101 protein-coding genes, 1 tRNA gene, 1 rRNA gene and 1 riboswitch (1 of these 104 cut by a window edge) are annotated in these 113,500 nt (G+C 69.5%); of the genes, 53 read left to right on the top strand and 50 right to left on the bottom strand.

Translation table 11 applies throughout. The features are described from left to right. Positions 1-14: 14 nt before the first annotated feature. Both U8331_RS12955 and U8331_RS12950 read left to right on the top strand, forming a co-directional pair. Entirely contained in the window at positions 15-1,193 is a 1,179-nt protein-coding gene (locus U8331_RS12955) for an efflux RND transporter periplasmic adaptor subunit (RefSeq protein WP_481131425.1), read from the top strand. Positions 1,194-1,333: 140 nt separating this feature from the next. Beyond that, positions 1,334-4,399 (top strand): efflux RND transporter permease subunit, encoded by a 3,066-nt coding sequence (locus U8331_RS12950; protein ID WP_481131424.1) that lies wholly within the window; start codon positions 1,334-1,336, stop codon positions 4,397-4,399. Between the two features lie 117 nt (positions 4,400-4,516). Here U8331_RS12950 and U8331_RS12945 read toward each other — a convergent pair whose 3' ends face one another. The 4 genes from U8331_RS12945 to U8331_RS12930 all read right to left on the bottom strand — a co-directional run bounded on the left by U8331_RS12945 (position 4,517) and on the right by U8331_RS12930 (position 6,302). Further along, the gene (locus tag U8331_RS12945; RefSeq protein ID WP_481131423.1) at positions 4,517-4,978 is read right to left on the bottom strand and encodes a phasin family protein; all 462 of its coding nucleotides are present in this window, start codon (positions 4,976-4,978) and stop codon (positions 4,517-4,519) included. Positions 4,979-5,327: 349 nt separating this feature from the next. Continuing rightward, positions 5,328-5,681: a 6-carboxytetrahydropterin synthase QueD gene (queD, locus tag U8331_RS12940; protein WP_481132990.1), complete on the bottom strand. Its 354-nt coding sequence runs from the start codon at positions 5,679-5,681 to the stop codon at positions 5,328-5,330. Positions 5,682-5,748: 67 nt separating this feature from the next. After that, positions 5,749-5,955, bottom strand: a complete 207-nt coding sequence (locus U8331_RS12935) for a DUF2909 domain-containing protein (protein ID WP_481131422.1) — start codon at positions 5,953-5,955, stop codon at positions 5,749-5,751. Continuing rightward, the gene (locus U8331_RS12930) at positions 5,952-6,302 is read right to left on the bottom strand and encodes a hypothetical protein (protein ID WP_481131421.1); all 351 of its coding nucleotides are present in this window, start codon (positions 6,300-6,302) and stop codon (positions 5,952-5,954) included. The genes U8331_RS12935 and U8331_RS12930 overlap by 4 nt, the downstream gene beginning before the upstream one ends. Before the next feature lie 125 nt (positions 6,303-6,427). Here U8331_RS12930 and U8331_RS12925 point away from each other — a divergent pair, with 125 nt between their 5' ends. The 4 genes from U8331_RS12925 to fnr all read left to right on the top strand — a co-directional run bounded on the left by U8331_RS12925 (position 6,428) and on the right by fnr (position 10,677). Further along, positions 6,428-7,843: an aminotransferase-like domain-containing protein gene (locus U8331_RS12925; protein ID WP_481131420.1), complete on the top strand. Its 1,416-nt coding sequence runs from the start codon at positions 6,428-6,430 to the stop codon at positions 7,841-7,843. A gap of 118 nt (positions 7,844-7,961) precedes the next feature. Next, a complete protein-coding gene (fabA, locus tag U8331_RS12920; protein ID WP_481131419.1) occupies positions 7,962-8,477 on the top strand; it encodes a 3-hydroxyacyl-[acyl-carrier-protein] dehydratase FabA in 516 nt (171 codons plus the stop codon). A 2-nt stretch (positions 8,478-8,479) separates the two neighbouring features. After that, positions 8,480-9,736, top strand: coding sequence for a beta-ketoacyl-ACP synthase I (gene fabB / locus U8331_RS12915; RefSeq protein WP_481131418.1), 1,257 nt, complete (start codon positions 8,480-8,482; stop codon positions 9,734-9,736). Positions 9,737-9,912: 176 nt separating this feature from the next. Continuing rightward, on the top strand, positions 9,913-10,677 hold the full coding sequence (gene fnr / locus U8331_RS12910) for a fumarate/nitrate reduction transcriptional regulator Fnr (protein WP_481131417.1): 765 nt from the start codon (positions 9,913-9,915) through the stop codon (positions 10,675-10,677). Between the two features lie 242 nt (positions 10,678-10,919). Here the strand turns inward: fnr and U8331_RS12905 are convergent, their stop codons facing one another. From U8331_RS12905 to U8331_RS12855, 11 genes are all read right to left on the bottom strand, one after another. Further along, complete coding sequence (locus U8331_RS12905) at positions 10,920-11,645, bottom strand: sulfite exporter TauE/SafE family protein (RefSeq protein WP_481131416.1); 726 nt, start codon at positions 11,643-11,645, stop codon at positions 10,920-10,922. Further along, on the bottom strand, positions 11,635-11,943 hold the full coding sequence (gene ccoS / locus U8331_RS12900) for a cbb3-type cytochrome oxidase assembly protein CcoS (protein ID WP_481131415.1): 309 nt from the start codon (positions 11,941-11,943) through the stop codon (positions 11,635-11,637). Before ccoS ends, U8331_RS12905 begins: the two co-directional genes overlap by 11 nt. Next, complete coding sequence (locus U8331_RS12895; protein WP_481131414.1) at positions 11,940-14,363, bottom strand: heavy metal translocating P-type ATPase; 2,424 nt, start codon at positions 14,361-14,363, stop codon at positions 11,940-11,942. Before U8331_RS12895 ends, ccoS begins: the two co-directional genes overlap by 4 nt. Before the next feature lie 8 nt (positions 14,364-14,371). Continuing rightward, a complete protein-coding gene (locus U8331_RS12890; protein ID WP_481131413.1) occupies positions 14,372-14,929 on the bottom strand; it encodes a FixH family protein in 558 nt (185 codons plus the stop codon). Further along, positions 14,929-16,485 carry a 4Fe-4S dicluster domain-containing protein gene (locus U8331_RS12885; RefSeq protein ID WP_481131412.1) on the bottom strand — a complete coding sequence of 519 codons (1,557 nt, stop codon included), beginning with the start codon at positions 16,483-16,485 and terminating at the stop codon, positions 14,929-14,931. The genes U8331_RS12890 and U8331_RS12885 overlap by 1 nt, the downstream gene beginning before the upstream one ends. Before the next feature lie 16 nt (positions 16,486-16,501). Beyond that, positions 16,502-16,798, bottom strand: a complete 297-nt coding sequence (locus U8331_RS12880) for a hypothetical protein (RefSeq protein WP_481131411.1) — start codon at positions 16,796-16,798, stop codon at positions 16,502-16,504. Beyond that, a complete protein-coding gene (gene ccoP / locus U8331_RS12875; protein ID WP_481131410.1) occupies positions 16,795-17,766 on the bottom strand; it encodes a cytochrome-c oxidase, cbb3-type subunit III in 972 nt (323 codons plus the stop codon). The genes U8331_RS12880 and ccoP overlap by 4 nt, the downstream gene beginning before the upstream one ends. Next, positions 17,763-17,927 (bottom strand): cbb3-type cytochrome oxidase subunit 3, encoded by a 165-nt coding sequence (locus U8331_RS12870; RefSeq protein WP_481131409.1) that lies wholly within the window; start codon positions 17,925-17,927, stop codon positions 17,763-17,765. The genes ccoP and U8331_RS12870 overlap by 4 nt, the downstream gene beginning before the upstream one ends. Positions 17,928-17,931: 4 nt before the next feature. Then, positions 17,932-18,546 (bottom strand): cytochrome-c oxidase, cbb3-type subunit II, encoded by a 615-nt coding sequence (gene ccoO, locus U8331_RS12865; protein ID WP_481131408.1) that lies wholly within the window; start codon positions 18,544-18,546, stop codon positions 17,932-17,934. Between the two features lie 10 nt (positions 18,547-18,556). Further along, positions 18,557-19,936, bottom strand: a complete 1,380-nt coding sequence (gene ccoN / locus U8331_RS12860) for a cytochrome-c oxidase, cbb3-type subunit I (protein ID WP_481132989.1) — start codon at positions 19,934-19,936, stop codon at positions 18,557-18,559. A gap of 426 nt (positions 19,937-20,362) precedes the next feature. Next, positions 20,363-21,037 (bottom strand): alternative oxidase, encoded by a 675-nt coding sequence (locus U8331_RS12855; RefSeq protein WP_481131407.1) that lies wholly within the window; start codon positions 21,035-21,037, stop codon positions 20,363-20,365. Positions 21,038-21,272: 235 nt separating this feature from the next. On the opposite strand from U8331_RS12855, the gene U8331_RS12850 reads away from it, so the two are divergent. Continuing rightward, positions 21,273-21,476 (top strand): hypothetical protein, encoded by a 204-nt coding sequence (locus U8331_RS12850; protein ID WP_481131406.1) that lies wholly within the window; start codon positions 21,273-21,275, stop codon positions 21,474-21,476. A gap of 483 nt (positions 21,477-21,959) precedes the next feature. Here U8331_RS12850 and U8331_RS12845 read toward each other — a convergent pair whose 3' ends face one another. The 7 genes from U8331_RS12845 to azu form a co-directional block, all read right to left on the bottom strand. Beyond that, the gene (locus U8331_RS12845) at positions 21,960-22,361 is read right to left on the bottom strand and encodes a SirB2 family protein (protein WP_481131405.1); all 402 of its coding nucleotides are present in this window, start codon (positions 22,359-22,361) and stop codon (positions 21,960-21,962) included. Between the two features lie 24 nt (positions 22,362-22,385). Continuing rightward, entirely contained in the window at positions 22,386-23,627 is a 1,242-nt protein-coding gene (locus tag U8331_RS12840; protein WP_481131404.1) for an NnrS family protein, read from the bottom strand. A 121-nt stretch (positions 23,628-23,748) separates the two neighbouring features. After that, positions 23,749-26,097, bottom strand: a complete 2,349-nt coding sequence (locus U8331_RS12835; protein ID WP_481131403.1) for a nitric-oxide reductase large subunit — start codon at positions 26,095-26,097, stop codon at positions 23,749-23,751. A 256-nt stretch (positions 26,098-26,353) separates the two neighbouring features. Next, the gene (locus tag U8331_RS12830) at positions 26,354-27,118 is read right to left on the bottom strand and encodes a helix-turn-helix domain-containing protein (protein WP_481131402.1); all 765 of its coding nucleotides are present in this window, start codon (positions 27,116-27,118) and stop codon (positions 26,354-26,356) included. Positions 27,119-27,125: 7 nt separating this feature from the next. Further along, positions 27,126-28,538, bottom strand: a complete 1,413-nt coding sequence (hemN, locus tag U8331_RS12825; RefSeq protein ID WP_481131401.1) for an oxygen-independent coproporphyrinogen III oxidase — start codon at positions 28,536-28,538, stop codon at positions 27,126-27,128. A 44-nt stretch (positions 28,539-28,582) separates the two neighbouring features. Next, on the bottom strand, positions 28,583-28,999 hold the full coding sequence (locus tag U8331_RS12820; protein WP_481131400.1) for a group III truncated hemoglobin: 417 nt from the start codon (positions 28,997-28,999) through the stop codon (positions 28,583-28,585). A gap of 88 nt (positions 29,000-29,087) precedes the next feature. Beyond that, complete coding sequence (gene azu / locus U8331_RS12815; protein WP_481131399.1) at positions 29,088-29,558, bottom strand: azurin; 471 nt, start codon at positions 29,556-29,558, stop codon at positions 29,088-29,090. Positions 29,559-29,711: 153 nt separating this feature from the next. Here azu and fdxA point away from each other — a divergent pair, with 153 nt between their 5' ends. Both fdxA and U8331_RS12805 read left to right on the top strand, forming a co-directional pair. Continuing rightward, complete coding sequence (gene fdxA, locus U8331_RS12810; protein ID WP_481131398.1) at positions 29,712-30,062, top strand: ferredoxin FdxA; 351 nt, start codon at positions 29,712-29,714, stop codon at positions 30,060-30,062. A gap of 10 nt (positions 30,063-30,072) precedes the next feature. After that, a complete protein-coding gene (locus tag U8331_RS12805; protein ID WP_481131397.1) occupies positions 30,073-30,309 on the top strand; it encodes a hypothetical protein in 237 nt (78 codons plus the stop codon). 86 nt (positions 30,310-30,395) lie between these two features. On the opposite strand, the gene U8331_RS12800 is transcribed toward U8331_RS12805, so the two are convergent. Continuing rightward, positions 30,396-30,472 (bottom strand) — tRNA-Met (locus tag U8331_RS12800). A gap of 141 nt (positions 30,473-30,613) precedes the next feature. Here U8331_RS12800 and U8331_RS12795 point away from each other — a divergent pair. The 3 genes from U8331_RS12795 (at position 30,614) to bfr (ending at position 32,067) form a co-directional block, all read left to right on the top strand. Next, the gene (locus U8331_RS12795; RefSeq protein WP_481131396.1) at positions 30,614-31,210 is read left to right on the top strand and encodes an RNA pyrophosphohydrolase; all 597 of its coding nucleotides are present in this window, start codon (positions 30,614-30,616) and stop codon (positions 31,208-31,210) included. 63 nt (positions 31,211-31,273) lie between these two features. Continuing rightward, on the top strand, positions 31,274-31,477 hold the full coding sequence (locus U8331_RS12790) for a (2Fe-2S)-binding protein (protein ID WP_481131395.1): 204 nt from the start codon (positions 31,274-31,276) through the stop codon (positions 31,475-31,477). 119 nt (positions 31,478-31,596) lie between these two features. After that, a complete protein-coding gene (gene bfr / locus U8331_RS12785; protein WP_481131394.1) occupies positions 31,597-32,067 on the top strand; it encodes a bacterioferritin in 471 nt (156 codons plus the stop codon). A gap of 80 nt (positions 32,068-32,147) precedes the next feature. Here bfr and U8331_RS12780 read toward each other — a convergent pair whose 3' ends face one another. Continuing rightward, positions 32,148-32,735: a DUF4126 domain-containing protein gene (locus U8331_RS12780; protein ID WP_481131393.1), complete on the bottom strand. Its 588-nt coding sequence runs from the start codon at positions 32,733-32,735 to the stop codon at positions 32,148-32,150. A 66-nt stretch (positions 32,736-32,801) separates the two neighbouring features. Here U8331_RS12780 and U8331_RS12775 point away from each other — a divergent pair, with 66 nt between their 5' ends. The 6 genes from U8331_RS12775 (at position 32,802) to U8331_RS12750 (ending at position 37,263) form a co-directional block, all read left to right on the top strand. After that, on the top strand, positions 32,802-33,536 hold the full coding sequence (locus tag U8331_RS12775) for a DUF6776 family protein (protein ID WP_481131392.1): 735 nt from the start codon (positions 32,802-32,804) through the stop codon (positions 33,534-33,536). A gap of 2 nt (positions 33,537-33,538) precedes the next feature. Then, the gene (locus U8331_RS12770) at positions 33,539-33,967 is read left to right on the top strand and encodes a bactofilin family protein (RefSeq protein WP_481131391.1); all 429 of its coding nucleotides are present in this window, start codon (positions 33,539-33,541) and stop codon (positions 33,965-33,967) included. Between the two features lie 96 nt (positions 33,968-34,063). Then, positions 34,064-34,747: a DUF6776 family protein gene (locus U8331_RS12765; protein ID WP_481131390.1), complete on the top strand. Its 684-nt coding sequence runs from the start codon at positions 34,064-34,066 to the stop codon at positions 34,745-34,747. 73 nt (positions 34,748-34,820) lie between these two features. Then, positions 34,821-35,246, top strand: a complete 426-nt coding sequence (gene erpA, locus U8331_RS12760; protein WP_481131389.1) for an iron-sulfur cluster insertion protein ErpA — start codon at positions 34,821-34,823, stop codon at positions 35,244-35,246. A gap of 50 nt (positions 35,247-35,296) precedes the next feature. After that, on the top strand, positions 35,297-36,265 hold the full coding sequence (gene nudC, locus U8331_RS12755) for an NAD(+) diphosphatase (protein ID WP_481132988.1): 969 nt from the start codon (positions 35,297-35,299) through the stop codon (positions 36,263-36,265). Between the two features lie 86 nt (positions 36,266-36,351). Then, the gene (locus U8331_RS12750; RefSeq protein ID WP_481131388.1) at positions 36,352-37,263 is read left to right on the top strand and encodes a hypothetical protein; all 912 of its coding nucleotides are present in this window, start codon (positions 36,352-36,354) and stop codon (positions 37,261-37,263) included. Between the two features lie 220 nt (positions 37,264-37,483). Here the strand turns inward: U8331_RS12750 and U8331_RS12745 are convergent, their stop codons facing one another. Together U8331_RS12745 and purD are read right to left on the bottom strand one after the other, a co-directional pair. Next, positions 37,484-39,382 carry an MFS transporter gene (locus U8331_RS12745; protein WP_481131387.1) on the bottom strand — a complete coding sequence of 633 codons (1,899 nt, stop codon included), beginning with the start codon at positions 39,380-39,382 and terminating at the stop codon, positions 37,484-37,486. A 143-nt stretch (positions 39,383-39,525) separates the two neighbouring features. After that, positions 39,526-40,818, bottom strand: coding sequence for a phosphoribosylamine--glycine ligase (gene purD, locus U8331_RS12740; protein ID WP_481131386.1), 1,293 nt, complete (start codon positions 40,816-40,818; stop codon positions 39,526-39,528). 186 nt (positions 40,819-41,004) lie between these two features. On the opposite strand from purD, the gene U8331_RS12735 reads away from it, so the two are divergent. Then, entirely contained in the window at positions 41,005-42,492 is a 1,488-nt protein-coding gene (locus tag U8331_RS12735) for an alanine/glycine:cation symporter family protein (protein ID WP_481131385.1), read from the top strand. Between the two features lie 651 nt (positions 42,493-43,143). On the opposite strand, the gene purH is transcribed toward U8331_RS12735, so the two are convergent. The 4 genes from purH to prmA form a co-directional block, all read right to left on the bottom strand. Continuing rightward, positions 43,144-44,724: a bifunctional phosphoribosylaminoimidazolecarboxamide formyltransferase/IMP cyclohydrolase gene (gene purH / locus U8331_RS12730; RefSeq protein WP_481131384.1), complete on the bottom strand. Its 1,581-nt coding sequence runs from the start codon at positions 44,722-44,724 to the stop codon at positions 43,144-43,146. 78 nt (positions 44,725-44,802) lie between these two features. Then, on the bottom strand, positions 44,803-45,075 hold the full coding sequence (gene fis / locus U8331_RS12725) for a DNA-binding transcriptional regulator Fis (RefSeq protein ID WP_481131383.1): 273 nt from the start codon (positions 45,073-45,075) through the stop codon (positions 44,803-44,805). A 119-nt stretch (positions 45,076-45,194) separates the two neighbouring features. After that, positions 45,195-46,025: a DUF3426 domain-containing protein gene (locus U8331_RS12720; RefSeq protein ID WP_481131382.1), complete on the bottom strand. Its 831-nt coding sequence runs from the start codon at positions 46,023-46,025 to the stop codon at positions 45,195-45,197. Positions 46,026-46,112: 87 nt separating this feature from the next. Beyond that, on the bottom strand, positions 46,113-47,033 hold the full coding sequence (gene prmA / locus U8331_RS12715) for a 50S ribosomal protein L11 methyltransferase (RefSeq protein WP_481131381.1): 921 nt from the start codon (positions 47,031-47,033) through the stop codon (positions 46,113-46,115). A gap of 139 nt (positions 47,034-47,172) precedes the next feature. Here prmA and U8331_RS12710 point away from each other — a divergent pair, with 139 nt between their 5' ends. Then, complete coding sequence (locus U8331_RS12710) at positions 47,173-48,129, top strand: hypothetical protein (RefSeq protein WP_481131380.1); 957 nt, start codon at positions 47,173-47,175, stop codon at positions 48,127-48,129. Continuing rightward, on the top strand, positions 48,126-48,503 hold the full coding sequence (locus U8331_RS12705; protein ID WP_481131379.1) for a hypothetical protein: 378 nt from the start codon (positions 48,126-48,128) through the stop codon (positions 48,501-48,503). Before U8331_RS12710 ends, U8331_RS12705 begins: the two co-directional genes overlap by 4 nt. Positions 48,504-48,536: 33 nt before the next feature. On the opposite strand, the gene accC is transcribed toward U8331_RS12705, so the two are convergent. The 7 genes from accC to U8331_RS12670 all read right to left on the bottom strand — a co-directional run bounded on the left by accC (position 48,537) and on the right by U8331_RS12670 (position 54,820). Beyond that, positions 48,537-49,904: an acetyl-CoA carboxylase biotin carboxylase subunit gene (gene accC, locus U8331_RS12700; protein ID WP_481131378.1), complete on the bottom strand. Its 1,368-nt coding sequence runs from the start codon at positions 49,902-49,904 to the stop codon at positions 48,537-48,539. Positions 49,905-49,907: 3 nt separating this feature from the next. Further along, positions 49,908-50,390 carry an acetyl-CoA carboxylase biotin carboxyl carrier protein gene (gene accB / locus U8331_RS12695; protein ID WP_481131377.1) on the bottom strand — a complete coding sequence of 161 codons (483 nt, stop codon included), beginning with the start codon at positions 50,388-50,390 and terminating at the stop codon, positions 49,908-49,910. A 61-nt stretch (positions 50,391-50,451) separates the two neighbouring features. Beyond that, a complete protein-coding gene (locus U8331_RS12690; RefSeq protein WP_481131376.1) occupies positions 50,452-50,901 on the bottom strand; it encodes a type II 3-dehydroquinate dehydratase in 450 nt (149 codons plus the stop codon). A gap of 119 nt (positions 50,902-51,020) precedes the next feature. Further along, positions 51,021-51,617: a TlpA family protein disulfide reductase gene (locus tag U8331_RS12685; RefSeq protein WP_481131375.1), complete on the bottom strand. Its 597-nt coding sequence runs from the start codon at positions 51,615-51,617 to the stop codon at positions 51,021-51,023. Beyond that, complete coding sequence (locus U8331_RS12680; RefSeq protein WP_481131374.1) at positions 51,614-54,043, bottom strand: protein-disulfide reductase DsbD; 2,430 nt, start codon at positions 54,041-54,043, stop codon at positions 51,614-51,616. The genes U8331_RS12685 and U8331_RS12680 overlap by 4 nt, the downstream gene beginning before the upstream one ends. Further along, positions 54,036-54,359: a divalent-cation tolerance protein CutA gene (gene cutA, locus U8331_RS12675; protein ID WP_481131373.1), complete on the bottom strand. Its 324-nt coding sequence runs from the start codon at positions 54,357-54,359 to the stop codon at positions 54,036-54,038. The genes U8331_RS12680 and cutA overlap by 8 nt, the downstream gene beginning before the upstream one ends. A 65-nt stretch (positions 54,360-54,424) precedes the next feature. Next, positions 54,425-54,820: a helix-turn-helix transcriptional regulator gene (locus tag U8331_RS12670; RefSeq protein WP_481131372.1), complete on the bottom strand. Its 396-nt coding sequence runs from the start codon at positions 54,818-54,820 to the stop codon at positions 54,425-54,427. Between the two features lie 582 nt (positions 54,821-55,402). Here U8331_RS12670 and groES point away from each other — a divergent pair. The 4 genes from groES (at position 55,403) to glnE (ending at position 62,033) form a co-directional block, all read left to right on the top strand. After that, positions 55,403-55,690 (top strand): co-chaperone GroES, encoded by a 288-nt coding sequence (gene groES / locus U8331_RS12665; RefSeq protein ID WP_481131371.1) that lies wholly within the window; start codon positions 55,403-55,405, stop codon positions 55,688-55,690. A 71-nt stretch (positions 55,691-55,761) separates the two neighbouring features. Beyond that, positions 55,762-57,402 (top strand): chaperonin GroEL, encoded by a 1,641-nt coding sequence (groL, locus tag U8331_RS12660; RefSeq protein WP_481131370.1) that lies wholly within the window; start codon positions 55,762-55,764, stop codon positions 57,400-57,402. 341 nt (positions 57,403-57,743) lie between these two features. Then, entirely contained in the window at positions 57,744-59,090 is a 1,347-nt protein-coding gene (locus tag U8331_RS12655) for a S8 family peptidase (RefSeq protein ID WP_481131369.1), read from the top strand. 87 nt (positions 59,091-59,177) lie between these two features. After that, positions 59,178-62,033, top strand: coding sequence for a bifunctional [glutamate--ammonia ligase]-adenylyl-L-tyrosine phosphorylase/[glutamate--ammonia-ligase] adenylyltransferase (gene glnE / locus U8331_RS12650; RefSeq protein ID WP_481131368.1), 2,856 nt, complete (start codon positions 59,178-59,180; stop codon positions 62,031-62,033). 39 nt (positions 62,034-62,072) lie between these two features. On the opposite strand, the gene U8331_RS12645 is transcribed toward glnE, so the two are convergent. Continuing rightward, positions 62,073-63,047, bottom strand: coding sequence for a mitochondrial fission ELM1 family protein (locus U8331_RS12645; protein WP_481131367.1), 975 nt, complete (start codon positions 63,045-63,047; stop codon positions 62,073-62,075). A 107-nt stretch (positions 63,048-63,154) separates the two neighbouring features. On the opposite strand from U8331_RS12645, the gene U8331_RS12640 reads away from it, so the two are divergent. The 6 genes from U8331_RS12640 (at position 63,155) to U8331_RS12615 (ending at position 67,916) form a co-directional block, all read left to right on the top strand. Further along, positions 63,155-63,739 (top strand): malonic semialdehyde reductase, encoded by a 585-nt coding sequence (locus U8331_RS12640; RefSeq protein ID WP_481131366.1) that lies wholly within the window; start codon positions 63,155-63,157, stop codon positions 63,737-63,739. 34 nt (positions 63,740-63,773) lie between these two features. Continuing rightward, positions 63,774-64,355: a YceI family protein gene (locus tag U8331_RS12635; RefSeq protein ID WP_481131365.1), complete on the top strand. Its 582-nt coding sequence runs from the start codon at positions 63,774-63,776 to the stop codon at positions 64,353-64,355. Between the two features lie 4 nt (positions 64,356-64,359). Beyond that, complete coding sequence (locus U8331_RS12630; protein ID WP_481131364.1) at positions 64,360-65,058, top strand: pirin family protein; 699 nt, start codon at positions 64,360-64,362, stop codon at positions 65,056-65,058. 171 nt (positions 65,059-65,229) lie between these two features. Then, positions 65,230-65,430 (top strand): zinc-finger domain-containing protein, encoded by a 201-nt coding sequence (locus tag U8331_RS12625; protein WP_481131363.1) that lies wholly within the window; start codon positions 65,230-65,232, stop codon positions 65,428-65,430. Between the two features lie 19 nt (positions 65,431-65,449). Continuing rightward, positions 65,450-66,586 (top strand): glycosyltransferase family 4 protein, encoded by a 1,137-nt coding sequence (locus U8331_RS12620; RefSeq protein WP_481131362.1) that lies wholly within the window; start codon positions 65,450-65,452, stop codon positions 66,584-66,586. Next, positions 66,567-67,916: an O-antigen ligase family protein gene (locus U8331_RS12615; protein ID WP_481131361.1), complete on the top strand. Its 1,350-nt coding sequence runs from the start codon at positions 66,567-66,569 to the stop codon at positions 67,914-67,916. Before U8331_RS12620 ends, U8331_RS12615 begins: the two co-directional genes overlap by 20 nt. A 20-nt stretch (positions 67,917-67,936) precedes the next feature. On the opposite strand, the gene lpxL is transcribed toward U8331_RS12615, so the two are convergent. Continuing rightward, a complete protein-coding gene (lpxL, locus tag U8331_RS12610) occupies positions 67,937-68,860 on the bottom strand; it encodes an LpxL/LpxP family Kdo(2)-lipid IV(A) lauroyl/palmitoleoyl acyltransferase (RefSeq protein ID WP_481131360.1) in 924 nt (307 codons plus the stop codon). A gap of 78 nt (positions 68,861-68,938) precedes the next feature. Between lpxL and waaA the strand changes: the two genes are divergently transcribed. Beyond that, positions 68,939-70,249 (top strand): lipid IV(A) 3-deoxy-D-manno-octulosonic acid transferase, encoded by a 1,311-nt coding sequence (waaA, locus tag U8331_RS12605; protein WP_481131359.1) that lies wholly within the window; start codon positions 68,939-68,941, stop codon positions 70,247-70,249. Between the two features lie 179 nt (positions 70,250-70,428). Here waaA and U8331_RS12600 read toward each other — a convergent pair whose 3' ends face one another. From U8331_RS12600 to U8331_RS12590, 3 genes are all read right to left on the bottom strand, one after another. Continuing rightward, positions 70,429-71,853 (bottom strand): TolC family outer membrane protein, encoded by a 1,425-nt coding sequence (locus tag U8331_RS12600; protein WP_481131358.1) that lies wholly within the window; start codon positions 71,851-71,853, stop codon positions 70,429-70,431. A 16-nt stretch (positions 71,854-71,869) separates the two neighbouring features. Further along, on the bottom strand, positions 71,870-72,526 hold the full coding sequence (locus U8331_RS12595) for a protein-L-isoaspartate O-methyltransferase family protein (RefSeq protein WP_481131357.1): 657 nt from the start codon (positions 72,524-72,526) through the stop codon (positions 71,870-71,872). 152 nt (positions 72,527-72,678) lie between these two features. Beyond that, a complete protein-coding gene (locus U8331_RS12590) occupies positions 72,679-73,380 on the bottom strand; it encodes a TetR/AcrR family transcriptional regulator (protein WP_481131356.1) in 702 nt (233 codons plus the stop codon). Between the two features lie 123 nt (positions 73,381-73,503). Between U8331_RS12590 and U8331_RS12585 the strand changes: the two genes are divergently transcribed. From U8331_RS12585 to U8331_RS12535, 11 genes are all read left to right on the top strand, one after another. Continuing rightward, positions 73,504-74,610, top strand: coding sequence for an efflux RND transporter periplasmic adaptor subunit (locus tag U8331_RS12585; RefSeq protein WP_481132987.1), 1,107 nt, complete (start codon positions 73,504-73,506; stop codon positions 74,608-74,610). A 12-nt stretch (positions 74,611-74,622) separates the two neighbouring features. Beyond that, positions 74,623-77,793, top strand: a complete 3,171-nt coding sequence (locus U8331_RS12580; RefSeq protein ID WP_481131355.1) for an efflux RND transporter permease subunit — start codon at positions 74,623-74,625, stop codon at positions 77,791-77,793. Between the two features lie 75 nt (positions 77,794-77,868). Continuing rightward, positions 77,869-77,966: riboswitch (TPP riboswitch) on the top strand. A gap of 58 nt (positions 77,967-78,024) precedes the next feature. Beyond that, positions 78,025-79,902, top strand: coding sequence for a phosphomethylpyrimidine synthase ThiC (thiC, locus tag U8331_RS12575; protein WP_481131354.1), 1,878 nt, complete (start codon positions 78,025-78,027; stop codon positions 79,900-79,902). 192 nt (positions 79,903-80,094) lie between these two features. After that, on the top strand, positions 80,095-82,434 hold the full coding sequence (locus U8331_RS12570) for a winged helix-turn-helix domain-containing protein (RefSeq protein WP_481131353.1): 2,340 nt from the start codon (positions 80,095-80,097) through the stop codon (positions 82,432-82,434). A gap of 143 nt (positions 82,435-82,577) precedes the next feature. Beyond that, positions 82,578-83,504 carry a helix-turn-helix domain-containing protein gene (locus U8331_RS12565; protein WP_481131352.1) on the top strand — a complete coding sequence of 309 codons (927 nt, stop codon included), beginning with the start codon at positions 82,578-82,580 and terminating at the stop codon, positions 83,502-83,504. A 65-nt stretch (positions 83,505-83,569) separates the two neighbouring features. Then, a complete protein-coding gene (locus U8331_RS12560; RefSeq protein WP_481131351.1) occupies positions 83,570-86,413 on the top strand; it encodes a TonB-dependent receptor plug domain-containing protein in 2,844 nt (947 codons plus the stop codon). A gap of 110 nt (positions 86,414-86,523) precedes the next feature. Next, on the top strand, positions 86,524-88,134 hold the full coding sequence (locus U8331_RS12555; protein ID WP_481131350.1) for a tetratricopeptide repeat-containing sulfotransferase family protein: 1,611 nt from the start codon (positions 86,524-86,526) through the stop codon (positions 88,132-88,134). Between the two features lie 231 nt (positions 88,135-88,365). After that, a complete protein-coding gene (locus U8331_RS12550; RefSeq protein ID WP_481131349.1) occupies positions 88,366-91,470 on the top strand; it encodes a TonB-dependent receptor in 3,105 nt (1,034 codons plus the stop codon). 95 nt (positions 91,471-91,565) lie between these two features. Continuing rightward, complete coding sequence (locus U8331_RS12545; protein WP_481131348.1) at positions 91,566-93,140, top strand: tetratricopeptide repeat-containing sulfotransferase family protein; 1,575 nt, start codon at positions 91,566-91,568, stop codon at positions 93,138-93,140. 35 nt (positions 93,141-93,175) lie between these two features. Further along, positions 93,176-94,738: a tetratricopeptide repeat-containing sulfotransferase family protein gene (locus tag U8331_RS12540; protein WP_481131347.1), complete on the top strand. Its 1,563-nt coding sequence runs from the start codon at positions 93,176-93,178 to the stop codon at positions 94,736-94,738. Between the two features lie 128 nt (positions 94,739-94,866). Then, complete coding sequence (locus U8331_RS12535; RefSeq protein ID WP_481131346.1) at positions 94,867-95,973, top strand: OmpA family protein; 1,107 nt, start codon at positions 94,867-94,869, stop codon at positions 95,971-95,973. Between the two features lie 75 nt (positions 95,974-96,048). On the opposite strand, the gene ppa is transcribed toward U8331_RS12535, so the two are convergent. Both ppa and U8331_RS12525 read right to left on the bottom strand, forming a co-directional pair. Beyond that, on the bottom strand, positions 96,049-96,597 hold the full coding sequence (gene ppa, locus U8331_RS12530) for an inorganic diphosphatase (RefSeq protein WP_481131345.1): 549 nt from the start codon (positions 96,595-96,597) through the stop codon (positions 96,049-96,051). A 229-nt stretch (positions 96,598-96,826) separates the two neighbouring features. Beyond that, positions 96,827-98,854, bottom strand: coding sequence for a sodium-translocating pyrophosphatase (locus U8331_RS12525; RefSeq protein ID WP_481131344.1), 2,028 nt, complete (start codon positions 98,852-98,854; stop codon positions 96,827-96,829). Between the two features lie 345 nt (positions 98,855-99,199). Between U8331_RS12525 and U8331_RS12520 the strand changes: the two genes are divergently transcribed. Next, the gene (locus U8331_RS12520; protein WP_481131343.1) at positions 99,200-99,712 is read left to right on the top strand and encodes a hypothetical protein; all 513 of its coding nucleotides are present in this window, start codon (positions 99,200-99,202) and stop codon (positions 99,710-99,712) included. Between the two features lie 138 nt (positions 99,713-99,850). Here the strand turns inward: U8331_RS12520 and U8331_RS12515 are convergent, their stop codons facing one another. Continuing rightward, complete coding sequence (locus U8331_RS12515; protein ID WP_481131342.1) at positions 99,851-101,107, bottom strand: 6-phosphofructokinase; 1,257 nt, start codon at positions 101,105-101,107, stop codon at positions 99,851-99,853. A 136-nt stretch (positions 101,108-101,243) separates the two neighbouring features. Between U8331_RS12515 and U8331_RS12510 the strand changes: the two genes are divergently transcribed. The 3 genes from U8331_RS12510 to U8331_RS12500 all read left to right on the top strand — a co-directional run bounded on the left by U8331_RS12510 (position 101,244) and on the right by U8331_RS12500 (position 103,928). Continuing rightward, positions 101,244-101,822, top strand: coding sequence for an adenylate kinase (locus U8331_RS12510; protein ID WP_481131341.1), 579 nt, complete (start codon positions 101,244-101,246; stop codon positions 101,820-101,822). Positions 101,823-101,834: 12 nt separating this feature from the next. Then, on the top strand, positions 101,835-103,271 hold the full coding sequence (mpl, locus tag U8331_RS12505; protein ID WP_481131340.1) for a UDP-N-acetylmuramate:L-alanyl-gamma-D-glutamyl-meso-diaminopimelate ligase: 1,437 nt from the start codon (positions 101,835-101,837) through the stop codon (positions 103,269-103,271). Positions 103,272-103,346: 75 nt separating this feature from the next. Next, positions 103,347-103,928, top strand: coding sequence for an LON peptidase substrate-binding domain-containing protein (locus tag U8331_RS12500; RefSeq protein WP_481131339.1), 582 nt, complete (start codon positions 103,347-103,349; stop codon positions 103,926-103,928). Here U8331_RS12500 and U8331_RS12495 read toward each other — a convergent pair. Next, positions 103,925-105,919, bottom strand: coding sequence for a bifunctional DedA family/phosphatase PAP2 family protein (locus U8331_RS12495; protein ID WP_481131338.1), 1,995 nt, complete (start codon positions 105,917-105,919; stop codon positions 103,925-103,927). The genes U8331_RS12500 and U8331_RS12495 overlap by 4 nt on opposite strands. Positions 105,920-105,995: 76 nt before the next feature. Here U8331_RS12495 and U8331_RS12490 point away from each other — a divergent pair, with 76 nt between their 5' ends. The 3 genes from U8331_RS12490 to U8331_RS12480 all read left to right on the top strand — a co-directional run bounded on the left by U8331_RS12490 (position 105,996) and on the right by U8331_RS12480 (position 108,087). Next, positions 105,996-106,667 carry a protein kinase family protein gene (locus U8331_RS12490; protein ID WP_481131337.1) on the top strand — a complete coding sequence of 224 codons (672 nt, stop codon included), beginning with the start codon at positions 105,996-105,998 and terminating at the stop codon, positions 106,665-106,667. A gap of 172 nt (positions 106,668-106,839) precedes the next feature. Then, positions 106,840-107,655, top strand: coding sequence for an SDR family oxidoreductase (locus U8331_RS12485; RefSeq protein ID WP_481131336.1), 816 nt, complete (start codon positions 106,840-106,842; stop codon positions 107,653-107,655). Between the two features lie 12 nt (positions 107,656-107,667). Further along, entirely contained in the window at positions 107,668-108,087 is a 420-nt protein-coding gene (locus U8331_RS12480; RefSeq protein ID WP_481131335.1) for a VOC family protein, read from the top strand. A 9-nt stretch (positions 108,088-108,096) separates the two neighbouring features. Here the strand turns inward: U8331_RS12480 and U8331_RS12475 are convergent, their stop codons facing one another. After that, positions 108,097-108,969: an ion transporter gene (locus tag U8331_RS12475; RefSeq protein WP_481131334.1), complete on the bottom strand. Its 873-nt coding sequence runs from the start codon at positions 108,967-108,969 to the stop codon at positions 108,097-108,099. 111 nt (positions 108,970-109,080) lie between these two features. Here U8331_RS12475 and U8331_RS12470 point away from each other — a divergent pair, with 111 nt between their 5' ends. Beyond that, positions 109,081-110,307 carry an aspartate aminotransferase family protein gene (locus tag U8331_RS12470; RefSeq protein WP_481132986.1) on the top strand — a complete coding sequence of 409 codons (1,227 nt, stop codon included), beginning with the start codon at positions 109,081-109,083 and terminating at the stop codon, positions 110,305-110,307. A 12-nt stretch (positions 110,308-110,319) separates the two neighbouring features. Here the strand turns inward: U8331_RS12470 and hemL are convergent, their stop codons facing one another. Together hemL and thiE are read right to left on the bottom strand one after the other, a co-directional pair. After that, positions 110,320-111,606 carry a glutamate-1-semialdehyde 2,1-aminomutase gene (gene hemL / locus U8331_RS12465; protein WP_481131333.1) on the bottom strand — a complete coding sequence of 429 codons (1,287 nt, stop codon included), beginning with the start codon at positions 111,604-111,606 and terminating at the stop codon, positions 110,320-110,322. Then, a complete protein-coding gene (gene thiE, locus U8331_RS12460; RefSeq protein WP_481131332.1) occupies positions 111,603-112,253 on the bottom strand; it encodes a thiamine phosphate synthase in 651 nt (216 codons plus the stop codon). The genes hemL and thiE overlap by 4 nt, the downstream gene beginning before the upstream one ends. A 23-nt stretch (positions 112,254-112,276) precedes the next feature. Between thiE and U8331_RS12455 the strand changes: the two genes are divergently transcribed. Then, positions 112,277-112,510 (top strand): rubredoxin, encoded by a 234-nt coding sequence (locus U8331_RS12455; RefSeq protein WP_481131331.1) that lies wholly within the window; start codon positions 112,277-112,279, stop codon positions 112,508-112,510. Positions 112,511-112,556: 46 nt separating this feature from the next. Here the strand turns inward: U8331_RS12455 and U8331_RS12450 are convergent, their stop codons facing one another. Next, a complete protein-coding gene (locus U8331_RS12450) occupies positions 112,557-112,994 on the bottom strand; it encodes a DUF192 domain-containing protein (protein WP_481132985.1) in 438 nt (145 codons plus the stop codon). Between the two features lie 492 nt (positions 112,995-113,486). On the opposite strand from U8331_RS12450, the gene U8331_RS12445 reads away from it, so the two are divergent. Beyond that, positions 113,487-113,500: ribosomal RNA gene (locus U8331_RS12445) — 16S ribosomal RNA — on the top strand (it continues 1,531 nt past the right edge of the window).

The following is a 113,500-nucleotide window of genomic DNA, read 5'->3' as shown; positions in this document are numbered from 1 at the left end:
ACGAGGCCTCCCCCATGCGCCGCAACCTGTTGTTCACCGGATTGTTCCTCGCCAGCGTGCTCGCACTGGCCGCCTGCGGCGACGACCCGGCCGCCGAAGGCGCGGCGGGAGCGGGCGGCGGCGCGATGCAACTGCCCGTCGAAACCGTGACCGTGCAGCCGCAACCGCTGGAAAGCGGCCTGCAGACCGTCGGCAGCCTGCGCGCCGACGAGTCGGTGGTGGTGCGGCCGGAAGTCGGCGGCCGCATCGAGCGTATCCATTTCGAGGAGGGTGGCCACGTCGAAGCCGGACAACCGCTGTTCAGCCTCGACGCCAGCCTGGCCCGCGCCAGCCTCAACGAGGCCGAGGCCAATCTCGAGAACAGCCGGCGCGCCAACGAGCGCGCGTCGGAGCTGGCCGGGGAGCAGCTGATCGCGCGCGCCGACTACGACCAGACCCGCGCCGCCTTCGCGGTCGACCAGGCCCGGGTGGCCTCCGCCCGCACGTCGCTGTCGAAAATGACCCTGCGCGCGCCGTTCTCCGGGCAGATCGGCCTGCGCGAGGTCAGCGTCGGCGATTTCGTCAGCATCGGCGAGGACCTGGTCACGCTGGTGCGGATGGACCCGATCGAAGTCGACTTCAGCGTGCCGGAAGGCGCCTTGCCGCAGGTGCGCTCCGGCCAGAAGATCAGCATCACCGTGGATGCCTTCCCCGGCGAAACGTTCGGCGGCAAGGTGGTCGCGATCGCCCCGGTGGTCGACATCAACAGCCGCAGCGTGCAGTTGCGCGCGCAGATCGCCAACCCCGACTTCAAGCTGCGCCCCGGCCAGTTCGCCAAGCTCACCCTCGACACCCGCGAAGGCGGCGAGGCGATCCTGGTGCCGGAGCAGGCGCTGATGCAGGAGGGCGAGACCCGCTTCGTGTTCACCGTAGTCGATGGCAAGGCGAAGAAGACCGTGGTCACCACCGGCCGCCGCGTGCCGGGCAAGGTGCAGGTGATCGAGGGCCTGCAGGCCGGCGACGTGGTGATCACCGCCGGCCAGGGCAAGCCGATGATGCAGGACGGCATGCCGGTGATGGTGCTGCCCGGCGCGCCCGAAGGTGCTCCGGCCGGCCCGAGCGGCACCGCGGATGGAGCGGCGGGCGCCGCGCCGACCGCACCGCCGGCGCCTGCGACGGAGTCCAACGAAACGTCCGCCGAGGACGCGCAGTAAGTCCCACCCGCGGCGCGCCTGTCGTGTGACGGTCGCGCCCGACACCGTGCCGCGCCCGAACCGCGCGCGTCGCCCGAATCCTCCGGCGCTCCGCGCCACCTTCCCGCCGACGGGAGGGACACAGCACCAGAGAGACGTCCATGGTCCTGTCCGACATCTCCATCCGCCGCCCCGTCTTCGCCACCGTGATCAACCTGGTGGTGCTGCTGCTGGGCATCATCGCCTACGACCGCCTGGCGGTGCGCCAGATCCCGAACGTCGACACCCCGGTGGTGACGGTCAACACCAGCTATCCCGGCGCCAGCGCGCAGGTGATCGAGTCGCAGGTGACCCAGCCGATCGAGGACGCGCTGTCGGGTGTCGAAGGCATCGAGTACATGCAGTCGGTCAGCCGCGAGCAGTCCAGCCAGGTGACCATCCGGTTCCGCCTCGACCGCGACCCGGACGGCGCCGCCAGCGACGTGCGCGACCGCGTAGCGCAGGCGCGCCAGCAACTGCCCGAGGAGGTCGACGAGCCGATCATCCAGAAGCAGGAGGCCGACGCCGAGCCGATCATCTTCCTGGCGTTCTCGTCCGACCAGCACTCGCAGGTGGAGATCGCCGACTACGCCGAGCGGCTGGTGAAGGACCGCATCCAGCAGATCCCCGGCGTCGCCCAGGCCCAGGTGTTCTCCAGTACCTATGCGATGCGCGTGTGGCTGCAGCCGCAGCGGCTGGCGGGTTTCGGCCTGACCCCGGCCGATGTCGAGCAGGCGCTGCGCAGCCAGAACGTGGAGATCCCGGCCGGTCGTGTCGAAGGCTCCGACCGCGAGTTCACCGTGCTGCCCGAGACCGACCTGCAGACGCCGGAGGAGTTCGGCGAAGTGATCCTCGGCGAGTCCAACGGCTACCTGGTCCGGCTCAGGGACGTCGCCACGATCGAACTCGGCGCGCAGCAGGAGCGTTTCCGCGCGCGCTACAACGGCATCAACGCGGTGCCGCTGGGCATCACCAAGCAGGCGGTGGCCAATCCGCTGGAGATCTCCGCCGCGCTCGAGGAGCTGATCCCGCAGATCCAGCGCACGCTGCCGGAAGGGCTCGAGCTGAACATCGCCTTCGACTCGACGATCTTCATCGAGAAGTCGATCGAGGAGGTCTACAAGACCGTGATCGAGGCGGTGCTGCTGGTGGTGGTGGTGATCTTCCTGTTCCTGCGCAGCTGGCGCGCGACGCTGATCCCGCTGGTGACGATCCCGGTGTCGCTGATCGGCGCGTTCGCGCTGATGCTGGCGTTCGGCTTCACCATCAACACCCTGACCCTGCTGGCGATGGTGCTGGCGATCGGCCTGGTGGTCGACGACGCGATCGTGATGCTGGAGAACATCTATCGGCACATCGAGGAAGGCATGCCGCCGTTCCAGGCGGCGCTGCAGGGCAGCAAGGAGATTGGCTTCGCCATCGTCGCGATGACGCTGACGCTGGCGGCGGTGTACGTGCCGCTGGCGTTCTCGACCGGCCGCACCGGCAAGCTGTTCGTCGAGTTCGCCCTGACCCTGGCCGGCGCGGTGCTGGTGTCGGGGTTCACCGCGCTGACGCTGTCGCCGATGATGTCGTCCAAGCTGCTGCGCCACGAAAAGAAGCACGGCCGCTTCTACGAGATGGGCGAGCGCGTGCTGCGCAAACTCGACGACGGCTACCGCGCGGTGCTGACGCGCGCCCTGAAGCTGCGCTGGGCGGTGGTGGGCGTCGGCGTCGGCGTGTTCGCGCTGGCGATCGTGCTGTTCATGACCCTGCCGCGCGAGCTGGCGCCGCAGGAGGACCAGGGCGTCATCATCGGCTTCGGCCAAGCGCCGGAAGGCTCCACCGTCGACTACACCGACCGCTACGCGCGGATGATGGAGCAGGGCTTCGCCAACGCGCCGTCGGTGGTCAGCTATTTCCAGCTGGTCGGCTTCCCGTCGGTCACCAACACGATCGGCTTCGTGATGCTGGAGGACTGGGACGAGCGCGACGTGTCGGTGCAGGAAGTGCAGGGTGCGCTGTTCCCGCAGTTCATGGGCATTCCCGGGATCATGGCGTTCCCGACCCTGCCGCCGCCGCTGGGGCAGGAAGGCTTCGGCCAGCCGGTCAACTTCGTCGTGCAGAGCACCGGTACCTGGGAGGAGCTCGGCGTCGTCGTGCAGAAGATGATGGCGAAGATGGCCGAGAACCCGAACCTGACCAATCCCGACAGCGACCTCAAGCTCAACAAGCCGCAGCTGAGCATCAGCGTCAACCGCGAGAAGGTCGCCGCGGTCGGCAGCGATGTCGCGACGGTTGGCCACACGCTCGAATCGCTGCTCGGCGGCCGCAACGTCACCCGCTTCAAGCGCGGCAGCGAGCAATACGACGTGATCGTGCAGGTAGAGGACGCCGACCGCCGCACCCCGGGCGACCTGTCCAACATCTACGTGCGCGGCGGCGACGGCCAGATGGTGCAGCTGTCCAACCTGGTCGACGTGACCGAAACGGTGGCGGCGAAGGAACTCAACCACTTCAACAAGCTGCGCTCGGCGACCATCAGCGCCGGCCTCGCGCCGGGCTACCCGATGGGCGAGGCGCTGGACTGGATGGAGGCGGCGCTGGCCGAGGTCGCGCCGGAGGCCACCTACGACCTGTCGGGCCAGAGCCGCGAGTTCCGCGAGTCGTCCAGCGACTTCGCGATGATCTTCGGGCTGGCGGTGGTGTTCATCTTCCTGGTGCTGGCCGCGCAGTTCGAGAGCTGGGTCGATCCGCTGGTGATCCTGCTGGCGGTGCCGCTGGCCGCGTTCGGCGCGTTCCTGGCGCTCAAGCTCAGCGGCGGCAGCTGGAACATCTATTCGCAGATCGGCCTGGTCACCCTGGTCGGCCTGATCGCCAAGCACGGCATCCTGATCGTCGAGTTCTCCAACCAGCTGCAGGAGCAGGGGCGCTCCAAGTTCGAGGCGGTGGTCGACGCCGCCGCCCTGCGCCTGCGGCCGATCCTGATGACCACCGGTGCCATGGTGCTCGGCTCGCTGCCGCTGGCGATCGCGTCCGGCGCCGGCGCCGAGGCGCGCAACCAGATCGGCTGGGTGATCGTCGGCGGCATGGGCATCGGCACCTTCTTCACCTTGTTCGTGGTGCCGGTGATGTACCTGCTGATCGGCCGCAACCACCAGAAGGCCGCGGCCGAGCAGGCGCGGATGGAAGCCGAACAGGCGGGTTGAGCGGTAAGGGAGGGCGTGCGGGGACGCCGGTCCCTGCAGGAGCGAACCAACAAAAAACCCGGCAGCTCGCGCTGCCGGGTTTCGTGTTCCTGCCGAGGCTGGAGAGAGAGACGGTCTTTACTTCGCCTGCTGGCCGGCGTTGCCAGCGGCCTTGGCGCCCTTGGTCGCGCTGGCGACATAGGCTTCGGTCTTGGCGGCGGCGGCGCGGGTGGCCTGCTCGACATTGGTCTGGGTGGTCCGCGCCGCGGCTTCGAACTGCGCCTTGGCGATCTGTGCGATCCGCTCGTTGGCCTGCACGGTGCGGGCGAGCACTTCCTGGCCGGTGGCGACGCCGCGCTCGAGGTTCTCGCGCGCGACCTGGGCGGCCTTCGGCAGCAGGTCCTTCAGGCCGTCGGCGTCACGGACCTCGGTGGCTTCGCTCCAGAACGTCAGCGTCGCGTTGGCGCGGTCCTCGACAGCGGCCAGCTGCAGGCCGAACACGGCCCCGGCATTGTCGAGGGCAAGGCGGTTGACCTGTGCCGCGGTCTCGGCGAACTGGCGCGTCGCGGCGGCGAACTGTTCGTTGAACTGCTGGTACATGGTGGGCTCCTGCAAGCGCCGACAGGGAATGCCGGTTTGTGCGGTGCAGCATAACCAAGGAATTGTTGCGATGCAACATCGGGCGCGCGGCGGGCATTCAGCAACGGCTTGCTCCAGCGGCTCAGGGATCGGGGCAAGCGCCCCGCGTTGTCCGGCGCGCTTTGAAGAAGAGCCCACTCGCCCTTGTAGGAGCGGCTTCAGCCGCGATCGGATCTCCGGCGTCGCCCGACTCCACGATCGCGGCTGAAGCCGCTCCTACAAAAAGCGCGGCCCGTATGGGACCAATCCGGTTCCGAGGACCAAGCCGACTGCCACGTCGACGACGGCTCACGCCCGTGAAGCGTGTCCCTCAACCGCGGTAGCGACACCCCGACGTGCAGGTCTCGTGCACGACCACCTCGCTGAGGAGAGGCAGCACCGGCCTCAACCGCTCCCAGATCCACACCGCGAGCCGCTCGCTGGTCGGATTCTCCAACCCTTCGATGTCGTTGAGGTAGTGGTGGTCGAGACGGTCGTAGAGCGGCTGGAACGCGCGCTTGACGTCGCCGAAGTCCATCACCCATCCGGTATCGGGACCGATCTCGCCGCGCAGGTGGATGTCCACCCGGAACGAGTGGCCGTGGAGTCGTGCGCACTTGTGCCCTTCCGGCACGTTCGGCAGGCGGTGCGCGGCTTCCAGGGTGAAGCTCTTGAAGATGTCGATCATCGCGTCATTGTACGGCGCGGCACTGCAGGGCCGGCCGGTGCCGCCAACGGAACAGGGAGACGCCTCAGGCGCCCACGCCGTGCGCATCGATCACGCCGGTGAAGATGCCGGCGGCGACCAGCCCGATCAGCGCGATCGACAGCACGATGCGGCGGGTCAGCGTGTTGACGGTGCGCTTGCTCCGCCCGGTGTCGACCAGCATGTAGTACAGCCCCGCGCCCAGGTTGTAGATGATCAGGCCGAGGAAGCCGATGATGAACAGCGTCTTCATCGGCCCGGGCTCCCGGTCGAGGCGGTGGCGAGGGTGGCCTGCCGCCCGCGTAGCCAGCGCCAGCGCAGCACGATCGCCGCGGTCATCACGGCCAGGAACAGGCCGTAGGAGATCGACGTCGCCAGGACCTGCTGCCACATGTGGCCGTACTGCGGATCGGCGTGGTCGATGCTCCAGTACATGCCCCACGCGGCCGCGGCGGTCGCCAGCACCAGGCTGGCGGTATCGAACGCCTTGCGCGCGAAAGTCCGCGGCTGGCGCGGGAACAGCCAGAACAGCACGGCCAGGATCGCGAACCAGGGCACGAACAGGATCAGGGCGAGATTGAGTTCAACCAGGGGGTTCATGGTGGGCATTCCACTACGGCAGGGTGGCAGGATAGGGCGACCGGATCAGCTGGCGTAGACTCAGAAATCCGCCGAAAAACCGTATCAGTGGCCATCGTTCAGACTGAGCGGACACCCGGAGGCCGATGAAGCGCTACGAAGCCCTCGCCGCGGAAGTGGCCGACTCGATCCGCCGCCGCGTGCTCAAGCCCGGCGACCGGCTGCCGTCGGTCCGCGAGGCCAGCGCGGCGCGCCAGGTCAGCCCGTCGACGGTGTTCCAGGCCTACTACCGGCTTGAGGCACAGGGTCTGGTCGAATCGCGCCCGCGCTCGGGCTACTACGTCACCCGCACCGCCGCCGTCCAGCCGCCCGAACCCGAGCACGCCTCCCGCCCCGATGGCGAGTCGCGCCGCGTCGATGTCAGCGACCTGGTGTTCGAGGTCATGCAGGCGTCGATGGTGCACGACGTCGTGCCGTTCGGCTCGGCGTTCCCGAGCCCGCTGCTGTTCCCACTCGACCGGCTCGGGCGCGCGCTGGCCACCACCGCGCCGCGGCTGGACCCGTGGGCCACGGTCGACGACCTCACTCCCGGCAACGCCGAGCTGCGGCGGCAGATTGCGCTGCGTTACCTGCTGGGAGGGATGCAGGTCGACGCCGACGGCATCGTCGTCACCAATGGCGCGCTGGAGGCATTGAACCTCTGCATCGGCGTGGTGACCTCGCCGGGCGACGCGGTGCTGGTCGAGTCGCCCTGCTTCTACGCCACCCTGCAGATCCTCGAGCGGCGCAACCTGCGTGCGATCGAGGTGCCGACCCACCCGCGCGAAGGCATCGACCTGGACGCGGTGGAAGCGGCGATCACACGCCACGCGCCGAAGGCGTGCTGGATCATGAGCAACTTCCAGAATCCGCTTGGCGCGAGCATGCCGACCGGGCGCAAGCGCGCGCTGGTCGAACTGCTGGCGCGGCACGGCATCCCGCTGATCGAGGACGACGTCTACGCCGAGCTGTACTTCGGCAGCGAGCGCCCGGTGCCGGCGAAAGCGTTCGACCGCGAAGGGCTGGTGATGCACTGCTCGTCGTTCTCCAAGAGCCTGGCGCCGGGGTACCGGATCGGCTGGGTCGCCGGCGGGCGCTTCGCCGGACGGATCGCGCGGCACAAGCTCACCACCACCCTCAACACCAACGTGCCTTCGCAACTGGCGCTGGCCCACTACCTGCAGCGCGGCGGGTTCGACCGCCACCTGCGACGGCTGCGCAAGACCCTGGCGGCGCAGCAGGCGGAATGCCTCGGGCTGGTGGCGCGACACTTCCCGCGCGGCACCCGGGTGACCCGGCCGGCCGGCGGCTACTTCCTCTGGCTGGAACTGCCCGCCGGGGCCGACGCGTTGGCGATCCAGCGGCAGGCGATCGCGCAGTCGATCAGCATCGCGCCGGGGCCGGTGTTCTCCGCCAGCCGCGGTTTCGGCCACTGTCTGCGGCTCAATTGCGGGCACCCGCTCACCGGGCGGGCGCCGGCCGCGCTGGCGAAACTGGGGCAGCTCGCGCGCGGTGCGGGGTAGTCCGGCGTGGCATGCGTCGGCGTATGGAAACGCGCGTTGACCGGCGTCAACACACGTTTCGCGGCAAACCGGCAGAATCACGGTTTGTGATGACTGCGGGTTGCCTGTGCCTGACCAGATGAATCGTCCTTCCTCCTTCGACTACGACCAGTTGCTGGCCTGCGCCCGCGGCGAAATGTTCGGCCCCGGCAACGCCAAGCTGCCGGCGCCGCCGATGCTGATGTTCGATCGCATCACCGAGATCTCCACCGAAGGTGGCAAGTACGGCAAGGGCGTGATCCGCGCCGAACTCGATATCCGCCCGGACCTGTGGTTCTTCCAGTGCCACTTTGAAGGCGATCCGGTGATGCCGGGCTGCCTCGGCGTCGACGCGATGTGGCAGCTGTGCGGGTTCTACCTGCCGTGGCTGGGCGAGCCGGGGCGCGGGCGCGCGCTCGGCGTCGGACAGGTCAAGTTCACCGGCCAGGTGTTGCCCGACGCCAAGGTAGTGTCGTACGAGATCGACATCCGCCGGGTGATGCGCGGCAAGCTGGCACTGGTGATCGGCGATGGTCGCACCCTGGTCGACGGTCGCGAGATCTACACGGCCTCCGACCTTAGAGTGGGCCTGTTCACTTCGACGGAAGGGTTCTGAGCATGGGCGCAGCAGTCAATTCCGCCGCCACCGGCCCGCGCCGCGTCGTCGTGACCGGCATGGGCGTGGTGTCGTGCATCGGCAACGCCGCGGCCAGCGTCACCGAGTCGCTGCGCAAGCTGCGCTCGGGTATCCGCTTCGTCCCCGAGTACGCCGAGATGGGCCTGCGCAGCCACGTCGCCGGCGTGCCGCAGATCGACCTGGTCGAGCAGATCGACCGCAAGCTCAAGCGCTTCATGGGCGACGCCGCGGCCTACGCCTACGTGGCGATGCGCGACGCGATCGCCGGCGCCGGCCTCGGCGACGAGCAGGTGCGTGGCGAACGCAGCGGCCTGATCGCCGGTTCCGGCGGCGGTTCGCCGGAATGGCAGATCGCCACCGGCGACCTGATGCGCGACAAGGGCGTGCGCAAGGTCGGGCCGTACATGGTGCCGCGTACGATGGGCTCGACCGTCTCGGCGGCATTGTCGACGGCGTTCGGCATCCGCGGCCTGAGCTATTCGATCTCCGCCGCCTGCGCGACCTCGGCGCACTGCATCGGCGCGGCGGCCGACCTGATCCGCCACGGCGTCAAGGACGTGATGTTCGCCGGGGGCGGCGAGGAACTGCACTGGGGCATGACCTCGCAGTTCGACGCGATGGGCGCGTTGTCGACCAGGCACAACGACACGCCGGAGTCGGCTTCGCGGCCGTACGACGTGGATCGCGACGGTTTCGTCATCGCCGGCGGCGGCGGCATGCTGGTCCTCGAGGAGTACGAACACGCGAAGGCGCGCGGCGCGGAGATCATCGCCGAGCTGGTCGGCTACGGCGTCACCTCCGACGGCGTCGACATGGTCGCGCCGTCGGGCGAGGGCGCGGTGCGCTGCATGAAGCAGGCGCTGGCGGGGCTGGATGGCCGCGAAGTCGGCCCGATCGACTACCTCAACACCCACGGCACCTCGACGCCGGTCGGCGACGTGGTCGAACTGGGCGCGGTGCGCGAGGTGTTCGGCGGGGACGTACCGCCGCTGTCGTCGACGAAGGCGCTGACCGGCCATTCGCTTGGCGCGGCCAGCGTGCACGAGGCGATCTACTGCCTGCTGATGATGCGCGGCGGCTTCATGGCCGGCTCGGCCAACATCGAGAACCTCGACCCCAAGGCCGAGGGCTTCCCGGTCCTGCGCGAGAGCCGCGAGGCGACGCTGAAGACGGTGATGTCCAACAGCTTCGGCTTCGGCGGCACCAACGCGACCCTGGTGTTTTCCCGCGCCGATTGAACGTAATGGCGGTGGCGCGTCGGCATCGACCGCCACCCGCCGACCCATTGCCGGGTGCCCGGTCCGCGTGGAACGCGGACGCGGCACGTTATCGCCATCGATTTCGACCGGACCGGCAACGTGCCATCCAGTGCGCGTGAGCAATTCGGCGGGTGCCGCGTGGCACGATAGCGGCCATGGCCGAATCGAACGTTCTGGACCTCGTCCGCCTGCGTCGCGGGTGTGCGCAATGCTCGCTGCAGCAGCTGTGCCTGCCGGCCGGCATCAGCGGGCAGGAGCTCGTGCAGCTCGACGACATCGTGCGTCGCAAACGCCCGCTCGAACGCGGCGAACGCCTGTTCCGCCCCGGCGACCGGCTTGCGTCCGTGTACGTCGCGCGCGACGGTGCGTTCAAGACGGTCAGGGTCGACGAGAACGGCGAGGAACAGGTGGTCGGCTTCCATCTCCCCGGCGAACTGATCGGTCTGGACGCGCTCGGCGGCGGCGAACACCGCTGCGAGGCGATCGCCCTGACCACCGCCAACGTATGCGAGGTGCCGTTCGACCAGCTCGCCACCGTCGCCGCGCAACTGCCGAGCCTGCAGCACCAGCTGCTGCGCGTGATCGGCCAGAGCCTCAACCGCGACCAGGAACACATGGGCATGCTGGTGCGCCGCCAGGCGAACGAGCGCATCGCGCTGTTCCTGCACGGACTGGGCGAGCGGCTGCGCAACATCGGCCAGTCGAGCACCACCATGAAGCTGCCGATGAGCCGCGAGGACATCGCCCGCTTCCTCGGGCTCGCCCTGGAAACGGTCAGTCGCGGGTTCACCCGGTTGCAGGAGGACGGGGTGATCGCAGTGGTCGGGCGGCGGGTGGAGGTGCTCAACGCCGCCGAGCTGGAACGGCTGGCGCACGGTGCCGAGCAGGGCAGTGCCGCACCGCGCCGGGCGCGGTCGTAAGGCCGACGGGCGGGATCGCCTGCGATACCGCTGGGCAGACACCGGGCGGGAGATGGCCGGTTCCCGACCCGCGCCGCTCCAGTTCCCTGTAGGAGCGACGTCAGTCGCGACCCACTGACACCGCAACCCGCTTCGATTCACGCGGAGCAGCCTCCGCGCGCACGGGTCCGCGTCGAGCACGGCGGGACGACAAGTAGGTGAATCGCGACCGACATCGCTCCTGCATTCCCGGTACCCGTGCGTCACACCGCGCGCGGCAAACAACCCAGCGCGGCCAGCCAGCCGTGCACCGCCGGCACCTGCATCAGCCACGGCGAAGCGATGGTCAACACGCCGGCGGCCAGCACCAGCGTGGCGGCCGCATGGCGCCAGCCGCGCCGCTGCAGGCGCTGGCCCAGGCGCGCGCCGGACCAGGTAAGTGGCAGCATCAGCGGCAGGGTGCCCAGGCCGAACGCCGCCATCGTCAGCGCGCCGTTGCGGGCATCGGCCTGCAACCAGGCGGCGGCCAGCAGGGTGGTGCTCAGACCGCACGGCATCCAGCCCCACAACATGCCCAGCCCGATCCGTTTGACCGGTGTGTCGGCCGGCAGCAGGCGGCGCTGGACCGGGCGCAGCCAGCGCCACACACCGGCCCCGGGACGAGGCAGGAAGCGCAGCCGGCCGCGCTGGTCGAACAACCGCAGCGCGACCACCACCAGCACCAGCCCGACCGCGGCGCGCGCGCCCCATGCCAGCCAGTCCAGCGATGCCAGGTCGACGATGCCGTGGCCGAGGCCGCCTGCGATCGCGCCGGCCAGCGTGTATCCGAGCACGCGCCCGGCGTTGGGCTCGAGCGCGGCGATCCAGCCGCCGCGCCCGCCGGCGGCGGAGAAGCCGGTGGCGATGCCGCCGCACATCGCGGCGCAATGCGCGCCGCCGAGCACGCCGCTGATCAGCGCGGCGCCGAGCGTCAGCCAGTCAATCGGCATCGTGCCGGCCCTCCGGCTTCCTGGCCGGGGCGTCGCCAGCCGTCGCCGGGTCAGCGGCCGGCATGGCGGCCCGCGACGCGCCCGCCTCCGGCACAGGCACCAGTTCAACGCCACCGTCGGTGCCGGCCGACAGGCGCGCACGCCGTGCCGCACGCTCGTGCGGGTCGTCGCGCAGGATGTCGATCGCGGGGGTGTCGAGGTCTTCGAACTGGCCGCGCCGCACCGCCCAGGTGAACGCCCACGCGGCGGCGGCGAGCAGCAGCAGGCTCAGCGGGATCATCAGCAGCAGGATGTTCATGGCGTCGGCTCCGGTGCCGGAATGCGCGCCAGCCGCAGCGCGTTGGCGGTGACCACCAGCGACGACAGCGCCATGCCCAGCGCGGCGATCCACGGCGTCACCAGCCCGGCCGCCGCCAGCGGCAGCGCGAGCAGGTTGTAGGCGCTCGCCCACGCGAGGTTCTGCCGGATCACCCGGCGGGTCCGGCGCGCGACCGTGATCGCCCGTGGCACGCGCGACAGCGAATGGCCGGTCAGCACCAGGTCGGCCGCCCGCTGCGCCAGCGCCGCGCCGTCGGCCACCGCGAGCGAGACGTCGGCGCCGGCGAGCACCGGCGCGTCGTTGAGGCCGTCGCCGACCATCGCGACCACCCGCCCCTCGGCCTGCAGCGCGCGCGCGAAGGCCAGCTTGTCTTCGGGGCTCTGCCGTGCGTGGGCGCGGTCGATGCCGACGTCCGTGGCGAAGCGCTGCACCGGCGCCGCGGCGTCGCCGCTGGACAGGTGCACGGCGAGGCCGGCGCCCGCCAGCGCAGCCACGGTATCGCGTGCGTCGGGCCGTTCGGACTCCCGCAGGGTGAATCGCGCGATCGCCCGCTCACCGTCGCCGAGCCACAACCGGCCGTCGTCGCCGGTGCCGGCGGCGAAGTCGGAGCGGCCGAGCCGCCAGTGTCGTCCATCGACCGTGCCGGCCACGCCGTGTCCCGCGACCGCGTGCAGGTCGGTGGCCGCCGGCGCATCGTCGACACCGGCGAACGCCTGCGCGATCGGGTGGCCGCTGTCGCGCTCCAGCGCCGCGGCGATGCCGAGCACCTGCGCCGCCTCGAATCCGTCGAACGCCTCCACCTGCGCCAGCGCCGGGCGCCCGTCGCTGAGGGTGCCGGTCTTGTCGAACACCACGTCGGTGGCCTGCGCGAGCCGGTCCAGCGCGTTGTCGCGCACCGCCAGCACACCGATGCGTGCCAGCGCACCGTGCGCGGCGGCCAAGGCGGCCGGTACCGCCAGCGACAGCGCGCACGGACAACTGATGATCAGCAGCGACAGGGTCACCTCGAACGCGCGCGCCGGGTCGTGGATGCGCCAGCCGATGAACACCGCGACGGTCGCCAGCAGCAGGCCGGCGACAAAACGGTGGGCCACCCGGTCGGCGGCGACCGCGAGCGCCGGCCGTTGCGCCTGCGCACGCTCGACCAGCCGGGTGAGCTGCGACAGCCGGGTGCGGCTGCCGGTGCCGGTGACCCGCAGCCGCGCCGGCTGCTCGCGGCAGACCGTGCCGGCGTAGACCGCCGCGCCGGCGGCCCTGGCGACCGGGTGCGGTTCGCCGGTCAGCAGCGCCTCCTCGAAGCGCGCCGGGGCCAGCAGCTCGCCGTCGGCGGGCACCACCTCGCCGACCGCGACGCAGGCGACGTCGCCGACCGCCAGTGCCGCCAGCGGCACCGACTCGCGGCGGCCGTCGGACGTCTCGCGGGTGGCGAACGCCGGCCGCGCCCGCGCCAGCGCGTCGACCTGGGCGCTGGCGATGCCACGCGCGCGCTGCTCCAGCATGCGCGCCGCCAGCAGCAGGAACACGAACATCACCGCGGCGTCGTACCAGACGTGCGCGCCGCCGCGGACGGTCTCTAACACGCTCGCGCCCCAGGCCAGCAGGGTCGAGCCGGCGATCAGCAGCTCCATGCCGAGGCGGCGCTGGCGCAACTCGCGCCACGCGCCTTCGATGAACGGCCAACCGGCGTAGAACACCACCGGGGTCGACACGAGGAAGGTGACCCAACGGAAGAAATCGCGGGTCGGCAGCGACATGGTGTTGCCGAAATCGAGGTACAGCGCCTCGGCCAGCATCATCGCCTGCATCGAACCGAGCCCGGCGATGCCGATGCGGATCAGGTCGCGGTTGCGCTCGCGACGGCGCTCGGCCTCGCGCGCCTGCCCGCCGGCGAGGTACGGCCGGTAGCCGAGCGTGACCAGCTGATGCAGCACGCCCGACAACGTGGAGACCGTCGGGTCCCAGGCCAGCCGTATGCGGCCGGTGACCGCGTTGGCGCTGGCCTCCAGCACGCCCGGCTGGCGCGCCAGCGCACGGTCGATCAGCCACGCGCAGGCGGCGCAGCGCATGCCGTCGGTCAGCAGGGTGATCTCGCGGCCGCCGTCGATGTCGTGGGCGTGCTCGGCCAGCAGCTCGTCGCGGTCCCAGACGCCGAGATCGACCGGCTCGGTGGCGACGCGCGCGGCGCGTTCGCTGCGCAGGCGGTAGTAGTCGCCGAGGTCGGCGTCGCCGATCCACCGCGCGGCGGCGGCGCAGCCCTCGCAGCAGAACGCGTGCAGCTCGCCCTCGAACGCCACCCGCGCCGGGTTCGCCGGCAGCACCTCGCCGCAATGGTGGCAGTCGCCACCGGCGACGGCGCCGGAAACGTCGAGCACCGTCGCGCGGGTCAGGGTTGCCGCCACGATGCGTCCTACGGCGCCTGCAGCGCCGGCCGCAGGCTTGCGGCGTGCTGGCCCTTCGGCAACCGGCCCTGCACGCGCCAGCGTCCGTCGGCAGGGCCGAGGCGGATGTTCCAGTCGTGCCCCCCGTTGACCTCGGCCGCGACCCGCCAGCCCAGCTCGGTCGGCTGCAGCTGCAGGGCGATGTCGTGCCCCGCCGAGGTCGGGTGCAGCAGGTCCAGCCGCAGCGGCGCGCCCCGGTCGAAGTCGCCGCTGACCGGCAGCACCTCGACCGCGCCCTGTTCGGCGTCTATGCGGACGATCGCGCTCAGCTTCGCGGCCCGCGCGAACTCGTCCGGACCGAGATCGGCGGTCTGCACCTGCGCGGTACGGCGCACCGGGTCGGGCATGGTGTCGGTGCCGCCGTCGCCGCCGGCGATCACCACCATCGTGATGCCGCCGGCCACCGCCGCGGCGACCAGCGCGACCACCAGCCACACCACCGGCTGGCGCCAGGGCGAGGAGGGCGTTTCGTCGCCGTGCGGTGAGCGGGGGTCGTCGCCTTGCGGCGCTGGCGGATTGGCATTCATCACATCGGTCCGAAGAAGGTGCTGTCGGCGGTCTCGCGCACGTCGCCGTCGGCCGACTCGACGATGAAGCGGACCTCGTGGCGGCCGCCGACATTGGCCGGCGCGGACAGCTCCACCGGGATCGACAGCACTTGCCCGGCATCGGCCTCGACCCTGCGCTCGCCGCCGCGCAGCGTGATCCCCGCGTCGGCCTCGATCGCGACGGTGTAGACCTGCGCGTCCCGGGTCTTGTTGACCAGCTTCAGCGTGTAGCCGTTGTCGACGCCGTCGTTCACCACGCGGTAGAGCGCGTTGCGGTCGCGCAGCACGTCGACGATCAGCGGGCTGCGCGCGGCGATGCCCCAGGCCCAGCCGGCCACCAGCACCAGCAGCAGCGCGCCGTAGACCAGCAGCCGCGGGCGCAGGATCCGGCTCGGCTTGCCGTCGATCGCGTTCTGGGTCGAGTAGCGGATCAGCCCGCGTGGGTACCCCATCTTGCCCATCACGTCGTCGCAGGCATCGATGCAGGCGCCGCAGGCGATGCACTCGTACTGCAGGCCGTTGCGGATGTCGATGCCGACCGGGCAGACCTGCACGCACATCGTGCAGTCGATGCAGTCGCCGAGCTCCTCGGGTGCGAACTTCGGCAGCGGCGCGGCTTCCGCGCCCATGTCACCGAGCGTGATCGTGCCGGCCGCCTGCAGCCGGTTCTGCGCCGCGCTCGGGTGCCGACTGGCGCGGAACACGTAGTCGTAGGCGGTGCGCACGTCGAGCAGCCCGCGCGCGCGCTCGAGCACGCTGCCCAGGCCGCGCTTGCGCGGGCCACGCGGTTCGCCGCGCATCGGGTCGTAGGCGATGATCAGGGTATTGCGGTCGAACATCGCGCTCTGGAAGCGCGCGTACGGGCACATGTACTTGCACACCTGCTCGCGCAGGAAGCCGGCGTTGCCCCAGGTCGCCAGCGCGTAGAACAGCACCCAGAACACTTCCCAGCCGTTCCACTGGTACGGCCACAGCCGCGCACCGAGCCCGGTGATCGGGGTGAAGAAGCCGACGAAGGTGAAGCCGGTCCACAGCGCAAACGCCAGCCACAGCGCGTGCTTGGCGCCCTTGCGCAGGACCTTCTCGCGCGTCCACGGGCCGGCATCGAGCTTCATGCGCCTGGCGCGGTCGCCCTCGGTCCAGCGCTCCATCCACAGGAACACTTCCGTCCACACCGTCTGCGGGCAGGCGTAGCCGCACCACAGCCGCCCGGCCAGCGCGGTGACGAAGAACAGCGTCAGCGCCAGGATGATCAGCAGCATCGCCAGCAGGCTGAAGTCCTGCGGCCAGAAGGTCAGCCCGAACACGTGGAACTGTCGCGCCGGCAGGTCGAACAGCACCGCCTGGCGCCCGTCCCACTGCAGCCACGGGAACAGGTAGTACATGCCCAGCAGCCAGAACACCGCGGCCTTGCGCAGCCAGTCGAAACGGCCGCGCACGTCGCGCGGATACACCTTGCGCTCGCTGACGTACAGCGAGTCGCCACCCGCGTCGCGGGCGGGTTCGAGCAGGTCGATGTCGATTTTCTTGTTCACGTTTCCTGCGTGTTGCCTAGTCGCGGGGCAACGCCTTGTTGAAGCGGCTGGCGGGTCTTAGCAGCCACCAGGTGAACAGGCTCGACGACGCCGTCGCCAGCCAGAACATGAAGAAGCCGATCGTGTAGCCCAGCCCGCGGGTCAGCGGCACCCGCGCGAAGGTCATGTCGCGCAGCTCGAGCGGGTCGACGAAGGCGAAGAACACCATCGTGGCCACACCGGCGGCGAAGAAGCTCGGCCACAGGATCGCGCCGAGCCGCTGCGCCAGTGGGCGCGGCGGGTGGTCGAACGGTGCCGGCGCGTGCACGCTCAAGGCGCCGGTTCCGCCGCGGCGGTGGAGGTGGCGCCGGCGGACGCATCGGCGGGCGCACCGGCCGGGTTGGACAGCGACCAGACGTAGGCCGCGACCAGCCGCGCCCGGGTCTCGCCGAGCAGCTCGCCGTGCGCCGGCATCACCCCGTGGCGGCCCTGGGTGATCGTCTCGCGCAGGCTCGCCTTGCTGCTGCCGTACATCCAGTACTCGTCGGTCAGATCGGGCGCGCCCATTGCGACGTTGCCCTTGCCCTCGATGCCGTGGCAGGCCACGCACACGCCTTCGTACAGGGTCTTGCCGCGCGCGGCCATGTAGTCGTTGCGCAGCGACTGGTCGGCGCTGGCGAGGGTGCGCACGTAGGCGATCACGTAGTCGACCGCGTGCTCGCCGCCCATGCCGGTCAGCACCGTGCCCCACTCGGGCATGATCCCGTCGCGGCCGTCCATCACCGTCTGCAGTACCTGTTCGGGCTCGCCGCCCCAGTGCCAGATGTCGTCGGACAGGTTCGGGTAGCCGATCGCGCCCTGCGCCGAGGAACCGTGGCAGGTCGCGCAGGTGTTGGAGAAGATCGAGCGGCCCAGCGCCAGCGCGGTCCCGTCGGCCGCCAGTACCGGCAGCGGCGCGTTGCGGTACGGCGCGAACGTCTCGTCCAGGCGTGCGTCGGCGGCGGCCTTGTCGAGCGCGTGCTCACGCGCCGAGCTCCACTCGCCGACGCCCGGGATCGTGCCCAGGCCGCCGTACCAGACGGTGTAGCCGATGCCGAACGCGATCGCGATGTAGAAGCCGTTGATCCACCAGCGCGGCATCGGCTTGTTGTACTCGGTGATGTCCTCGTCCCAGTAGTGGCTGGTCTCCTCGGGCTTCGGATCGCCCGGGCGGCGCTTGGCCGTCCACCACAGCAGCCAGGCCACGCCGAGGATGTTGAGCACCGCCAGCGCGGCGACGAACCAGTTCCAGCCCGCGCTCATGCCCGCGGCTCCCGGTCACGCTCCGCCCGCGGCGCCGCGTCCTCGTCCAGCGCCAGCCGCGCGGTGGCTTCGAAAGCCTGCTTGTGGCGTGGCTGCCAAGCCCAGACCCAGACGGCCACGAACAGCAGCGTCAGCGCGATCGTGATGATTCCCGACAACATGTCCTCAGCCTCCGCGCGGTGCGTGCTTGCCGAGCGCCTGCAGATAGGCGACGACGGCATCGAGTTCGGTCTTGCCGGCGACGTCGCCGGCGGCGCTGGCGATCTCCTCGTCGGAGTACGGATCGCCCAGGTGCTGCAGCGCCTGCATGCTCATGGTGACCTGCGCGGCGTCGACCGGGGTCGTTTCCAGCCACGGGAACGCGGGCATATTCGATTCCGGCACCACCGCGCGCGGGTCGACCAGGTGCACGCGGTGCCAGTCGTCGGAGTAGCGCCCGCCGACGCGCGCCAAGTCCGGGCCGGTGCGCTTGGAGCCCCACTGGAACGGCCGGTCGTAGACCGACTCACCGGCCAGCGAGTAGTGGCCGTAGCGCTCGGTCTCGAAGCGCAGGGTGCGGACCATCTGCGAGTGGCAGTTGTAGCAGCCCTCGCGTACGTACACGTCGCGCCCGGCCAGTTCCAGCGCCGGGTAGGGCTTGACCCCCGGCAGCGGCTTGATCGCCTCGGCCTGGTACATCAGCGGCACGATCTCGGCCAGCCCGCCCAGCGACACCGCCACCGCCACCAGCACCGCCAGCAGGCCGATGTTCTTCTCGATCTTCTCGTGTCCAAGACTCATCTGTCTGTCCTCAGGCCCGGGCCGACCCGGGGTGCGGCGCCAGCACCGGGTGGCGCGCCGGCTCCGACGCCGACTGCCAGGTGCGGTAGAGGTTCCACGCCATCAGGCACATGCCGCCGACGATCATCAGCCCGCCCAGCAGGCGGCCCAGGTAATACGGATAGGTCGCCACCAGCGACTCGACGAAGCTGTAGGTCAGCGTTCCATCGCCGTTGGTCGCACGCCACATCAGGCCCTGGGTGATCCCGGCGATCCACATCGAGACGATGTAGAACACCACGCCGAGCGTGTGCATCCAGAAGTGCGCGTCGATCCATCGGGTCGAATGCATCTTCTCGACCCCGACCAGGCGCGGGTACAGCGAGTACACCGAGCCGACCGAGATCATCGCCACCCAGCCCAGGGTGCCGGCGTGCACGTGGCCGACGGTCCAGTCGGTGTAGTGGCTCAGCGAGTTGACCGTCTTGATCGACAGCAGCGGGCCTTCGAAGGTGGCGATCATGTAGAAGCTGATCGCCACGATCAGGAACTTCAGGATCGGGTCGGTGCGCAGCTTGTGCCACACGCCCGACAACGTGAGGATGCCGTTCATCGCGCCGCCCCAGCTCGGCGCCAGCAGGATCACCGAGAACACCATGCCGACCGACTGCGCCCAGTCCGGCAGCGCGGTGTAGTGCAGGTGGTGCGGGCCGGCCCACATGTAGATGGAGATCAGCGCCCAGAAATGCACGATCGACAGCCGGTACGAGTAGATCGGCCGCTGCGCCTGCTTGGGCACGAAGTAGTACATCATCGCCAGGTAGCCGACGGTCAGCAGGAACGCCACGGCGTTGTGGCCGTACCACCACTGCGCCATCGCATCGACCGCGCCGCTGTAGACCGGGTAGGACTTCCACATGCCGGCCGGGATCGCCAGGTTGTTGACGATGTGCAGCAGGCCGACCGCGATCACGTACGCGCCGTAGAACCAGTTGGCGACGTAGATGTGCTTGACCGTGCGACGGGCAATAGTGCCGAAGAACAGCCAGCCGTAGGCCACCCAGACGACCGCGATCAGGATGTCGAGCGGCCATTCCAGCTCGGCATATTCCTTGCCCTGGGTGAAGCCCATCGGCAGCGTGACCAGCGCGCCGACCATCGCCGCCTGCCAGCCCCAGAACACGAAGCTGGCCAGCCGGTCGCTGATCAGCCGTACGTGGCAGGTGCGCTGGACCACGTACAGCGAAGTCGCGAACAGCACCGAGCCGCCGAAGGCGAAGATCACCCCGTTGGTGTGCAGCGGCCGCAGCCGCCCGTAGCTGAGCCAGGCGGTGTCGAAGTTCAGCGCCGGCCAGTACAACTGGGCCGCGATGAACACGCCGACCGCCATGCCGACGATGCCCCAGAACATGGTCGCCACCACGAACTGGTGGACCACCTTGTCGTTGTAGAAGTCGCGTGCGGCGTCACGCACGAGTTTGCCCGCGGCGGCCGGTGCGGGAGCACCAGCCGCCGGGATGCGGTCTAACGCAGTCATGGCAGGGCCCTGGTTTTGCTGTCGCGGGTATTTTCGCGGCCGCGCTCCGCGCGCCGCTTGATCCAGATCAATTCCCCCGGGGGACCGCACGCGGCGGTATGGAGGAGAGTTCAGCTTAGGCCGACCGGATCAGTCGCCACAGACTCAAAAGTTCGGAAAAATGCCGGATCAGATGGTTCGTTCAGGTCGCCGCGAACGTACGAGTCCGCATCCGCGCGGAAGCGCGGCGGGGACGGTCAGCGCAGGTGACAAAAAGCCCGGCCGCGGGTGCGGACCGGGCCTTCCCCTGAACGGTGGCGATCACGCCAGGCGGGCTCCGTCCGCGGCGCTTGGACGCAACTGGTCGGCGAAGCCGTGGTTCACGTCGCGGTGGCCGGCCTCGTCGGCGCGCACCGCCAGCACCACCTCGCGCAGGCGGGCGTCGGCCGGCAGCTGCCAGTAGTCCCTGGCGATCTGCGGCGCCGGCACGTTCTCGACCCGGCCGCTGTCGATCTCCTGCAGGTACTGGCTGTAGCTGATCACCGCCTGCTCCTCGAAATAGCCGACCAGCCGGTGCGCGGTGCGCGCCGACACGATGTACAGCAGCAGGAAGAAGGTGAAGAACGCCGCCTGCGCGACCAGCACCAGCGCACGCTCGAGCCAGTTCGGGCGCGCGATCTCGATGAAGGTCATCAGGTGCATGCGTTCGTTCTCGGCCTCCTCCATCAGCGTGCGGATCCAGCCGCGGTCGCCGCGCATCCAGCGCAGGCAGCGCAGGTGCACCAGCGCCGCGCCGACCAGGCCCGGCACCGCGGCCACGGTCTCCAGCACGATCGCGCGGTTGCCGTAGCGCTTGGCGAAGAAAGTGTCGGCGAGGAAGCGCAGCCCGCGGGTGATGCCGTAGGCGACGCGGTCGGACCAGTCGCGGGTGCGGTGGTGGACGTCGAGGTCGACGGCGGCGGGGGTGTGGACGACGGGGGTGATCAGGACGTTCATGGGGACTCCAGGTTCAAGTGCGCCGTTGATTGGAGGGCGCCGCACCGGCGGATGCACCGGATGCGTGCATGGTCCGCCTGCCGCTCCGGTGCGCCCTTGATCGAAGTCAATTCCGGTCGGCGGCATTCAGCCGGCGGCAGGCCGGGGCTTGATCCATGTCAGGGCCGCCGCCGCGGCGCGGGTGTCTGCTGTGCGTGCCGGATGCACCGGCATGTACCGGAACGGGAGCACGACAATGAGCGACTTCGGGATCGGCGACCTGGGCGACTTCGAGCTGGCGCGGGCCGCCGGCGTGGTCGAGGCGATGCACGCGGCCGGGATGTCGCTGCGGGTGGCACGCGCGGGCCACGCCACGCAGGCGGCGATCGACGCGACCCTGGAGGACAGCTTCCCCGCCAGCGATCCGCCGGGCTGGACACTCGGGTGCCACGACCGGTGAGCGTCGCCGCGCGGATCATGCGTTTCGAAGGGCGGCGCGCGATCGAAGCGGTCGACGCCGGTTCGCTGCCTTCCGGGGCGCCGTGGTCGCCACCGCGATGTCGGCGGTAGGAGCGACGTAAGTCGCGACCGCGGAGGCGTGGCCGGGAATGCAGGGCTGGGCGCGGGACGCTGTGGCCCGAAGGCGGCTCCGGATGCCGTCGCGGGGGCCGGTGGTGCTGAACCGTTCGATCTCCCTGCGCGGTCGCGACTCACGTCGCTCCTACCATTCGGGCCCGGGCCGGTCGCGGGCTTTTGTAGGAGCGGCTTCAGCCGCGATCGGGAGCCGGCGCGGGTGGACCATCATCCGATCGCGGCTGAAGCCGCTCCTACAGGAGCCCGGGCGATGCGCGGGACACACGCGCGCCTTCGCATCGGCCCGGATCGAAGGCTCATCGCACCTGGTGCCACCCCCACTCGCCGGCGTCTCCCTCGGCGCGGCGCGTCAGTTGAGTACGCCATACAGGAAGCCGAGGGGATGGTGGGCACGGGCAATCGTGTAGACCATGCCGAAGGTCGCCAGCGCGGCGACGTAGCAGGCGGCCTTCACCGCCTGCGTGCGGCCGCGCTTGATCGCGAACACGCCCAGCACGATGTAGACCACCAGCAACACGACCTTCGCCGTCAGCCAGCCGTTGGCGAACAGCGCGCCGGGCAGGATCGTCAGCAGCATCAGCGCCGCCGTCAGCAGGCAGGTGTCGACCGTGTAGCTGGTCCAGCGCACCGCGATCCAGTGCGGCCAGCGCATGCCGGCCAGCACCCCGGCGCCGCGCAGGGCGAAGATCGCGCCGCTGCACAGGGCCAGGAAGATGTGCGCCATCTTGATCTGCGGGTAGAACTCGATCATCGCTTGCTCCTCCTGCGGGCGGGCTCAGCCCGGCTTGCCGTCGGCGCGCGGCGCCAGGTAGATCCGTCCGATCCGCGCCACCCACGGCGCGAACGCGACAAGCCACCCGATCGCCGCCACCGCGTGCCACGCCATCGCGTCCGGCAGCACCTCGGCGCCGACGCGGATCGCCGCGACCCCCTGGATCGCCACGAACGCGAACCACGCCGCCGCCGGCATCACCAGTGGCCGCCCGGAGTGGCCCTGGGTCACGCGGGTGACCATCGCCACCAGCACGCTGCCGAAGAAGCCGACGAACAGCGCGTGCGCCGGCCCGCGGCCGAGCCAGTACACCCCGGTCAGCTCATAGGCGATGCTCTGGCCGAGGTACAGCGCAAAGGCCAGCGGCAGCCACGCCATGCCGATGAACAGCACCGACAGGATTCCGGGCTTGTCGCCGCGCGGCCACCAGCGCCACAGCATCAACGCGGTGAGCGCCAGCAGCGGCGCGTCGACCAGCCACAGCCAGCCGTACGCGTGCAGCAGCTCCAGCACCAGGTGGCCCAGCGCGAGCGGCCAGAACGCCGCCAGCAGCCACAGCGGCTTCCACTGCCGGTAGCCCGGCACCACCCGGCTGGCGAAGAACGGGAACATCCGGTGGGCGACGGTCAGGTACACCGGCAGCAGCAGCCCGAAGCTGCCGATCTTGATGCTCGCGAACGCCCACAGCGGCGAGGCGCCGAGCACGAACGCGGTCCAGCACAGCAGGCCGGCCAGCCCCAGCACCATCGCCGCCAGGCACGAACGCGCGTGCCAGGTGGCGCTGCGATCGCGCCACACCAGCGCACCGAGAACCAGCAGCCCGGCCAGCCAGCCGCCCAGGGTCAGCAGCAGGCCGACCACGATGCCGGCGTCCCAGCCGACCAAGCCGAGCACGGTCGCCAGTTGCCCGCCGAACAGGCCTGCGCCGACCGGCACATAGCGCCAGCGGTCCACGTCCGGCAGGCCCATCCATTTGGGAAAGGTGGTCAGCAGGAAGCCGAAGAAGAAGCTCGGCAGCATCTGGTACTGCATCACGAACGCATGCAGCCAGCCGGCGTAGGGATCGGGCTGCGGCATCGCCAGCCCGGGCCAGCGTGCGGACGCCAGCCACGCCGCCCACCACGCCATCGCCAGCAGCAGGTTGGTCGCGCCGATGAAGAACATCAGCCGGTGCGGTGCCTCGGCGAGCTGGCGTGGTGACAGTGCGGAGGGCGGAGTCAGCGGGGGCGTCGGTCGTGTGTCCATGGTGTCCAGAGTGGCCTCGGTCGGCGATGGCCGCATTGATCCAGATCAGTAGTGCTGGCCTGCCTTTCCGGAACCGCAAAACAGGACGGGGCGCACCAGACGCCCCGTCACTGCGGATCCGTCAGCGGTCGTGGGTGTCGGCCACGCCCTCGCCGATCTCCTCGCGCCGCGGCGCGACCCACAGCCGCAGCACGAACCAGGCCAGTGCCACGGCGCCGACGCTGAAGATCGTGTCGCCCGGCACCCGCATCCACACCAGCAGGTCGACGATGGGCTTCTGCATGAACTCGGCCGAGCGCGCATACGCATAGCCGTGCTCGATCGCCGCCAGCAGCTGCATCGTGCCGAGCGGCAGCAGGGTCAGCGCCGCCATCAGCGCCAGGCCGATGTTGAGCGCCCAGAACGACAGCCTCAGCGCGCCGGTGTTCCACACCATCTGCCCGCGCAGGCCGCGCATGCAGAACAGCACCAGCGCGATGCCGAGCATGCCGTACACGCCGAACAGCGCGGTGTGGCCGTGCAGCGGGGTCAGGTTGAGGCCCTGCATGAAGTACAGCGACAGCGGCGGATTGATCAGGAAGCCGAACAGGCCGGCGCCCACCAGGTTCCAGAACGACACCGCCAGGAAGAACAGGATCGGCCACTTGTAGCGGACCATCCACGGGGTCGCCTGGCCCAGCTTGTAGGTGTGGTACGCCTCGAAGCCGATGTAGGCCAGCGGCACCACTTCCAGCGCACTGAAGCTCGCGCCCAGCGCCACCACCGAGGTCGGCGTTCCGATGAAGTACAGGTGGTGCAGGGTGCCCAGTACGCCGCCGGCCATGAACACGATGGTCGCGAACAGCACGGCGACGGTCGCCGTCGAGGTCTTGATCAGGCCCAGGCGGGTGAAGATCAGCGCCATCACCGCGGTCGCGAAGACCTCGAAGAAGCCCTCGACCCACAGGTGCACCAGCCACCAGCGCCAGTACTCCACTTCGGAGATGTGGGTGTGCTCGCCCCACATCAGCGCCGAGGCGAAGAACAGACCGATGCAGACGGTGGACAGGAACAGCAGCCCGACGATGTGGCGCGACTCGCTGGCTTTGCCGTCGGCGCCGCGGTCACCGCGCAGGATCGGCCACAGCGAGCGTCCGACCAGGGTCAGCCACAGCAGCAGGCCGATGAACAGGTACCACTGCCAGAACCGGCCCATGTCGGCGTATTCCCAGCCCTGGTGTCCGAACCAGAAGTTGTTCTCCAGTCCGAGCTTCTGCATGACCGCCAGCCACTGGCCGGCGAACGAACCGACCACGATCACGATCAGGCTGATAAACAGGAAGTTGACCCCGAAACGCTGGAACTTCGGCTCGTGCCCGGACAGCGCCGGGGCGATGTACAGGCCGGTGCCCAGCCACGCCACCGCGATCCACAGCACCGCCAGCTGGGTGTGCCAGGTCCGGGTGATCGAATACGGCAGCACGTCGGCCAGGGCGAAGCCGTATGCCTCCTGGCCCTCGACCTGGTAGTGCGCGGTGATCGCGCCGAGCAGGATCTGGGTCAGGAACAAGGCCAGCACCAGCCAGAAGTACTTGGCGGTGGCGCGCATTGACGGGGTGATCCGCAGCGCCGCGAACGGGTCGCGCGCCGGGACGGTGTGCGGCTCCTCGCCGCGCCCGTGGGTGACCGCGTGGTGCCAGCCGAGCAGGGCGATGCCGAGGATCAGGAACAGCACGCTGAAGGCCGACCAGACCCACATCGACGGTGGCGGACGGTTGCCGATCAGCGGCTCGCTCGGCCAGTTGTTGGTGTAGGTGACGCGATGCGGCTGCACACCAGCCTGTTCGGGCGAGAGGGTCTCGCCCTCGGCCCGCGGCCGCTCGGTCGCCGCCGCCCACGCCGTCCACCAGAAGAACGCGGTCATCGCACGCCGGTGTCCGGAGTCCGGGATCGTGTCGTTCTTCATCGCGTAGGCTTCGCGCAGCTCCGCGGTCGCCGGATCGTTGCCGAACAGGCTTTCGTAGTGCGCGGCCACGTTGGAGATCGCCAATGCGCGGTCGGCGGTGAGCGTGACCGTGCCCGTCTGCGGGTCGTAGGTGTTCTCGCGCATCATCGCCTGCAGGCGGCCCTGCAGCCGTGCGCGCTCCTCGGCCGGCAGTTGTGCGTAGGTGGCCGCGCCTCCTTCCTCGCGCGCCCACAGGTCGAGCACGCCGACCGCCTCGCGGTGCAGCCAGTCCGCGCTCCAGTCCGGTGCGACATAGCCGCCGTGGCCCCAGATCGAACCCAGTTGCATGCCGCCGATCGACTGCCAGACCTGTCGGCCGCGCTGGATGTCGTCCCTGGTGTAGATCACGTCACCCTGTTCGGTGACGACGCGTTCGGGCACCGGTGGCGCGGCGCGGAAGATCTCCGCCCCCGACCACAGCAGTACGGCGAACGACGAGACCAGCAGGACTGCGAGTGCAATCCATAACTTGCGGGTGCTGCTCATGACGATCTCCCGATGATGTCGACGAGATGGTTGCCCGCGTCGGCCGCTTGCTCCTTGATTCAGGTCAAACCCGCGCCGTATGCACCGGCTCCGGTCGGCCGCCCGAACCCGGCCGATGCTGGCCAGAGCGGTGTTGGCGGGAGATGAACGGCGGATGGCTGGGGTGTGTCCGCGTCAGTGGTCGCGCGTCCACGCTCGCCGTGCGGGCTTTTGCAGGAGCGGCTTCAGCCGCGATCGTGGAGCCGGCGCGGGGCGACTAGCCGCGCAGCACCGGTTCGGCGAGTTCTTCCAGCCGGTCCCGGTCGACCAGTTCCAGCTCGCGGCGGTCGACCTGCAATGCGCCGTCCTGCTGGAAGCGGCGCAGCACCCGGCTGACCGTTTCGGGGGCCAGCCGGAGGTAGTTGGCGATGTCGGTGCGCGCCATGGTCAGCTGGAAGCGGTTGGGCGAGAACCCGCGCGCGGCCAGCCGGCGCGACAATCCGACCAGGAACGCGGCCATGCGCTGGTCGGCGCTCCAGTCGCCGGCCAGCAGCGCGGCGCGGCCGATGTCGCGGCTGAGCAGGCGGAACAGGTGCCGCTGCAGGCCCGGCAACTGGCCGGCCAGCACCGAGATCTTCGGGAACGAAAACCGGCACAGCATCACCGTGTCCAGCGCGACCGCGTTGCACGGGTAGTGCTCGCCGTCGATCGCGTTGAGGCCGATGACCTCGCCGGGCAGGTGGAAGCCAAGCACGTGCTCGCGGCCGTCGCGGTCGACGACGTAGGTCTTGACCGTGCCGGCGCGTACCGCGGCGATGGCCTCGAAGTCGTCGCCCTCGCGGAAGATGTGGTCGCCGGCGTGAAACGGGCCGACGTGCTCGACCAGCATGTGCAGGTCCATCAGGCCGCTCTTGTCCATCCCCTCGGCCAGGCAGGCCTGCGAGAACGCGCAGGTCGAGCAGAAGTGCAGTTCGTCGCCGTCGTCGGACAGCGTGCGCGCGTCCTGCCGCGGGAACGCGGTCGGAGTCACCCGGCTTTCCATGCGCCCCTCAGATCGCGCGGGAAAAGCGCGGGGTGGCCACGTCGGCGCGCCGCTCGGGCGAGGGGCTGTCCAGGTAATGGTCGAAGCACATCGCCATGTTACGCAGCAGCAGGCGGCCGCGCGAGGTGGCGGCGATGCGGCCGGGCTCGATCCGCACCAGCCCGTCGTCCGCCAGCGGCCGCAGGCGCTCCAGCGCGATGGCGAAATAGTCGTCGAAATCGATGAGGTAACGCCGTTCCAGTGCGCCGATCGGGATCTCGCCCTGGCACATCAGGCGCTGGATCAGGTCGGCGCGCAGCTGGTCGTCCTCGCTCAGGCGCATGCCGCGGAACACCGGCAGCCGTCCCTCGTCGAGCGCGATCTGCCAGCTCGGCAGGTCGCGCGGGTTCTGGCTGAAGCTGTCGCCGATGTGGCTGATCGCGCTGACCCCGAGGCCGACCAGGTCGGTGTCGGCGTGGGTGGTGTAGCCCATGAAGTTGCGGTGCAGGCCGCCGCGCTGCTGGGCGGTGGCGAGGTCGTCGTCGGGCAGGGCGAAATGGTCCATGCCGATGTAGACGTAACCGGCCGCGGTGAGCTTCTCGATGGCGAGCTGCAGCAGGCCGAGCTTGTCGGTCGCCGAAGGCAGGTCGGCGGCGTCGATCTGGCGTTGCGCCTTGAACATCTCCGGCAGGTGCGCATAGCTGTACACCGCCAGCCGGTCCGGGCGCGCGGCGACCACGGTGTCGAGCGTGCGCGAGAAACCGGCGTGGTTCTGCTTCGGCAGCCCGTAGATCAGGTCGACGTTGACCGAGCGCATGCCGTGGTTGCGGCAGGCATCGATGATCGCCACGGTCTCCTCGACCGACTGGATCCGGTTGACCGCCGCCTGCACCGCCGGGTCGAAGTCCTGCACGCCGAGGCTGGCGCGGTTGAAGCCGATCTTCGCCAGTTCGGCGACGTCGTCGGGCTTTACGAAGCGCGGATCGAGCTCGATCGACAGGTCACGCTCGCGCGAATCGGAGAAGCGGAAGTGGCTGCGCAGTGTCTCCACCACCTCGGCCAGCTGCACCGGCGACAGGAAGTTCGGCGTGCCGCCGCCGAAGTGCAGCTGGATCACCTCGCGGTCGCGGTCGAACAACTGGGCCATCATCGCGATCTCGCGGTACAGGCGGACCAGGTAGGTCTCGCCGCGCGCCAGGTCGCGGGTGATGATGCGGTTGCAGCCGCAGTAGAAGCATGGGCTCATGCAGAACGGCACGTGCACGTACAGCGACAGCCGCCGCGGAATCGGGTCGCCGTTGCTCGCGGCCGCCGCCTCTCGCAGCTCGGCCTCGCCGAATGCGCCGGTGAACTGCGGGGCGGTCGGGTACGAGGTGTAGCGCGGACCGGGTCGGTCGTAACGGCGCAGCAGCTCGGCGTCGAAGGCGGGGGTGGTGTCCATGGCGCCAGACTAGGCACGCGACGCCCGCGGGGCCTTGATCCCGATCAATTCCGCCGGGACGGTTCACCCGCCAGCGGCAACCCGAGCGGACGGCGCTGGCTGTCGAGCCCGAGCCCGTATTTCAGGCTGCGGCCGATCCGCTCGGCGTAGTCCAGCAGCACGGCGGCGTTGTCCGCGTCGAGCACCTCCAGGGTGGTCTCGCGCCACAGCGCCAGCCAATGGTCGAAGTGCGCCGCGTCGATCGGGTGGGGCCGGTGCATCGCCATCGGGTTGCCGCGATAGCGGCCGGTCTTGAGCGCCACCGACGACCAGAAGTCGACCAGTGTCGCCTTGTGCTCGTCCCAATCGTGCACGGCCGGGTTGAACACCGGGCCGAGTTCGGGGTCGCGCCGGACCTTCTCGTAGAAGCGGTCGACCAGCCGTGCGAGGTCGGCTTCGGTCAGGGGGTGGGAATCACTCATGGCGGGCTCCGGAAACGAACGCGGCGGCCGGCCGATGGGTCGCATCGGCGGCCGCCGCTGCCGGCAGGTGGCCGGATGGCGGGGAATGTCAGCTTCCCAGCGTCAGCGTGCCCTTCATGATGGACGAGTGGCCCGGGAAGGTGCAGATGAAGCTGTACTGCTCTCCGGCCCTGAGGCGGGCGACCGGGATCTTGACCGTGGTCGACTCGCCACCGCCGATCACCTTGCTGGCGGCGATGACGCGGGCGTCGCCGGCCTTGAGGTAGTTGGCGTCGGCGCCGGCCTTCATGCCGTCGGCATTGATGCCCGCGATGTCGGCGGCCTTGCCGACCACGAAGTTGTGGCCCATGACGGTCCTGGGCAGCTGTCCGGTGTGCTTCAGGGTGACGGTGAAGTCCTTGCACGAGGCGGGCACCGTCAGGCTGCTGGTGGTGAACTTCATCGCGTCGGTGCTCTCGACCGTCGCGCTGCAGGTGGCGGCGCTGGCCGGGCCGGCCAGGGACATCGCCGGCAGGGCCACGGCACCCAGCACGGCAGCGAGGGAAAGCTTGCGGATCATTGTCTTGCTCCAGTGGGGTTGTTCGCTTCGATGGGTGCAGTGTCGCGCGGGACCGGCCGGCAGGACTTGATCCAGATCAGGGCGGCGGCACATCGCCGGCTGGAGCATGCATGCACGCCGAAGGCCTTCTCCCCACGCCCAAGAGGACGGCTCGTGCCGCACGTCGTCACCGAGAACTGCATCAACTGCAAGCACACCGACTGCGTCGAGGTGTGCCCGGTCGACTGCTTCCACGAAGGCCCCAACTTCCTGGTGATCGACCCGGTCGAATGCATCGACTGCACGCTGTGCGTGGACGAGTGCCCGGTGGGCGCAATCTACCCGGAGGCCGACATCCCGGCGGGCCAGGAGGTGTTCATCGCGATCAACGCCGAACTGGCGCCGCTGTGGCCGGTGATCGACAAGCGGATCCCGGCCATGCCGGACGCAGCGCGGTGGGACGGCGTGCCGAACAAGCTGGACCTGCTGATCCGCCAGGCCACCGTGCCGGATCCGGAACCCTGAGGACCGAACCATGGAATGCCGCATCGCCCCGTCCGCACCGCTGCCCGGCCCCGCAAGGATCGAGGACGCGCTGCTCGACGCCGACCCCGCCGCGGTGTTCGACATCGACCCGGCCGGTGGCCTGCGGATCGCCAGTTCGCTCGACGTCGACCACCTGCGCGCGTTGCTGCGCAGGCTCGGATGCGAAGTCTCACGCGGGCAGGTGGAGGTGATGCCCGCGATCTGTTGCGGTGGCTGCAGCGGGTAGTGCCGGGCCAGGGCCGTACCAGTGCTCCCACTGGACCGTGGGCACAAAAAAACCCGCGAAATCGCGGGCTTGCGTGTGTTCCCTGATGGTGGCTACGGGTGGACTCGAACCACCGACCCCAGCATTATGAGTGCTGTGCTCTAACCGGCTGAGCTACGTAGCCACGGGGAACCGCGAATTTTTCCTCCCGGCGGCCGGCTTGTCAATCCTCGCCGGCCAGTCGCGTCCCGCGCTTGTCGTCCCCCGGGGGGCGTGGCAGAGTCGGGCACAGTGACGCAAGTCAGTCGATTCAGGAGTCCGCATCGTGATCGATCCGGACGGTTTCAGACCCAACGTCGGCATCGTCCTGATGCATCCCGACGGCCGCCTGTTCTGGGCCCGCCGCGTCCGCCGTGATGGCTGGCAGTTCCCGCAGGGCGGGATGAACAGCGACGAAACGCCGCTGGAGGCGATGTACCGCGAACTGCGCGAGGAGACCGGCCTGCTGCCCGAGCACGTGGAGGTGCTGGGCGCGACGCCCGGGTGGCTGCGTTACCGGCTCCCCCAGCGCGCGATCCGCCGCAACGACCACCTGGTGTGCATCGGCCAGAAGCAGGTCTGGTTCCTGTTGAGGCTGACCGGCCGCGAGACCGACCTGCGGCTGGACCTGACCGACAAGCCCGAGTTCGACCACTGGCGCTGGGTCGACTTCTGGTATCCGCTGGAGCACGTCGTGGTGTTCAAACGCGGCGTGTACGCCCGCGCGTTGCGGCACCTGGCGCCGTTCGCGCAGCGCGTGGCGGGGTCGCAGGCGGTGCCGCTGCCCGGTCCGGAGTCGCGCTCCCACGGCGGCTGGAGCCGGCACCGCGCACGTCCCCGGCCGGCGCGGCGCGGAGACGGCGGTTCGGCCCCTGTTAATTGACAATCATTCTCATTCGTAGTGGAATCCGGGCTGCAGCGATCCGCTGCACGCCGGGACGACCACGTGTACGTCTGCATCTGCAACGGGGTGACCGACCACGACATCCGCCGCGCGGCGGAGGCCGGCTGCAGGACGATGGCCGAGTTGACCATGCGGACGGGCGCCGGCGCGACCTGCGGCAGCTGCGTGGAGATGGCCACCGCCCTGCTGGAAGAAACCCGCGCCGCGTGCGCGCTGCCGTTGCCGGTGCTGCAGGACGCGGCCTGACCGCGAGAACCGCGGTTGTGCGCGCCGACCGCCCGGCCCGCGGATGCACCTGATTCGCGTTCCATCATCGCCTTCGACCGCGCGCTAGAGTCACGCCATCCCCGCACCGGAGCATGGCGATGAAAGGCGACGCCAAGGTCATCGAATTCCTCAACAAGGCGCTCTACAACGAGCTGACCGCGATCAACCAGTACTTCCTGCACGCCAAGATGCTGAAGAACTGGGGCCTGAAGGAACTGGCCGAGCACGAGTACCACGAGTCGATCGACGAGATGAAGCACGCCGACAAGCTGTCGGAGCGCATCCTGTTCCTCGACGGCCTGCCGAATTTCCAGGCGCTGGGCAAGCTGCGCATCGGCGAAAACCCGCGCGAACTGCTGGCCTGCGACCTCGCCCTCGAGCTGGAAGCGCTGCCGCTGCTGCGGGACGCGATTGCCTATTGCGAGCAGATCAACGACTTCGTCAGCCGCAAGCTGTTCGCCGACATCCTCGAGTCCGAGGAAGAACACGTCGACTGGCTCGAGACCCAGCTGGCGCTGATCGACCGGATCGGCGAGCAGAACTACCTGGCGCGCCAGATCGAGGGCTGAGCCGGTAACAGCGGCTGCCCGGCCGCGGCCGTAATGTCGCTTCGCCAGCCGCGACCTCCGCGTCGCGGCTGAAGCCGCTCCTACCGGCGCGGGGAGGCGGTCCGGGGGCGCCGGCGGAACAGCAGCCGCCACAGCCACCACACGGCCAGTGCGATTGCCAGACTGGTGACCGTCACCAGCCCGAGCGCCACCCAGGGATAGCTGAACACCAGCGCGAGACCGCCCACCGCGGCGACGTCCTCGCCGACCGATGCGGTCCAGTTGCTGACCGGTTCGGGCGACGTATTGAGCAGGGCGCGCGAGCCCGCCTTCAGCGCATGGCTGGCCAGGGCCACGCCGGCCCCGGTCGCCAGCGCGCCGGCGCCCAGGTCGCCGTCCGGCGAGAGCGTGGCGGCGGCCAGGAAGGCGCCGGCCGGCACCCGCAGCAGCGTATGCAGCAGGTCCCAGCCCGAGTCCACCCCGGGAATCTTGTCGGCGAAGAATTCCGCCACGGCGAGTACGCCCGAGACCCCGAGCACCCAGGGCGAGGCGGTGACCTCCAGCGCCTGCGGCAGGTCGAGCCAGCCGAAGAAGCCGGCGACGCCGACACCGAACACGGTCAGGTAGACGCGGATGCCGGCCAGCCAGGCGAGAACTACGCCAATTGCGAACAGGTGCGCATCCGACATCGCGGCATCCCCGTAGACTCCGGGCCGAGTATAGGTGACTGACGGCGGCCGTCGCCGCAGCAGCGCATGAGTCGGAAAACCCAGCCACTTCGCTACGTGATCGTGCCCCGCCGGCCCGACCGCCGTCCGTTGATCGCGGCGGCGCTGGGGCTGTGCTGGCTGCTGACCCTCGGTGTCGCCTGGGCGGTGGCGGGCTGGCACGCCGCGCCGCAGTTGCCCGGCCTCAGCGCATCGCTGGAGACGGCCCGGGCGGAGCTGCGCCGCTCCGGGCTCGAGCTGGAGGCGCTGCGCCAGCGCCAGGCCACCCTGGAGCGCTCCGACCAGATCAGCCGTACGGCCAACCGCCAGGTCCAGCAGGAACTGGCCGAGCGCGACGAGCAGATCGCCGACCTGCGCGCCAACCTCGCCTTCTACGAGCGCCTGGCCGGCGCCACCCGAAAGCCCAAGGGCCTGAGCGTGCATTCGGCACAGTTCGAGCCCGAGGCGGCCGGCAGCTGGCAGTACCGCATCACCCTGACCCAGAACCTCAACCGCGGCGCGGTGACCGCCGGCAAGCTGCGCTTCGCGATCGAGGGCGTGCGCGACGGCAAGCTCGCCACCATCGACTGGGCCGACCTGCACCAGCGCGACAGCGCGCCGCCGCAGCCGTACTCGTTCCGCTATTTCCAGCAGCTCAAGGGCAGCGTGATGCTGCCCGACGGCTTCGTCCCGCAGCGCGTGCGCGTCTCACTGCGCGGCGAAAACGCCTCGCTCGAACAGGCCGTCGCCTGGGTGCGACCTTCAGAAACCGGGGAAACCTGACCATGTTCAAGAACAAGCCGAACCTGCCCGAGGGCCAGGTCGACACCCTCATCGGGCCGCAGGTGGTGATCCACGGCGACCTGCAGTTCAGCGGCGGGCTCTATATCGAGGGCCGCGTGGTCGGCAAGCTGCATGCCGAGGACGGTGCCAAGGCGGTGCTGACGCTTGCCGACGGCGGCAGCGTCGAGGGCGAGATCCGCGCCCCGGTGGTGGTGATCAACGGCCGGGTCGATGGCGACGTGCATTCCAGCGAGCGCCTGGAACTGGCCGCCAAGGCGCGGGTCGACGGCAATGTCCACTACAAGGTGGTGGAGATGGCGGCCGGCTCGCGCCTGAGCGGCCGTCTGCTGCACGTCGAGTCGGCCCCGCAGGCCGCCGCCGAGCTGCCCGGCGACGACGCCCGGGTCGACCTCGCCGCCGTCGTTGGCTGATCGTCCACTGCCGACGTTGTAGGCTCCTCCGCTGGCCTCCCTGCGGTGACGACGATGGTTCCTGCTGCGACACCGCCCCCGGGCCGACTTCCCATCGTGATCGGCGCCATCGTCGCCTTCTCGCTCGCCTTCGGTGCGTGGGGGCTGTGGCGGGTACTGGCGCCGGCGCCCGCGGATACCCGCGCCCGGCTGGAAGCCAGCGAGGAGGCGCGGCGCGACCTGCAGGCCGATTACGAAGAGCTGCAGCAGCGCGTCGCCACCCTCGGCCGCTCCGACCAGATCAGCCGCGAGGCCAACCGCGACCTGCAGGGCACCCTGGCCGAGCGCGACGAGGAGATCGCCGGCCTGCGTGCCGACGTCGCCTTCTACGAGCGCCTGGTCGGCGCGACCGCGCAGCGCCGCGGCCTCAGCGTGCATGCGATCACGATGCAGCCCCAGAACGACGCTGCCTGGCATTTCCAGTCGACCCTCACCCAGAACCTGAACCGCGGCGCGGTCAGCAGCGGCCGCCTGACCCTGTCCATCGAGGGCTCGCGCGGCGGACGGCTGCAGACCCTCGACTGGGACGCCCTGCGCCAGCAGGAGGAGGCGCCGGGGGTCGAGTACTCGTTCAAGTACTTCCAGGAAGTCGATGGCGACGTGTTCCTGCCCGAGGGCTTCAGCCCGGTGCGGGTGACCGTGCGCCTGCAACCCCGTTCCGGCCCTGCGGTCGAGGAGTCGTTCACCTGGTCGCAGGCGACCGGGACCACCCCGCCGGCCAACGCCGCCGGCATGCGCTGACCCGCGGGGTGGCGCGGAGCCGGCACGGCCTGCGCGGCTTGAATGGCGGCCGCGCGGCCCCCATCCTGCGCTGATGAACACCCCGATCATCCCCCTCCCCGAACTCGGCACCGGAAGCGACGCCGAACCCGACGCCGAACCCGGCGCCGATCCCGGTTACCAGGCGCTCGACCGCCCGCTGCAATTCACCTCCGCCGCCGCGGCCAAGGTGCGCGAGCTGGTCGCCGAGGAAGGCAACGATGCGCTCAAGTTGCGGGTCTACATCCAGGGCGGCGGCTGTTCGGGATTCCAGTACGGATTCGAGTTCGACGAGGAGCAGGGCGAGGACGACCTCGCGGTGCGCACCGACGGCGTCACCCTGCTGGTCGACCCCCTGAGCCTGCAGTACCTGATGGGCGCGGAAGTCGACTACACCGAGAGCCTGCATGGCGCCCAGTTCGTGATCCGCAACCCGAACGCGAAAACCACCTGCGGCTGCGGTTCCTCGTTCTCGGCGTGAGTGCCGCGGGCACACCGTTCGCCTTCGTCGGGACCGGCGCCTACGCGGGGATGACGCCCGCGCTTGAACTGGCCGACGAGCCGGCATGCCACGGCGTGCTCGACCGTGCCGACGCCCTGCGCGACGACGCCGCGGCGCTCGCTGCCATGTGGCCGCAGGCGCGGTTGGTGCTGCTCGATGGCGACGGCAATGCCCTGGTCGACGCCGAGGGCCGGCTCTTCACTCCGACCGGCCAGCAGGTCGGCGAAGGGCCCGGCGGGCCGGGCGCGGCGACCTTCCTCGGCGTCGATCCGCGCGGCACCGGCTGGTTCGCGCTGGACGAGGAGCTGACGGCCATCGCTGCAGCCGGCCGGCGGGACCTGCGCAGCGCGGCGGGGCTCTGGCCGGCATTCGACGCCGGCGTGTTCGCGCAGGCGCGTGCGTTGCAGCACTGGCGCCGCCGACACCGGCACTGCGGTGTCTGTGGCGGCGAGCTGTCGTTTTCGCGCGGCGGCTGGCAGGGCCGCTGCGAAGGCTGCGGCCTCGAGCATTACCCCCGCACCGATCCCGCGGTGATCGTCGCCGTCACCGACGGCGAGCGCCTGCTGCTCGGGCGCCAGAGCGGCTGGCCGGCGCGCCGTCATTCGGTCATCGCCGGCTTCGTCGAGCCGGGCGAAACGCTGGAACAGACCGTCGCCCGCGAAGTGCTCGAGGAGACCGGCGTGCGCGTGCGTGGCTGCCGCTACCTGGCGTCGCAGCCCTGGCCGTTTCCCGGCCAGCTCATGCTCGGATTCATCGCGTTGGCCGAGCCCGACGAGCCCCGGACGGGTGACGAGCTGGAATCGGCCGGCTGGTTCGATGCGGACCGGATCCGCGCCGCGCTGGCGCGCGACGGGGCCGCTGCGGAAGGCGTGCCCGACGACGACGGGCCGCTGCTGTCGCCGTCGATCTCCATCTCGCGCTGGTTGATGGAACAGTGGCTGGCGGCGTACGACCGTGGCCACGCCGGCCGCCCGGGTTCCGTCATCGGCTCGCGCTAGAATCGGCCGAGCGTCGCGGCCGGTCCGCGCACGTATCCACTGCCGCGGCGCGTGCGTCGCGCCGCGAGCTTGCCGGAGGAAGCCCCATGTCCGTGACCCTGATCGCCGCCGTCGTCGCGCTCGTGCTCGGCCACCTCGTGCCGTCGCTCGCGGTGTCGGTGCGGCGCTACGGCTGGTACCGCGACTGGATCCGCTGGCTCGACCGCCAGTTTCCCGAAGGCGGCTTCTGGCGCGGTCGCTGGGGCATCGTGCTGGCCCTGTTGCCGCCGCTGCTGGTGGTCGGGCTGTTCCAGCTCGCCCTCGACGACGGGCTGCTGGGACTGGCCGAGCTGCTGTTCGGCGTGGCGGTGCTGTTCTACACGTGGGGGCCGCGCGACCTCGACGTCGATGTCGAGGCGGTGGTCCAGGCGACCGACCCGGTCCGTCGCCGCGAGGCGGCCGCGCGACTGTCGGTGGACGGGGAGACCGCGCTGGACGGTGGCAGCCTGGTCGAGGCGGTGTTCCGCAACGCGATGCGGCGCTGGTTCGGCGTGCTGTTCTGGTTCCTGCTGCTCGGTCCGTTCGGCGCCGTGCTGTACCGCCTGCTCGTGCTGACCGTCACCGGTGAATGCGTGCGATCGGTGCCCGCCGGGACCGCCAAAGGGGCACGTGCGTTCCTCGCCGTGATCGAGTGGCCGGTGGCGCAGTTGATGACGCTGGCGCTCGCGCTGGTCGGCAACTTCGACAGCGTGCTGGGGGCGTGGCGTTCGGCCGGCGGTGCCTCGTTCCGGCTGGACCACCGCTTCCTGGTCGCGGCGGGCCGGGCCAGCGTGCGCAGCGAACTGGCCGAGGAAGCCGCGGAGTCCGGCACCGCCGCCACGCCGGTAGCGGCCAGTGGTGCCTATGCCGGCGCTGTCGACCTGCCGGAGCTGCGCGACGCGATGAGCCTGGTCTGGCGTTGCCTGCTGGTGTGGCTGGCGGCGCTGGCGCTGTTCGTGATCGCCGGTTTCGTGAGCTGAGCGCGGCGCGCCGAGCGCCGGGTACCACCGGCCCGGCCCATCGCTGATGCAGATGCCGGCGCTCTTGTAGAGCGTCAGCCGCGATCGGATGTCTGCTCGCCCGCGCCGGTTCCACGATCGCGGCTGAAGCCGCTCCTGCAAGCGCTCGGACACGCGGTGCCAGGCCGGCTGGAAAGCGGACGCTGTCGAACGCGTCCCCACGGCCGCTTTCCCGTCGGCGTTACGCAGCGTCCCCGCGCAGGCGACGTACCTCCGCCTCCAACTGCGCCGCGTCCACGGCCGAGCCGTGCAGCGGTGCATCCGCCACCACGTCCACGGACGCGCGGAACCGGCGCGGCAGTCGCATGCGGCCGATCGTGCCGTCGCGCCGGCTCCACATGCTTGCCCACATGCCGCGCAGCGCCATCGGGATCACCGGCACCGAGCGGCGCTCGAGGATCTTCTCCACGCCGGACTTGAACGCCGCGATGTCACCGTCCCGGGTCAGCGCACCCTCGGGGAAGATACCCACCACCTGGCCGTCGGCCAGCGCGGCGTCGATCTCGTCGAACGCGCGCTGCATCAGCGCCGGGTCCTCCCTCGCGCCGGCGATCGGGATCGCCCTGGCGGTGCGGAAGATCCAGCGCATTACCCCGATTTTGAAAGGCGCGAAGTTGAAGATCCGGTAGTACATGACGAAGCGCACCGGCCGCGGAATGCTCGCGGCGAGGATCAGCGCGTCCATGTAACTGACGTGGTTGCACACCACCAGCGCCGGACCCTCGTCCGGAATGTGGTCGATCCCGCGCGCGCGCAGCCGGTACAGCGCGCGTACCAGCACCCAGCTCAGGAACCGCATCAGGAACTCGGGCACGATCGTGAAGATCCACAGCGCGACCAGCGCGTTGGCGATCGCCAGCGCCAGGAACACCTGCGGGATCGTCCATCCAAGCAACCGTTGCGCGGCGAGCCCCAGCAGCGCGGCGGCGACGATGAAGCCGGAATTCTGGATGTTCAGGCCGGCGAACACGCGCGCCATTTCCGGCTTCGGCGTGCGGCTCTGGATCAGCGCGAACAGCGGCACTACGAAGAACCCGGTGAACAGGCCGATGCCGAGCAGGTCCGCCACGATGCGCCAGCTGCCCCCGGCGCGAAGGAACTCGCCGACGCCCAGGCCACTCACCAGGGCCGCCCCGGGCCGGGCGAAATACAGGTCGAGCATGAAGGCGCTCATGCCGAACGCGCCGAGCGGCACCAGGCCGATCTCGACCGTACGTGCCGACAGTTTCTCGCACAGCATCGAGCCCGCGCCGGTGCCCACCGAAAACAGCGCCAGCGCGAAGATGTACAGCGTCGCCGAGCCGCCCAGGTTGACCTCCGCGTAGGCCGGCAGCTGGCTGGTCATGACGGTGCCGACGAACCAGAACCACGACACTCCCAGGACCGCGTTGCGGACGGCGAGCTGCCTGCGCGCGAGTCGCAGCACCGCGATCGATTCGGGCACCGGGTTCCAGCGGATCTTCAACGCCGGCAGGCCGGCGCCCGCAGGCGGAATCGCACGGCTGACCAAGTGGCCCGTGACGGCCAGCACGACAATGACGGCTGCCGCGGCCCATGGTCCACTGCTGCCGGCGACCGCGAAGATCGAGCCGCCCAGGATCATTCCCAGCAGGATCGAGATCGACGTGCCCATCTCGACCAGGCCGTTGCCGCCGGTGAGCTCGCGCGGTTGCAGCACCGCCGGCAGCATCGAGTACTTCACCGGTCCGAACAGGGTCGACTGCACGCCGGTCAGGAACAGGGCCACCAGCAGCACGGCCAGGCTGGTGGTCACGAAGCCGATCGCCGCCAGCGACATGATCGCGATCTCCATGGCGGTGGTGATCCGGATCAGCGTGGCCTTCTCGACCTTCTCGGCAATCTGCCCGGCCAGGGCGGAGAACAGGAAATAGGGGAGGATGAACAGCGCCGGCGCGAGATTGGCGTACAGCGCCTTCTGTTCGCTGCTGACCCCCAGCCAGAACAGCAGCGCGATGATCGCCTGCCGGTAGACGTTGTCGTTGAACGCACCCAGCGACTGGGTCAGGAAGAACGGCAGGAAACGACGCTGACGCAGCAGCGCGTACTGGTTGTCCGACATGCAGGCCCCCCGGATTGGCCCGGCGAGCCTAGCAGACCGCTCCCGCGCCATGCGCCGCTGTAGGAGCGGCTTCAGCCGCGATCGTGGAGTAGTTCGCTCGAGGCGTTCCCGATCGCGGCTGAAGCCGCTCCTGCAGAAAAGAGTTACCCGGCGCCGCGCTCGCGCTCGATCGCGCGCCAGCCGATGTCGTGGCGGTGGAACTCCCCGTGCCAGGAAATCCCGGCGACGGCTTCGTACGCGCGCGCCTGCGCCCCGGCCACGTTGTCGCCGAGCGCGCACACGCACAGCACGCGGCCGCCGGCGGTGACCACCTGGCCGTCGACCAGCTTCGTGCCGGCGTGGAAGACCTTGCTGTCATCGACCGCGGGTACATCCCAGCTGCCGATCGCGTCGCCGGTGCGCGGGGTGCCGGGGTAGTTCTCGGCCGCCATCACCACCCCGACCGAGGCGCGCGGATCCCACTGCGCCTGCGCCGTGTGCAGTCGGCCGGCGATCGCGGCCTCGACCAGATCGAGCAGGTCCGACTGCAGCCGCAGCATCACCGGCTGGGTTTCGGGGTCGCCGAAGCGGACGTTGAACTCGATGACCTTCGGCCTGCCTGCGGCGTCGATCATCAGCCCGGCGTACAGGAAGCCGGTGAACGGCACGCCGTCGGCGGCCATGCCGGCCACGGTCGGCTCCACCACCTCGCGCATGATCCGCGCGTGCACCTCGGGGGTGACCACCGGCGCCGGCGAGTACGCCCCCATCCCGCCGGTGTTGGGGCCGGTGTCGCCGTCGCCGACCCGCTTGTGGTCCTGGCTGGTCGCCATCGGCAGCGCGACCTTGCCGTCGACGATCGAGATGAAGCTGGCTTCCTCGCCATCGAGGAACTCCTCGACCACCACCCGTGCACCGGCCGCGCCGAACGCGTTGCCGGCGAGCATGTCGGTCACCGCGGCTTCGGCCTCGGCCAGCGTGGTGGCGACGATGACGCCCTTGCCGGCGGCCAGGCCGTCGGCCTTGATCACGATGGGCGCACCCTTGTCGCGCACGTAGGCGAGCGCCGCGTCGAGGTCGGTGTGCACCGCGTAATGCGCGGTCGGGATGCCGTGGCGGGCGAGGAAATCCTTGGCGAACGCCTTGCTGCCTTCCAGTTGCGCGGCCGCCGCGGTCGGGCCGAACACCCGATGGCCGGCGGCGCGGAAGCGGTCGACCACGCCGGCCACCAGCGGCGCTTCCGGGCCGACGACGGTCACCGCGACGCCTTCGCGCTGGACCAGGGCGAGCAGGCCGTCGATGTCGGTGGCCTCCACGGCGACGTTGCGGCAACCGTCTTCGGTCGCGGTGCCGGCGTTGCCGGGGGCGACCAGCACCTCGCTGATGCGCGGCGACTGCGCCAGCTTCCACGCGAGGGCGTGTTCGCGGCCGCCGGAACCGATGACGAGGACTTTCATGGCTGTGCTTCCTGAAGGGGTTTGCGCGGGAGGACGGTATGCCGCCAGGGTGATTGCGGCGCCGCCATGGCGGCCTGCGAGCGGACGGGAACGGCCGCGTCGCCGATGCCGGGGAATTCTACGGACGCGCGGCGGCGGCCGCGAACCGGCTGCTAGGATCGGCGCGTTTCCACCCGAACGAACCCGATGAACCCCATCCTGCAACTGATCGAATCGGTGCTCGCGCCGGTCATTGGCCTGGTCAACGGCGTGCTGTGGAACTACGTGCTGGTCTACGGCCTGCTCGCGGTCGGCGTGTTCTTCACCGTCCGCCTGCGGTTCCTGCAGGTGCGGCGTCTGCCACACATGCTGCACGTGATCGGCCGCGGTACCGACGGGGACAGCAGCGGCATCTCGCCGTTCCAGGCGCTGTGCACCTCGCTGGCCTCGCGCGTTGGCACCGGCAACCTGGCCGGCGTGGCGATCGCGCTCGGAGTGGGCGGACCGGGGGCGCTGTTCTGGATGTGGTGCACGGCGGTGCTCGGCATGGCGACCGCCTATGCCGAGAGCGCACTGGCGCAGCTGTACAAGGTCCGCGACGAGAAGGGCCAGTACCGCGGCGGCCCGGCGTACTACATGACGCTGGGCCTGAAGAAGCGCTGGATGGGCATCGCCTTCGCGGTGTCGCTGCTGCTGACCTACGGGTTGATCTTCAGCAGCGTGCACGCCAACGCGATGGCGCAGGCGCTGGGCGAGGCATTCGGCTTCAGCCGCGCGCAGATCGCCACCGGGCTGGTGCTGCTGACGGCGGTGATCATCTTCGGCGGCCTGCGCTCGGTCGCGCGTTTTGCCGAGTGGGTGGTGCCGTTCATGGCGGTGGCCTACCTCGGGCTCGCGCTGTGGGTGGTCGCGACGAACCTGTCGGAGATCCCGGCGGTGCTGTCGCTGGTGCTGCGCAGCGCGTTCGGGCTGGAACCGGCGGCCGGCGGCGTGCTCGGCGGCATTGCCGCGGCGATGCTCAACGGCGTCAAGCGCGGGCTGTACTCCAATGAAGCCGGCATGGGCAGCGCGCCCAACGTCGCCGCGGCGGCGACGCCGGTGCCGCACCACCCGGCCAGCCAGGGGCTGGTGCAGTCGCTGGGTGTGTTCATCGACACCCTGCTGATCTGCAGCGCAACCGGCTTCGTGATCCTGCTGTCGGGCGTGATCGGCGATGGCAACGACGGAGTGCGGGTCACGCAGGAGGCGATGACGGTGTTCTTCGGCGGCGCCGGCACGTACTTCGTCGCGATCGCGATGTTCTTCTTCGCCTTCACCACGATCCTCGGCAACTACTCGTACGCGGAGAACAACCTGCTGTATCTGGGCGGCGGCCGGGTCGGGCTGTTGGTGCTGCGGCTGGCGGCGCTGGCGGTGATCGTCTGGGGCGTGTATTCGAAGGTGCAGCTGGTATGGGACGCGGCCGACGCGGCGATGGCGATCATGGCGTCGATCAACCTGGTGGCGATCGTGATGCTGTCGGGCGTGGTGGTGAAGCTGACCCGCGACTACGACCGTCAGCTCGAAGCGGGACGGTCGCCGACGTTCCACATCGCGGAGTATCCGGAGCTGGGGGACGGCGTGGATCGGGAGATCTGGGCGGAGCGGGGGGCGGTGGGTCGGCCTAAGGGAGAGTCTGTCGGAGGCCGTGGGTAAGAGCGGGCTTCGGCGGGGTGCGCGCTGCGGGTGGCGGGCGACCGGGGTGGTGCTCCACCCCTCGGTCGGGACGTCCCTGTCCCGACTCGGGGCCGCGGGCCATCCATGGCCCGCTTTCCGCAACACCCCCGCCACCCACCTCCGCGGATCGTCTCGCGGACTGTTGGGGAAAGGGCAAAGGCAAACGCAAAGCGAAGGCCGAGGCGCTGTGGGTTGCGCGTCCTCGCGAGCAGCGACCCTCACTTCTGTAGGAGCGACATAAGTCGCGACCCACTGACCCCGAGAGGTCTCTTGTTCAACGTGTTTCAGTAGCTCGATCGTGGTCCGCGTCAATCGCTGCGCAGCCAATGGTCAGTGGTTCGCGACTTACGTCGCTCTACAGACATCACGGGCATGCGAGATATAAACCCCGACGCGGCGTCCCCGAGGGGATTTGCCCAGAGCGGACATGGATGTCCGCGCCGGCGAGTCGGCCAGGATGGCCGACCGAGCCGGTGGGCAAGATCCCCTCGGGGGCGCCGCTCCGTCCGAAGCCGGCGCCTCCACCAGCCTTTGCTTTGCCTGTGCCGTTGCTCTGGCCCTTTGCGTTGCTGTCGCGTCAAAACGCCAGGGACAACCGCGACCGGCACCGCGCTTCGGCCAGACAGCCGGTCAGTGGCGGAAGTGCCGCACGCCCGTGAACACCATCGCGATGCCGTGTTCGTCGGCCGCCGCGACCACCTCGCTGTCGCGCATCGAGCCGCCCGGCTGGATCACCGCCTTGATACCGGCCGCCGCCGCCGCGTCGATGCCGTCGCGGAACGGGAAGAACGCATCGCTCGCCATCACCGAACCCGGCACCACCAGCCCGGCTTCCTCCGCCTTCAGCGCCGCGATCTTCGCCGACACCACCCGGCTCATCTGGCCCGCGCCGACACCGACCGTGCGCTGGTCCTTCGCATAGACGATCGCATTGGACTTCACGAACTTCGCCACCCGCCACGCGAACAGCAGGTCCGACAGCTGCGCCTCGGTCGGCGCGACCTTGGTCACCACCTTCAGCTCGTCGCGGCCAACCTCGCGGATGTCGCTGGTCTGCATCAGCAGGCCCGAGCCGACGCGCTTGACGTCGAAATTGTTGCGGCCGTCGCCGTGCGGGATCTTCAGCACGCGGATGTTGGCCTTCTTCTTCGCGTACTCCAGCGCCGCCGGTTCATAGTCCGGCGCGATCAGCACCTCGACGAACTGGCGGTCGAGGATGGTCTTCGCCGTCGCCGCGTCGAGCGGCTGGTTGAACGCGATGATGCCGCCGAACGCCGAGGTCGCGTCGGTGGCGTAGGCGGCCTCGTAGGCCTCGCCGTTGCCGGCGCCGACCGCCACGCCGCAGGGATTGGCGTGCTTGACGATCACGCAGGCCGGTGCGTCGAACTGGCGCACGCACTCCCACGCCGCGTCGGCGTCGGCGAGGTTGTTGAAGCTCAGCTCCTTGCCCTGCAGCTGGGTGAAGGTCGCCAGCGTGCCCGGCACCGGCCACAGGTCGCGGTAGAACGCGCCGGCCTGGTGCGGGTTCTCGCCGTAGCGCAGGTCCATCACCTTCACGAAGTTGCTGTTGTTCTGCGCCGGGAACAGCGCCTGGCTGCCGTCGTCCTGCAGCGAGGACAGGTGATTGCTGATGCAGGCGTCGTAGAAGGCGACGTTGTCGAATGCCGCCACCGCCATCGCGAAGCGGGTCGTGCCCTGCACCGTGCCGTCGTTGGCGTCGAGTTCCGCCAGCAGCGCGTCGTACTGGGCCGGATCGGTGGCCACGGTCACCCGTGCGAAGTTCTTCGCCGCCGAGCGCAGCATCGCCGGGCCGCCGATGTCGATGTTCTCGATGATCTGTTCGAAGCTGCTGTCGGGGTTGGCCGAGACCTGCGCGAACGGGTACAGGTTCAGCACCAGCAGGTCGATCGCGCCGATGCCGTGCTCGGCCATCACCGCCTCGTCGACGCCGGCGCGGCCGAGCAGGCCGCCATGCACGACGGGGTGCAGGGTCTTGACCCGGCCGTCCATCATTTCCGGGAAACCGGTGACGTCGCTGACGTCACGCACCTCCAGCCCGGCCTCGCGCAGCGTGCGCGCGGTGCCGCCGGTTGACAGCAGCTCGACCCCATGCCCGGCGATACGGCGGGCCAGCTCGACCAGGCCGGTCTTGTCGGAAACGGACAGCAGGGCGCGGCGGATCTTCACCGGCGGCAGGTGGGCAGCGGTCATGGGGGTGGACTCGACGGGAAAGCGCGAAATTATAGCGGGCGCGCATGGCGGCCCCCGGCGGGGCGCTGCCCGGGCCGGTTACGCCAGGCCGTATTCGCGCAGCTTCTTGCGCAAGGTCGCGCGGTGGATGCCGAGCATGCCGGCGGCGCGGCTCTGGTTGCCGTCGCAGTGGCGCAGCACTTCGGCGAACAGCGGGATCTCCAGTTCGCGCAGCGCGATCTCGTACAGGTCGCCGTCCTCGCAGCCGTTGAGGTCGCCGAGGTAGCGGCGGATCGACGTGGCGACGTGGTCCCTCAACGGGACACGCGGCCCGGAGCGGCTGGATTCGGTGCGGTCGGCTGCGGCGTTCAAAGGCGTCCCCCCAAGACACAAGACGTCCGTCGTGCGGCATTGCACCGCGCGCGTCCTGCGGGCGACGGGGGGCAGAGTCTAGCGCGTGGGGGGCGCCGGCGACACCGCGACGGCCGCGATCAGCGGAAATCGAAGGTGAACGCGACGATGTCGGGCGCCGGTTCGACCACCTGGAAGTGCACGCTCGCACTCTGGCCGGGAGCGAGCTCGTTGTGCGTATCGATCACATCGCCGCCGTAGTCGGACGGCGGGAACACGCGCGCGGCGACCGGCAGCCCGTCCACGTCCGAAAGGCTCAGCCGCAGGGCCGGCCAGGGCTGCGGCCAGCGCGCGTCGTTGCGGAAGCTCGCGCTGACGTCGAGCACGCCCGGCGTGCCGGCGGGCTGCACGTTGCGCGCGAGCATCGTGTAGGCAGCGGGCTCGCGCCACGCCGGCACGTCGCAGCGCACTGCGGTGCAGACGCCGGTGATCAGCGGCCGCCAGCGCGCACTCGCGGCGAGCTCCTGGCGTTGCGCGAGCAGCAGTTGCGCGACCAGCAGCAATGCCAGGCCGGCCAGCGCGAGCCGCGCCGGCCACCGTCGCCGGGGCGATCGGCTTCGGACCGCGATGCGCGCGAAGCTCGGGGCGCGACGGGACCCCGCATGCCCGGGTTTGGACGTCCCGAGGGCCGGTGTACGGGTGGCCACCGGGTCGTCGGCGGCAGGCACCGTCGTATCGGGTGCGTTGTCCGGTGCGGGCGCCTGTTCTTGCGATGCGTTTTCCGGGGTCGGCGGTGGCGCGGCGTCGTGGGCTCCGTTGGCATCCGGTACCACGCCGGTTTCCCCGGCAGGCGGATCATCCAGTCCCTCGACCTGCAGCAGCCCCTCGCAGCGCGGGCAGCGCTGCGGCACACCGTCGCGCGATGCGATCAGGGCGACCAGGAATCCGCAGTGCGGGCACGGGACGAACATGGCTGGAGTTTAGCCGAGCGTCGCGCCGCGACCGCGTGCGCCTCCGCCGCGCCGCTGTGATGGCGCGCAAGGATCGCGTGCCGGGTCTCAGCCGCGGCGGACCCCGCTGATGCGGATCCAGTCGTCTAGGCGCTCGACCACCAGCGCGTCGAACGCTCCGGTGTACGCCGCCAGCACCTCGTCTTCCTGTCCCGCGAGGATGCCCGACAACGCGATCCGCCCTTCCGGCGCAACCCGGCTCGCCAGCACCCCGGCCAGTGACACCAGCGCCGAAGCGAGGATGTTGGCGACCACCACCGGATAGCGGGCGACCGGCTCGTCGTCGGGCAGGTACACCGCCAGGCGGTCGTCGACTTCGTTGCGCTGTGCGTTGTCGGCGGTCGCGGTCAGCGCCTGCGGATCGTTGTCGACGCCCACCGCGCGTTCGGCGCCGAGCTTGAGCGCGGCCAGCGCAAGGATGCCCGAGCCGCAGCCGAAGTCGAGCACGCTGGCATTGCGGAGCGCGCCGTCCGCGGCGAGGCTGTCCAGCCATTGCAGGCACAGCGCGGTGGTGGGGTGGGTGCCCGAGCCGAACGCCAGCCCCGGATCCAGCCGAACCACCGCCGCGTCTGCGGCGTCTGCGCCGGCGGGCAGCTCGTGGTTCCACGGCACGATCCAGGTGCGCTCGCCGAACTTCAGCGGTTCGTACTGGTCGAGCCACGCGCGCTCCCAGTCCTGGTCGGCGACCTCGCGGAAGCGCGCGCGCGACCAGTCGATGCCCTCGTCGGCGGCGCACAGGGCATGGAGCAGCAGTTCCGACGGGGTGCCGCCCTCGAACAGCGCGGTCAGCTCCATCTCGCCCCACAGCGGCGTCTGGCCGACCCCCGGCTCGAAGATCGCCTGCTCGTCGGGCGCGTCGGCGTGGGCATCGGCGAGCGTGACCGCGAGCGCGCCGACGCTCTCCAGTGCGCGTTCGTGCCGCGGCTGGTCCGCTTCGGTGCAGGGGATGACGAGCTCGAGGAAGGGCATGGCGGGGTTCCGGTGAAACGGCCATGGTGCGTCGGCCGTGCGGGACCGGCAACCGGCGATGTTGGGTCTAGAATGTGCGCGCTGAGCGCCGGCCGATTGCGCCGGGCCGGAACCAGGAGCCGACCGCCCCTTGTCCAGAGTGCACCGCCATCTGCTGCTGTTCGCCGTCGGCGGCCTGCTGCTGTCGGCGGTCCTGGTGTACCGGGGCGGCCACACGGCGCCGGTACCCGGGGTGGCATCGCGGGTGGATGCGGTGATCGGGAGCGGGATGCCCTCCGCGGTCGCGCGCCCGACACCCGCCATCGATGCCGTTGCAGGGGACGTTCGCACGACTTCGCCTGTGAGCCCCGTGGCGCCACCACGCAGAAGTCGGCGCGCGGAGTTCGAGCGGACCGGGGACCTGTATGCCTTTGCCGGTGAACTGGCACCGGCGGCGCAGGCCGGCGACCCCGAAGCGCTCTGGATGCTGAGCCGGGTCTACGAATACTGCGCCACCTATGCCGCGGCCCCCGCTGATTACGCCGGCGACACGCAGGCGATCGCCGACGCGTCGCTGCGTACATCGGCGGCCCGGGTGGCGGCGCGGAGCCGGGTGAGCGCGCGGTGCCGTCGCTTCGTGCCTGCCGACGACCTCTCCTACACGGCCATCGTCGCGCTCACCACCGACGCCGCAGAGGCCGGCGACCTCGCTGCCGAAGCCGCGTTGCTGGCGGTCGGCGAGCCGTTGCACCCGCAGGCCGAATACCGGACGGACCTGGCCCGGCGGGTGCGGGAATCGCACGACCCCGAAGCATTCGTCGCGCTGGCCCCGGCGATGGGGATCCGCGCGAGCGGCGACCCGGCGCTGGCCGGCGAGGTCTCCGGGACCCAGCTGGCGGAAGTGGCGTGGCAGGTCGCGGCCTGCGAACTGGGCATGGACTGCAGCGCCGACGGCGCGCTGATGACCGCCCATTGCGCCAACGGCGGGATCTGTTCGCGTGATCCCGGTCAGGATTTCAGTGGTTTCGTTTTCGACGCCGCGGTTCCGAAGCAGGGGGCGGACGTCGTGAATGGAATGATCAAGTCGCTGGCAAGCGGCAGGAAGGTGTCGATATGAAAAGGCAGACGGTCGTACGCAGGCTGAAGATACTGTTCTGGATGGCGCTGTTCGCCGCCTACTCGGTCGCCGCCACGGGCGTGCTGATCGATGTGCTGGGAGCGGACTACCGGCAGATGTCGCAGGTCGTGGCGACATCGGCGTTCTCGCCGCTGGAACAGAGGATCGCCGGTGCCACCCAGGTCGCTGCGGCCTACCGGGCCGGCAGCGCCGCGCCGTTCTCGGCATTGCCGACCGGCAGTACCTTCCGGATCCGCTGGCCCGACGGGTCGAGCGAATACATATCGGTGGTCAGCGTGTCGTCCAGCGATGGCGCCCGGCCGATCCCGGGAACGCAGCGGCCCGCACCCGCTGCGGGCGACGGGCCGGAATAACCCGGCCGACGCCGACAGTGGCACCGGAGCCGGTCACACGATCGACAGCGACTTTTCCTTCTGCTCCTTCAGCCGCTTTTCCAGGTAGTGGATGTTCTGCCCACCCTGCTGGAAACCGACGTCGGACAGGATCCGCTGCTGCAGCGGGATGTTGGTCTTGATGCCGTCCACCACCATCTCGCTCAACGCCACCCGCATGCGGCAGATCGCGGTTTCGCGGTCGGGACCGTGGACAATCAGCTTGCCGATCATCGAGTCGTAGTTCGGCGGGACGCGGTAGCCCTCGTAGATGTGGCTGTCAACGCGCACGCCGGGACCACCCGGGGCGTGGAAGTGCTGGATCAGGCCCGGGCTCGGCATGAACGTCTCCGGATCCTCGGCGTTGATCCGGCACTCGATCGCGTGGCCTTCCAGCACCACGTCCTCCTGGCGGATCGACAGCTTCTGGCCGGCGGCGATGTTGAGCTGCTCGCGCACCAGGTCGATGCCGGTGACCATCTCGGTGACCGGGTGCTCGACCTGGATGCGGGTGTTCATCTCGATGAAGTAGAAGCGGCCGTTCTCGTACAGGAACTCGAACGTGCCGGCTCCCCGGTAGCCGATCCGGATGCAGGCCTCGGTGCAGACCCGGCCGATCTCGGCGCGCTGCTCGGGGGTGATGCCCGGCGCCGGCGCTTCCTCGACCACCTTCTGGTGGCGGCGCTGCATCGAGCAGTCGCGCTCGCCGAGGTGGATCGCGTTGCCCTGGCCGTCGGCGAGCACCTGGATCTCCACGTGGCGCGGGTTCTCCAGGAACTTCTCCATGTAGACCATGTCGTTGCCGAACGCGGCCTTGGCCTCGGACTTGGTGGTCGTGATCGCGGTCGCCAGGTGCGCCTCGGTGTGGACCACGCGCATGCCGCGGCCGCCGCCGCCGCCGGCCGCCTTGACGATGACCGGATAGCCGATCTCGCGGGCGATGCCGATGTTGGTCTCGGCGTCGTCGCCGAGCGGACCGCCGCTGCCGGGCACGCAGGGCACGCCGGCCTCCTTCATCGCGCGGATCGCCTCGACCTTGTCGCCCATCAGGCGGATGGTCTCGGCCTTCGGACCGATGAAGACGAAGCCGGACTCCTCGACCCGCTCGGCGAAGTCGGCGTTCTCCGACAGGAAGCCGTAGCCGGGGTGGATCGCCTGGGCGTCGGTGACCTCGGCGGCGGCGATCAGCTGGGCCATGTTGAGGTAGCTGTCGGTCGACGGCGGCGGGCCGATGCAGACCGACTCGTCGGCCATGGCGACGTGCTTGAGGTTGCGGTCGACGGTGGAGTGCACCGCGACCGTGCGGATGCCCAGGGCGTGGCACGCGCGCAGGATGCGCAGCGCGATCTCGCCCCGGTTGGCAATGACGACTTTATCCAGCATGGATCACCCGATCACGAACAGCGGCTGGTCGAACTCGATCGGCTGGCCGTTCTCGGCCACCACCTTCAGCACGGTGCCGGAGACGTCGGCCTCGATCGGGTTGAACATCTTCATCGCCTCGATGATGCCGAGGGTGTCGCCGGCCTTGACCGCCTGGCCGACGCTGACGAACGCCGGCTTGTCCGGCGCCGGGCTGGCGTAGAAGGTGCCGACCATCGGCGCGCGCACGACGTGGCCGTCGGGCAGGTCGCCGCCGGCGCGCGCGGCGCTGCCGGTCTCGTCGCCCGTCGCCTGGGCCGCTGCCTGCGGAGCGGCAGGGGCCGGATAGGACGGCGCGGCGGCGTGCATCATCGGCGCGGCCATCATCGTGCCGCCGCTGGGCAGCCGCGCCAGCCGGACCGACTCCTCGCCTTCCTTGATCTCGATCTCGTTGAGGTTCGACTCTTCCAGCAGGTCGATCAGCTTCTTGATTTTGCGCAGGTCCATGGTGGGCCTCTTGTTGATGCTCGTTGTTGGTCGGGAGCCACCGCGGGGTGGCCGATCGGGGTCAGGCCGCTCGGACGGCCAGCCGCGCGAGGGCGGCGTCGAGGGCGTAGCGATAGCTGTCGGCGCCGAAGCCGGCGACCACTGCCAGGGCGAGGTCGCTGAAATAGCTGTGGCGGCGGAACGGCTCGCGGGCATGCGGGTTGGACAGGTGGATCTCGTAGAACGGCACCCGGGCAGCGGCGAGGGCGTCGCGCAGCGCCACGCTGGTATGGGTAAACGCGGCGGGGTTGAGCAGGATCAGCGCGGTGCCGTCATGGCGCGCCGCCTGCACCCGCTCGACCAGGGTGTGTTCGGCATTGGACTGCAGGCTGTCGAGCCGGTGGCCCGCCGCCTCGGCCGTGGCGCGCAGGCCGGCGTCGATCCCGGCCAGCGTCGCATGGCCGTAGATCTCCGGCTCGCGCTCGCCGAGCAGGTTGAGGTTGGGGCCGTGCAGGACCAGCAGCTGCGCCATGGCGGGCCGGGAGGTGGAAAGCCGGCAGTGTGGCCGACGGGCCGGGCGCTGTCCAGAAGTTCGCGGCTGGATCGCCGAAGTTGTCGTGATTTAAGCGGGTGTTTGAATTCCGCCGTGACTCAGTGCTGCACCCAGGCATCGACTTCGCCGTGCTCGAACGGCCCGATCTTCTGTTTGACCAGCCGGCCCTGCCCGTCGACCAGGGCGGTGAACGGCAGCACGCCTTTGGCATTGCCGAGCTGTACGCCCGAATCCCGCGGACCGGCGATGTCCAGCAGGATCGGGTAGTCCACCCGGGTGTGGCGCAGGAACGCCCGCACGTCTTCCGCGTTGTCCAGGGCGATGCCGACGACCTGCACCCCGCGGCTGCCCTGGCTCCCGGCGAAACGGTCGAGTTCGGGCATTTCCTCGATGCACGGGCCGCACCAGCTCGCCCAGAAATTGATCAGCAGTGGGCGCCCGGCATAGGCGGCGGGCAGTTCGACCTCGCGGCCCTGGAGGTCGGGCAGCCGCAGGACCGGAATGGACTGGCCGGTGTCGGCGACGGCAAGGCCGGCCGGCGGCTCCGGCGCGGTGGCATTGATGGCCTGCTGGAGCGCCTGCTGGCCGATCTCGGTGCGCAGCAGTGGAGCGGCGCCGTTCATCCACAGCCCCGCCGCGGCGCCAAGCACGCCCGCGCCCAACGCCACCAGCAGCACCCGCGTCACCGGCTTCATGGCGCGTCCCCCGCCGCGCGATCGGCCCGCGTGGCGAAATCCGCGGCGTCCTCGAAGCCGAACAGCCGCAGCTCACGCCGCTCCGCGCCATCGACATAGAACAGCGTGGCCGGCGGACCGATGATGCCGAGCCGCTTCATCAGCGCCTGGTCGACACGATCGTTCGCGGTGACGTCGGCCTTGAGCAGCACGAAGTCGGCCAGCGCGGCGTGTACGGCCGGCTCCGGGAAGGTGTACTTCTCCATTTCCTTGCACGCCACGCACCAGTCGGCATAGAAGTCGAGCATCAGCGGTCGGCCCGCGGCGCGCGCGGCGGCGATTTCGCGGTCGAGATCGGCGGTCGACTTGATCGAGCGGAACGGCAGTTCGCGTGGTTCGGTGTCGCCGGTGCGCAAGCCCGCCAGCGGCTGCAGCGGATCATGGCCGCCGGCCAGCGCACCCACTATTTGGACCGCGCCGCCGATGCCCAGCAGGGCGGCCGCGGTCCAGCCGAGGATGCGCACGACGTCGCGTGACCTGACGACTCCGACCGCCAGCGTGGCGGCCGCGCCGAGCAGCAGCGCCCCCCACAGTGCCAGCGTCACCGGCCCGGGCAGGAACCGCGACAGCATCCAGACGGCAAGGCCGAGGAACACGAAACCGAACGCGCGCTGCACCGCCACCATCCACGGACCGCTGGTGGGCAGCCCGCGTCCGGCGGCGACGCCGAACGCCAGCAACGGCACGCCCATGCCCATCGCCAGCAGGAACAGCGCGGCGCCACCGAACACCGGGTCCTGGGCCTGGCCGATGTACAGCACGGCCGCCGCCAGCGGGGGCGCCACGCAGGGGCCGACGATCAGCGCCGACAGCGCGCCCATCACCGCCACGCCGGCCAGCGATCCGCCGCGCTGGCGGTCGGTCAGGGCGCCGAGGCGGTTGCGCAGGGCGGCCGGCAGTTGCAACTCGTACAGGCCGAAGCTCGACAGCGCCAGCGCGACGAACAGCGCGGCGAACGCCGCCAGCACCCAGGGGTTCTGGAAGGCGATCTGCAGGTTCGCGCCGACCAGTCCAGCGACCACACCGGCCACGGTGAACACCAGCGCGTTGGCGAGCACGTAGACCAGCGACAACCCGAACGCGCGCGCGGCGCCGAGGCCGCGTTCGTGGCCGGCCGACGCACCCGCGATCAGGCCCGACAGGATCGGGATCATCGGCAGCACGCACGGCGTGAAGGCCAGCAGCAGGCCGAACCCGAAAAAGCTCAGCAGTGCCCACCACCGGTCAGGCCCGGACAGCGCGGCGGCGAGGCGGCTGTCTTCGGCCTGCGCGGGTGCATTCCGGACGGCGACGTTGGCCAAGGCCGAGGCCTCGAGTGACCGGCCGGTGTCATCCGGGTTCGGGGTTTCGGGCGCTTCGGTGACGCCATTCGAAGTAGGCACCGCGGCCGTCGAGGACGGGACACGCCCGCCGACAGGCGTCGGGGATGCGGAGGTGCGGGACGGACTCGCCGTCGCGGTTTGCGCCGGCAGCAGGACCTCGACCGTGCGTTCCATGGGCGGATAGCAGATGCCGTCGGTCTGGCAGCCCTGGAAACTGGCGACCAGCCGGGCCGCCGCCGCTTCGGCCGGGCCCCGGCGCAGCGGCACCGTCACCTCGACCGGATCGAAATACACCACCACGTCGCCGAAGTGCTCGTCGCGATGGTCGACGCCCCGTGGCCAGTGCGGTGTTCCCAGAACGGTACCGGCCGGGGCACCGGCGAGCGACAGGGCGGTCCGGTCGCGATAAAGGTAATACCCGGGAGCCGGGGAGAAGCGCAGCCGCAACGTGTCGGCATCGTCGGCGATGGCCTCGAAGCCGAAGGCGCGCTCCGGCGGCAAGGGCTCGCCGGTGTTGCGGCCAAGCAGCGGCGTGCCGCCGCTCCGCACCGGATTGGCCAGGCCGCCGCGGATGCCCGGTCCCAGCAGGCCGCCGGCCGGTGCGGCCACGGCCTCGGTGCCGGGCAGCGCGACTTGCAACCGCCGCGTCTGCGGCGGGTAGCAGATGCCCGCGTCGGCGCAGCCCTGGTACTTGATGGTGAGGGTGGCGGTCGCGCCGCGTGGCTGGCCCGGCAGGGTGGCGACCAGCTGCTCGCGGTAGGTCTCGACCTTGCCGAAGAATTCGTCCTCGTAGGCCTTGCCCGGCGGCAGCAGCAGGGGTTCGGCGTCGAATCCGCCGTCGGCCTGCACGCTGGTCCGATGACGGTAGAGGTAATAACCGTCGGCGATCTCCCAACGCACCGTGATGGCGTCGGCGGCGTCCGCCGAGGCACTCAATACGAACGCCTGGTCGACCGGAAGCAGTTCGTCGGGGTCGATGGCCGCCTGGGCGGCGGTCGCGACCAGCCCGAGCAGCAGCGCCAGCCAGGCGCCGCGCCCGCGGCGGGGCATCTTGGGGTCAGTCATGGTCTCGGGTCTGCGCGGCCACCCAGGCCAGATAGGGGGCGAGCCCGCCCGCGGTTTCGACCGCGAGGATTTCCGGGAGTTCATACGGATGCAGGGCCTGCAGCCGGCGGGTGAGTGCATCGAGCCGGTCGGCCGTGGTCTTGATCAGCAGCAGCACTTCTTCGCCGTGCTCGATGCGGCCTTCCCAGCGATAGGTCGACTGCAGCCCCGGGACGCGGCTGACGCAGGCGGCGAGCCGCTCGTCCACCAGCGCACCCGCGATGGAGCGCGCGATGGCATCGTCGGGACAGGTGCACAGGCAAAGCAGGACGGACATCGGGTTCGGTCTCCCGGCGGAGCCGCATAGCCTAGCCCAGCCGGCGCCACGCGCCTTTGCCGGAGTCAGCCCTGTCCCGTGCGCGGGCGGCCGACGCGGCGCACGGCCAGCTGCTCGACCACCTCCACCAGCGGCACCCGAGCCCGCAGCGGACTGTCGCGGAAAGCCGCCAGCAGCCGGAGTTCCAGGGGGTCGTCCACCAGCAGCGCCTCGGCCGTGGCGATCGAGTCCATCTCGACCTCGGTCGACAGCGTCATCTTGCCGCGCCCGGTCGCCAGCCATTCGAACTGGACGCCGGTGACCAGCGCGATTTCACGCAGGTGGGAGGCGCTCGGGGATTTGCCGGGGCTGCCCTCCCAGTGACTGACCGCGCTGCGCTGGACCCCCACCGCGGCAGCCAAGGCCGCCTGCGAAAGGCCGCCGTGGCGGCGGGCGAGGCGAATGCGAAGTGCCGGCGTCACGCGTTCTTCTCTCCCTCGTTGCAAAGCTGAAACAGTGTGCCAGTCGACAAATGACCGCGCCAACGCCGCAAAGTTACCGTGAGTCACCCAGCCACCAAATCTAACGGCAACATGTTGTCTATCGGTAGCTATATCGATAGTAAACGTGGAAACGCCTGATTAGTTCGATCGGCGTCACGACTTGGGGTTACCGAAAGTGAGCGGGCTGGCGTATGGGCCTCGCTGGTCAATGTGACGGAGTTGGGCCAAGATCGCCCCAAGCCGACAGGGAGTTGGCTTCGACATGGGGGTCCAGGTCAGGGGAGAAGGCGCAGGACTGCGCCGAGCTCGGAAGCCAGTCCCGAAACCGGAAGAGCGCGTCTCCTTGGAGACGCGCTCTTTTTTGTGGCCATCGCGGCGCCGGCCGCCCCCAAGCGCACCAGAATTCCCACCGGGCCCTTGAAAGCCCCAGCACCCGCCCCATCTCCAGCGCAGTCCCGGCCTCCCGGGCGCCGTCGCTCCCGGGCTTGGCACTCGACCCGGGCGACTGCTAAATTCCGCGTTCTTTCCCCACCCATTCAACCACTTACGAGGTTGTAGAGTATGAACATCAAGCCGTTGTTCGACCGCGTGGTCATCAAGCGCATGGAAGAAGAAAAGATGTCCGCCGGCGGCATCGTCATTCCGGATTCGGCCACCGAGAAGCCGATCAAGGGCGAGGTCATCGCGGTCGGCGAGGGCAAGGCCCTGGACAACGGCAGCGTCCGCGCGCCGAAGGTCAAGGTCGGTGACAAGGTGCTGTTCGGCAAGTACAGCGGCACCGAGGTCAAGCTCGACGGCACCGACCTGCTGGTGGTGAAGGAAGACGACATCTTCGCGGTGCTCGGCTGATCCAGCCCCGCTGACCGCGGCGCTTCCGCATCCTTTTCCCTTTTTCGCAATTCTTTTGAGGTAATCCGCAAATGGCTGCCAAGGAAATCCGTTTCGGCGAAGACGCGCGCTCCAAGATGCTGCGCGGCGTCAACACGCTCGCCAATGCCGTCAAGGCCACCCTGGGCCCGAAGGGCCGCAACGTCGTGCTCGACAAGAGCTTCGGTGCGCCGACGATCACCAAGGACGGCGTGTCCGTCGCCAAGGAGATCGAACTGGCCGACAAGTTCGAGAACATGGGCGCGCAGATGGTCAAGGAAGTCGCTTCCAAGACCTCCGACAATGCCGGTGATGGCACCACCACCGCGACCGTGCTGGCCCAGGCGCTGATCCGCGAAGGCATGAAGGCGGTCGCTGCCGGCATGAACCCGATGGACCTCAAGCGCGGCATCGACAAGGCCGTGACCGGCGCCGTCGCCGAGCTGAAGAACATCTCCAAGCCGTCGTCGACCAGCAAGGAGATCGCCCAGGTCGGCGCGATCTCGGCCAACTCCGACTCGCAGATCGGCGACCTGATCGCGCAGGCGATGGACAAGGTCGGCAAGGAAGGCGTGATCACCGTCGAGGACGGTTCGGGCCTGGAGAACGAGCTGGACGTGGTCGAGGGCATGCAGTTCGACCGCGGCTACCTGTCGCCGTACTTCATCAACAACCAGCAGTCGATGCAGGCCGAGCTGGACGACCCGTTCATCCTGCTCTACGACAAGAAGATCTCCAACGTGCGTGACCTGCTGCCCGTCCTCGAGGGCGTGGCCAAGGCCGGCAAGCCGCTGCTGATCGTCGCCGAGGACGTCGAAGGCGAGGCGCTGGCGACCCTGGTGGTCAATACCATCCGCGGCATCGTCAAGGTCTGCGCCGTCAAGGCGCCGGGCTTCGGCGACCGTCGCAAGGCGATGCTGGAAGACATGGCCGTGCTGACCGGTGGCACCGTGATTTCCGAGGAAGTCGGCCTGCAGCTCGAGAAGGCCACCATCAACGACCTCGGCCGTGCGAAGAAGGTGCAGGTCTCTAAGGAGAACACCACCATCATCGACGGCGCCGGCGACACCGGTTCGATCGAGGCCCGCATCAAGCAGATCAAGGCGCAGATCGAGGAGACCTCCTCCGACTACGACCGCGAGAAGCTGCAGGAGCGCGTGGCCAAGCTGGCCGGCGGCGTGGCGGTGATCAAGGTCGGTGCCTCGACCGAGATCGAGATGAAGGAAAAGAAGGCGCGCGTCGAGGACGCCCTGCACGCCACCCGCGCCGCGGTCGAGGAAGGCATCGTCCCCGGCGGCGGCGTCGCCCTGATCCGTGCGCTGGCCGCCGTGGCCGACCTCAAGGGTGACAACGAGGACCAGAACCACGGCATCGCGATCGCCCGCCGTGCGATGGAAGCCCCGCTGCGCGAGATCGTCACCAACGCCGGCGAGGAGCCGAGCGTGATCGTCAACGCGGTCAAGGAAGGCAAGGGCAGCTACGGCTACAACGCTGCCACCGGCGAGTACGTCGACATGCTGGAAGCCGGCATCCTCGACCCGACCAAGGTCACCCGCACCGCGCTGCAGAACGCGGCGTCGATCGCGGGCCTGATGATCACCACCGAGGCGATGGTCGGCGAGCTGCCGAAGAAGGACGAGCCGGCGATGCCGCCGGGCGGTGGTATGGGCGACATGGGCGGCATGGGCTTCTGATCCACGCCCGTCGCGATACGCAGTATTGGAAGGCCCGCCTCGCGCGGGCCTTCTTTTTGCCATTCCTAAACCCCCGGGTTCTCTTTTGCACTGCAGCGTGCATTCGCCCTAACAACTCCTTCACGATCGGGCTGCATCCCGACGTGGGGGAGGGAGCAGGCCCGCAACCGGTTCGTCCGGGGCGGGCTTTTTTATTGCGTGGCGTTTTCCCATCGAAACGCGCGGCGGATGGCCGGTTTCTTCCCTCACCTGCGTGCATTGCGCCGCCGGACAGGCCTGCTATCTTCGCCGGGCGCGGGGGATAACCGTGACGAGAGTCACACGTTATCGGAGAGGCGCTCATGAAACGTTTCACCTTGATGTTGGCTGTCGCCGCGGCGACGGCCGCGGGCAGTGCGCAGGCCGCCACCTACGTGGTGCAGGCCAAGGCTCTGGACTTCGACGCCGCGCTGGCAAGGCAGGTCGAAGCCCAGGGCGGGCAGGTCGTCGCACGTTATCCGCAGATCGGCGTGGCGATCGTCGAGGCCGACTCCGGCTTCCCGCAGCGCGCGCGCCGCGTGCGGGCGCTGCAGTCGGTCACCGAGGACCGCGTGCTGGAGTTCGGACTTCCGGAAGCGGTGCCGGGCGCCGACTTCGCCGAAGCAGCCGCCAACCCGCCCGAGAGCGGCGACGATGATCCTTACTTCGACCTGCAGTGGGGCCACGACGCGATCGACGCGCCGGAAGCGTGGGAGCGCACCGGCGAGCGGGGCGCGGGCGTGCGGGTCGCGGTGCTCGACTCGGGCATCGACTGCGACCACCCCGACCTGGTGCCCAACCTCAACCTCGCCCTGAGCACGTCGTTCGTCGACGGCGAGCCGGTATGCGAGCTGCCGGCCGGCTTCAACCACGGCACCCACGTCGCCGGCACGGTGGCCGCCGCCGACAACGCGTTCGGCACGATCGGGGTGGCCCCGGAAGCGGAGATCGTCGCGGTCAAGGTGCTGTCGGCCTACACCGGGTCGGGCAGCTTCGAGGGCATCATCGGCGGCATCGTGCATGCCGCCGACGTGGACGCGGACCTGGTCAACATGAGCCTGGGCGTACGTGGCGGCCTGCCGGTGACGCCGGAAACCCACAGCCTGATCGGCGCCGTGCAGCGCGCGGTGACGTATGCGCGACAGCAGGGCACGACGGTGATCGCCTCGGCCGGCAACGACGGCATCGACTTCGACAACGCCACCGACGGCGCCGGCAACAGGCTGATGGCTTTCCCCGGCGGCCTGCACGGGGTGATCGCCGTGTCGGCGACCGCACCGGAAGGCTGGGGCCTGAGCCCGATGACCGACCTGGACCCGATGGCGCACTACAGCAGCTACGGCAAGGTGGTGGTCAACTTCGCGGCGCCCGGCGGCGACTGGGACTACCCCGGCGAGGAGATCTGCGAGGTGGCCGGGCTGGTGCAGTGGTGCTACGTCTTCGACTACGTGTTCAGCACCTCAAACAACGGCTGGTCCTGGGCCAGCGGCACCAGCATGGCGGCCCCGCACGTGACCGGCGTGGCGGCGCTGATCATCGGCGCCAATGGGGGGGACATGAGCCCGAGCGCCGTGCTGTCCGCGCTGACGCACGGGGCCGAGGACAAGGGCGCGCGGGGCATCGATCCGTTCTACGGCCGCGGCCGGGTGAACGCCGACCGCTCGCTGTAAACCCGGCTGGTTCGACACGACCGCCGGTCGCCTTCGGGCGGCCGGCTGTGGCCGCGGGATTTCCGGTGCGTGCGATCATGCCTGCCGATGACTTCGCCCATCGCGCCCGGCCCATTGCCTCCCGACGTCGGTGACCTTGTCCGGCGCTCGCTCGACCGCCTTGGCGCCGCCGTGCCGCTGGATGACCGCGGGCTCGAACGCCTCGTGCCGGTGGCGGTCGCCAGCGAATTCGCGATGGACACGCTGGCCCGCCAGCCCGACCTGCTGGCCCGGTTGCTGGCCGACGATGGCGCCGCCGAGCCGTCCCCGCCGGTGCTGGATTCCGACAACCGCGGCGAGTGGACGGCGCTGCTGCGCCGCTACCGTGCCGCCGGATCCACCCGGCTGGTGTGGCGCGACGTGCACGGTATCGACGACGTCGACGCGACCCTGGCCGGCAGTACGGCACTGGCCGAGACCTGCCTCGGGCTGGCGCTGGACGCGCTCGAGGCCGAGTTCAGTAGCCGCCATGGTGTCGTCCGCGGTCCGGATGGAGCGATGCAGCGGCTGGTCGTCTTCGGCCTCGGCAAGCTCGGCGGCGGCGAGCTCAACTTCAGTTCCGATATCGACCTCGTCTACGGCTACGAGCACGACGGCGAGTCCGATGGCGCGCGTCCACTCGCGGCGGAAGCCTGGTTCTCCAAACTCGGCCAGCAACTGTTCCGGCTGCTCGACGAAGTCACCGCCGACGGCTTCTGCCACCGGGTCGACCTGCGGCTGCGGCCGTACGGCAACGCCGGCCGGGTGGCGTGGTCGTTCCCGGCGATGGAGCAGTATTTCCAGCACGAAGGACGCGACTGGGAGCGCTACGCCTGGCAGAAGGCGCGACCGGTCGCCGGTGACCTCGAGGCGGGGGAACGCTTCCTCGAGGTGCTGCGTCCGTTCGTCTACCGGCGCTATCTCGATTACGGCGCGCTCGACGGCCTGCGCGCGATGAAGGCGGCGATCACGGCCGAGGTCGCCCGCAAGGAACTGGCCGACGACATCAAGCGGGGCGCGGGCGGCATCCGCGAAATCGAGTTCCTGGTCCAGGCGCTGCAACTGATCCGCGGCGGGCGCGAACCGGAGCTGCGCGGGCGCCAGCTGCAACCGGCGCTCGCGGCGTTGATGGAGGCGAACCAGGTCGAACCGGAAGCGGGTGCCGCGTTGCTGGAGGCTTACCGCTTCCTGCGCCGGCTGGAGAACCGCCTGCAGATGCTGCGCGACGCACAGGTCCACGCGTTGCCGGATAACGAATCCGACCGGGCCCGGATCGCGGCCGGGCTCGGCTACCAGGACTGGAGCGAACTGCGCCAGGCGCTGGACCGCCACCGCGCGGTGGTGAGCGGCGAATTCGCCGCGCTGCTCGCGCCGCGGCGGCGTCGCGGCGCCCCGGGGGCGCTGGCGGAGTACTGGCGGGCGTTGCCCGATGGCGGCGATGCCGGGGCGCTGGACGACGCCGGCTTCGACCGGCCTGCCGATGCCGATGCGCAGCTGCGGGACCTGGCGCGCAGTCCCGGTGTCCGTGGCCTGTCCGACAGTACCCGCGCCCGGCTGGACCGCGTATTGCCCGCGCTGCTGCAGGGCGCCGCCCGCTCCAGCGAGCCGCTGCTTGCGTTGCGCCGGTTGCTGGCACTGCTGCACAACATCCTGCGCCGCAGCGCCTACCTCGCGCTGCTCGACGAGCAGCCGGCGGCACTGGCGCGGCTGGTCGAAGTGGTCGGCCAGAGCGCGTTGCTGGCCGAGCGGCTGGCGTCCCACCCGCTGCTGCTGGACGAACTGCTCGACGCGCGCGTGGGCGGGCCCCTGCCGGACCGCGCGGAAGTGCTCGAGGCCTGCGCGGCGGTGGGCAACGACCCGCTGCGTTCGACCGACCATCCGGACGAGGATGTCGAGGCGGTACTCAATGCGCTCAACGAGGTGCGGCAGGCGCTGAGCTTCCGCATCGCAATGGCGACCCGCGACCGCCGCCAGCCCGCGGTGGAGAGCGCCCGCCAGCTGGCATGGCTGGCCGACGGCGTGGTGGCCCGGGTGCTCGAGCTGGCCGAACGCGAAGTCGCCGCCGCGCACGGCCGGGTCGCGGGGGCGCGTTTCGCGGTGCTGGGTTACGGCAGCCTCGGCGGCGAGGAGCTGGGTTTCGGATCCGACCTCGACCTGGTGTTCCTGTACGACGCGCCTCCCGACGCGCAGTCCGACGGCACGCGCACGCTCGATGCGTCGCGCTGGTTCGCGCGGCTGGCGCAGAAGGTGGTCGCGTTGCTTGGCACGCCGTCGGCGGCCGGGCGGCTGTTCGACGTCGACGTGCGGTTGCGCCCGGACGGAGCGAAGGGCCTGCTGGTGTCGTCGCTGGCCAGCTTTGCCGATTACCAGCGCCACCGCGCGTGGAACTGGGAACACCAGGCGCTGGTGCGCGCGCGTTGCGTGGCCGGTGACCCCGGCCTTTGCGCCGATTTCGTCCGCGTGCGCGGGGAGACCCTGGCCCGGGCCCGTGATCCCCGCCAGGTACGCGCGGACGTCTGCAGGATGCGCGCACGCATGCGCGCCGAACTCGACCGCAGCGACGCCGCCGTGTTCGACCTCAAGCAGGGCGAGGGCGGGCTGGTCGACCTGGAGTTCCTGCTGCAGGCGCTGGTGCTCGACCACGCCGACGCGCATCCGGCGTTGCTGCAGCCGCGCGACACCCCGGGTCTGGTCGAGGCGGCGCACCACGCGGGGTGTTTCGACGACGGGACCCGGGCGAGCCTGCACGCCGCCCACGCCACCCTGCTCGCGCTCGGGCTGGAGTGCACCCTCGACCGGCGCGCCCGCCGTGTGCCGCGCGACGACGAGGTCGAGCAGGCGCGCGCCGCGATCCGCGAGGCGGCGCGGGCGAACGGCCTGGCGTTCGACTCGGCGCAGGGCGCGGGCGCCGACGACCTGCCGTAGTCGCGGTCGAAGAGAACGCGGCCGCGACCCGCATCGCTGCTATCGCGCGCGCGGCTCGAGGCCGAGCCGGCGCTGCACCTCGGCCGCCACCCGCGCGGTCTCGCGCAGCGGCGTGACCGCGAACGGCGAGAGGCTGTCGTCGAATGCCCGCACGCGGCCCAGGCCGAGCAGGCTGTCGACGAACCGCCGCGGCCGCCCGCGCAACTGCCCGACGCCGGCGACGAACACCGGAACCGTGGTCGCGCAGGCTTCCGACAGCATGTTGACCGAGTCGGCGGTGCAGACGATGCGGTCGGCGCAGGCAAGCAGGCCCGGATAGGGGTTGGCACCGTCGGCGGGGCCGGTCCACACCAGCCCCGTTTCGCCCGACAGGCGCTGGCGCAGCCGTCCGGCGACCTCTGCGGGCGTGCGGCGCGACGTGGTCACCAGCAGGCACCCCTCCTCGGCGGCCACGATGCGATGCAGGCGGTCGGCCAGGGCGTCGATCCCGGCAGCGCCGAAGCGGGAATGAGCACTGTCACCACCGAGCAACAGCGCGGTACGCGGCTGCCTCAACGTCGCCAGCGCGGTGAACTGCCGGCGCGCGGCCGCCAGCCATGCATCGTCGACCGGATGAAGGCTGCCCAGCAGCCGGATCACGTTGTCGCCCTGCAGACCGTCGTGTTCGGGCGCGATCACCAGGTCCCAGTGCCGCGGCGAGACCCGCGGGTCGAGGATCTGCACTGTGCGCGCACCGCGGCGGCCGAGGACCCGGGTGGCCAAGGCGGCCCGGCGGCCGCAGCCGATCGCGAGCCGCGGAGGCGTCGCCAGCGCCCGGCGGAAGTCGCCGCCGAACGCCGACGACGCACCGGGCAGCGCGCGCGGTGCCAGCCAGCGCCACGGAGCCCGCGCCTGCAGCGTCCAGGCACGCGCCGGCCGGCCCAGAGCCGCCGCCAGCGCCTGGGCCTGGCGCACGTTTCCCGCATGGCCGTCGGTCAGCGTCCACGTCTGTGTGCGGGAGGTCGATTGTTCCATTGGTGTCGGTAATCCGTTTCGGGGGCGCCGGGTGTTGCTTGTTCCGCGAGACTCTACACTTGCCCGGACCCGCCGCGGCTTTCCCGCGGCGCCCGATGGAGAACACGATGACGCCCCTGGATCCGCACGCCCTCGACCAGCTGTTCCGCACCGCACGGACCCACAATGACCTCGGTGGCGAGGTCGGCGATGACACCCTGCGCCAGCTGTACGACCTGCTCAAGTGGGGACCCACCAGCGCCAATATGGGGCCGGCGCGCTTCGTGTTCGTCAAATCGGCCGAGGCCAAGGCCCGGCTGGAGCCCGCCCTCGACGAAGGCAACCGTGCCAAGACCATGGCCGCGCCGGTGACGGTGATCGTCGGCCACGACGAGGACTTCCACGAGAAGCTGCCCTACCTGTTCCCGCACACGGACGCCAAAAGCTGGTTCGACGGCCCGCGCGAGGGCCGCCGCGCCGCCGCGTTCCGCAACGGCACCCTGCAGGGCGCCTACCTGGTCCTCGCCGCGCGCGCGCTCGGACTCGACACCGGACCGATGTCGGGCTTCGACAACGCAATGGTCGACGAACTCTTCTTCGCCGGTACCACGATCAAGTCCAACTTCCTGGTCAACCTTGGCCACGGAGACACGTCCAAGCTGTTCCCGCGCTCTCCGCGACTGGCGTTCGACGAGGCCGCGCGGATCCTCTGATCCGCAACCACCACCACTTCCCGGAGACACCCCCATGTTCAACAAACTCATTCTCGCCGCGGCCCTGGCCGCCGCCAGCACCGCCGCCGCCGCCGAGCCGGTCACGTACACGATCGACCCGAGCCACACCGACGTCATCGCCCAGTGGAGCCACTTCGGCTTCTCCAACCCGACCGCCCACTTCGGCCAGGCCGACGGCACCATCGTCTACGACGCCGACAACGTCGGTGCCTCCAGCGTCGAGGTGACCCTGCCGCTGGCCGGCCTCAACAGCTACACCGCCAAGTTCGACGAGCACCTGCGCAGCAGCGACTTCTTCGATGCCGCCGCGTTCCCGGCCGCCACCTTCAAGAGCACCAAGGTCGAGGCCGCCGGCGAAGGCAGGCTCAAGGTCACCGGCGACCTGACCATCAAGGACAACACCCATCCGGTCGTGCTTGACGTCACCCTCAACAAGGTCGGCGAGAACATGGGCGGCCAGCCGGCGATCGGCTTCGACGCGACCACCACCATCAAGCGCACCGACTTCGGCGTCGGCATGTACGCGCCGGCGGTCAGCGACGAGGTGAAGATCCGCATCACCACCGAGGCCAGCGTGCCGAAGGCGGCGGAGTAACCGCATGATCATCGAACGCCCATCCGCCAGCCGTGGCCGCGGCCCGGCCCACGTCGCCTGGCTCGACAGCCGCCACACGTTCTCGTTCGGCGACTACTACGACCCGGCGTGGATGGGCTTTGGCGTGCTGCGGGTGATCAACGAGGACCGCGTCGCCCCCGGCGCGGGCTTTCCGACCCACGGCCACGCCAACATGGAGATCCTCAGCTACGTGCTGTCGGGCGCGTTGTCGCACGAGGACAGCAGTGGCGGCGGAGGGGTGATCCGCGCCGGCGAGCTGCAGTGGATGAGCGCCGGGCACGGCGTGCGTCACAGCGAGTTCAACGGCTCGCAGACCGAACCGGTGCACTTCCTGCAGATCTGGCTGCAGCCGGACCGGGTCAACGCGCCACCGGCCTACGACCAGCGCGAGGCGGCCAGCGGCGACGGTTGGCGCCTGCTGGCCTCGCCCGACGGTCGCGACGGCAGTCTCGGCATCCGCCAGGACGCGCTGCTGTGGAATGCGCGCCCGGCCGGTGGCGCCCTGCTGGAGCGCGAGCTCGACCCGCGGCGGCGCTACTGGCTGCACGTCGCGCAGGGCGCGGTCGAGGCCAACGGCCGCGCGCTGGAGGCCGGCGACGCGCTCGGCTTCGAAGCCGAATCCGGTCCCCTGCGGCTCACGGGCGAGGGCGCCGACGTGCTGCTGTTCGACCTGCCTGCGTGATGGCCGGCTTCTCTAGGGGCGGCTTCAGCCGCGATCGTGGAACCGTCTGCCCGTGCCGATCATCCAATCGCGGCTGAAGCCGCTCCTGCAACAGCACCGGGCGTCGCCGCCGCGGCGCCGGTATCCGGCCCGACTGCTAGACTGCGGCCCTCGCACCACCTCGCCATCGACATGACCGCAGCCGCCCACGACCACCCGACCCAAGCCAACGCCGAGCGCCGCTACAGCGTGACCCGCGCCGACCTGCCGCTGAGCTGCCCGTTGCCGTCGATGGCGCTGTGGAATTCGCACCCGCGGGTATACCTGCCGATCGAGGCCGAGCGCGAGTGCGATTGCCCGTACTGCGGGGCGCACTTCGTCCTGGAAGGCTGAGGTCGACGGAATCGGTGTGGTGCGCCGGCTGACCGTCGTCCAGCTGTTGCCGGCGCTGGATTCGGGCGGGGTCGAGCGCTCCACCCTGGAAATCGCCGAAGCGTTGGTCGTGGCCGGTCACCGTGCACTGGTGGTGTCGGCCGGCGGGCGGCTGGTGCCGCGGCTGCAGGCGCTGGGGGGCGAGCATGTCGCCCTCGATATCGGCCGCAAGTCGCTGCTGACCCTGCGCCACGTCGGCGCCTTGCGTGCGCTGCTGCAGCGCGAACGGGCGGACATCATGCACGTGCGCTCACGCCTGCCCGCGTGGATCGGCGTGCTGGCGCTGCGCGGCTTGGGTAATGCGGCCCCGCGGCTGGTCAGCACGGTGCACGGTCTCAATTCCCCTTCGCGCTACAGCGCGGTGATGACCCGCGGCGAGCGCGTCATCTGCGTGTCCGGCACGGTGCGCGAATACGTGTTGCGGCATTACCCGCAAACCGACCCGAACCGACTGCGGGTGATTCCGCGCGGTATCGACCCGGCCGGTTTCCCGCCCGCACCGCTGCCCGACCGCGGCGCGCGTGCGTGGGCCGCCGGCCGGCACCCGGAGCTTGCCGGCGACGGTCCACTGTTGCTGCTGCCCGGACGCGGCACCCGCCTCAAGGGCCATGCCGACGCCTTGCGCCTGCTCGCCGGGCTGAGGGCCGGCGGCATCGATGCGCGGCTGTGGTTGCCGGGTGCGCGCCAGTCGGGACGCGAGGCCTATATCGCCGAAATGGAACGCGAGGCGCACGGGCTCGGGGTGGCGGGTGCGGTGGCATTCACCGCGCCGACCGACGCGATCGCGCAGGCCTATGCCGCCAGCGACCTGGTGCTGCAGCTCTCGCGCAAGCCCGAGGCGTTCGGGCGGACCGTGGTGGAAGCGCTGTCCTGTGCGCGGCCGGTACTCGGCTGGGCGCACGGCGGTGTCGGCGAGCTGTTGCAGGAACTGCAGCCGGGCGGCGCGGTGGCCCCGTTCGTCCCGGATGCACTGCTCGACGGCGCGCGTGCGCTGCTCGCGCGACCGCCGGCGGCAGCCGGTACGATGCCCGCTTCATCGAACCCGCTGCTGGCGCGTTACACCCTGCGCGCGATGCAGCAAGCCACGCTGGCCGTCTATGCCGAACTCGCCGACTGATTCCCACCCACCGCTTGCGCCCGCGCAGACCATGCCGGTGCCCGGCTGGCGCTGGGCGCCGGCCTGGATCCTCGCGTATGTCGCCCTGTGGCCGGCGCCCGGCTACGCCGAGGGCGTGCTGGTACTCGGCGCCTTGCTGGCGATCGCGAAGCTGCTCGGCTCCCGCTTTGCCGGCGGCAAGCAGCTGCTCAGCCACCAGGCGTGGGCGCTGACCAGCGTCCTGTTCTTCGCCTACTGGTTGCCGGAGCTGGTGTCGTCGTTCGATTCGGTGGACCCGGCCCGCGCCTTGCGCGAGGCCGCGGTCGACCTGCGCTACCTGCCGTTCCTGTGGCTGGTGGCGTCGGCGGTCGCCAACGGGCGGGGGCGCGCCACCACGTTCCGAGGCCTGGCGGTGATCTTCGGCATCTGGACCGTCGACGCCTTGCTGCAGGCGCTGACCGGCACCAGTCCGCTGTTCTTCGGCATCGATTCGATCAAGCAGATGATCAGCGACCATGGCATGTGCAGCGCCGAGGAAATGGTCGGGCTGGACCGGCTCAGCGGCGTGCTCGGTCCGTGCAACCTCAAGCTCGGCATCGTGCTGGCGAGCATGTCGCCGTTCGTGCTGCACGAAGCGAGGCGGCGTTTCGGGCGGCCGGGCTGGCTGGTCGGCGCCGCGGCGGTCGGCGTGGTACTGGTCCTGGCCGGCTCACGGGCGTCCTGGGTGACCTTCGCGCTCGTGCTGGTTCTGTCGGGCTGGCGGGTGCTGGGCTGGAAGAAGCTCCTGGGCGTGTTCGCCGTCGGCGCCGTGATCCTGTCGGTGCTGACCCTCGCCTCGCCGCAGGTGCGTGATCGCGTGGTGCGCACCACCCACGTGCTCGCCGCCGACGAGGAGGGCGTGGATGTCGCCCTGTCCGGACGGACCCGCATCTGGAGCGCGGCGCTGTGCATGGCCGGCCACCATCCGTTCAACGGCGTGGGCGCGCGCGGTTTCCGCGAGGCGTTCCCGGCCTGCGATCCGGAGCACGGGCAGATCGCCGAGTGGGGCGAGGGCCCCGCGCTGCACGCGCACCAGATCGTGCTGGAGGTGCTCAGCGAGACCGGCGGCTTCGGCCTGCTGCTGTGGCTGGCCGGCGCCGCCCTGGCATGGCGCGCGTGGCGCTTTGCCGATCCCGCGCAGCGCGAACATGCCCGGCCGGCGATGCTGGCGCTGGTGGTCACGGTGTTCCCGTTCAACACCCACCTGGCGTTCTATTCGACGTTCTGGGGCGGATTGACCCTGCTGCTTGCCGCGCTCTATGCCGGCAGCCTGCTGGCGCGCCCGGCGCCCGTCCGTGATCCGCTGGGCTAGGCCTCGCGACGCTGCGACGCTCAGCGGTACGGTGACTCCAGCCCGGGGGGGCGCCGCTTGAACCGCCGGTGGATCCACAGGTACTGGCTCGGTGCCTCGCGCACCATGGCCTCGATGGCGGCGTTGACCCGGGTCGAGTCGGCGGTGGCGTCGTCGGACGGGAACCCTTCCAGCGGCGTACCCAGCCGCAGCACGTAGTCCGCGCCTTCCCGGCGGTGGAAGAACGGCACCACCGCGCAACCGGTCAGCCGGGCGAACTGGTGGGTGGCGGTGATCGTCGCCGCCGGCACTCCGAAGAACGGTGCGAACACGGTTTCCTTGCCGCGCATGTCCTGGTCGGGGGCGTACCAGAGGATCCCGCCCTGCTTGAGGTGGCGCATCGCCGGCCGGAGCTCGGCGTTGGCGAACATCGCGCTGGCGTAGCGCAGCCGGCCACGCTTGACCGCCCATTCCATCACCGGGCTGCGGTGGCGCCGGTACATGCCGGCCAGCGGCAGGTGGTCGCACATCAACCGGCCACACATCTCCAGGGTCAGGAAGTGGCCCGACACCAGCAGCACGCCGCGGCCCTGCGCGCGGATCGCCTCCACCGCGTCGAGGCCTTCGATGCGCACGGTGCGCCGCATCGGCGCCACCGATCCCCACCACGCGCGGGCGAACTCGAACAGGCCGATCCCGAAATCGTGGAAGCTCGCGCGCAGCAGGGCTTCCCGTTCGGCTTCGGGTATCGCCGGGAAGCACAACGCCAGGTTGGTGCGCGCGGCGCGGCGGCGCTCGCCGGCGAGCATGAAGGCGGCCGCGCCGACCGCCCGCCCCAGTGCGCGTTGAAGCGGCCATGGCAGACGAGCGGCCAGCCACATGATGGCCAGGCCGCCCCATGCGGGCCAATGGCGCGGCTGCCGCGGCGGCGTGCCGGCGGAAGTGGGGGAAGCGGCTTCGGGCATGCGGGGATATTAGCCGAGCCCCTTCCAGCGGAAGCGACCGGCGAGGGGGGCGTGCGGTCTCTACAGTATCCTGCGCGAATGCGGATTGACCTGATCGAGCGCCTGCTGCGCGGCCTCTACTCGGCGGTGCTTTACCTGCTGGTCCCGGTCACGGTGTACCACCTGGTGTGGCGCGGCTTTCGCCACCCGGCGTACTTCCTGCGCTGGCACGAGCGGTACGCGCGCTACCACGAGTCCGCTGGCGGCCGCGTGCTGTGGCTGCACGCGGTGTCGGTGGGCGAGGTCAATGCCGCGGTGCCGCTGGTGAACGCCCTGCGGCGCGGCCGGCCTGATTTGCGGTTGCTGGTGACCACGATCACTCCGACCGGCTCGGACCGGGTGCGCGCGCTGTGGGGGTCGGAAGTCGAGCACGTCTACCTGCCCTACGATCTGCCGGGTGCGGTCGGCAGGTTCCTGCGGCACTACCGGCCGCACGCCGCGCTGATCATGGAGACCGAGCTGTGGCCGAACCTACTGTTCGGTTGCCGCGACGCACGCGTGCCGGTGTTCATCCTCAATGCGCGGCTGTCGGAACGCTCACTGCGCGGCTACCGCGTGCTCGCGCCGCTGGTGGGGCGGGCGCTGCGCACGGTCCACACCGTCGCGGCGCAGTCGCTGGCCGACGCGGTGCGGTTCGTGCGGCTCGGCGCGCGAACCGCGCAGGTGGCCGAGGTCGGCAACCTGAAGTTCGACGTCGCCGTGCCCGAGGCGCTGGACGGGTTCGTCGCCGAGTGCCGGCAGCGCTGCGGCCCGCGTCCGGTCTGGATCGCCGCGAGCACGCACGAGGACGAAGAGGCTGCGGTCATCTCGATCCATCGCCGGCTGCGATCGCGTTTTCCCGACCTGCTGCTGCTGTGGGCGCCGCGGCATCCCGAACGGTTCCGGGTGGTCGCCGAACACGCGCGCGCCGCCGGCTGGCAGGTCACCACGCGTTCGCGGGCGCGCTGGCCCCAGCCGGATGATGCGGTGTTCCTGGTCGACACCATGGGCGAGCTGGTGAACTTCTACGCCTGCGCGGATGTCGCCTTTGTCGGCGGCAGCCTGCAGCCCGTCGGCGGGCACAACCTGCTGGAGCCGGCCGCCACCGGCACCGCTATCGTGACCGGGCCGCACCTGCACAACTTCGCCGAGATATCGCGGCGCCTCGACGAGGCGGGCGCGCTCGTGGTCGGAAGCGATGCGGGTGAGGTCGAAGGCGCGCTCGCCCGGTTGCTGGATGACGCCGACGAGCGGGCCCGCATGGCGGAGGCCGGCCGCAAGCTGGTGGAAATGGGGCGCGGTGCGCTGGCGCAGACGCTGGTGCTGCTGCAGCCGGTGCTGCCCGCGCCGGAGCGCCGCGGACGGGCCTAGGGAGGTTCCCGCCGCGACGATCAGGCCGCCGGTTAGCGGCTTACGTCAGTGCCGGATATCCGCACCGCGACGACCGGGATGTAGACGCTGCCGGTGGCCGTGAATACCGGTACGGCGGAACACGACGACGTTCCGCCGCCGCGGTCGATCGCAGTGAACCCCGATCGCGGCTTGCCTGCTTACTGCGGGATGGCCGAATCGACCTGCGCTTCGGTGTTGACCGTCAGAAGGCGATTGACTTCCTGCACGTCCGCCGCGTCCAGCGTGCCGGCCGCCTGCTCCAGCAGCAACCGGTTCTGCAGGTAGTTGTAGCGTGCCAGCGCATAGGCCTGCTGGGCCTGGAACAGGTTCTGCTGGTTGTTGAGCACGTCGAGCACGGTGCGGGTACCGACCTCCAGCCCGACCTGCGACGCATCGTAGGCGGCCTGCGCGGAGACCAGGGCCAGACGGCGCGCCTCGACTTCGCTGATGCCGGCCACCAGGGTCTGGTAGGCATTGCGGGTGTTGCGCTCGAGCGCGCGGCGTTGCTGCTCCAGCTCGTCCAGGGCGATGTCGCGCTGGGCGATCGCCTGCCGCACGCGTGACTGGGTCTCGCCGCCCGAGAAGATCGGCACGCTGAGGGTGATGCCCACCTCGGGGCCGCGGCTTTCGCTCTCGATCGGGAAGGTCTGGCTGAAGCCGCTGGCGCTGAAGGTGCTGTCGCCCCATTGCTTGCTGTCGGCATAGCCACCGTTCAGATACAGGGTCGGCAGGTGCCCTGCGCGCGCGGTCGCGACGTCGGCTTCGGCGGCTTCCACCTGGAACTGCTGTGCCTGCAGCGCGGGGTTGGAATCGACTGCGGTCTGCACCCAGGTTTCCACGCCTTCGGTGACCGGCAACTGCGGCTGGAAGTCCGCCGGCAGGCCCTGCAGGTCGCGTACCGGCTGGCCGGTGATCTCGGCCAGGGCCTGGTAGGCATCGGCGACGGCGTTGCGCGCGAGGATGGTGTTGGCGCGGGCGCTGTCGTACTGGGCACGGGCCTCGTGCACATCGGTGATCGGCGCCAGGCCGACCTCGAGGCGCTTGGAGGCGAAGTCGAACTGGCGCTGCAGCGCGGTTTCGGCCGCCTCGGCCGCGGCCAGCGTCTCCAGCTGGATCAGCACGTTGAAGTATGCGGCGGACGTGCGGGTGATCAGGTTGTGACCGGCGGCCTCGAGCTGGAAGTCACTCGCGCGGCTCAGCGCCCGCTGGCCACGCAGGGTGGTGAAGCGCGACATGTCGAACAGCATCTGCGAGGCATCGACGCCGAAGCGGCGCGAGGTGACCTCGGTTTCCGAGTCGCCGCTGTACTGGATCACTTCGCCGGTATCGGGATCACGCACGTTTTCGGTCGACGGCCCCTCGCTGCGCGAGCGGCTGACCGAGGCGCTGCCGTCGATCCTCGGCAGCATCGCCGCGCGCGCCTGCACGGCACCCTCGCGCGTCGCCAGCCGGCTGGACTCGGCGGCGGCGAACTGCGGGTCGCCGGCACGGGCCAGCTCGTAGGTCTGCAGCAGGTCTTCCGCCGCGGCGGTGGCCGGCAGCAGGGCGAAGGCGAGGGCGAGTACGAGCGGGCGGCGGATCATGCTGTGTCCTTGGCGTTTAGAACTCGAAGACGGGCTGCGGGGCCGCGCCGGCGAGGTAGGGGAGGTCGGTCTCGAACAGCGATTCGATGCGCGGCTGGCCGGCATCGTTGTGCAGCAGGACGGCTTCCATTGCCGGCGAGCGGCCACGCACGACGAACATGCGCCCGCCCGGTTGCAGCCATTCGACGAAACGGTCGGGGATGCGGTCGACCGCGCCGTTCACGCAGATCGCGTTGAACCGGCGGGTGCTGCTCCACTCCAACGCGTCGGCATGGACCACGTTGACGTTGGCGATGCCGTGCGCGCCCAGCCGCTCGCGCGCGGCGTCGGCGAGGTCGGCGTGGCGTTCCAGGCTGACCACCTCGCGGCCGAGGCGGCCGAGGCAGGCGGTCAGGAAGCCGCTGCCGGTGCCGATCTCCAGCACTTCGTCGCGCGCCGTCACCGCCAGCGCCTGCAGGGCCCGGCCTTCCACGACCGGCTTCATCATGCGGCCGCCGTGGGGCAGCGGCAGCGGCAGGTCGGTGTAGGCGAGGGTGCGGTGCTCGGCTTGGACGAACTCGTGGCGCGGCAGGGTGGCCAGCACGTCGAGCACGCGCGGATCGAGCACGTCCCATGGCCGAACCTGCTGTTCGACCATCAGTTCTCGGGCCTTGGCGTAATCGATCGTGCTCATCAGGGGTCTCGGTGCTCGCGGTGGGCCGCCAATTGTAATGGTCGCGCGGCTACCGGCGGTGCCGCACGGCGCCTGAATGGCCATCCGCGACGGCGACAGCATCGCCGCCGGCGGCGGCCGCCACTGAGTGCCAGAAGTAACCGCGACCCCGGTCACGGGTCATCGTGGCGTCGCTCGGTGGGCGCCGCGTAGGCGCGCAGGAACAGGTCGACCGATGCGGCCAGGTGCGCCTCGACCTGTGCCTCGGAGCACTCGCCGCAACCGAACACCAGCATCGCGTGCGGTTCGCCCTTGAGCAGCGCGAAGAATTGGGCGGCGGCACGGTGCAGCGATTGCGGATCGGGGTCCAGTTCGAGTGCGCCGGTGGCAATCCGGCGTTGCAGCAGGGCGGTGAACTCGTCGTGCACCCGCTGCGGACCCGCCTCCCAGAACATCCGCGAGAGCGGCGTGCCCGCCAGCTGCGGCGTGCACAGCATGCGGTGGCCGGCGACCGCTTCGGGGCTGCTGACCATCGCGTAGAACGCGCGTGCGATATCGAGCAGCCGCTGGCGCAGCGGCGTGGCCGGGGCCGGTGCGAACAGCGACGAGGGCAGCAGGTTCTCGCAGTGCGACTTCACCGCCGCGGCGAACAGCGACTCCTTGTCGCCGAAATGGCTGTAGACGGTGAGCTTGGAGACGCCGGCCTCGGCGGCGATCTGGTCCATGCTGACGCCATCGAAGCCGTGGCAGACGAACATCCGCTTGGCGGCTTCCAGGATGGCCGCGCGCTTGCCGAGGTCCTTCGGCCGTCCCGGGCCGGCGGGGCGAAGCGGCGGGCGCGCGGCGGAGCTGTCACGGGCAGTACGACGGGGCATGCTGGAATACTAGACTAACCGGTTCGATATTTTTTACAGTACCAGTCGGTTCATTAATTCAGCCTGAGAGGCGCCGGCATGCGCAGTCGAGTGGAAACCCCGTTGGTCCGCCGTCTGCTGGCCATGCTGGCAGTGGGCGCCGCCGTCGCCTTCGCCGGCTGCAGCGGCGGGCAGTCCAGTGCCGAACACGTGCGGCCGGTGCTGGTGGTCCACCCCGGCGGTGCCGGCGACGCGACGGTGTCCTTCGCCGGTGAGGTCCGTGCCCGCGAAGAGAGCCCGCTGTCCTTCCGGGTCGGTGGCAAGCTGGTCGAACGCCGGGTCGACGTGGGTGACCACGTCGGGCGGGGCGACGTGCTGGCCACGCTCGATGCCGGTGACCTGCAGGCGCGTGCCCGTGCCGCCGGGGCACAACTGGCGGCGGCGGAGGCCGAGCTAGGCCGGGCCCGCGCCGACCAGGCCCGCTTCGCCCGATTGGCCGGCGAACAACTGGTCAGCCGCTCGACCCTGGATGCACAGAACGCCGCGGCCGCGGCCGCGCAGGGCCAGGTCAACGCCGCCCGTGCCGAACTCGAAGTGGCGGGCAACCAGGCGGCCTACAGCGAGCTGCGCGCGCCGGCCGACGGCGTCATCGCCGCGCGCCACGCCGAGGCCGGCCAGGTCGTCGGCGCCGGGCAGGCGGTCTTCACCCTGGCGGCCGACGGCAGTCGCGAGGTGGCGTTCGCGGTGCCCGAGGACGCGGTCGACACCATCCGGCCGGGCCAGGCGCTGCAGGTCGAACTCTGGTCCGACCCGGACCGGCGCTGGCCCGGCCGCGTCCGCGAGGTCGCGCCGATGGCCGACCCGGCGTCGCGCACGTTCGCCGCCCGGGCGGTGGTGGACGCTCCCGCCGGCGCGCTGGAGCTGGGCCAGAGCGCCCGCGTCCACATCGACCGCGACAACGGTACCGCCCTCAGCGTCCCGCTGTCGGCGCTGCAGCGCACCGGCGAAGACGGCGTGGCCGTGTTCGTGGTGGACCCGTCGACTTCGACGCTCAAGCTGCAGCCGGTGCAGGCAGGGGCCTACGGCAACGAGACAGTCCCGGTCATCGCTGGACTGGAGTCGCAAGCGTGGGTCGTCGCCGCCGGCGGCCACCTGCTGCGGGAAGGCCAGAAGGTGGTAGCCGTGGATCGCGACAACCGCCCGGTGGTGGAGGCGCCCGCCGTCGCGGCGCCGCCGGCTGCGGCCGACTGACGGGCCACGACCATGCGCTTCAACCTGTCCGAATGGGCGCTGCGCCACCGCAGCCTGGTCGTCTACGCGATGCTGGTGCTGGCGATCGCCGGCGCGATGTCCTACCTCAAGCTCGGCCGCAGCGAGGACCCGGAGTTCACCTTCAAGGTGATGGTGATCCACACCGTCTGGCCGGGCGCGACCGCCGAGCAGGTCGGCCGGCAGGTGACCGATCGCATCGAGCGCAAGCTGATGGAGACCGGCGAGTACGAGTTCATCCGCTCGTACTCGCGGCCGGGCGAGTCGCAGGTGATCTTCGCCGCGCGCGACTCGATGCGTTCCGGCGAGATCCCCGAGCTGTTCTACCAGGTGCGCAAGAAGGTCGGCGACCTGCGCCCCGAACTGCCGCGCGACATCGTCGGGCCGTTCTTCAACGACGAGTTCGGCGACACCTTCGGCAACATCTACGCGCTCACCGGCGAGGGCTTCGACTACGCGGTGATGAAGGACTACGCCGAGCGCGTGCAGCTGGCGCTGCAGGAGGTGCCCGACGTCGGCAAGATCGAGCTGTTCGGCGTGCAGGACGAGAAGATCTGGATCGAGCTGTCCAACACCAAGCTGGCGACGCTCGGGGTGTCGGCGGCGGCGGTGCAGCAGGCGCTGGAGCAGCAGAACGCGATGGTGCCGGCGGGCTTCTTCGAGACCCCGGGCAGCCGGGTGCCGGTGCGCATCAGCGGCCAGTTCCGCACGGTCGACGAGATCCGCGAGTTCCCCATCCGCGTCGGCGACCGCACGTTCCGGCTCGGCGACGTCGCCGAAGTCGAGCGCGGCTTTTCCGACCCGCCGGAGCCGGGCATGCGCTTCATGGGCGACAACGCGATCGGCATCGGCGTGTCGATGAAGTCCGGCGGCGACATCCTCGAACTGGGCGAGACGCTGGAGGCGCGGTTCGCCGAGCTGCAGCAGACGCTGCCGGCCGGGATGGAACTGCACAAGGTGTCCGACCAGCCCGCCGCGGTGCAGGACTCGGTCGGCGAGTTCGTCAAGGTGCTGACCGAGGCCGTGGTGATCGTGCTGCTGGTGAGCTTCCTGTCGCTGGGCGTGCGCACCGGGCTGGTGGTCGCGCTGTCGATCCCGCTGGTGCTGGCGATGACGTTCTTCGTCATGGACCTGTTCGGGGTCGGCCTGCACAAGATCTCGCTGGGCGCCCTGGTGCTGGCGCTGGGCCTGCTGGTCGACGACGCGATCATCGCGGTCGAGATGATGGCGATCAAGATGGAGCAGGGCTTCGACCGCCTGCGCGCGGCGGCGTTCGCGTGGGAGAGCACGGCGTTCCCGATGCTGACCGGCACGCTGATCACCGCGGCCGGGTTCCTGCCGATCGCGACCGCGGCGTCGAGCACCGGCGAGTACACGCGCTCGCTGTTCGAGGTGGTGACGATCGCGCTGCTGGTGTCGTGGATCGCAGCGGTGGTGTTCATCCCATACCTCGGCGACAAGCTGCTGCCGGACCACGGGCACGCGGCGGCGCCGAAACCGGGCTCGCTGGCGGCGCGCTGGCAGGCCCGGCGCGAACGCTGGGCCGACCGCTTCCCGGCGTTCGCCGACTTCATCGCGCCGGCGCCGCACGACGGCCACGCCCACGACCCCTACGGCACCCGCTTCTACCGGCGCTTCCGCGGCTGGTTGCTGTGGTGCGTGCGCCGGCGCTGGCTGGTGATCGGCCTGACCGTCGCCGGCTTCGTCGCCTCGGTGGTGCTGTTCCGCTTCGTGCCGCAGCAGTTCTTCCCCGATTCCGTGCGGCCGGAGCTCATGGTCGACATGGAGCTGGCCGAGGGCAGCTCGCTCAAGGCCACGGCGGCGCAGGTCGAGCGGCTCGAGGCGCTGCTGGCTGAACGCGACGACCTGGTGAACTACACCGCCTACGTCGGCACCGGTTCGCCGCGCTTCTACCTGCCGCTGGACCAGCAGCTGCCGGCGGCCAACTTCGCCCAGTTCGTGCTGATGCCCGGGAGCCTGGAAGCGCGAGAGGCGGTGCGCAGCTGGATGATCGAGGAGGTGGTGCCGCAGTTCCCCGAACTGCAGCTGCGCGTGACCCGGCTCGAGAACGGCCCGCCGGTCGGCTACCCGGTGCAGTTCCGGGTGTCGGGCGAGCACATCGAGAGGGTTCGCGAAATCGCCTACGCCGTGCGCGGGAAGATCCGCGATAACCCGCACGTGGCCAACGTCAACCTCGACTGGGACGAGCCAGGGAAGGTCGTGCGGCTGCAGGTCGACCAGGCCCGCGCCCGTGCGCTCGGGATCAGTTCGGCGCAGCTGTCGCAGGTGCTCGGCGGCTCGCTGTCGGGCAGCCAGGTCAGCACCTTCCGTGAAGGCGACGAGCTGATCGGGATGATGCTGCGGGGCGCCGACGCCGAGCGCGTGCAGCTCGACGGGCTTGACAGCCTGATGATTCCTCTCGAAAGCGGCCAGAGCGTGCCGCTGGGGCAGGTCGCAACGATCGAGTACGGCTTCGAGGAAGGCATCATCTGGCACCGCGACCGCAAGCCGACGATGACGGTGCGCGCCGACATCTACGACGGCACCCAGCCGGGCACGGTGATGGCGCAGATCTCGCCGACGCTGGACGACATCCGCGCCGGCCTGCCGTTCGGTTACTCGGTCGACCTCGGGGGCAGCGTCGAGGACTCCGCGCGCGGACAGGACTCGATCACCGCCGGCGTGCCGCTGTTCCTGTTCGTGGTGTTCACCCTGTTGATGCTGCAGCTGCGCAGTTTCTCGCGCAGCATCATGGTGTTGCTGACCGCGCCACTGGGGCTGATCGGCGTGACCCTGTTCCTGCTGGTGTTCCGGGTGCCGTTCGGCTTCGTCGCGATGCTCGGCACGATCGCGCTGGCCGGCATGATCATGCGCAACTCGGTGATCCTGGTCGACCAGATCGAACAGGACCGCGTCGACGGCCGCGAGCAGTGGCAGGCGATCGTGGAGGCGACGGTGCGGCGGTTCCGCCCGATCGTGCTGACCGCACTGGCGGCGATCCTGGCGATGATCCCGCTCTCGCGCAGCGCCTTCTTCGGGCCGATGGCGGTGGCGATCATGGGGGGGCTGCTGGTGGCCACGGTGCTGACGCTGTTCTTCCTGCCGGCGCTGTACGCGGCGTGGTTCCGGGTGAAAGTGCCTGGGGAGCGGGCGGAGTCCGCGTGAGGGGCATTGGCCGGGGGCCCCGCTCCCGTCCGGCCGCGATGAACTGGCCGTCCGAGGACGGCTGTGGTCCAATCGCCGCCGAAGCGGGGGTACCGGCGCGCGCGCCGGTTGAGACAGACCCTTCGAACCTGATGCGGGTGATGCCGCCGTAGGGAAGCTTTCGCGACAGGCGCATTGCGCCTGCGCACCGCCGCTTCGTCCCGCCCCCCGGCGCTCCACAGGACGAAACGCATGAACGCGGTGCCTTCCCAGCTGCAACAGCAGGCCGAACAGTTGTCGGCCGATGTCATCCGCCCGATCCCCGGCTCGCGCAAGATCCATGTCGAAGGCTCGCGCCCCGACATCCGGGTGCCGATGCGCGAGATCGAACTCGCCCGCACGCCCACCCTCTTCGGCGGCGAGGACAACGCGCCGCTGGCGGTCTATGACACGTCCGGCGCCTATACCGATGCGGCCGCACGCATCGACCTCGCCCGTGGCCTTGCGCCGTTGCGCGCGCAGTGGATCGCCGAGCGCGGCGATACCGAGCAACTGCCGGGCCTGTCGTCCGAGTTCGGCCGGGCGCGCGAGCACGATCCGAAGCTCGATGCGGTGCGGTTCGGCAACCGGCCGGCGCCGCGCCGCGCGCTGGCGGGCGCCAACGTCACCCAGATGCACTACGCCCGCCGCGGCATCGTCACCCCGGAGATGGAATTCATCGCCATCCGCGAGAACCAGCGGCTCGATGCCGTGCGCGAGGCGCACCTGCTGGCGCAGCATCCCGGCCAGGCCTTCGGCGCCAACCTGCCCAGGCGCATCACCGCCGAGTTCGTCCGCGACGAGGTCGCCCGCGGCCGCGCGATCATCCCCAACAACATCAACCATCCCGAAAGCGAGCCGATGATCATCGGCCGCAACTTCCTGACCAAGGTCAACGCCAACATCGGCAACTCGGCGGTGTCGTCGGGCATCGCCGAGGAGGTCGAGAAGCTGGTCTGGTCGATCCGCTGGGGCGCCGACACGGTTATGGACCTGTCCACCGGCAAGCACATCCACGAGACCCGCGAGTGGATCCTGCGCAACTCGCCGGTGCCGATCGGAACCGTGCCGATCTACCAGGCGCTGGAGAAGGTCGACGGCCGCGCCGAGGAGCTGACCTGGGAGATCTTCCGCGACACCCTGGTCGAGCAGGCCGAGCAGGGCGTGGATTACTTCACCATCCACGCCGGCGTGCTGCTTCGGTACGTGCCACTGACGGCGAAGCGAGTCACCGGGATCGTCAGCCGCGGCGGCTCGATCATGGCCAAGTGGTGCCTGGCGCACCATCGCGAGAGCTTCCTCTACGAACACTTCGAGGAGATCTGCGAAATCATGAAGGCCTACGACGTGGCCTTCAGCCTCGGCGACGGCCTGCGTCCCGGCTCGATCGCCGACGCTAACGACGCGGCCCAGTTTGGCGAGCTGGAAACGCTCGGCGAACTGACGAAGATCGCCTGGAAGCACGACGTCCAGACCATGATCGAAGGCCCCGGCCACGTGCCGATGCAGCTGATCAAGGAGAACATGGACAAGCAGCTGGTCGAATGCGGCGAGGCGCCGTTCTACACACTCGGGCCGCTGACCACCGACATCGCGCCGGGCTACGACCACATCACCAGCGCCATTGGTGCCGCGATGATCGGCTGGTACGGCTGCGCGATGCTCTGCTACGTGACCCCGAAAGAGCACCTCGGCCTGCCCAACAAGCACGACGTGCGCGAGGGCCTGATGGCGTACCGCATCGCCGCACACGCGGCCGACCTCGCCAAGGGCCACCCCGGCGCGCAGGTGCGCGACAACGCGCTGAGCAAGGCCCGCTTCGAGTTCCGCTGGCAGGACCAGTTCAACCTCGGCCTCGACCCCGAGCGGGCGATGGAATACCACGACGAGACGATGCCGAAGGACGCCCACAAATCCGCGCACTTCTGCTCGATGTGCGGCCCGCATTTCTGTTCGATGAAGATCACCCAGGACGTGCGCGACTACGCCGCCGAACACGGTGTCGACGAGCAGGCGGCGCTGGCCGATGGCATGGCGGAAAAGGCGGCGGAGTTCCGCGCGGCCGGTGCGGAGGTCTACCGCAACGCCTGATCGGGAGTTGCGCACACACCCCGCATGAACGGGGCCGGAGCGGCCAGTGCCGGGTGCATGGCCGCCGTCGGGCGTGACGGTAGAATGAACGCTTGGCACGGGAGCGGTCCCGTGTGTTTGCGCCGTTGGCCGGTTTGTTTGGCCTTCCGGCACATGACCGCCCCCGTCGGCCCTGCGGAAACTTGCCGGTTCATGTCGTCACTCCCCCAGCCCCTTCCCACCGATCGCCTGCGCGTCGGCCAGTGCATCGTCGACGTCCCCCTGCGAGAAGTGCGGGGGGCGGGTGCGCGGCGTGCGCGGCGGATCACTCCCAAGTCGATGGGCGTGCTGCTGGTGCTGGCCGGGAACGCCGGCCGGGTGGTCAGCCGCGACGCGCTGCTCACTGCGGTCTGGCCGGACACCCTGCCGACCAACGATGTCGTGACCCAGGCGGTCACGCAGCTGCGCAAGGCGTTCGAGCCGGCGCGCGAGGATGACCAGGCGCCGTACATCGAGACCATTGCCAAGAGCGGCTACCGGTTGCTGGCGGAAGTCGAATGGCTGCCCCCTGCGTCGCAGGCGGGCCGGGATGCGCCGGTGGCGGCGCCCGGACTGTCCCGGTTGGAGGACACGCTGCCGGAAGCCGATGCCACATTTATCCCCACCGGCGCCATCACGCCCATCGGGGCCGCCTCGCCGGTGTCCGCACCGGCTTCCGGTTTGCGGCTGCGTGGCGGCTGGCGCGCGATTCTGGGCGCGGTAGCGTTCGCGCTGCTGCTCGCCGGGTTCCTGGCATGGTGGTCGCGCCCCGACCCGGCCCGGCACCAACCGCCGCAGGGTCCGGTCGCGCCGGCGACGCCGGTGTTCGGCATCGAGTCCCGCCTGATCACCTCGTCGCCAGGATTCGAGCTCGCGCCGAGCCTGAGCCCGGACGCGGCGATGGTCGCCTATGTGGCCATCCCGCCGGGGCAGCGCAATGTCGCCGTGATGGTCCAGACCACCGCCCCGACCACCCCGCGGCAGCTGACGCGGCCCACCGGCCAAGCCGATGACTTCAGCCCGGCGTGGTCGCCGGATGGCCGCGAGATCGCCTTTCTCCGGCTGGTGCCGGGCAAGAGTTGCCAGGTGCTGCTGATCCCGGCCAGCGGTGGCGCCGAGCGCGCGGTGGGCCACTGCGACGAGCACCACCTGCCCAGCTTCGACTGGACTCCGGACGGGCGCGGGCTGATTTTCGGCAGCCATGGCGTGCTGCACGACCGCCCCGGTCTCCACCTGCTCGACCTCGCCACCGGCCAGCTGCGCGCGCTCGACTACCAGGCCGACCCGCAGAACCACGACTTCGCCCCGCGCTACTCGCCGGACGGGCGCTGGATCGTGTTCGTCCGCAATGCGCCGGTCGGCGATTTCTGGCGGTTGCCGGCCACCGGTGGAACGGCCGAGAGGCTGACCCACCTCAATGCGCAGATCCTCGGCTGGGACTGGGGTCCGGACGGTCGCGCGCTGATCTACGCCCAGCACCAGGACAACGCCACCCGCCTGTACCGCCTCGACCTGGACGCGGGCACCCCGGTGGACCTGGGCATCGCCGATGCGCAGGACCCCGCGACGGCCGCGAACGTGCCGGCACTCGCCTACGTGCACCGCGCGACGCGGTACGGCATCTACCGTTTCGACCTGGATTCCGACGGCCCCGGCGAGCGCTTGTTCGCCTCGTCCGGGCGCGACCGCCTGGCCGCGGTGGCGCCGGACGGACGCCAGCTGGCGTTCGCGTCGGACCGTTCCGGCCAGTACCGGCTGTGGTGGGCCGACCTCCGGCGGCCGGAGTCGCTCGCCCTGCTCGACGGCGTGGAGCCGGAATCGCGGTACCTGCCGTCCTGGTCGGCCGACAGCAAACGCCTGCTGGTGGTCGGGCGCAGCGCCGGAGCTGCGACCTCGGAGCCGTCGTCGGTCTATGAGGTGGTGCCGGCCAGTGGTCGGGTGTCACGACTGCCGCTGCCGGTCGACGAGCCGCTGCAGGCGGTCTACGCCCCGGCGTCGGCGCGGGGCGACCAGCGACTGCTGGTGGTGGCTGCGGACCGTGCCGGTCGCCAGAAGCTGGTGCTGCTCGGGCAGCGTGTCGGGCGGTGGCATCGAGTGCGGGTGCTGGACGAGGCCGCGCGGGTGCAGGTGGACGCGCCGCGCGGACGCGTGGTCTATGCCCGCCCGGGGGAACCGGGCCTGTGGCAGGCCGACCTCGACCTGCGGCCGGGCAGCGAGCGCCGGCTTCAATCCGACTGGCCGTCGGTGTCGCGGTACCGCTCCTGGGCGGTCGGGGCCAATGGCGACATCCTCGGGGTCGAACGCCTCGCCAGCTGCGCGGCCCAGCTGCAGCGCAGCGACGGCCGCGGGCCCCGGTGCCTCGACGGCGACCTGCGTGGGGCGAGCTACGGCATCAGCGTGGACCCGCGCGGCAACGTGATGTACATCACGCTGGTCGAGCACGACATCGGCGATATCGGCTTCGCGACCTACGAAGCGCCGCCCGAAGTGTTGTGGTCCGGCGTGAACAAGTAATTGAACCGATTGGGAAAAGTGCTTTCGTGATTCCTTCGGATCGGCTTTCGGCGCGATTTCGGCCAACTGTCCGCGAACTTTCCTGAAGCGCGTCCCCCGATCCGGCAAACCCATGGGCCAACTCCTGGCAAATGGGTAGGCAAGTGGACAAGACTCTCTGGGCCGATCGCGGCCAACTGCTGCAGCCGGATTTCGCCGATCACGAGGGGCAGACGCGGTGCATCGGCGTGTCGCGGCTGGGCAGCGCGCAGTTGTCGGGCAACGTTTTTTCCATGTGGGTGCAACTGCGCGGCAGCTCCTGGGTCGAATCGCGCGAGGGCCGGTTCCGGCTGCGCCGCGGCGACTGGATCGCGTTCGACCGTGAGTCGCGTCCGCAGCTCCAGACCGATCGCCACGGCCTGTGTCTCGGCGTCAGCCTCGGCGCGGATGCGCTGAAGGCGCTCGGGCGCGTGGTCGATGTCGGCCTGTTCGCCGGCCGCGGCAAGCTCGGGCCGCGGGATGCGCGCATCCTCGCCCGCCTCTGGCGCGGCGCGGGCCCGCGGCTCAGCGCCCTGCACGGCGCCGATGGCACCGCCGAAGTCGCCGCGATGCGGCCACTGCTGATGCACCTGGCCTCGATCCAGCGCGAACTCGCCGCCGGCGTTGCGCGCTGCCCCGGGCGGTCGCGCGTGCGCAAGCGCCAGGTGTTCAGCCGCCTGCAGCGCGCCCGCATGTACCTGGAAGGGCATTGCGACCGGGTGGTGCGGATCACCGAACTGGCCGAACTGACCAGCTTCTCCAGCTGGTACTTCTCCAAGACCTTCCACGGCCTGTACGACGAGAGTCCGCAGTCGGCCTCGGCGCGGTTGCGCCTGGAGCGCGCCGCCGACCTGCTGGAGAGCAGCCCGATGATGATCGGCGAGGTCGCGGCCGCCTGCGGTTTCGACAACTGCTGCAGCTTCGCCCGCGCGTTCCGCGCCCGCTACGGCACCTCCGCCAGCAACTACCGCACCAGCGCCAGGCTCACCCAGGCCCGGGCGGCGCGGACACATTCGGCAAAGCCAGACGGCTTCGACCGCAAAGCGGCGTAGCCCCACGGGCCGTAGTTTGGGCGGGGCGTTTAACACGCCCATAACGATTATCTGGAGAGAGATAAATGACTCAACGCAATCTGCGTCCCGCGATGCGGATCGGCCTGCTGCCGGCCGGCATCGCTGTCGCACTTGTGCCGGCCCTTGCCGGCGCGCAGGAAGCTCCCGCAGCCGACGCCACCACCCTCGACCGCATCGAGGTCACCGGTTCGCGCATCCGCCAGGTCGACATGGAAACGGCGCAGCCGGTCCTGATGATCAGCCGCGACGATATCGAGAACCAGGGCTTCAACACCGTCGCCGACATCCTTCAGAACATCTCGGCTGCCGGCAGCCCGGCAATCAGCCGTTCCGATGCATTGTCGTCGGGTGAAGAGGTTGGCGGTTCCTACATCGACCTGCGCAATCTGGGTGCCGAGCGTACCCTGGTGCTGGTCAACGGCAAGCGCCTGGGCATCAGCACCGGCGGCTACCAGGACATCTCCACCATTCCGTCGGCCGTGGTCGAGCGCATCGAAGTCCTGAAGGACGGCGCCTCCTCCATCTACGGTTCCGATGCGATGGCCGGCGTGGTGAACATCATCACCCGCAAGAACTTCGACGGTGCCGAGGTCAACGCCTATTACGGTCAGTACGACGAAGGCGACGGCACCAAGGAGAGCTACGACTTCGTGGCCGGCTTCGCTGGCGACCGCGGTTCGGTCACCATCGGCGGCGAGTACCACAAGGAAGATGCCGTCTGGGCGAAGGACCGCTGGTTCAGCCGCGACAGCTACCCGGGCTTCCCGCAGTACAGCAACAGCGTCGTCGGCAAGTGGGGCAACTTTGACAGTGGCCTGACCGATGCTGACGGCAATCCGGTGTGGTACGCCCCTGATCGTGATGGCGATGCCATCGGCATGGATGACTTCCACGAGCAGACCGACGCGGACACCAGTAACGCCGCCGAGCAGATGCACGTGATCACCCCGCTGGAGCGTCGCTCGCTGTTTGCCAGCGCCAACTGGGACATCACCGACAACATCCGCTTCGTCAGCGACATGGCGTACACGGACCGGTCGTCGTCCCGCCAGATCGCGGGTTACCCGCTGCAGTCAACCGTCATCGACGCGCCGATGTCGGCCGACAGCTACTTCAACCCGCGGCCGGGCAGCGAGATCGACTGGCGCCGTCGTGGCTGGGAAGTGCCGCGCCTCACCAAGAGCGACCTGACCACCTGGCGCTTCACCGGCGCTATCGAAGGTTCGTTCCAGTTCGCCGACCGCTACTTCGACTGGGATGCAGGCACCCTGTACAACCAGAACAAGCTGACGGTCATCAACACCGGCAACTTCTACAAGCCGAACGTGCGTAACGCCGTCGGCCCGTCGTTCATGAACGACGCCGGCCAGATCGTCTGCGGTACCCCGGATGCGCCGATTGCCGACTGCGTCGCATGGAACCCGTTCGCGGGCTTCGGCACCGGCGACGTCACCAACTCGCTGGCCGACCCGGACGTGCAGGATTACCTGTTCAAGACCGAGCACGCACTGGGTGAAACCGAGACCACCAGCTACTTCGCCAACCTGGCAGGCTCGCTGTTCGCGCTGCCGGCCGGCGATCTGGGCTTCGCGGTGGGATACGAGTACCGCAAGGAAGAGGGCGCCTACTCGCCGGACGCGATTTCGCAGTCGGGCGACTCGACCAACCTCGCCGCGGGCCCGACCTCGGGTTCCTACGCACTTGACGAGTTCTATGCCGAGCTCAGCATCCCGGTGCTGGCCGACATGGCCTTCGCCAAGGAGTTGAGCCTGAGCGTGGCCAGCCGCTACTCGGATTACACCACCTTCGGCGACACCACCAACAGCAAGTTCGGTTTCACCTGGCGTCCGTCTGACGACTTGCTCGTCCGCGGTACCTGGTCGGAGGGCTTCCGTGCGCCGACCATCTCCGATCTGTACGGCGGCGGCTCCGAGAGCTTCGTGACCGGCTTCATGGATCCGTGCGACAGCGTCTATGGTGACGCAGCCGGTAGCGCACGCTGCCTGCAGGACGTCGGTGCGGACTACCGCCAGCTGAAGCAGGGCTTCGTGCCGACCGACAGCAAGGCCGCGCAGACCCCGGTGGCCTTCACCAGCGGTTCGAACCCGAACCTGACCCCTGAAACCTCCGAGTCCAAGACCGTCGGTTTCGTGTACAGCCCGAGCTTCGTAGAGGGCCTGAGCGTCGGTATCGACTGGTGGAACATCCGCATCGAGAACACCATGATCGCGGACAGCGCCAACCAGATCATGCAGGACTGCTACATCGCCTTGATCGAATCGCGCTGCAACAACTTCACCCGTGACCCGGTTCGTGGCTACGTCGACGACCTGACCTATGGTCTGCGTAACGCTGGCTACGTCGAGACCGAGGGCTTCGATGTCGACGTCGGCTACCGGATGAACACTGACTACGGCCGCTTCACCACCAACTGGCAGACGACCTACGTCAGCAAGAACGTGCTGAAGACCACGAGCGAAGAGGACACCCCGGAGCAGGTCAGCAACGGCTTCGGCAGCAACTTCCGCGTACGTTCGAACCTGAACGTCGGTTGGGCCCTCAACGATTTCTCGGTCAACTGGGGCATGCGTTACTACTCCGGCGTGAAGGAGGAGTGCTACTTCGAGGAGATCTGCAACATCCCGAACTACCAGGCCCCGGATACCCAGGGTGAGGTGGTTCCGATGAACCGGGTCGGCTCCAACACCTTCCACGACGTCCAGGTCAGCTGGGAAGCTCCGTGGAACGCCAAGGTGTCGGTCGGTGCGAACGACGTGTTCGACCACCAGGGTCCGGCGATGTTCAGCGCGCCGAACTCGAGCTACTCGTACTACGGTGGCTACGACATCGGTCGCTTCGTATACATGAAGTACCAGCAGCGCTTCTGATCCTTGCAGGATCACCGTGCAACACCACCACGGCCCCTTTCGAGGGGCCGTGGTCTTTTGTAGCTTCCGCGAACACCGGTAGCACCGGCTGCCGAAGCCTGGAGGTTTGAATGGTCTCTGCAATCCAGGAGCGGGAGCGGCTGTACGCGGCTGCGGTCCATGCGCTGGAACGTGGGCACTGGGCCGAGGCCCAGAAGTCGGCCGAGCTGTTGTTGCCGCACGGGCGACGGCATGCGGGATTGCATGCGCTCGCGGGTATCGCGGCACTGAGACAACGGCAGATGGCGCCAGCGCTGGCATACCTGCGCCGCGCCGTTTCACTGGCGCCCGACCGGGCCGACTATGCCGCCGAACTCGCCAAGGCGCTTTGCGCAACGGACGCCGTACCCGAAGCGCTTGCGCTGGCGGACGAGGTAAGCGTCCAGGTGTCGCTCGGACACGCGGTGCTCGACACGTTCGGGGTGATCTATGCCCAGGCGAACGCGCATCGGCGGGCCGCCGAAATGTTCCGTCGCGCCGTCCAGCAGGCACCTCAGCAGGCGGAGTACCGATTCAACCTCGGCGCGGCATTGACGTTCTGCGGCGACCTGGCCGGTGCCGAGCGCGAGTACGAAACCTGTATTACGTTGGCGCCGCGTCATTGGCTCGCGCACTTCAGCCTGGCCCAGCTTCGTAGACAGCAACCGGATGAGAACCATATCGGCCGGTTGCGGGCGCAACTCGATCGGGATGGGCATCGCCCCGAAGCGCAGCTCTACTTGAACCTGGCGCTCGCCAAGGAATACGAAGATATCGGCGAGTACGCGCGCTCCTTCAAGCATCTGGTTGCGGGCAAGACGACGCACAGCGCCGCGCGTGCGGGCGCGCGCGAACGGGACCGGAAAATGTTCAAGGCCCTGATGCAGGCTCCTGGTGAAGTCGAAACCGCGGGCCAAGCCGATGCACCCGCGGCGAACGGCTGCGCAAGCTCCCAACCCATCTTCGTCATCGGAATGCCACGGACCGGTACCACGCTGGTCGAGCGCATTCTATCCATGCACCCTCAGGTCGAATCCGCCGGTGAACTGCCCAACTTCGGCATCGAACTCAAACGCGCGTCCGGCAGCCGCACCGCGCCGATTCTGGATGCCGATACCGTGCAACGGGCGCGCAGCCTGGATTGGGAAAAGCTGGGCACCGCGTATCTGGAGAGCACGAGAGTGCTCACGGGGAACACCCCGCGCTTCATCGACAAGCTGCCGCACAACTTCCTGTACGTGGGGTACATCGCGCGCGCACTGCCGCACGCGAAGATCATCTGCGTACGGCGTAACCCGATGGACACCTGCCTCAGCAATTTCCGGCAGCTGTTCTCTCTGGATTCCCCGTACCACGACTATTCCTACGACCTGCTGGATGTCGGGCACTACTACCTGATGTTCGACGAGCTGATGGCGCACTGGGAGCAGCGGCTACCGGGCAGGGTCGCGCAGGTGGACTATGAGTCGCTGGTCGATTCGCAGGAGGGGGCGACGTGCCACCTGCTGGAGCTCTGCGGACTGCCATGGGATGAAGCGTGCATGAAGTTCGAGCGGAACCGGGCGCCGGTTGCCACGGCCAGCGCGGTGCAGGTTCGCTCTCCCATCTATCGCACGGCGATGCAGCGCTGGAAGCACTATCGGGAGGAACTGGCGCCATTGCGTTTGCTGTTCGAGCGCGCGGGCGTCCAGCTCGAATGGTGAGGTGGGATTTCGGTGGCTACCCAAAGGCGTGTACGTACATCCCCGGGGTGCTGCCGAGTGGGATCAGGGCGAAGCGGCGTCCTATCAGGTTGGCGAGCACGACGAACCTGAACAGGCGCTGAGGGGGTTGTTAACGCTGCGTTTCGGTGCCTATAGTCCGGTCCAGCCGGAAGTGGAAATTGGCTAAGGGGGACGCTGCAGCAGTTATCTCAACTCTCAGAGGGATCCGAAATGCCTTCCAAGAACCTTTCACGGGGCCTGAAGCGCAATGCACTCGCCGTGGCACTGGGCATGTGTTTTGCGGCCGGGGTCCAGGCACAGACCAGCGTGGGCGCCGTCGCAGGCCAGGCCCAAGCCGGTGACACGATCACCATCGAGAATCCGAACACCGGCTTTTCGCGCACGATTACCGTCACCGGGGATGGCAGCTATCGTTTCTCGGCCTTGCCGGCCGGGCAGTACACCGTCACCCGCAGTGCGGCTGACGGAACCACCGCCACGCGCGCGACCCGCGTGTCGATCGGCACCGCATCCAACGTCGATTTCGTAAGCACGGCCACTGCCGGGGACGCCACCACGCTCGGCACGGTCACCGTCGTGGGTTCTGCCCTGGTCAACCCGATCGACGTGTCGTCGGTGGAGTCGACCACGATCCTCACTTCCGAGCAGATGAAGGCGATCCCGGTGCCGCAGGACACCACTGCCGTGGCGCTGCTGGCGCCGGGCACGGTGCGCGGCGATTCCGCCTTCGGCAACCTGGCATCGTTCGGTGGTTCGTCCGTCGCAGAGAACCAGTACTACGTCAACGGCTTCAACGTCACCAACACGTACCGGAACCTGAATTTCGGAACCATCCCGTTCGAGGCCGTGGCCGAGCAGCAGATCAAGACCGGCGGTTACGGCGCAGAGTTCGGCCGCTCGCTGGGTGGCGTGGTCAACCAGATCACCAAGCGCGGCACCAACGAGTTCCACGCCGGCGGCAACGTCTACTTCAGCCCGAGCTCCCTGCGCGAAGACGTCAGCAACACGTACTACTCCAATCCGTTGACTCCCGACAGTTACGGCACCCTGCGCAGTGACAACTCGCAGGACGAACTGGAGTCCATGCGCGCCAACCTGTGGGCCAGTGGCGCGCTGATCCAGGATCGCCTGTTCGCCTACGGCATCCTGTCCTACAGCAAGGAGGACGAGGATGTCTGGGGCAGCACCCTGGCCACCAGCAACACGGTGGAGACGCGGGAAACCCCGGACGTCAACTGGCTGGTGAAACTCGACTGGAATCTCAGCGACAACCACCTGTTGGAGTTCACCGCGTTCTCGGACAAGAGCGAAGAGTCGATCGAGACCTACCTCAACGACCCCGGCGAGTTCGACCGGACCGAGTATCTCGGCAGCAATGTCACCGAGTCCGGCGGCGACAACTACGTGCTCCGCTACACCGGCTACCTGTCCGATTCGTTCACGCTGTCCGCCCTGGCCGGCCGCAGTACCTATTCGCGCGGCGAGTACCTGCTCAGCCCCGACGGCGAGAAGGTTTTCTACACCGGCGATTTCAATGCGGTGGACCAGCCGGGCTGCCCGGTCGTAACCGATTCGCGCCCGGGTTACCGGCAGGAGATCACCGGTCCGTACTTCAGCGACTGCAATATCAGCGGAGGCACCCTCGAGCGCGTCGATTCGGAAGATACCCGCGAGCAGTTTCGCCTGGACGCGGAATGGCTGCTGGGCGACCACCGCCTGCGCTTCGGCTATGACCGCGACGACTACGAGTCCGTGGCGGGCGAGGGCATGGAGGGCGGCTATTCCTGGACCTACCTGACCTCCGACCCCGACGGTATCGATGGCAATGCCGACGATCTGGACATCGTCCAGCAGCAGTTCTTCGCGCAGGGCTCCACCGTGGAGGTCAACCAGCACGCCTACTACGTCGAGGACTACTGGAGCATCACGCCGAGCTTCATCGCCTATCTGGGTGCGCGCTGGGACACGTTCGAGAACGTACAGGGCAACGGCGATACCTACGTCGAGATCGAAAACCAGTTCGCTCCCCGCCTGGGCTTCTCGTGGGACGTGTTCGGTGACTCGAGCTTCAAGGTCTTCGGCAATGCCGGCCGGTACGCCCTGCCGCTGACCCCGAGTGTGGCGGTACGAGGTGCCAGCGCATCGCTGTTCACCCGCGAGACCTTCACCTACAGCGGCGTCGACCCGGAGACCGGCGAGCCGATCGATCCGGTGTCGCGCGGTGACTTCCGCTACATCAACGCCGAAACCGGCCAGCCGCATGTGGCCGCGACGGTCGCCTCGCAGAACCTGGATCCGATGTACCAGGACGAGTACATCCTGGGGTTCCAGAAGGAGCTGACCGACAACTTCTCGATCGGTACCCGTGCGATCTTCCGTGAATTGAAGGCGGCCATCGACGACAACTGCGATTACGCCCCGGTGCTCGATGCTGCAGGGTTCGAGCCCACCTTCAACGCCGACGGCGATTTCCTGGGCTTCTCCGAGGACGGCGGCGCCACCTTTGCTGCACTGCCGAATGAAGGCTTCCCGTATTGCCGCATGTTCAATCCGGGCGAGGACGCGGTGTTCCTGACGGACTTCTATGGCGACGGAACGCTGCGGGAGGTGACGATCCCGGGCGACATGCTCTCGCCGCAGGCCAAGCGTACCTACACGGCGATGGAGTTCTTCTTCGACGGCGCGTGGGACGACTTCTTCTTCCAGGGCTCCTATACCTACGCCAAGAGCAAGGGCAACACCGAGGGCGGCGTCAAGTCGGACATCGGCCAGGACAACACCAATGTCACCCAGGATTTCGATTATCTGGCGTTGACCGTGGACACCTTCGGCTATCTCCCGAACGACCGCCGCCACACGCTGAAGCTGTTCGGCAGCTACGACTTCACCGAGGAGTGGTCGGTGGGCGCCAACCTGCTGGTGCAGTCGGGTCGTCCGCTCAACTGCTTCGGCGTGCTCGATCTCGACGAGGGACCGGGCTACAGCCCCCATCCGTACGGGTCGTCGTTCATGCGCTGTGGCACGACCGCGGCGGGCGGACTGGACGACGACACCGTGCAGGCGTTCCCCCGCGGTACCAAGGGCCGCCTGCCGTGGACCAATTCGGTCGACATGAACGTCATCTACCGGCCGAACTGGATGGAAGGCCTGCGGCTGCAGATGGACGTGTTCAACGTCTTCAACTCGCAGAAGGTGACCTCGGTAGTCGAAACCGCGGAGGTCCGGGCCACGGGCGCTCCGTCGGAAACCTACCTGTTGCCGGCGTCCTTCCAGCGTCCGCGCTCGGTGCGGTTCCTGGTCCAGTACGACTTCTGATCGCGCGAGGATCCGAAGCCGACGGCCGCCCCGGACAGGGCGGCCGTCCTGTTGCCGACCGAAGCGGGCGACCGGGCGATTCCACGGGGCAGGGCATGGACACTGCGTTTGAACAGGAGTGGCGCGCCGCGCGTGCCCACGAGCTCCGTGGTGAGCTGGACGCCGCGGGGCAGATCTACGGGCGCCTGATTGCCGGTGACGTCGACCGGCTCTACGTCCGCCTGCGGCTGTCTGCGCTGGAGCGCGCCTTCGGCAATTACCGTGCAGCGCGCGAGCACGCCCTGCAGGCAGCGGCCAGCGTTCGCAAGGGACGCTGGAAGGATCTTGCCGTGGTGACCCGGCTGCTGCTCGATTTCGACGAGCACCAGGAGGTGGGTCGCCTGATCGCCGCCGCGGAGTGGTCGAGGCCGGAAATCATCAGGGATTCGGCCGTGTTGGCCCAGCATCTCTGGTTGACCGGGCACCTGGCCGAAGCGCTGCAGTTGGTCGAAATGGCGCAGGCGAAGGCCCCCGGCAGTCACCTGTTGAGCTATGCGAAAGCCAATGTGCTGCGTTACTGCGGAAGAGTGCAGGAAGCCACCGAAGAGTACGAACGGTGCCTGGCGATCAGGCCGGAGCACGCCGAGGCTCACTGGTCGCTTGCGTACCATGCCAAGGCGGACGTGCCTGGCGCCCGCATCGACAGGATCCGGCGCATCCGGGACCGGTTCGCGGAGGATGCGCCCGAGCAGGTCTATCTTCACTACGCGCTTTTCAAGGAACTGGACCACGCCGGCGATCTCGATGGTGCCTGGCAGAGTCTGCTGGCGGGAGCCCGCTGCAAGCGGCGGACGTCGTCCTATCGCGCGGACCTTGAGCAGAAGGGAATCGATGCCCTGACAAGGCAGGTCAACCGTGGATTCGTACATGAGCGCGGTACATCCGACGCGCCGTCGCGGACGCCGGTATTCATCGTCGGATTGCCGCGTTCGGGTACGACCCTGCTGGAGAGGATCCTTGGTGGCCACGCACAGGTCCGCGCCGCGGGGGAGCTGAATGACTTCAACAGTGCGATGTGCTGGGAAGCGAACCGCTTCCTGGGACTCGGAGCCAGCGAGGCCACTATCGAGGCGTTGACGTCCGTCGATTTCGGCGCGGTGGGGCAGCGCTACCTGCGGCGCACCGATCCGCGCGCCGGCGGCGGCGCCGTCATGATCGACAAGAACCCGATGAACTTCGTCAATGCCGGCTTCATCGCCAAGGCGTTGCCGACAGCGCGCATCCTTTGTCTACGGCGTGCGCCGATGGATGCGTGTTTCTCGAACCTCAAGGAGCTGTTCCCCGGCGATGCCTACGGCTACAGCTATGACTTCGACGAACTGGCGGCTCATTACCGGCGCTTCGACAGCCTGTGCGCGCATTGGCAGGAAGTGATGCCGGAGCAGTTCCAGCTGGTCGACTACGAGGCGCTGGTGACGGATACCGCGGCGACCGCCGCACAGGTGGCTGCGTTCTGCGGGATTGCGTTCGACCCGGCCACGGTCGATATCACCCGCAACACCGCGCCGGTCGCGACTGCGAGCAGCTCACAGGTGAGGCGACCGATCAATCGGCATGGCATCGATGCATGGCGAAGGTACGGCTCCCGCCTGGAACCACTGCGCCAGCGGCTCGGCGTGGTCTGGCCGTGACAACGGCCCACCATCCGGCCGCGGGAGCCCCTGCCTTGTCGGCACAGCAGCATGCCCGCGGGTTGTGGCAACGGGCGGAGTTGCATGCCAGCCGCCGCGAATGGGAACAGGCCACGGCCTGCTTCAACAGGTTGCTGGAGCTGTCGCCGGAACATCCGGGCGTTCTGGTCCAGCTGTCGTACATCGCGTCATTGGCGGGGCGCTACCGCGCTGCACGCGAGTATGCGTTGCGCGCGGGTCGAACCGGCACGCGCGATCCAGCCGTGGTCAGGGAGCTCGTCTCGCGGCTGCGCACGTTCAACGTCGTGCAGGCGCTGGACGAGTACGTCGGGCGACTCGAGCCACTGGAGCGGATGTCGATCCCCGTCCTGTTGGCGTGTGCCGCGCAATACAGTTACCTCAACGAGCAGGAGCGCGCATTGCGCCTGCTGGACGAGGCCAGGCGCGGCGACCCTGCTTATCCCGCGACGCTGCTGGCCCGTGGCCAGGTATTGATGTATCTCGGACGCTTTGACGAGGCCGAAGCGGATATCGGCAGATGCCTTCGCCGGGCACCGGAGCTGGCGCAGGGCTGGTGGCTCCTGGCGAGACTTCGTACGCAGGGTGTTGACGGCAATCACGTCGAGGCGATCCGCGCCGAGCTGCGTCGTCCTGCGCGGAAATCACAGGACATTGCACTGCTCGCGTACGCACTGCATAAGGAACTGGATGACCTTGGCCGGTATGACGAGGCCTGGTCCGCTCTGGAGCAGGCATGCCGCGCGAAGCGTTCGACGTTGAACTACCGGGCGGAGGAGTCGCGTGAGCTCGTGTCCTCCCTGATCGCCTTGCCCGTGGCCCCTCCGTCGGCGCCTGCTGCACGCGATACGCGTATCCCCATCTTCATTGTGGGCATGCACCGGTCCGGCACGACGCTGCTCGAGCAACTGCTGGATGGCCACTCCGACATCAAGGGCGTGGGTGAGCTGTACGACTTCACCAGCCAGATGCGTCATGCCACCGATCACCACTGCCGGGGCGTGATCGACACCACCATCGTCGAGGGGGCGGCCGGACTCGACTATGCGGATATCGGAGCCCGGTACCTCCGGGACATGGAGTGGCGCCTTGGGCGGGAGCGTTACTTCACCGACAAGTTGCCCTCCAACTTCCTCAATACCGGTTTCATCTGCCAGGCGTTGCCGCAGGCCAGGATTCTGCACATGACCCGGAACCCGTTGGAAACCTGCTTTTCCAACCTGCGCGAGTTCTTCTCCGACGCGTGTGCCTATTCCTATGACCAAGGAGAACTGGGGGACTATTACCGGCAGTACCAGCACCTGATGGCGCATTGGCATCGGGCGTTTCCCGGGCGGATCCTGAATGTCGACTACGGCGAACTGACCCGGAGCCCGGAGCCCGTATTGCGACGGGTGGGGGCGTTCTGCGGTTTCGAGTTCGAGCCGGGGATGCTGGCGTTGCGGCACCGCCGACGCGCTGTAGCAACCGCAAGCGCAGTCCAGGTACGTGACGTCGTGCACGCGCGCGGCCAGCCCAAGTGGGCGCCCTACGCACAGCAACTGCAGCCGTTGCGCGAAGCACTTGGAGTCAGTTGTTAATTCCCTGTCGAGAGGGCGTGGGGGGGATTGCTATGTTTGCGGCGTTCTAGATGTAAACGGTTCAGGGGGCGCGGTCCGGTTTTTCGATGCATGCGGAAGTCGATCAACATCAATTCTGGAGCCTCAAGATGAAGAAGAAGCTGCTGGGCGTTGCGTTGCTGGGTGGCCTTGCGATGGCGCAGAGTGCGCTGGCGCAGGAATACGACGATCGCTGGTACGTGGCGGGCTCGTTCGGCGTCAATGCGCAGGACGAGGATCGCGCCACCGAGGACACGCCGTTCGCCACCATTGGCTTGGGTAAGTTCCTTAACCCCAACTGGTCTCTGGATTTCGAGCTGAACTACCAGAACCCCGACAAGACCGTCGACCCGAATCTGTGGTGGAGCCAGTACGGGGCCTCCGTCGATGCGCGCTACCACTTCCGCAACATGGAGCGGTCATGGTGGCCATACGTGCGCATGGGCCTGGGTTACCAGCGCCACGAGGAGGAATTCGTGCGCGACCCCGCTTTCGGCGAACCCGATGACGGCTGGCCGGCGCAGCATGAGGACAACAACATCGCCGCCAACCTCGGGGTGGGTCTGCAGTTCGACTTCGACCGGGTCGACCTCCGCACCGAGATCGGAACCCGCGTCGACTTCGACGATCTCCAGGCGCGCGCGCCCCAGGAGCAGGAGGAGTACTTCACCGACATCCTCGCTTCGGTAGGGCTGACCGTGGCCCTGGGGCCGGATCCGGTCGCCCCGGTGGCCCCGGCTCCCGCGCCGGCCGCGCCGAGCTGCGCCGATCTGGACGACGACGGTGACGGCGTCAACAACTGTGACGACAAGTGCCCCGGCTCGCAGGCCGGCCAGACCATCGGTCCGGACGGTTGCCCGGTGCCGGTGTCGATCGACCTGAAGGGCGTGAACTTCGACTTCGACAAGTCGAACCTGCGTCCGGACGCCGTCGCGATCCTGGGCGAGGCGGTGCAGATCCTGCAGCGCTATCCGGACATGCGGGTCGAGGTCGCCGGCCACACCGACATGTGCGGTTCGGACGCCTATAACCAGAGCCTGTCGGAGCGCCGCGCGCAGGCGGTCTACGACTACCTGACCAGCAACGGCATCGATGCCTCGCGCCTGGTCGGTCCGAACGGCTACGGCGAGAGCCGTCCGCTCGAGAACACCCCGCAGGACCTGCCGGAGTGCAAGAGCGAGACCAACCGTCGCACCGAGTTGAACGCGCAGAACTAACGGACTGGCGTCCAGAAGACAAAAAGCCCGGCTTCGTGCCGGGCTTTTCTGTAGAGCAGCCGAGCGGCCGTTCGCTCAGAAATTCGGCCGATCCGCCGAACCTTCAAAACGCTTCATCGAATCGAGCAGGATCTGCTTGGCCTCGTCGGCGCCGCCCCAGCCATCGAGCTTGACCCACTTGCCCTTTTCCAGGTCCTTGTAGTGCTCGAAGAAGTGGCCGATGCGCTCGCACCAGTGCGGGCTGACCTTCGAGATGTCGTCGATGTGGGCGTAGCCGGCGAACACCTTGTCGACCGGCACCGCGAGCAGCTTCTCGTCGCTGCCGGCCTCGTCGCTCATCTTCAGCACGCCGACCGGACGGCAGCGGATGACGGAGCCGGGAATCAGCGGCAGCGGCAGGATCACCAGCACGTCGGCCGGGTCGCCATCGCCGCACAGGGTGTGCGGGACGTAGCCGTAGTTGCACGGGTAGCGCATCGGGGTCGACAGGATGCGATCGACGAAGATCGCGCCGGAGGCCTTGTCGACCTCGTACTTGACCGGCTCGGCGTCCTTGGGGATTTCGATGATGACGTTGATTTCGTCCGGCGGGTTCTTGCCGGTCGGGACGAGGTCCAGGCCCATGCGCGGTGCTCCAGTGTGCGGGGGAGGCCGCGAGGCGGCCGGGAAACCGGGCATTTTACGCCTCCGGCTGCTGCGTCGCAGCATGGTGCCGCAGCCGCTGGGCAATCATTCGCAATGGCGCCGGTCACCTGGCGGAATGTCTGCCACGCAGGCGGATGCGTCTGCGGGGCTTCTGCAACGGCTAAAAAAGGGGCGACCCGCGGGCCGCCCCCATTCGCCCCGTCGGGCGTCAGAGCAACGGCACCAGCAGCAGCGCGACGATGTTGATGATCTTGATCAGCGGATTGATCGCTGGTCCAGCGGTGTCCTTGTAGGGATCGCCGACGGTGTCGCCGGTCACCGCCGCCTTGTGCGCCTCGCTCCCCTTGCCGCCGTGGTTGCCGTCCTCGATGTACTTCTTGGCGTTGTCCCAGGCGCCGCCGCCGGTGGTCATCGAGATCGCCACGAACAGCCCGGTGACAATGGTGCCGATCAGCAGTCCGCCCAATGCCTTCGGCCCCAGCAGCAGGCCGATGACGATCGGCACCGCCACCGGCAGCAGCGACGGCACGATCATTTCCCGGATCGCCGAGCGGGTCAGCATGTCGACCGCCCTGTCGTACTGCGGCTTGCCGGTGCCCTGCATGATCCCCGGAATGTCACGGAACTGCCGGCGCACCTCCTCCACCACCGCGCCGGCCGCGCGGCCGACCGCCTCCATCGCCATCGCGCCGAACAGGTACGGGATCAGGCCGCCGATCAGCAGGCCGATGATCACCTCGTGGTCGGACAGGTCGAACGCGAACAGCTCGCCCGGGTTGCTGGCCTGCAGGTTGTGGGTGTAGTCGGCGAACAGCACCAGGGCGGCCAGGGCCGCCGAACCGATCGCGTAGCCCTTGGTCACCGCCTTGGTGGTGTTGCCGACCGCGTCGAGCGGATCGGTGATGTCGCGCACCTCCGGCGGCAGCTCGGCCATCTCGGCGATGCCGCCGGCGTTGTCGGTGATCGGGCCGTAGGCGTCGAGCGCGACGATCATGCCGGCCATCGACAGCATCGCGGTGGCGGCGATCGCGATGCCGTAGAGCCCGGCGAGCTCGAAGCAGCCCCAGATCGCGATGCAGACCGCGATCACCGGCCACGCGGTCGACTTCATCGAGATGCCGAGGCCGGCAATGATGTTGGTGCCGTGGCCGGTGGTCGACGCCGCCGCGATGTGCCGCACCGGCTTGTACTGGGTGCCGGTGTAGTACTCGGTGATCCAGACGATCGCGCCGGTCAACGCCAGCCCGACCAGGGCGCAGACGTACAGGTTCATCGGCCCGGCGGCAAAGTCGTCCATCAGCATCGTGGTGACCGGGTAGAACGCAATCGCCGCCAGCACCGCCGACACGATCACGCCCTTGTACAGCGCGCCCATGATCGAGCCGCCGTCCTTCACCCGCACGAACATCGCGCCGATGATCGAGGCGATGATCGACACGCCGCCCAGCACCAGCGGGTACAGCGCACCGTTGGTGCCGACCACGTCGGCCATCAGGTAGCCCAGCAGCATGGTCGCGATGACGGTGACCGCGTAGGTCTCGAACAGGTCGGCGGCCATGCCGGCGCAGTCGCCGACGTTGTCGCCGACGTTGTCGGCGATCACCGCCGGGTTGCGCGGATCGTCCTCCGGGATGCCGGCCTCGACCTTGCCGACCAGGTCGGCTCCGACGTCCGCGCCCTTGGTGAAGATGCCGCCACCGAGGCGGGCGAAGATGGAGATCAGCGACGAGCCGAACGCCAGTCCCACCAACGCGTGCAGCGCCGGCTCGCCGACGATGCCCATCCGCGGCAGCAGCCACCAGTAGCCGGCGACGCCGAGCAGGCCGAGCCCGACCACCAGCATTCCGGTGATCGCGCCGCCGCGGAACGCCACGTCCATCGCCGGCCCCATGCCGCGACGCGCGGCCTCGGCGGTGCGCACGTTGGCACGGACCGAGACGTTCATGCCGATGTAGCCGGCCGCGCCCGACAGCACCGCGCCGATCAGGAACCCGCCGCCCGTCGACCAGCCCAGGAAGAAGCCGATCAGCAGGAACAGCACCACGCCGGCGATCGCGATCGTCAGGTACTGCCGATTCAGGTAGGCGCGCGCGCCTTCCTGGATCGCACCGGCGATCTGCTGCATGCGTTCGTTGCCGGCGGGTTGGGCGCTGATCCAGCGCGCGGAGATGATCCCGTACAGGATCGCGATGACGGCGCAGACCAGCGCCAAGGCCAAACCGTACTGCTCCAGCATGAACCCCTCCCCATCAGAAAGTGGACTACGTGGAATTTCGGATCCTGCGCACTCGTTGTGGTTGGCGCGGCGGCTGAACCGCCGGCAACGGCTTGACTATGGCACAGCGGGTGGGCCATTGGCTTCGTTCTCCGCGCGGTGAGTCAGTCGGGCGCTGTTCCGGGGATGTCCGTGCCACGCATCGGGGTGTGGGCCCTTGTAGGAGCGGCTTCAGCCGCGACCGGAAGTCGGCGCGGGCGGACGGTTCCGGATCGCGGCTGAAGCCGCTCCTCCAGAAGGCGGGTGTAGACGCGTCATTCAGCGCGCGCGTGCGAGCGTCGCCCCGTCCCTGATCCGGAAACCGCCATGCGCCCGCTCACCCCGCTCGCCACCCTGCTGCTCGCCACCGCGCTGCCGTTCGCATCGATGGCGGCCGAGCCTGAAATCGACCGCGCCGAGGCCACCCCGCAGGCGGTCGGCGCCGCCCACACACTGCGCGCCATCCCCGAGGCCTGCGCGCGACTGGAAGGCATGTTCACCGGGCAGGCAGCCGAGCCGTACCGGTTCGCCGTGGTGCGGACCAGCCCCAACTGCCAGCCGCGCGCGCGCTTCGTCGATGCCGGCAAGGCGAAGCCCTCGACCGATGCGGGCTGGATCCTCAACGACCGCATCAGCGTGCCCAACGCCGCCTGTCCGTCGCAAAGGGCGGTAGTCGAGGTCTGGCGCAAGCCCGGCGATGCGGCACCGCCGGAACTCGACGCCCAGGGACGGGCGCGGATCTATCTCGGCGAGTCGCTCGACGCCGCGCGCGCCGATGGTCTGGCGGCGGTGACGAGCTTCGCCGCGAAGCTGTCGGTCGATGGCGATGGCTGTCGGTAATCGATGCCTTGCCCGCGTTCGTCGTTCTACCGTTGCTTGCTCTCGTAGGAGCGGCTTCAGCCCGCGATCGGGAGTCGGTGCGGGCGGACGGTTCCCGATCGCGGCTGAAGCCGCTCCTACAAAGGCCTTGGGCTGTCGTCAGCCCTCCCAGCCCGGCAGCTTCGGCGCCACCGGCACGTTCTTCAGCGCCACATACGCCGGCAAGCCGTCGCGGCCGTACGGCGGCGGCGCCTCGCCGCGGATCAGCGGTTCGAGGTAGCGCCGCGCCTTGTCGGTGATGCCGTAGCCGTCGCGGCGGAGGAAGCCCGCCGGCATCTTCTTTTCCCGGTTGGCGATCTTCGACAGCGGGGCGGGCTCGATCTTCCAGCGGTAAGGCGTGTCGGAGGTCCGCACGATCACCGGCATCACCGAGTTCATCCCGTCCATCGCGTATTCGACCGCGGCCGTGCCGACCGCCATCGCCTGCTCCAGGTCGGTTTTCGAGGCGAGGTGCCGGGCCGAACGCTGCAGGTAGTCGGGCAGGGCCCAGTGGACCTTGTAGCCGAGGGCGTCCTTGACCCGGCCGGCGAGGTGCGAGGCGACGCCGCCGAGCTGGGTATGGCCGAACGAGTCCTTGCCGCCGCCCGCGTCGGCGACGAAACGGCCATCCGCGGTCTGGATGCCCTCGCTGGCGACCACCACGCAGTAGCCGACGCGCTCGACCGTCGCGCGCACCTTCGCGAAAAAATCGGCCTCGTCGAACGGGCGTTCGGGAAACAGGATCAGGTGCGGCGCCTGGTCGGAGCCGGTGCCGGCCAGCCCCGCCGAGGCCGCCAGCCACCCGGCGTGGCGTCCCATCGCCTCGTAGACGAACACCTTGGTGGACGTGTCGGCCATCGCGGCCACGTCCAGCGCGGCCTCGCGCACCGACACCGCGGTGTACTTGGCCGCCGAGCCGAAGCCGGGACAGCAGTCGGTCACCGCGAGGTCGTTGTCGACCGTCTTGGGCACGCCGACACAGGTCAGCGGGTAGCCGAACTCCTTCGCCAGCCGCGACACCTTGAGGGCGGTATCGGCCGAATCGTTGCCGCCGTTGTAGAGGAACCAGCGCACGTCGTGGGCGCGGAAGACGTCGAGCAGCCGCTCGTACTTCGCCCGGTCGTCCTCCAGCGACTTGAGCTTGACCCGGCACGAACCGAACGCGCCACCCGGGGTGTGCGCCAGCGCGCGGACCGCCGCCATCGTTTCCTTCGAGGTGTCGATCAGCTCCTCGCGCAGCACGCCGAGGATGCCGTTGCGCCCGGCAAGCACCTTCACCTTGCGCGCGCGGGCGGCCTGGATCACCGCCGAGGCGGTGGCGTTGATGACGGCGGTGACGCCGCCGGACTGGGCGTAGAGCAGGGTTCCCGAGGCCATGAGAATTCCGAGGTGGGGGCCGGGATGCGGTAAGCTGGACGCCGTTTGCCCCGGCAGGTGGACAGTCGCTGCGAGTGTAGCGCCGCCCTGGTGAGGGTGGGTTTCAGGCAATCAACGATTTTCCAGGAGCGACACGATGCGATTGGTACTTCTTGGCGCGCCCGGCTCGGGCAAGGGCACTCAGGCGGCGCGGCTCAAGGAACACCTGCAGGTGCCGCACATCTCCACCGGCGACCTGCTGCGCGCGGAAGTCGCGGCCGGCAGCAGGCTCGGACTGGAGGCGAAGGAAGTGATGGCCCGCGGCGAGCTGGTCAGCGACGCGATCCTGCTGGGCATGCTCGAGGACCGCTTCTCGCGCGCCGACACCAAGGGCGGCTTCATCCTCGACGGCTACCCGCGCAACCTCGCCCAGGCCGACGCGCTCGATGCGCTGATGGAGCGGATCGGCCAGCCGATGGACGCCGCGGTGCAGCTGGAAGTCCCGGCCGAGATGCTGGTCGAGCGCATCGCCGGCCGCGCCGCCGCCGAGGGCCGCGCCGACGACAGTCCGGAATCGGTTCGTACCCGGCTGAAGGTCTACGAGGACCAGACGGCACCGGTGGTGGAGTTCTTCCGCCAGCGCGGCAAGCTCAGTGTGGTCGACGGCGTCGGTTCGCTCGACGAGGTCTTCGCACGCATCGTCGAGGCACTTCGCCCGGTGCCGCCGGTCGGCTGACACGCACCCGCCATGAAGCTGCACATTCTGGGCATCGCCGGCACTTTCATGGGCGGTGTCGCGGCGCTCGCGCGCGAGCTGGGCCACGACGTCGAGGGCACCGACCAGGCGGTGTACCCGCCGATGTCGACCCAGCTTGAAACGCTGGGCATCGCGCTGCGGCAGGGCTACTCCCCCGGCAACATTTCCGCCGACTGCGACGAAATCGTGGTCGGCAACGCGCTGTCGCGCGGCAACCCGGCGGTCGAGCAGGTGCTCGACGACGGCCGCCGCTACATCTCCGGCGCGCAGTGGCTGGGCGAGCGGGTGCTGCCCGGCCGCGACACCCTCGCCGTCGCCGGCACCCACGGCAAGACCACCACCACCACCATCCTGACCTGGCTGCTGCAGGCGGCCGGGCGCGAGCCGGGGTTCCTGATCGGCGGCGTGGCGGAGGACTTCGGCGTGTCGGCGCGGGTCGGCAGCGGCCGCGAGTTCGTGGTCGAGGCCGACGAGTACGACACCGCGTTCTTCGACAAGCGCAGCAAGTTCGTCCATTACCGGCCGCTGGTGGCGATCCTCAACAACCTCGAGTTCGACCACGCCGACATCTTCCCCGATGTCGCCGCGATCCAGCGCCAGTTCCACCATCTGGTGCGAACGGTGCCGCGGCGCGGGCGGCTGATCGTCAACGGCGAGGACCCGCGGCTGGCCGAGGTCCTGGCGATGGGTTGCTGGACACCGGTGGAGACGTTCGGGCTCGATCCGGGCCTGGCCCAGCCGCCACACGACGGCCGGGATGATGCGCGTGCACAAGCGGCGGGGGCGTTCGACTGGACCGCCGAGTTGCTCGCCGCCGATGGCAGCGCGTTCACGGTGGTGCATCGCGGTGCGCGCATCGGCGAGGTGCACTGGCCGTTGCTCGGCCGCCACAATGTGATGAACGCGCTGGCGGCACTGGCGACGGTCAACGCCGTCGGCGTGGCGCCGGCCTCCGTGCTCGGGGCGCTGTCGGCGTTCCGCAGCGTGAAGCGACGCATGGAGCTCGTCGGCGAGCATGCGGGCGTTACCGTCTACGACGACTTTGCCCACCACCCCACCGCGATCGCGACCACGCTGGCGGGCCTGCGGGCGCGCGTCGGAGGACAGCGGATCGTGGTGGCGATGGAGCCGCGCAGCAATTCGATGCGGTTGGGTGCGCACGCCGACGCGCTGGCGCCGTCGCTTTCCGATGCCGACACGGTGGTGTTCCTGCACCGCCCCGAGCTGGCCTGGGACGCCGGCAAGGTAGTGGCGGCGTTGCGTGGCGAAGGCGTGGCGGCCGCCGATGCCGAGGCGTTGATCGCAGCGCTGCAGGCGCGCGTGCGTGCGGGCGACCATGTGGTGTTCATGTCCAACGGCGGTTTCGACGGTGCACCGCGGCGGTTCCTTGCGGCGCTGCGCGAGGGTGATTCCCCGGCACCGGCCTGAACCGGCCGCGTCGCACGCTTCGGACGTCTAGCACGCGTCAACGGCCGTCGGGCCCGCTGCGCTAGTCTGTCGCCGATGAGTGACGACGATCTGCCCCTGTTTCCGCTGCCCACTGTCCTGGTCCCCGGTGCGGTCCTGGGCCTTCGCGTATTCGAGCCCCGCTACCTCGACCTGGTCAGCGAATGCGGCCGCAAGGGCAGCGGCTTCGGTGTCTGCCTGTTGATGGATGGCGATGGAGGCGAGGGCACCGCCGCGGCCGCCGCGTTCGGTACCGAGGCGGTGATCGAGGATTTCGATACCGGTGACGACGGCCTGCTGACCCTGCGCGTACGCGGGGCGCGCCGCTTCCATGCCAACCAGCTGAAGGTGCGCGACAACGGCCTGCAGGTCGCCGAGGTCGCGTGGTGCGAGGCCGATCCGGTCGAGCCGCTGCGGCCGGAACACGGCCTGCTCGCCACCCTGCTGCAGGGGGTGCTCGAGCAGGTCGGCGGGGAACACGCGGCTTCGGTCGACGAACGGATCGACGATGCCGCCTGGGTCGGGTGGCGGCTGATCGAGATGCTCCCGCTCGAAGACCTGCAACGCCAGCAGTTGCTGCAGGTGGACGATCCGCACGAACGGCTGGATCGCCTGTTGTCGCTCCTGCCCGACGCCTAGTCGCCGTCGCGGGTGCGAACCCGCAGCACCGGCACGCCGCTGTCGGGGTGGGCGGCCTCGACCGGAGCGAGTCCGGAAAGCGCGTCGCGAACCGCCGCGTGCGCACCCGTGTCGCGGTCGGCGGGACGCCACAGCACCGCCGCGTCCAACGGCTTGCTGACCTGCAGGGTCTGGGCGGTGCCGAGCCACAGTGGAGTGCCGTCTCCCAGCATCACCGGCGCCGGCCACAGTCGTAGGGCGTACTGCTCGCCGGCATGGATCCCGGGACGCAGCATCAGCAGCGCCTCGGCGTGCGCGTCCAGGGTCGCCGGAAGCACCACCTGGCGCTTCTCCGGCAGGTCGTCGTCGAGCAGGGCGAGCGTCTGTTCCCAGTCGGCCTGCGGCTGTGCGCGCCAGCCGGCCTTCTCCAGCATCGCCTGCAGCGGCGCCAGCGGACCGGCGACCTGCACGTCGAGCGGCCAGCGCAAGCGCTCGTCGCCCTCGTTGCGCTGCGCCGGCAGCGTCGCCCAGCCATCGCTCCACCAGTCATTGGCGGCGATGACATGGGTTGGCGGTGCCGCGGCGAACCGCGCCAGCAACCCGTCGGCGGCGCGCGGCGCGTGCCACAGCGCGGCAGCGACGAAACTGCCGTAGAACAGGATCGCCAGCGGCCGCATCCAGAACGAGCGGGCCACGTGGCTGCGGTAGGCGATGCCGAGCACCAGCACCCAGGCCAGCCCGAACAGGGTGCCGCCGACGAGGTCGCTCGGCCAGTGCGCGCCAAGATAAAGCCGGGCGAAGCCGACCACGGTGGTCGCCACCCCGGCGAGCAGGTACGGCCACACCCGTTTGCGGCCCGGCAGCTCCCGCGCGATCAGCACCGCGAAGAAGCCGAAGATGATCGTGGTCATCGTCACCGCGACCGAAGGAAAGCCGAAGCCGGCCGGCGCCGTCGGTGGCCGCGGCATGTCGATCGCCGCCTCGAGCAACGCCGTCAGTACCAGCCCGAACACGATCGCCGCCAGCCAGTGCGCCGCGGCCATCCAGCGTCGGCGCCACACCAGGTAGGCGAGCGTCACCGCCGCTGCCGCACCGAGCACCTGGGCGTCACCCAGGCTTGCCAGCCCCGCCATCAGGCGGTCGGCGAGCGGATTGCGCAGCGACCACATCAGCTCGTGCAGATGGTGGTCGAGTGCCAGCGGTCCGCCGCTGGCCAGCAGCATGGCGATCAGGGTGAAACAGATCCAGCTGATCGCCAGCAGGCTTGCGGCCAGCATCGCCAGTGAGGCCGACTCCGGCCGGTTGGGGTCGATCAGTGCACCGGCATAGCGCCCCAGGCGTGGATGCGCGCGCGTCCACAGCAGCGCGCGCGCCAGCAGGGTGTCGGCGTGTTCGGCGAACCAGCGCCAGGTGTAGAGCACCCCGGCCCACACCAGCGCGACCGCGACCGCCATGGCTCCCAGCGCCAGCGCGAGGCGGTCGGCGACCGCGGCGACGGCTTCGTACGAGGCTCCCAGTACCCAGCCGGGGGCGAGGAACAACCCCGCCCACGCGAAGCAGGCGACCAGGCTCGGCACCGCGTAGCGCCGCAGCGGCATCTGCAGCATGCCGGCGATGGCGGGCACGAATGGCCGCACCGCACCGACGAAGCGGGCGATCGCGATGCTCTTGATGCCGTGGCGGCGGAACAGCGATTCGCCGCGGTCGAGCCATTGCGGGTACCGCGCGAACGGCCAGCGCTGGCGCAGCTGCGGGCCCCAGCGACGTCCCACCCAGTAGCTCAGCGCATCACCGCAGAAGGCACCCAGCGCAGCGCAGGCGAGCGCATAGGGCCCGTTGACGTGTCCCAGCCCGATCAGCGCGCCCACCGCGAACAGCAGCGGCAAGGCCGGCACCACGATGCCGACGACCACCAGGGCGTCGCAGAACGCGATCAGGAAGACCAGCGCGCCGGCCGCGATGGGGTTTGCGCTGATCCATGCGGTCGCGCTGTCGATCCAGGCCGGGTTCATCGGGCAATTATGGCAGCGCCCCGCGTCCGCCGCGCCGATGGGGCCGTGGTGCCGCCGGCTTGCGTAAACTTCCGGCATGTCCGCCACTGCCCACACCCGCGACGCCGAAGTAACCGCGCTCAAGGCCGACAGCTTCGGCCGCATCGCCCTGATGCGCGACGGCGCGGGCCTGTTCGTCCGTCGCGACCTCGTCCACGTGCCGTGGTGGCTGCGTGTCCCGGCGTGGTGGCTGGCCCGGCGCGAGGCGCTCGCGCTGAAGCGGGTCGAAGGTACACCGGCGGTGCCGCGCCTGCTGCGCTGGGACGGTCGCCGGCTCGACCGCAGCTACATGGAGGGCGCGGCGATGTACCAGCGCCCGCCGCGCGGCGACCTCGCGTATTTCCAGCAGGCCCGCGGCCTGCTGCAGCAGTTGCACTGGCGCGGCCTGGCCCACAACGACCTCGCCAAGGAGGCCAACTGGCTGGTGCTGGCCGACGGCAGCCCCGCGATCATCGACTTCCAGCTCGCCACCCGTGGCGATCCGCGTTCACGCTGGTTGCGCCTGCTCGCGCGCGAGGACCTGCGGCACCTGCTCAAGCACAAGCGCACCTACTGCCCCGAGGCGCTCACCCCGGTCGAGCGGCGGCTGCTGAAGCGCCGTTCGTGGCTGCGCGAGGCCTGGTTCGTCACCGGCAAACCGGTCTACCGCTTCGTGACCCGGCGCCTGCTGAAGTGGGAAGACAACGAAGGCCAGGGCCCCAAGCCCTGACGGAACCTGTAGGAGCGACGTAAGTCGCGACCCACTGACAACGGGCACCGATTCGGACAACGTCCTGCCGGCTCCCGCAAATGAAAACCTCGCTGACCGCGGAGCGATTGTGCGGTCAGTGGGTCGCGACTTGCGTCGCTCCTACAATGGCCGCGACTCCCTGGAGCTCCCCATGACCACCCTGTCCGGCAAGACCCTCTTCATCACCGGCGCCTCGCGCGGCATCGGCCGGGCCATTGCGTTGCGTGCCGCGCGCGACGGCGCCAACGTCGCGATCGCTTCCAAGTCCTCGGTACCGAATCCGAAGCTGCCCGGCACCATCCACAGCGTCGCCGCCGAAGTCGAAGCCGCTGGCGGACAGGCGCTCGCCCTCAAGTGCGACATCCGCGACGAGGACCAGGTCGGCGCCGCCGTGGCGGCCACGGTCGACGCGTTCGGCGGCATCGACATCCTTGTCAACAACGCCAGCGCGATCTGGCTGCACGGCCTGCTCGACACGCCGATGAAGCGATTCGACCTGATGCAGCAGGTCAACGCGCGCGGCAGCTTCCTGTGCGCGCAGGCATGCATGCCGTGGCTGTTGCAGGCGCCCAACCCGCACATCCTGACGCTTGCGCCGCCGCCGAGCCTCGATGCGAAGTGGTGGGGTCCGCATACCGGCTACACCCTCGCCAAGATGGGCATGAGCTTCGTCACGCTCGGCTTGGCGGCCGAATTCGCTGATCGCGGCGTCGCAGTCAACGCGCTGTGGCCACGCACGATCATCGCCACCGACGCGCTCAACCTGATCCCCGGGGTCGACGTGGCCGGCTGCCGCACGCCGGCGATCGTTGCCGACGCCGCCCACGCGGTGCTGACCACCCCCGCGACGACGCGTACCGGCGCGTTCCTGATTGACGAGAACGTGCTGCGCGAGGCGGGCGTCAGCGATTTCGAGGGCTATGCGGTCGAGCCGGGCCGGCCGCTGCTGCCCGATCTGTTCCTCTGAGGAGAACGATCCATGCGCTACCTGCACGCGATGGTCCGCGTCCGCGACCTCGACGCTTCGCTGAAATTCTTCCGTGACGGCCTCGGCCTGGTGGAGACACGCCGCAACGACTACCCGCAGGGGCGGTTCACCCTGGTGTACCTCGGTGCGCCCGACAACCCCGAAGCGGAAGTCGAGCTGACCTGGAACTACGACGACGAGGATTACGGCAGCGCGCGCAACTTCGGCCACCTCGCGTTCGAGGTCGACGACATCTATGCGATCTGTGCGCACCTGCAGGCGCAGGGCATCACCATCAACCGCCCGCCGCGTGACGGACGGATGGCCTTCGTGCGCTCGCCCGACGCGATCTCTATCGAGCTGCTGCAGAAGGGCGAGGCGCTGCCGCCCGCCGAGCCGTGGACGTCGATGGAGAACACCGGCCGCTGGTGAGCCGCCTGCTCAGCCCATCGACGATGGCAGCCGGTGGCCGCAGCCGCGGCAATGCTGGGCATCCGGATCGTGTCCTTCCAGCCCGCATTCGGGGCAGCCGCGCTGGTCATGGTGGTCGGCGCCGTGGCTGGCTTCGCGCAGGCTGCTGGCCAGCTCCGCGGTGTAGATGCCGGTCGGCACCGCGATGATGCTGTAGCCGATCAGGATCAGCACCGAGGCGATGAACCGCCCCGCCGGCGTGCTGGGGGTGAGATCGCCGTAACCGACGGTGGCCATCGTGGTGATCGCCCAGTACATGCCGGTCGGGATCGTGGTGAAGCCGCGCTCCGGCCCTTCGATGACGAACATCAGCGCGCCGAAGATCACCGCCATGGTCAGCAACGACACGATGAACAGGAAGATCTTGTGGCGGCTGCGCCACAGGGCGGCGATCAGCACGCCGCTCTCCTCCACGTACTGGGTCAGCTTGAGGATGCGGAACAGCCGCAGCATCCGCAGCACGCGCACCACCAGCAGCGCCTGGCTGCCCGGGAACAGCAGCGAGACATAGGTGGGCAGGATCGACAGCAGGTCGATGATGCCCCAGAAGCTCAGCACGTAGCGCCACGGGCGTCGCACCACCAGCAGCCGCATCGCGTATTCAAGCGTGAACAGCAGGGTGAAGCCCCACTCGATCGCGTACAGGATGCGGGCGTGGTCGATATGCAGCCACGGATCGCTGTCGAGCATGATCACGACCACGCTGGCGATGATCGCGACGATCAGCAGCAGGTCGAAATTCCGCGACGGCGGGGTGTCGTGGCGGAAGATGATGTCGAACCAGCGGCGGCGCCAGCCGGTCTCGGAAGCGGGATTCAGTTGCGGGGTGAACAACAGGCGCATCGGGCGGTCCCGTCGGGCGGCGAGCCGGAGTGTGGGGCAGCGGGCGGAAATTCCCGTGCACACCGCGGAGGATCGGCGAAAATGAAGCATCCGAACGATGCCACGCATGCCATGAGCCTTGCCACCGACCGCGCGTCCCCCGACGAGCGCCATTTCCTCCCCGTGTACCGCTCCGGCCGCATCGTGCTCGAGCGCGGTTCGGGATCGCGCGTGCACGATCGCGACGGCCGCGAATACGTCGACTTCGGCGCGGGCATCGCCGTGAATGCGCTTGGCCATGCCCATCCGGCGCTCGTCGACGCACTGACGGAGCAGGCCGGCAAGCTCTGGCACACCAGCAACGTGTTCACCAGCGAGCCGGCGCTGCGACTGGCGGAGGCGCTGGTCGACGCGGCGGGGTTTGCCGAACGCGTGTTCCTGTGCAACTCCGGCGCGGAAGCCAACGAAGCGGCGATCAAACTGGCGCGGCAATGGGCCACGTCGACAGGACGCGGACCGGAGCAGCGGGTCGTGCTGAGCTTTGGCGGCAGCTTCCACGGCCGCACCCTCGCGACCGTCACCGCCACCGCGCAGCCGAAGTACCACGCCGGATTCGAGCCGTTGCCGGCCGGCTTCCGCTACAGCGCTTTCAACGACCTGGTCGCGGCTGAAGCGGCCATGGCGGCGGGCGACGTTTGCGCGGTGCTGGTCGAACCGGTGCAGGGCGAAGGCGGGGTGACCCCGGCCGATGACGATTTCCTGCGTGGGTTGCGTGCGCTCTGCGACCGCCACGACGCACTGCTGGTGCTGGACGAGATCCAGTGCGGGATGGGCCGCACCGGGCACCTGTTCGCCTGCGACGGGTACGGCGTGCGGCCGGACGTGGTCACGCTCGCCAAGGCCCTGGGCGGCGGCTTTCCGATCGGCGCGATGCTGGTCGGGGCTCGGGCGGCGGATGCGCTGGGCTTTGGCCAGCATGGCACCACCTTCGGCGGCAATCCGCTCGGCGCCGCGGTGGCATGCGCGGCATTGCGGGAGCTTTCATCACCCGCGTTGCTGGCGAACGTGGCACGCCAGGCCGCGGCGCTGCGCGAAGGGCTGGCGACACTCGACCAGGAATTCGCACTGTTCGGCGAGGTCCGTGGGCGTGGCCTCATGCTCGGTGCGCCGCTGCGTTCGCCACATGCCGGACGCGCGGGCGACATCCTCGACCGCTGCACCGGACACGGCCTGCTGTTGCTGCAGGCGGGGCCGGATGTGTTGCGTTTCGTGCCGGCCCTCAACATCGGTGACGCCGACGTCGCGGAGGGGTTGTCGCGCCTGCGTGCGGCGCTGGCCGACTACCTCGTCGCGACCTGATCCCGGCGCGCCTCAGGCGAGCTGGGCGAACGCCGCGCGGGCCGCCTCGACGGTGTGGGCGATCTCCGCCTCGCCGTGTGCGCTGGATACGAAGCCGGCTTCGAATGCCGACGGCGCCAGGTACACGCCGCGCTCGAGCATCGCGTGGAAGAAGCGGCCGAACTTCGACGCGTCCGACGCCATGGCGTCGGCGAAGCTTGCGACCGGGCCCTCGCGGAAGTACAGCCCGAACATGCCGGGCGCGCGGGTCGTGTGGCAGGCGACGCCGGCTTCGCGCGCGGCCGCTTCCAGGCCGTCGCACAGCGCGTGCGTGCCCGCTTCCAGCGCATCATGGAATCCCGGAGCGCGGATCAGTTCCAGCGTCGCCAGCCCCGCCGCCATCGCCACCGGGTTCCCGCTGAGCGTGCCGGCCTGGTAGATCGGGCCGCTCGGCGCGATCTGCGCCATCAGCTCGCGCCGGCCGCCGAACGCCCCGACGGGCATGCCGCCGCCGATGATCTTGCCGAACGTGCTGAGGTCGGGCGTGATGCCGTAACGCTGTTGCGCACCGCCGGGCGCGACGCGGAAGCCGGTCATCACCTCGTCGAAGATCAGCAGCGCGCCATGCTTGGTGCACAGCTCACGCAGGTGCTGCAGGTAGCCCTCGCGCGGCAGGATGCAATTGGCGTTGCCGACGATGGGCTCGATGATCAGGCCGGCGATCTCGCTGCCGACGTCGTCGAACAGTTTCGTCGCGGCTCCGAAATCGTTGTAGGGGATCGTCAGCGTGAGGTCGGCCAGCGCGCCCGGCACGCCCGGCGAGTTCGGCAGCCCGAGCGTCAGCGCGCCGCTGCCCGCCTTGACCAGGAAGCTGTCGCCGTGGCCGTGATAGCAGCCCTCGAACTTGACGATGCGCGTGCGGCCGGTGGCGCCACGCGCCAGCCGGATCGCCGACAGCGTCGCCTCGGTGCCGGAGTTGACCATCCGCACCATCTCGCAGCTCGGCACGATCGAGGTGATCGCCTCGGCCATCGTCACTTCCAGCGCATTGGGCACGCCGAAGCTCAGGCCGTTGCGCATCGTTCGTGAGACGGCGTCGACCACCTGCGGATGGGCGTGCCCGGCGATCATCGGTCCCCATGAGCCGACGTAGTCGACATAGCGGTTGCCGTCGACGTCGAACAGGTACGCCCCTTCGGCACGCTCGGCGAAGAACGGCTCGCCACCCACCGATTTGAACGCGCGTACCGGCGAGTTGACGCCGCCGGGCAGCAGCTCGGAGGCGCGGGAGAACAGGGCATGCGAGCGGGCGTTGTTCATCGTGGGGTCTCGACAGGGGAGGCAGGGGAGAAGGTGGCGGTGAACGCTCGTACCGCGGCAGCCGGATCAGGCGCATCGAACACGCCGCTGATCACCGCGAGCAGGTCGGCACCGGCGCCGACGAGCGACCGGGCATTGTCCGGGGTGATGCCGCCGATCGCCACTCGCGGCACGCCGAGCGCAGCACTGGCGGCGAGCACCGATGGCGCCGCCACGCGCGCATTCGGCTTGGTCGATGAGGGGAAAAAGGCGCCGAACGCGACGTAGCTGGCGCCGGTGGCGACGGCCTGCCGGGCCAGCGCCGGATTGTCGTAACAGGACGCGCCCAACAGCGCGTCCGTTCCGAGCGCCGCGCGAGCGGCGGCGATGTCGCCGTCGTCCTCGCCCAGGTGAGCGCCGTTCGCCCCGATTGCCGCTGCCAGCCGCCAGTCGTCGTTGATGAGCAGCGGCACCCGGTAGTGCGCGCACAGCGGCAACAGCGCCTGCGCCTGCACGGCGCGCAACGGCGCGTCCGCCTGCTTGTTGCGGTACTGCAGCCAGGCCGCGCCGGCGCCGAGTACCGTTTCCACGCGCGAGAGCAGCCGCGCGGTGTCGAGCTCGTCGGGCGTGATCGCGTAAAGCCCGCGCCGGGGAAAGCTGGTGGTCATGTGCTTTCGTGATCGGAAGAGGGATGGGACAATGCGGTGTCGAATCCGCCAGCCATTATCCGCCCATGTCCGAGACCGCCACGACCACCGAGTTCCGCACCTGGATGTGCGTCGTCTGCGGCTTCATCTACGACGAGGCGAAGGGATTGCCGGAGGAGGGCATCGCCCCCGGTACGCGCTGGGATGACATCCCCGAGACCTGGACCTGCCCCGATTGCGGCGTGACCAAGGACGACTTCGAGATGATGGCGCTCTGACGGGAGCGCGCTTGCCCGCTATAGGTCGGAACCCGCGATCCGCCGATCAGCGGGAGGGGACGTCCGGCCCGAGCTGCAGCTCGGTGCCGTCCTGCAGCCCCAGCCGCTTGGCCTCGCCGGCATTGAGTTCCAGCACGTAGCGCGCCGGCGCGTTGCTCGGATAGGAAGGGCAGGCGTTCCCCGCCGAGCATGGCGGCACGTCGCGTTGCTGCGACACCAGCCGCCGGCTGCTGTCGAAGTAGAGGATGTCCAGCGGGATCCGGGTGTTCTTCATCCAGTACGCCTGCGGCTCTTCCCTGTCATGGATGAACAGCATGCCGTGGCCGGGCGCCAGTTCGTCGCGAAACATCAGTCCACGGGCGCGTTCCATGTTGTCGTCCGCGATCTCGATGTTGAAGCGCTCGCCCGCGACCTCGACCCACAGGTCGCTTCCCGACGCACAGCCGGCGATCAACAGGCCGGCAACGGCGGCGGCGGTTCTCATGGCGTTCTGCATCCGGGTCATGGCGCGCTCCTCTGTGATGCCGCGACCATCCGCCAGCCCTGTCGGCGGCGTCAAGCAGGCGGCGCGCGGGGCGCCGAACATTTTTTTCGTTTCCCTCTTCCCGAAGGGGAAAGAGGTGTGCATAATGCGCGGCCCGCCACGGAGGGTTCGCCTGAACGGCGGCGGGGACGGCAAGACGAAGTGGTTCACGAGGTGTTGACGGCCACGAAATCTGCTGTAAGATGTGCGGCTCACTCGGGCACTTCGGTGGCGAGTACGGAACGCGGCGCTGAGGCCGGTTCCGAAGATCTTTGACAGTGTGCGCAGGTGACTTGTGCGGGCGTCTGGCGGGTTGACGGTTGTCGATCAGCAGACGTTCGTAACAGAGCAACAAGTCAATTCAAATGCAGCAATGCAAGCGAGTAATTTGGTGCCTGGGACGTTCTCTGCACTCAAAGCATTGACGAAGCCTTCGGGTGGAGTCGAAAAACTTAAGTGAAGAGTTT

This window comes from Lysobacter sp. CC-YZS074 (assembly GCF_056739745.1).
Note: the sequence above shows the minus strand (reverse complement) of the source record. Positions and strands in the feature narration are given on the sequence as shown.

What these genes read in the sequence shown, in the direction of transcription:
- hemL (WP_481131333.1), bottom strand. Translation starts at nt 111,606, where the DNA reads ATGAACAACGCCCGCTCGCATGCCCTGTTCTCCCGCGCCTCCGAGCTG.
- U8331_RS12640 (WP_481131366.1), top strand. Translation starts at nt 63,155, where the DNA reads ATGACGCCCCTGGATCCGCACGCCCTCGACCAGCTGTTCCGCACCGCA.
- U8331_RS12890 (WP_481131413.1), bottom strand. Translation starts at nt 14,929, where the DNA reads ATGAATGCCAATCCGCCAGCGCCGCAAGGCGACGACCCCCGCTCACCG.
- U8331_RS12600 (WP_481131358.1), bottom strand. Translation starts at nt 71,853, where the DNA reads ATGATCCGCCGCCCGCTCGTACTCGCCCTCGCCTTCGCCCTGCTGCCG.
- U8331_RS12750 (WP_481131388.1), top strand. Translation starts at nt 36,352, where the DNA reads ATGTCCGTGACCCTGATCGCCGCCGTCGTCGCGCTCGTGCTCGGCCAC.
- U8331_RS12830 (WP_481131402.1), bottom strand. Translation starts at nt 27,118, where the DNA reads ATGGAAAGCCGGGTGACTCCGACCGCGTTCCCGCGGCAGGACGCGCGC.
- U8331_RS12905 (WP_481131416.1), bottom strand. Translation starts at nt 11,645, where the DNA reads ATGCCGATTGACTGGCTGACGCTCGGCGCCGCGCTGATCAGCGGCGTG.
- U8331_RS12595 (WP_481131357.1), bottom strand. Translation starts at nt 72,526, where the DNA reads ATGAGCACGATCGATTACGCCAAGGCCCGAGAACTGATGGTCGAACAG.
- U8331_RS12560 (WP_481131351.1), top strand. Translation starts at nt 83,570, where the DNA reads ATGACTCAACGCAATCTGCGTCCCGCGATGCGGATCGGCCTGCTGCCG.
- U8331_RS12945 (WP_481131423.1), bottom strand. Translation starts at nt 4,978, where the DNA reads ATGTACCAGCAGTTCAACGAACAGTTCGCCGCCGCGACGCGCCAGTTC.
- bfr (WP_481131394.1), top strand. Translation starts at nt 31,597, where the DNA reads ATGAAAGGCGACGCCAAGGTCATCGAATTCCTCAACAAGGCGCTCTAC.
- U8331_RS12690 (WP_481131376.1), bottom strand. Translation starts at nt 50,901, where the DNA reads ATGGCGCAGCTGCTGGTCCTGCACGGCCCCAACCTCAACCTGCTCGGC.
- U8331_RS12845 (WP_481131405.1), bottom strand. Translation starts at nt 22,361, where the DNA reads ATGATCGAGTTCTACCCGCAGATCAAGATGGCGCACATCTTCCTGGCC.
- ccoN (WP_481132989.1), bottom strand. Translation starts at nt 19,936, where the DNA reads ATGTTCTGGGGCATCGTCGGCATGGCGGTCGGCGTGTTCATCGCGGCC.
- accB (WP_481131377.1), bottom strand. Translation starts at nt 50,390, where the DNA reads ATGGACCTGCGCAAAATCAAGAAGCTGATCGACCTGCTGGAAGAGTCG.
- U8331_RS12480 (WP_481131335.1), top strand. Translation starts at nt 107,668, where the DNA reads ATGCGCTACCTGCACGCGATGGTCCGCGTCCGCGACCTCGACGCTTCG.
- U8331_RS12535 (WP_481131346.1), top strand. Translation starts at nt 94,867, where the DNA reads ATGAAGAAGAAGCTGCTGGGCGTTGCGTTGCTGGGTGGCCTTGCGATG.
- U8331_RS12500 (WP_481131339.1), top strand. Translation starts at nt 103,347, where the DNA reads ATGAGTGACGACGATCTGCCCCTGTTTCCGCTGCCCACTGTCCTGGTC.
- U8331_RS12485 (WP_481131336.1), top strand. Translation starts at nt 106,840, where the DNA reads ATGACCACCCTGTCCGGCAAGACCCTCTTCATCACCGGCGCCTCGCGC.
- U8331_RS12495 (WP_481131338.1), bottom strand. Translation starts at nt 105,919, where the DNA reads ATGAACCCGGCCTGGATCGACAGCGCGACCGCATGGATCAGCGCAAAC.
- thiC (WP_481131354.1), top strand. Translation starts at nt 78,025, where the DNA reads ATGAACGCGGTGCCTTCCCAGCTGCAACAGCAGGCCGAACAGTTGTCG.
- U8331_RS12770 (WP_481131391.1), top strand. Translation starts at nt 33,539, where the DNA reads ATGTTCAAGAACAAGCCGAACCTGCCCGAGGGCCAGGTCGACACCCTC.
- waaA (WP_481131359.1), top strand. Translation starts at nt 68,939, where the DNA reads ATGCGGATTGACCTGATCGAGCGCCTGCTGCGCGGCCTCTACTCGGCG.
- U8331_RS12520 (WP_481131343.1), top strand. Translation starts at nt 99,200, where the DNA reads ATGCGCCCGCTCACCCCGCTCGCCACCCTGCTGCTCGCCACCGCGCTG.
- U8331_RS12680 (WP_481131374.1), bottom strand. Translation starts at nt 54,043, where the DNA reads ATGACTGACCCCAAGATGCCCCGCCGCGGGCGCGGCGCCTGGCTGGCG.
- U8331_RS12705 (WP_481131379.1), top strand. Translation starts at nt 48,126, where the DNA reads ATGAAAAGGCAGACGGTCGTACGCAGGCTGAAGATACTGTTCTGGATG.
- mpl (WP_481131340.1), top strand. Translation starts at nt 101,835, where the DNA reads ATGAAGCTGCACATTCTGGGCATCGCCGGCACTTTCATGGGCGGTGTC.
- glnE (WP_481131368.1), top strand. Translation starts at nt 59,178, where the DNA reads ATGACTTCGCCCATCGCGCCCGGCCCATTGCCTCCCGACGTCGGTGAC.
- U8331_RS12550 (WP_481131349.1), top strand. Translation starts at nt 88,366, where the DNA reads ATGCCTTCCAAGAACCTTTCACGGGGCCTGAAGCGCAATGCACTCGCC.
- U8331_RS12570 (WP_481131353.1), top strand. Translation starts at nt 80,095, where the DNA reads ATGTCGTCACTCCCCCAGCCCCTTCCCACCGATCGCCTGCGCGTCGGC.
- U8331_RS12840 (WP_481131404.1), bottom strand. Translation starts at nt 23,627, where the DNA reads ATGGACACACGACCGACGCCCCCGCTGACTCCGCCCTCCGCACTGTCA.
- ccoP (WP_481131410.1), bottom strand. Translation starts at nt 17,766, where the DNA reads ATGAGCGCGGGCTGGAACTGGTTCGTCGCCGCGCTGGCGGTGCTCAAC.
- lpxL (WP_481131360.1), bottom strand. Translation starts at nt 68,860, where the DNA reads ATGCCCGAAGCCGCTTCCCCCACTTCCGCCGGCACGCCGCCGCGGCAG.
- U8331_RS12555 (WP_481131350.1), top strand. Translation starts at nt 86,524, where the DNA reads ATGGTCTCTGCAATCCAGGAGCGGGAGCGGCTGTACGCGGCTGCGGTC.
- U8331_RS12870 (WP_481131409.1), bottom strand. Translation starts at nt 17,927, where the DNA reads ATGTTGTCGGGAATCATCACGATCGCGCTGACGCTGCTGTTCGTGGCC.
- U8331_RS12515 (WP_481131342.1), bottom strand. Translation starts at nt 101,107, where the DNA reads ATGGCCTCGGGAACCCTGCTCTACGCCCAGTCCGGCGGCGTCACCGCC.
- U8331_RS12645 (WP_481131367.1), bottom strand. Translation starts at nt 63,047, where the DNA reads ATGGAACAATCGACCTCCCGCACACAGACGTGGACGCTGACCGACGGC.
- fabB (WP_481131418.1), top strand. Translation starts at nt 8,480, where the DNA reads ATGGGCGCAGCAGTCAATTCCGCCGCCACCGGCCCGCGCCGCGTCGTC.
- U8331_RS12850 (WP_481131406.1), top strand. Translation starts at nt 21,273, where the DNA reads ATGAGCGACTTCGGGATCGGCGACCTGGGCGACTTCGAGCTGGCGCGG.
- U8331_RS12615 (WP_481131361.1), top strand. Translation starts at nt 66,567, where the DNA reads ATGCCGAACTCGCCGACTGATTCCCACCCACCGCTTGCGCCCGCGCAG.
- U8331_RS12685 (WP_481131375.1), bottom strand. Translation starts at nt 51,617, where the DNA reads ATGAAGCCGGTGACGCGGGTGCTGCTGGTGGCGTTGGGCGCGGGCGTG.
- U8331_RS12590 (WP_481131356.1), bottom strand. Translation starts at nt 73,380, where the DNA reads ATGCCCCGTCGTACTGCCCGTGACAGCTCCGCCGCGCGCCCGCCGCTT.
- U8331_RS12490 (WP_481131337.1), top strand. Translation starts at nt 105,996, where the DNA reads ATGTCCGCCACTGCCCACACCCGCGACGCCGAAGTAACCGCGCTCAAG.
- cutA (WP_481131373.1), bottom strand. Translation starts at nt 54,359, where the DNA reads ATGTCCGTCCTGCTTTGCCTGTGCACCTGTCCCGACGATGCCATCGCG.
- U8331_RS12635 (WP_481131365.1), top strand. Translation starts at nt 63,774, where the DNA reads ATGTTCAACAAACTCATTCTCGCCGCGGCCCTGGCCGCCGCCAGCACC.
- U8331_RS12775 (WP_481131392.1), top strand. Translation starts at nt 32,802, where the DNA reads ATGAGTCGGAAAACCCAGCCACTTCGCTACGTGATCGTGCCCCGCCGG.
- U8331_RS12630 (WP_481131364.1), top strand. Translation starts at nt 64,360, where the DNA reads ATGATCATCGAACGCCCATCCGCCAGCCGTGGCCGCGGCCCGGCCCAC.
- azu (WP_481131399.1), bottom strand. Translation starts at nt 29,558, where the DNA reads ATGATCCGCAAGCTTTCCCTCGCTGCCGTGCTGGGTGCCGTGGCCCTG.
- ccoS (WP_481131415.1), bottom strand. Translation starts at nt 11,943, where the DNA reads ATGAACATCCTGCTGCTGATGATCCCGCTGAGCCTGCTGCTGCTCGCC.
- U8331_RS12545 (WP_481131348.1), top strand. Translation starts at nt 91,566, where the DNA reads ATGGACACTGCGTTTGAACAGGAGTGGCGCGCCGCGCGTGCCCACGAG.
- U8331_RS12655 (WP_481131369.1), top strand. Translation starts at nt 57,744, where the DNA reads ATGAAACGTTTCACCTTGATGTTGGCTGTCGCCGCGGCGACGGCCGCG.
- nudC (WP_481132988.1), top strand. Translation starts at nt 35,297, where the DNA reads ATGACGCCCGCGCTTGAACTGGCCGACGAGCCGGCATGCCACGGCGTG.
- U8331_RS12950 (WP_481131424.1), top strand. Translation starts at nt 1,334, where the DNA reads ATGGTCCTGTCCGACATCTCCATCCGCCGCCCCGTCTTCGCCACCGTG.
- purH (WP_481131384.1), bottom strand. Translation starts at nt 44,724, where the DNA reads ATGACCGCTGCCCACCTGCCGCCGGTGAAGATCCGCCGCGCCCTGCTG.
- accC (WP_481131378.1), bottom strand. Translation starts at nt 49,904, where the DNA reads ATGCTGGATAAAGTCGTCATTGCCAACCGGGGCGAGATCGCGCTGCGC.
- U8331_RS12930 (WP_481131421.1), bottom strand. Translation starts at nt 6,302, where the DNA reads ATGAACCCCCTGGTTGAACTCAATCTCGCCCTGATCCTGTTCGTGCCC.
- U8331_RS12780 (WP_481131393.1), bottom strand. Translation starts at nt 32,735, where the DNA reads ATGTCGGATGCGCACCTGTTCGCAATTGGCGTAGTTCTCGCCTGGCTG.
- U8331_RS12475 (WP_481131334.1), bottom strand. Translation starts at nt 108,969, where the DNA reads ATGCGCCTGTTGTTCACCCCGCAACTGAATCCCGCTTCCGAGACCGGC.
- prmA (WP_481131381.1), bottom strand. Translation starts at nt 47,033, where the DNA reads ATGCCCTTCCTCGAGCTCGTCATCCCCTGCACCGAAGCGGACCAGCCG.
- U8331_RS12525 (WP_481131344.1), bottom strand. Translation starts at nt 98,854, where the DNA reads ATGCTGGAGCAGTACGGTTTGGCCTTGGCGCTGGTCTGCGCCGTCATC.
- thiE (WP_481131332.1), bottom strand. Translation starts at nt 112,253, where the DNA reads ATGACCACCAGCTTTCCCCGGCGCGGGCTTTACGCGATCACGCCCGAC.
- groES (WP_481131371.1), top strand. Translation starts at nt 55,403, where the DNA reads ATGAACATCAAGCCGTTGTTCGACCGCGTGGTCATCAAGCGCATGGAA.
- U8331_RS12510 (WP_481131341.1), top strand. Translation starts at nt 101,244, where the DNA reads ATGCGATTGGTACTTCTTGGCGCGCCCGGCTCGGGCAAGGGCACTCAG.
- hemN (WP_481131401.1), bottom strand. Translation starts at nt 28,538, where the DNA reads ATGGACACCACCCCCGCCTTCGACGCCGAGCTGCTGCGCCGTTACGAC.
- U8331_RS12470 (WP_481132986.1), top strand. Translation starts at nt 109,081, where the DNA reads ATGAGCCTTGCCACCGACCGCGCGTCCCCCGACGAGCGCCATTTCCTC.
- U8331_RS12450 (WP_481132985.1), bottom strand. Translation starts at nt 112,994, where the DNA reads ATGAGAACCGCCGCCGCCGTTGCCGGCCTGTTGATCGCCGGCTGTGCG.
- U8331_RS12745 (WP_481131387.1), bottom strand. Translation starts at nt 39,382, where the DNA reads ATGTCGGACAACCAGTACGCGCTGCTGCGTCAGCGTCGTTTCCTGCCG.
- U8331_RS12580 (WP_481131355.1), top strand. Translation starts at nt 74,623, where the DNA reads ATGCGCTTCAACCTGTCCGAATGGGCGCTGCGCCACCGCAGCCTGGTC.
- groL (WP_481131370.1), top strand. Translation starts at nt 55,762, where the DNA reads ATGGCTGCCAAGGAAATCCGTTTCGGCGAAGACGCGCGCTCCAAGATG.
- U8331_RS12935 (WP_481131422.1), bottom strand. Translation starts at nt 5,955, where the DNA reads ATGAAGACGCTGTTCATCATCGGCTTCCTCGGCCTGATCATCTACAAC.
- U8331_RS12955 (WP_481131425.1), top strand. Translation starts at nt 15, where the DNA reads ATGCGCCGCAACCTGTTGTTCACCGGATTGTTCCTCGCCAGCGTGCTC.
- U8331_RS12455 (WP_481131331.1), top strand. Translation starts at nt 112,277, where the DNA reads ATGGGACAATGCGGTGTCGAATCCGCCAGCCATTATCCGCCCATGTCC.
- purD (WP_481131386.1), bottom strand. Translation starts at nt 40,818, where the DNA reads ATGAAAGTCCTCGTCATCGGTTCCGGCGGCCGCGAACACGCCCTCGCG.
- U8331_RS12625 (WP_481131363.1), top strand. Translation starts at nt 65,230, where the DNA reads ATGACCGCAGCCGCCCACGACCACCCGACCCAAGCCAACGCCGAGCGC.
- ppa (WP_481131345.1), bottom strand. Translation starts at nt 96,597, where the DNA reads ATGGGCCTGGACCTCGTCCCGACCGGCAAGAACCCGCCGGACGAAATC.
- U8331_RS12855 (WP_481131407.1), bottom strand. Translation starts at nt 21,037, where the DNA reads ATGAACGTCCTGATCACCCCCGTCGTCCACACCCCCGCCGCCGTCGAC.
- fabA (WP_481131419.1), top strand. Translation starts at nt 7,962, where the DNA reads ATGAATCGTCCTTCCTCCTTCGACTACGACCAGTTGCTGGCCTGCGCC.
- U8331_RS12720 (WP_481131382.1), bottom strand. Translation starts at nt 46,025, where the DNA reads ATGTTCGTCCCGTGCCCGCACTGCGGATTCCTGGTCGCCCTGATCGCA.
- U8331_RS12925 (WP_481131420.1), top strand. Translation starts at nt 6,428, where the DNA reads ATGAAGCGCTACGAAGCCCTCGCCGCGGAAGTGGCCGACTCGATCCGC.
- erpA (WP_481131389.1), top strand. Translation starts at nt 34,821, where the DNA reads ATGAACACCCCGATCATCCCCCTCCCCGAACTCGGCACCGGAAGCGAC.
- fnr (WP_481131417.1), top strand. Translation starts at nt 9,913, where the DNA reads ATGGCCGAATCGAACGTTCTGGACCTCGTCCGCCTGCGTCGCGGGTGT.
- U8331_RS12805 (WP_481131397.1), top strand. Translation starts at nt 30,073, where the DNA reads ATGGAATGCCGCATCGCCCCGTCCGCACCGCTGCCCGGCCCCGCAAGG.
- U8331_RS12835 (WP_481131403.1), bottom strand. Translation starts at nt 26,097, where the DNA reads ATGAGCAGCACCCGCAAGTTATGGATTGCACTCGCAGTCCTGCTGGTC.
- U8331_RS12820 (WP_481131400.1), bottom strand. Translation starts at nt 28,999, where the DNA reads ATGAGTGATTCCCACCCCCTGACCGAAGCCGACCTCGCACGGCTGGTC.
- U8331_RS12735 (WP_481131385.1), top strand. Translation starts at nt 41,005, where the DNA reads ATGAACCCCATCCTGCAACTGATCGAATCGGTGCTCGCGCCGGTCATT.
- U8331_RS12585 (WP_481132987.1), top strand. Translation starts at nt 73,504, where the DNA reads ATGCTGGCAGTGGGCGCCGCCGTCGCCTTCGCCGGCTGCAGCGGCGGG.
- ccoO (WP_481131408.1), bottom strand. Translation starts at nt 18,546, where the DNA reads ATGAGTCTTGGACACGAGAAGATCGAGAAGAACATCGGCCTGCTGGCG.